Annotated in this window: 105 protein-coding genes, 1 tRNA gene and 2 pseudogenes; 49 read left to right on the top strand and 59 right to left on the bottom strand. The window is 63.2% G+C overall.

Going from position 1 to position 113224, the window contains the following annotated elements; all coding sequences use genetic code 11:
- The first annotated feature begins 230 nt into the window (after positions 1–230).
- Positions 231–1253: an aminopeptidase gene (locus tag AC1DZU_RS06135; protein WP_477283266.1), complete on the top strand. Its 1023-nt coding sequence runs from the start codon at positions 231–233 to the stop codon at positions 1251–1253.
- Positions 1254–1484: 231 nt separating this feature from the next.
- Here AC1DZU_RS06135 and AC1DZU_RS06130 read toward each other — a convergent pair whose 3' ends face one another.
- The 10 genes from AC1DZU_RS06130 to AC1DZU_RS06085 form a co-directional block, all read right to left on the bottom strand.
- A complete protein-coding gene (locus AC1DZU_RS06130) occupies positions 1485–2924 on the bottom strand; it encodes an NAD(P)-dependent oxidoreductase (protein ID WP_477282726.1) in 1440 nt (479 codons plus the stop codon).
- A gap of 58 nt (positions 2925–2982) precedes the next feature.
- Positions 2983–4248: an NAD(P)/FAD-dependent oxidoreductase gene (locus AC1DZU_RS06125; protein WP_477282724.1), complete on the bottom strand. Its 1266-nt coding sequence runs from the start codon at positions 4246–4248 to the stop codon at positions 2983–2985.
- Between the two features lie 22 nt (positions 4249–4270).
- Positions 4271–5053 carry an HpcH/HpaI aldolase family protein gene (locus AC1DZU_RS06120; RefSeq protein WP_475452239.1) on the bottom strand — a complete coding sequence of 261 codons (783 nt, stop codon included), beginning with the start codon at positions 5051–5053 and terminating at the stop codon, positions 4271–4273.
- Positions 5054–5070: 17 nt separating this feature from the next.
- Positions 5071–6765 (bottom strand): GMC family oxidoreductase, encoded by a 1695-nt coding sequence (locus tag AC1DZU_RS06115; protein ID WP_477282722.1) that lies wholly within the window; start codon positions 6763–6765, stop codon positions 5071–5073.
- A gap of 14 nt (positions 6766–6779) precedes the next feature.
- A complete protein-coding gene (locus AC1DZU_RS06110; protein ID WP_477282720.1) occupies positions 6780–8258 on the bottom strand; it encodes an aldehyde dehydrogenase family protein in 1479 nt (492 codons plus the stop codon).
- Between the two features lie 85 nt (positions 8259–8343).
- Positions 8344–9201, bottom strand: coding sequence for an amino acid ABC transporter ATP-binding protein (locus AC1DZU_RS06105; protein WP_477282717.1), 858 nt, complete (start codon positions 9199–9201; stop codon positions 8344–8346).
- Positions 9198–9851, bottom strand: a complete 654-nt coding sequence (locus tag AC1DZU_RS06100; protein WP_477282715.1) for an amino acid ABC transporter permease — start codon at positions 9849–9851, stop codon at positions 9198–9200. Before AC1DZU_RS06100 ends, AC1DZU_RS06105 begins: the two co-directional genes overlap by 4 nt.
- A 74-nt stretch (positions 9852–9925) precedes the next feature.
- The gene (locus tag AC1DZU_RS06095) at positions 9926–10768 is read right to left on the bottom strand and encodes a transporter substrate-binding domain-containing protein (protein ID WP_477282713.1); all 843 of its coding nucleotides are present in this window, start codon (positions 10766–10768) and stop codon (positions 9926–9928) included.
- Positions 10769–10796: 28 nt separating this feature from the next.
- Complete coding sequence (locus tag AC1DZU_RS06090) at positions 10797–11789, bottom strand: proline racemase family protein (RefSeq protein ID WP_477282711.1); 993 nt, start codon at positions 11787–11789, stop codon at positions 10797–10799.
- A gap of 3 nt (positions 11790–11792) precedes the next feature.
- Positions 11793–12473, bottom strand: a complete 681-nt coding sequence (locus tag AC1DZU_RS06085; RefSeq protein ID WP_477282709.1) for a GntR family transcriptional regulator — start codon at positions 12471–12473, stop codon at positions 11793–11795.
- A gap of 112 nt (positions 12474–12585) precedes the next feature.
- Here AC1DZU_RS06085 and AC1DZU_RS06080 point away from each other — a divergent pair, with 112 nt between their 5' ends.
- A complete protein-coding gene (locus tag AC1DZU_RS06080) occupies positions 12586–14016 on the top strand; it encodes an NAD-dependent succinate-semialdehyde dehydrogenase (RefSeq protein WP_477282707.1) in 1431 nt (476 codons plus the stop codon).
- Positions 14017–14462: 446 nt separating this feature from the next.
- On the opposite strand, the gene AC1DZU_RS06075 is transcribed toward AC1DZU_RS06080, so the two are convergent.
- A complete protein-coding gene (locus AC1DZU_RS06075; protein ID WP_477282705.1) occupies positions 14463–15365 on the bottom strand; it encodes a GNAT family N-acetyltransferase in 903 nt (300 codons plus the stop codon).
- 242 nt (positions 15366–15607) lie between these two features.
- On the opposite strand from AC1DZU_RS06075, the gene argE reads away from it, so the two are divergent.
- The 6 genes and pseudogenes from argE to AC1DZU_RS06045 all read left to right on the top strand — a co-directional run bounded on the left by argE (position 15608) and on the right by AC1DZU_RS06045 (position 22184).
- On the top strand, positions 15608–16732 hold the full coding sequence (argE, locus tag AC1DZU_RS06070; RefSeq protein WP_477282703.1) for an acetylornithine deacetylase: 1125 nt from the start codon (positions 15608–15610) through the stop codon (positions 16730–16732).
- Between the two features lie 11 nt (positions 16733–16743).
- Entirely contained in the window at positions 16744–17667 is a 924-nt protein-coding gene (locus AC1DZU_RS06065) for a 2-hydroxyacid dehydrogenase (protein ID WP_477282701.1), read from the top strand.
- A 23-nt stretch (positions 17668–17690) separates the two neighbouring features.
- A complete protein-coding gene (locus AC1DZU_RS06060) occupies positions 17691–18044 on the top strand; it encodes a cupin domain-containing protein (RefSeq protein WP_477282699.1) in 354 nt (117 codons plus the stop codon).
- 148 nt (positions 18045–18192) lie between these two features.
- Positions 18193–19656, top strand: coding sequence for an aldehyde dehydrogenase family protein (locus AC1DZU_RS06055; RefSeq protein WP_477282697.1), 1464 nt, complete (start codon positions 18193–18195; stop codon positions 19654–19656).
- A 10-nt stretch (positions 19657–19666) separates the two neighbouring features.
- Complete coding sequence (locus AC1DZU_RS06050; protein ID WP_477282695.1) at positions 19667–20710, top strand: tartrate dehydrogenase; 1044 nt, start codon at positions 19667–19669, stop codon at positions 20708–20710.
- A 17-nt stretch (positions 20711–20727) separates the two neighbouring features.
- Positions 20728–22184: pseudogene (locus AC1DZU_RS06045) on the top strand (NAD-dependent succinate-semialdehyde dehydrogenase).
- 38 nt (positions 22185–22222) lie between these two features.
- Here the strand turns inward: AC1DZU_RS06045 and AC1DZU_RS06040 are convergent.
- Both AC1DZU_RS06040 and AC1DZU_RS06035 read right to left on the bottom strand, forming a co-directional pair.
- Positions 22223–23497 (bottom strand): NAD(P)/FAD-dependent oxidoreductase, encoded by a 1275-nt coding sequence (locus tag AC1DZU_RS06040; RefSeq protein ID WP_477282693.1) that lies wholly within the window; start codon positions 23495–23497, stop codon positions 22223–22225.
- Between the two features lie 16 nt (positions 23498–23513).
- Positions 23514–24182 (bottom strand): haloacid dehalogenase type II, encoded by a 669-nt coding sequence (locus tag AC1DZU_RS06035; protein ID WP_477282691.1) that lies wholly within the window; start codon positions 24180–24182, stop codon positions 23514–23516.
- Between AC1DZU_RS06035 and AC1DZU_RS06030 the strand changes: the two genes are divergently transcribed.
- The 8 genes from AC1DZU_RS06030 (at position 24181) to AC1DZU_RS05995 (ending at position 32897) form a co-directional block, all read left to right on the top strand.
- Entirely contained in the window at positions 24181–24321 is a 141-nt protein-coding gene (locus AC1DZU_RS06030; RefSeq protein ID WP_477282689.1) for a hypothetical protein, read from the top strand. The two genes, AC1DZU_RS06035 and AC1DZU_RS06030, sit on opposite strands and share 2 nt — an antisense overlap.
- 180 nt (positions 24322–24501) lie before the next feature.
- Positions 24502–25341: a GNAT family N-acetyltransferase gene (locus tag AC1DZU_RS06025; protein WP_477282687.1), complete on the top strand. Its 840-nt coding sequence runs from the start codon at positions 24502–24504 to the stop codon at positions 25339–25341.
- Between the two features lie 10 nt (positions 25342–25351).
- Positions 25352–26725: an aminotransferase class III-fold pyridoxal phosphate-dependent enzyme gene (locus AC1DZU_RS06020; protein ID WP_477282685.1), complete on the top strand. Its 1374-nt coding sequence runs from the start codon at positions 25352–25354 to the stop codon at positions 26723–26725.
- Between the two features lie 267 nt (positions 26726–26992).
- Positions 26993–27685 (top strand): HAD-IA family hydrolase, encoded by a 693-nt coding sequence (locus AC1DZU_RS06015; protein WP_477283264.1) that lies wholly within the window; start codon positions 26993–26995, stop codon positions 27683–27685.
- Positions 27686–27749: 64 nt separating this feature from the next.
- Positions 27750–29360 (top strand): ABC transporter substrate-binding protein, encoded by a 1611-nt coding sequence (locus AC1DZU_RS06010; protein ID WP_477244108.1) that lies wholly within the window; start codon positions 27750–27752, stop codon positions 29358–29360.
- 86 nt (positions 29361–29446) lie between these two features.
- Positions 29447–30397, top strand: coding sequence for an ABC transporter permease (locus tag AC1DZU_RS06005; protein ID WP_477282683.1), 951 nt, complete (start codon positions 29447–29449; stop codon positions 30395–30397).
- Positions 30394–31245, top strand: coding sequence for an ABC transporter permease (locus tag AC1DZU_RS06000; RefSeq protein WP_477282681.1), 852 nt, complete (start codon positions 30394–30396; stop codon positions 31243–31245). Before AC1DZU_RS06005 ends, AC1DZU_RS06000 begins: the two co-directional genes overlap by 4 nt.
- Positions 31242–32897, top strand: coding sequence for an ABC transporter ATP-binding protein (locus AC1DZU_RS05995; RefSeq protein WP_477282679.1), 1656 nt, complete (start codon positions 31242–31244; stop codon positions 32895–32897). The genes AC1DZU_RS06000 and AC1DZU_RS05995 overlap by 4 nt, the downstream gene beginning before the upstream one ends.
- Positions 32898–32938: 41 nt before the next feature.
- Here the strand turns inward: AC1DZU_RS05995 and AC1DZU_RS05990 are convergent, their stop codons facing one another.
- Positions 32939–33415, bottom strand: coding sequence for an Lrp/AsnC family transcriptional regulator (locus AC1DZU_RS05990; RefSeq protein ID WP_095091725.1), 477 nt, complete (start codon positions 33413–33415; stop codon positions 32939–32941).
- Positions 33416–33637: 222 nt separating this feature from the next.
- Between AC1DZU_RS05990 and AC1DZU_RS05985 the strand changes: the two genes are divergently transcribed.
- Complete coding sequence (locus AC1DZU_RS05985; protein ID WP_477282677.1) at positions 33638–34963, top strand: NAD(P)/FAD-dependent oxidoreductase; 1326 nt, start codon at positions 33638–33640, stop codon at positions 34961–34963.
- A 38-nt stretch (positions 34964–35001) separates the two neighbouring features.
- On the opposite strand, the gene AC1DZU_RS05980 is transcribed toward AC1DZU_RS05985, so the two are convergent.
- The 5 genes from AC1DZU_RS05980 to AC1DZU_RS05960 all read right to left on the bottom strand — a co-directional run bounded on the left by AC1DZU_RS05980 (position 35002) and on the right by AC1DZU_RS05960 (position 41733).
- Positions 35002–36372 carry an FAD-dependent oxidoreductase gene (locus AC1DZU_RS05980; RefSeq protein WP_477282675.1) on the bottom strand — a complete coding sequence of 457 codons (1371 nt, stop codon included), beginning with the start codon at positions 36370–36372 and terminating at the stop codon, positions 35002–35004.
- The gene (locus tag AC1DZU_RS05975) at positions 36369–36671 is read right to left on the bottom strand and encodes a (2Fe-2S)-binding protein (RefSeq protein WP_477282673.1); all 303 of its coding nucleotides are present in this window, start codon (positions 36669–36671) and stop codon (positions 36369–36371) included. The genes AC1DZU_RS05980 and AC1DZU_RS05975 overlap by 4 nt, the downstream gene beginning before the upstream one ends.
- Positions 36668–38653 carry a hydantoinase B/oxoprolinase family protein gene (locus tag AC1DZU_RS05970; protein WP_477282671.1) on the bottom strand — a complete coding sequence of 662 codons (1986 nt, stop codon included), beginning with the start codon at positions 38651–38653 and terminating at the stop codon, positions 36668–36670. Before AC1DZU_RS05970 ends, AC1DZU_RS05975 begins: the two co-directional genes overlap by 4 nt.
- A gap of 4 nt (positions 38654–38657) precedes the next feature.
- Positions 38658–40736, bottom strand: coding sequence for a hydantoinase/oxoprolinase family protein (locus AC1DZU_RS05965; RefSeq protein WP_477282669.1), 2079 nt, complete (start codon positions 40734–40736; stop codon positions 38658–38660).
- Positions 40737–40827: 91 nt separating this feature from the next.
- The gene (locus AC1DZU_RS05960) at positions 40828–41733 is read right to left on the bottom strand and encodes a LysR family transcriptional regulator (protein ID WP_477282667.1); all 906 of its coding nucleotides are present in this window, start codon (positions 41731–41733) and stop codon (positions 40828–40830) included.
- Positions 41734–41836: 103 nt separating this feature from the next.
- Between AC1DZU_RS05960 and AC1DZU_RS05955 the strand changes: the two genes are divergently transcribed.
- The gene (locus AC1DZU_RS05955) at positions 41837–42955 is read left to right on the top strand and encodes an NAD(P)/FAD-dependent oxidoreductase (protein WP_477282665.1); all 1119 of its coding nucleotides are present in this window, start codon (positions 41837–41839) and stop codon (positions 42953–42955) included.
- Positions 42956–43219: 264 nt separating this feature from the next.
- Positions 43220–43879: pseudogene (lhgO, locus tag AC1DZU_RS05950) on the top strand (L-2-hydroxyglutarate oxidase); the annotation flags it as partial.
- A gap of 140 nt (positions 43880–44019) precedes the next feature.
- Here lhgO and AC1DZU_RS05945 read toward each other — a convergent pair.
- Entirely contained in the window at positions 44020–44925 is a 906-nt protein-coding gene (locus AC1DZU_RS05945) for a LysR family transcriptional regulator (protein WP_477282663.1), read from the bottom strand.
- Between the two features lie 133 nt (positions 44926–45058).
- On the opposite strand from AC1DZU_RS05945, the gene pxpA reads away from it, so the two are divergent.
- From pxpA to AC1DZU_RS05895, 10 genes are all read left to right on the top strand, one after another.
- Positions 45059–45781: a 5-oxoprolinase subunit PxpA gene (pxpA, locus tag AC1DZU_RS05940; RefSeq protein ID WP_477282661.1), complete on the top strand. Its 723-nt coding sequence runs from the start codon at positions 45059–45061 to the stop codon at positions 45779–45781.
- A 65-nt stretch (positions 45782–45846) separates the two neighbouring features.
- A complete protein-coding gene (locus tag AC1DZU_RS05935) occupies positions 45847–46080 on the top strand; it encodes an acetyl-CoA carboxylase (protein ID WP_027036285.1) in 234 nt (77 codons plus the stop codon).
- Positions 46080–47444: an acetyl-CoA carboxylase biotin carboxylase subunit gene (locus AC1DZU_RS05930; protein ID WP_477282659.1), complete on the top strand. Its 1365-nt coding sequence runs from the start codon at positions 46080–46082 to the stop codon at positions 47442–47444. Before AC1DZU_RS05935 ends, AC1DZU_RS05930 begins: the two co-directional genes overlap by 1 nt.
- Positions 47445–47455: 11 nt before the next feature.
- Complete coding sequence (locus tag AC1DZU_RS05925; RefSeq protein ID WP_477282657.1) at positions 47456–48331, top strand: 5-oxoprolinase subunit B family protein; 876 nt, start codon at positions 47456–47458, stop codon at positions 48329–48331.
- Positions 48321–49292 carry a 5-oxoprolinase subunit C family protein gene (locus AC1DZU_RS05920; protein ID WP_477282656.1) on the top strand — a complete coding sequence of 324 codons (972 nt, stop codon included), beginning with the start codon at positions 48321–48323 and terminating at the stop codon, positions 49290–49292. Before AC1DZU_RS05925 ends, AC1DZU_RS05920 begins: the two co-directional genes overlap by 11 nt.
- Before the next feature lie 250 nt (positions 49293–49542).
- Entirely contained in the window at positions 49543–50295 is a 753-nt protein-coding gene (locus tag AC1DZU_RS05915; protein ID WP_477282654.1) for an ABC transporter ATP-binding protein, read from the top strand.
- Complete coding sequence (locus AC1DZU_RS05910; protein WP_477282652.1) at positions 50292–51026, top strand: ABC transporter ATP-binding protein; 735 nt, start codon at positions 50292–50294, stop codon at positions 51024–51026. The genes AC1DZU_RS05915 and AC1DZU_RS05910 overlap by 4 nt, the downstream gene beginning before the upstream one ends.
- 1 nt (position 51027) lies before the next feature.
- Entirely contained in the window at positions 51028–51933 is a 906-nt protein-coding gene (locus AC1DZU_RS05905; protein WP_477282650.1) for a branched-chain amino acid ABC transporter permease, read from the top strand.
- Positions 51934–51936: 3 nt separating this feature from the next.
- Positions 51937–53025 carry a branched-chain amino acid ABC transporter permease gene (locus AC1DZU_RS05900; protein WP_477282648.1) on the top strand — a complete coding sequence of 363 codons (1089 nt, stop codon included), beginning with the start codon at positions 51937–51939 and terminating at the stop codon, positions 53023–53025.
- A gap of 54 nt (positions 53026–53079) precedes the next feature.
- Positions 53080–54264, top strand: a complete 1185-nt coding sequence (locus tag AC1DZU_RS05895) for an ABC transporter substrate-binding protein (RefSeq protein WP_477282646.1) — start codon at positions 53080–53082, stop codon at positions 54262–54264.
- Positions 54265–54372: 108 nt separating this feature from the next.
- Here AC1DZU_RS05895 and AC1DZU_RS05890 read toward each other — a convergent pair whose 3' ends face one another.
- From AC1DZU_RS05890 to AC1DZU_RS05805, 18 genes are all read right to left on the bottom strand, one after another.
- Positions 54373–54789, bottom strand: coding sequence for a nuclear transport factor 2 family protein (locus AC1DZU_RS05890; RefSeq protein WP_477282644.1), 417 nt, complete (start codon positions 54787–54789; stop codon positions 54373–54375).
- A complete protein-coding gene (locus AC1DZU_RS05885; protein ID WP_477282642.1) occupies positions 54786–56168 on the bottom strand; it encodes an aspartate aminotransferase family protein in 1383 nt (460 codons plus the stop codon). The genes AC1DZU_RS05890 and AC1DZU_RS05885 overlap by 4 nt, the downstream gene beginning before the upstream one ends.
- 95 nt (positions 56169–56263) lie before the next feature.
- Positions 56264–56995 (bottom strand): LamB/YcsF family protein, encoded by a 732-nt coding sequence (locus AC1DZU_RS05880; protein ID WP_477282640.1) that lies wholly within the window; start codon positions 56993–56995, stop codon positions 56264–56266.
- 12 nt (positions 56996–57007) lie between these two features.
- Positions 57008–59356, bottom strand: a complete 2349-nt coding sequence (locus AC1DZU_RS05875) for a xanthine dehydrogenase family protein molybdopterin-binding subunit (RefSeq protein ID WP_477282638.1) — start codon at positions 59354–59356, stop codon at positions 57008–57010.
- A complete protein-coding gene (locus tag AC1DZU_RS05870) occupies positions 59349–59846 on the bottom strand; it encodes a (2Fe-2S)-binding protein (RefSeq protein WP_477282636.1) in 498 nt (165 codons plus the stop codon). The genes AC1DZU_RS05875 and AC1DZU_RS05870 overlap by 8 nt, the downstream gene beginning before the upstream one ends.
- Positions 59843–60694, bottom strand: coding sequence for an FAD binding domain-containing protein (locus AC1DZU_RS05865; protein WP_477282634.1), 852 nt, complete (start codon positions 60692–60694; stop codon positions 59843–59845). Before AC1DZU_RS05865 ends, AC1DZU_RS05870 begins: the two co-directional genes overlap by 4 nt.
- Positions 60695–60831: 137 nt before the next feature.
- Positions 60832–62799, bottom strand: a complete 1968-nt coding sequence (locus AC1DZU_RS05860; protein ID WP_477282632.1) for a hydantoinase B/oxoprolinase family protein — start codon at positions 62797–62799, stop codon at positions 60832–60834.
- Between the two features lie 3 nt (positions 62800–62802).
- Positions 62803–64830: a hydantoinase/oxoprolinase family protein gene (locus tag AC1DZU_RS05855; protein WP_477282630.1), complete on the bottom strand. Its 2028-nt coding sequence runs from the start codon at positions 64828–64830 to the stop codon at positions 62803–62805.
- A gap of 103 nt (positions 64831–64933) precedes the next feature.
- A complete protein-coding gene (locus AC1DZU_RS05850; RefSeq protein ID WP_477282628.1) occupies positions 64934–65914 on the bottom strand; it encodes an AraC-like ligand-binding domain-containing protein in 981 nt (326 codons plus the stop codon).
- Positions 65915–66443: 529 nt separating this feature from the next.
- On the bottom strand, positions 66444–66863 hold the full coding sequence (locus AC1DZU_RS05845; protein WP_477282626.1) for a hypothetical protein: 420 nt from the start codon (positions 66861–66863) through the stop codon (positions 66444–66446).
- 24 nt (positions 66864–66887) lie between these two features.
- Entirely contained in the window at positions 66888–67898 is a 1011-nt protein-coding gene (locus tag AC1DZU_RS05840) for an ABC transporter substrate-binding protein (protein ID WP_477282624.1), read from the bottom strand.
- A gap of 573 nt (positions 67899–68471) precedes the next feature.
- Positions 68472–69599: an adenylate/guanylate cyclase domain-containing protein gene (locus tag AC1DZU_RS05835; RefSeq protein WP_477282622.1), complete on the bottom strand. Its 1128-nt coding sequence runs from the start codon at positions 69597–69599 to the stop codon at positions 68472–68474.
- Between the two features lie 13 nt (positions 69600–69612).
- Positions 69613–69978 (bottom strand): response regulator, encoded by a 366-nt coding sequence (locus AC1DZU_RS05830; RefSeq protein ID WP_477282620.1) that lies wholly within the window; start codon positions 69976–69978, stop codon positions 69613–69615.
- A complete protein-coding gene (locus AC1DZU_RS05825) occupies positions 69975–72629 on the bottom strand; it encodes a GAF domain-containing protein (protein WP_477282618.1) in 2655 nt (884 codons plus the stop codon). Before AC1DZU_RS05825 ends, AC1DZU_RS05830 begins: the two co-directional genes overlap by 4 nt.
- Complete coding sequence (locus tag AC1DZU_RS05820) at positions 72595–73200, bottom strand: SCO family protein (RefSeq protein ID WP_477282616.1); 606 nt, start codon at positions 73198–73200, stop codon at positions 72595–72597. Before AC1DZU_RS05820 ends, AC1DZU_RS05825 begins: the two co-directional genes overlap by 35 nt.
- A complete protein-coding gene (locus AC1DZU_RS05815; protein WP_477282613.1) occupies positions 73197–74204 on the bottom strand; it encodes an ABC transporter substrate-binding protein in 1008 nt (335 codons plus the stop codon). The genes AC1DZU_RS05820 and AC1DZU_RS05815 overlap by 4 nt, the downstream gene beginning before the upstream one ends.
- A gap of 29 nt (positions 74205–74233) precedes the next feature.
- Entirely contained in the window at positions 74234–75247 is a 1014-nt protein-coding gene (locus AC1DZU_RS05810) for an ABC transporter substrate-binding protein (protein WP_477282611.1), read from the bottom strand.
- Positions 75248–75638: 391 nt separating this feature from the next.
- Positions 75639–76043 (bottom strand): hypothetical protein, encoded by a 405-nt coding sequence (locus tag AC1DZU_RS05805; RefSeq protein WP_477282609.1) that lies wholly within the window; start codon positions 76041–76043, stop codon positions 75639–75641.
- 236 nt (positions 76044–76279) lie between these two features.
- Between AC1DZU_RS05805 and AC1DZU_RS05800 the strand changes: the two genes are divergently transcribed.
- Positions 76280–76783, top strand: coding sequence for a tyrosine-type recombinase/integrase (locus tag AC1DZU_RS05800; RefSeq protein ID WP_477282607.1), 504 nt, complete (start codon positions 76280–76282; stop codon positions 76781–76783).
- Positions 76784–76900: 117 nt separating this feature from the next.
- Here AC1DZU_RS05800 and AC1DZU_RS05795 read toward each other — a convergent pair.
- Positions 76901–76976: transfer RNA gene (locus AC1DZU_RS05795), tRNA-Ile, on the bottom strand.
- 135 nt (positions 76977–77111) lie between these two features.
- Between AC1DZU_RS05795 and AC1DZU_RS05790 the strand changes: the two genes are divergently transcribed.
- Positions 77112–77822, top strand: a complete 711-nt coding sequence (locus AC1DZU_RS05790) for an SIMPL domain-containing protein (RefSeq protein ID WP_477282605.1) — start codon at positions 77112–77114, stop codon at positions 77820–77822.
- 252 nt (positions 77823–78074) lie between these two features.
- Here the strand turns inward: AC1DZU_RS05790 and AC1DZU_RS05785 are convergent, their stop codons facing one another.
- Together AC1DZU_RS05785 and AC1DZU_RS05780 are read right to left on the bottom strand one after the other, a co-directional pair.
- Positions 78075–78473 carry a hypothetical protein gene (locus tag AC1DZU_RS05785; protein WP_477282603.1) on the bottom strand — a complete coding sequence of 133 codons (399 nt, stop codon included), beginning with the start codon at positions 78471–78473 and terminating at the stop codon, positions 78075–78077.
- 323 nt (positions 78474–78796) lie between these two features.
- Complete coding sequence (locus tag AC1DZU_RS05780; protein WP_477283262.1) at positions 78797–79243, bottom strand: YcgN family cysteine cluster protein; 447 nt, start codon at positions 79241–79243, stop codon at positions 78797–78799.
- A gap of 197 nt (positions 79244–79440) precedes the next feature.
- Between AC1DZU_RS05780 and AC1DZU_RS05775 the strand changes: the two genes are divergently transcribed.
- Positions 79441–81693, top strand: a complete 2253-nt coding sequence (locus AC1DZU_RS05775; protein ID WP_477282601.1) for an OmpA family protein — start codon at positions 79441–79443, stop codon at positions 81691–81693.
- 320 nt (positions 81694–82013) lie between these two features.
- A complete protein-coding gene (locus AC1DZU_RS05770; protein ID WP_477282599.1) occupies positions 82014–82529 on the top strand; it encodes a TIGR00645 family protein in 516 nt (171 codons plus the stop codon).
- Positions 82530–82637: 108 nt separating this feature from the next.
- Here AC1DZU_RS05770 and AC1DZU_RS05765 read toward each other — a convergent pair whose 3' ends face one another.
- The 3 genes from AC1DZU_RS05765 to AC1DZU_RS05755 all read right to left on the bottom strand — a co-directional run bounded on the left by AC1DZU_RS05765 (position 82638) and on the right by AC1DZU_RS05755 (position 85140).
- Positions 82638–83504: an SDR family oxidoreductase gene (locus AC1DZU_RS05765; protein WP_477282597.1), complete on the bottom strand. Its 867-nt coding sequence runs from the start codon at positions 83502–83504 to the stop codon at positions 82638–82640.
- 110 nt (positions 83505–83614) lie between these two features.
- Positions 83615–84259: a helix-turn-helix transcriptional regulator gene (locus tag AC1DZU_RS05760; RefSeq protein ID WP_477282595.1), complete on the bottom strand. Its 645-nt coding sequence runs from the start codon at positions 84257–84259 to the stop codon at positions 83615–83617.
- Positions 84260–84267: 8 nt separating this feature from the next.
- Positions 84268–85140: a S1C family serine protease gene (locus AC1DZU_RS05755; protein ID WP_477282593.1), complete on the bottom strand. Its 873-nt coding sequence runs from the start codon at positions 85138–85140 to the stop codon at positions 84268–84270.
- A gap of 168 nt (positions 85141–85308) precedes the next feature.
- Here AC1DZU_RS05755 and AC1DZU_RS05750 point away from each other — a divergent pair, with 168 nt between their 5' ends.
- On the top strand, positions 85309–86256 hold the full coding sequence (locus tag AC1DZU_RS05750; RefSeq protein ID WP_477282591.1) for a S1C family serine protease: 948 nt from the start codon (positions 85309–85311) through the stop codon (positions 86254–86256).
- Here the strand turns inward: AC1DZU_RS05750 and AC1DZU_RS05745 are convergent.
- A complete protein-coding gene (locus AC1DZU_RS05745) occupies positions 86219–87163 on the bottom strand; it encodes an arginase family protein (protein WP_477282589.1) in 945 nt (314 codons plus the stop codon). The two genes, AC1DZU_RS05750 and AC1DZU_RS05745, sit on opposite strands and share 38 nt — an antisense overlap.
- Positions 87164–87270: 107 nt before the next feature.
- Positions 87271–87687, bottom strand: a complete 417-nt coding sequence (locus tag AC1DZU_RS05740; protein ID WP_477282587.1) for a VOC family protein — start codon at positions 87685–87687, stop codon at positions 87271–87273.
- Between the two features lie 66 nt (positions 87688–87753).
- Between AC1DZU_RS05740 and AC1DZU_RS05735 the strand changes: the two genes are divergently transcribed.
- Positions 87754–88383: a TetR/AcrR family transcriptional regulator gene (locus AC1DZU_RS05735; protein WP_477282585.1), complete on the top strand. Its 630-nt coding sequence runs from the start codon at positions 87754–87756 to the stop codon at positions 88381–88383.
- Here the strand turns inward: AC1DZU_RS05735 and AC1DZU_RS05730 are convergent.
- Positions 88313–89272, bottom strand: coding sequence for a LysR family transcriptional regulator (locus AC1DZU_RS05730; RefSeq protein WP_477282583.1), 960 nt, complete (start codon positions 89270–89272; stop codon positions 88313–88315). The two genes, AC1DZU_RS05735 and AC1DZU_RS05730, sit on opposite strands and share 71 nt — an antisense overlap.
- Before the next feature lie 113 nt (positions 89273–89385).
- Here AC1DZU_RS05730 and AC1DZU_RS05725 point away from each other — a divergent pair, with 113 nt between their 5' ends.
- Entirely contained in the window at positions 89386–90021 is a 636-nt protein-coding gene (locus AC1DZU_RS05725) for an FMN-dependent NADH-azoreductase (RefSeq protein WP_477282581.1), read from the top strand.
- Between the two features lie 54 nt (positions 90022–90075).
- Here the strand turns inward: AC1DZU_RS05725 and AC1DZU_RS05720 are convergent, their stop codons facing one another.
- The 3 genes from AC1DZU_RS05720 to AC1DZU_RS05710 form a co-directional block, all read right to left on the bottom strand.
- Positions 90076–91302, bottom strand: a complete 1227-nt coding sequence (locus AC1DZU_RS05720) for an ROK family transcriptional regulator (RefSeq protein ID WP_477282579.1) — start codon at positions 91300–91302, stop codon at positions 90076–90078.
- A 130-nt stretch (positions 91303–91432) separates the two neighbouring features.
- Positions 91433–92455: an SIS domain-containing protein gene (locus AC1DZU_RS05715; protein WP_477282577.1), complete on the bottom strand. Its 1023-nt coding sequence runs from the start codon at positions 92453–92455 to the stop codon at positions 91433–91435.
- A complete protein-coding gene (locus AC1DZU_RS05710; protein WP_477282575.1) occupies positions 92456–93382 on the bottom strand; it encodes a BadF/BadG/BcrA/BcrD ATPase family protein in 927 nt (308 codons plus the stop codon). It abuts the gene before it with no gap.
- Positions 93383–93531: 149 nt separating this feature from the next.
- Here AC1DZU_RS05710 and AC1DZU_RS05705 point away from each other — a divergent pair, with 149 nt between their 5' ends.
- From AC1DZU_RS05705 to AC1DZU_RS05685, 5 genes are read left to right on the top strand one after another with little or no spacing between them, the layout of a single operon-like run.
- A complete protein-coding gene (locus AC1DZU_RS05705; protein WP_477282573.1) occupies positions 93532–94782 on the top strand; it encodes an extracellular solute-binding protein in 1251 nt (416 codons plus the stop codon).
- A 1-nt stretch (position 94783) separates the two neighbouring features.
- Positions 94784–95719 (top strand): carbohydrate ABC transporter permease, encoded by a 936-nt coding sequence (locus AC1DZU_RS05700; protein ID WP_477282570.1) that lies wholly within the window; start codon positions 94784–94786, stop codon positions 95717–95719.
- Positions 95716–96564 carry a carbohydrate ABC transporter permease gene (locus AC1DZU_RS05695; protein ID WP_477282568.1) on the top strand — a complete coding sequence of 283 codons (849 nt, stop codon included), beginning with the start codon at positions 95716–95718 and terminating at the stop codon, positions 96562–96564. Before AC1DZU_RS05700 ends, AC1DZU_RS05695 begins: the two co-directional genes overlap by 4 nt.
- 31 nt (positions 96565–96595) lie before the next feature.
- Positions 96596–97528: a 3,5-dioxohexanoate:acetyl-CoA acetone transferase gene (gene kce, locus AC1DZU_RS05690; RefSeq protein ID WP_477282566.1), complete on the top strand. Its 933-nt coding sequence runs from the start codon at positions 96596–96598 to the stop codon at positions 97526–97528.
- Between the two features lie 43 nt (positions 97529–97571).
- The gene (locus AC1DZU_RS05685) at positions 97572–98630 is read left to right on the top strand and encodes an ABC transporter ATP-binding protein (RefSeq protein ID WP_477282563.1); all 1059 of its coding nucleotides are present in this window, start codon (positions 97572–97574) and stop codon (positions 98628–98630) included.
- A gap of 62 nt (positions 98631–98692) precedes the next feature.
- Here the strand turns inward: AC1DZU_RS05685 and AC1DZU_RS05680 are convergent, their stop codons facing one another.
- Together AC1DZU_RS05680 and AC1DZU_RS05675 are read right to left on the bottom strand one after the other, a co-directional pair.
- Positions 98693–98992: an AzlD family protein gene (locus AC1DZU_RS05680; protein WP_477282561.1), complete on the bottom strand. Its 300-nt coding sequence runs from the start codon at positions 98990–98992 to the stop codon at positions 98693–98695.
- A complete protein-coding gene (locus AC1DZU_RS05675; protein ID WP_477282559.1) occupies positions 98989–99723 on the bottom strand; it encodes an AzlC family ABC transporter permease in 735 nt (244 codons plus the stop codon). Before AC1DZU_RS05675 ends, AC1DZU_RS05680 begins: the two co-directional genes overlap by 4 nt.
- 170 nt (positions 99724–99893) lie before the next feature.
- On the opposite strand from AC1DZU_RS05675, the gene AC1DZU_RS05670 reads away from it, so the two are divergent.
- Positions 99894–100352 carry an Lrp/AsnC family transcriptional regulator gene (locus AC1DZU_RS05670; protein ID WP_477282557.1) on the top strand — a complete coding sequence of 153 codons (459 nt, stop codon included), beginning with the start codon at positions 99894–99896 and terminating at the stop codon, positions 100350–100352.
- A gap of 99 nt (positions 100353–100451) precedes the next feature.
- Here AC1DZU_RS05670 and AC1DZU_RS05665 read toward each other — a convergent pair whose 3' ends face one another.
- On the bottom strand, positions 100452–101231 hold the full coding sequence (locus AC1DZU_RS05665; protein WP_477282555.1) for a hypothetical protein: 780 nt from the start codon (positions 101229–101231) through the stop codon (positions 100452–100454).
- 244 nt (positions 101232–101475) lie between these two features.
- Here AC1DZU_RS05665 and AC1DZU_RS05660 point away from each other — a divergent pair, with 244 nt between their 5' ends.
- Positions 101476–102678, top strand: coding sequence for an MFS transporter (locus AC1DZU_RS05660; protein ID WP_477282553.1), 1203 nt, complete (start codon positions 101476–101478; stop codon positions 102676–102678).
- A 6-nt stretch (positions 102679–102684) separates the two neighbouring features.
- Here the strand turns inward: AC1DZU_RS05660 and mocR are convergent, their stop codons facing one another.
- Positions 102685–104136 carry a rhizopine catabolism transcriptional regulator MocR gene (gene mocR, locus AC1DZU_RS05655; protein ID WP_477282551.1) on the bottom strand — a complete coding sequence of 484 codons (1452 nt, stop codon included), beginning with the start codon at positions 104134–104136 and terminating at the stop codon, positions 102685–102687.
- Positions 104137–104234: 98 nt separating this feature from the next.
- Between mocR and AC1DZU_RS05650 the strand changes: the two genes are divergently transcribed.
- From AC1DZU_RS05650 to AC1DZU_RS05630, 5 genes are all read left to right on the top strand, one after another.
- Positions 104235–105353 (top strand): Gfo/Idh/MocA family protein, encoded by a 1119-nt coding sequence (locus AC1DZU_RS05650; protein WP_477282549.1) that lies wholly within the window; start codon positions 104235–104237, stop codon positions 105351–105353.
- Complete coding sequence (gene iolE, locus AC1DZU_RS05645; RefSeq protein WP_477282547.1) at positions 105350–106249, top strand: myo-inosose-2 dehydratase; 900 nt, start codon at positions 105350–105352, stop codon at positions 106247–106249. The genes AC1DZU_RS05650 and iolE overlap by 4 nt, the downstream gene beginning before the upstream one ends.
- A 115-nt stretch (positions 106250–106364) precedes the next feature.
- Positions 106365–107321, top strand: a complete 957-nt coding sequence (locus AC1DZU_RS05640) for a rhizopine catabolism ABC transporter substrate-binding protein (protein ID WP_477282545.1) — start codon at positions 106365–106367, stop codon at positions 107319–107321.
- Between the two features lie 55 nt (positions 107322–107376).
- Positions 107377–108474: an ABC transporter permease gene (locus AC1DZU_RS05635; RefSeq protein ID WP_477282543.1), complete on the top strand. Its 1098-nt coding sequence runs from the start codon at positions 107377–107379 to the stop codon at positions 108472–108474.
- Positions 108474–109268 (top strand): ATP-binding cassette domain-containing protein, encoded by a 795-nt coding sequence (locus tag AC1DZU_RS05630; RefSeq protein ID WP_477282541.1) that lies wholly within the window; start codon positions 108474–108476, stop codon positions 109266–109268. Before AC1DZU_RS05635 ends, AC1DZU_RS05630 begins: the two co-directional genes overlap by 1 nt.
- Before the next feature lie 61 nt (positions 109269–109329).
- Here the strand turns inward: AC1DZU_RS05630 and AC1DZU_RS05625 are convergent, their stop codons facing one another.
- Both AC1DZU_RS05625 and AC1DZU_RS05620 read right to left on the bottom strand, forming a co-directional pair.
- A complete protein-coding gene (locus AC1DZU_RS05625; RefSeq protein ID WP_477282539.1) occupies positions 109330–109626 on the bottom strand; it encodes an HlyU family transcriptional regulator in 297 nt (98 codons plus the stop codon).
- Positions 109627–109854: 228 nt separating this feature from the next.
- Positions 109855–110532 (bottom strand): PadR family transcriptional regulator, encoded by a 678-nt coding sequence (locus AC1DZU_RS05620; RefSeq protein WP_477282537.1) that lies wholly within the window; start codon positions 110530–110532, stop codon positions 109855–109857.
- 271 nt (positions 110533–110803) lie between these two features.
- Between AC1DZU_RS05620 and AC1DZU_RS05615 the strand changes: the two genes are divergently transcribed.
- On the top strand, positions 110804–111061 hold the full coding sequence (locus AC1DZU_RS05615; RefSeq protein WP_477282535.1) for a DUF2798 domain-containing protein: 258 nt from the start codon (positions 110804–110806) through the stop codon (positions 111059–111061).
- A 65-nt stretch (positions 111062–111126) separates the two neighbouring features.
- Here the strand turns inward: AC1DZU_RS05615 and AC1DZU_RS05610 are convergent, their stop codons facing one another.
- The 3 genes from AC1DZU_RS05610 to AC1DZU_RS05600 form a co-directional block, all read right to left on the bottom strand.
- Positions 111127–111519 (bottom strand): thiol-disulfide oxidoreductase DCC family protein, encoded by a 393-nt coding sequence (locus AC1DZU_RS05610; protein ID WP_477282533.1) that lies wholly within the window; start codon positions 111517–111519, stop codon positions 111127–111129.
- Between the two features lie 40 nt (positions 111520–111559).
- Entirely contained in the window at positions 111560–112618 is a 1059-nt protein-coding gene (locus AC1DZU_RS05605; protein WP_477282531.1) for a DMT family transporter, read from the bottom strand.
- A 104-nt stretch (positions 112619–112722) separates the two neighbouring features.
- Positions 112723–113016, bottom strand: coding sequence for a GYD domain-containing protein (locus AC1DZU_RS05600; RefSeq protein WP_095091717.1), 294 nt, complete (start codon positions 113014–113016; stop codon positions 112723–112725).
- Positions 113017–113224 lie beyond the last annotated feature (208 nt).

Here is a 113224-nt window from a genome sequence, read left to right as displayed (position 1 = left end):
TCTTGCGGACTCCGTCCTGCGGTGGGACATTCGTCAATTCGTGGGCGAATGGCCTGCATTTGCCAAACCTGCCAAAGTCGAAATTTCGACCCGCCACCCCTTCCAGACCTTGACGAAAATTGGTGCGCCTGTTTGAGACCGGGGCAATGGGGACATTTGCTCCATGGGGAGAAGAGCAAGCGGTGGGCAAGCTGGTGAAGCGCGTTTTTCGATTGTTTGCCGCGGTGATCATGGCGTCCGGGGTGACCGGCTGCACAAGCATTTCCTACTACGCGCAGTCGTTGGAGGGTCATGTGCAGATCATGGCGGCGCGCGAAAATGTTGGAAAACTGATCCATGATCCTTCCACGCCCGAGGCATTGCGCGCCAAGCTGACGTCGGCGAGCGCCATTCGTCGGTTTGCCACAGATGAACTGGCACTGCCCGAAAACAACAGCTACCGCAGCTATGTTGACATCGGCAGGGACGCTGTAACCTGGGCCGTTTTTGCCGCGCCGCAATTCTCGCTGACGCCACGAACATGGTGCTTTCCTGTGTTCGGCTGCGTTCCGTACCGCGGTTACTTTGCTCGGAAATCCGCGACTGACAGCGCTGTCGAGCTTCATCGACAGGGGTTGGACGTCTATGTCACAGGCGTCACCGCCTATTCCACACTGGGCTGGTCCAGTGACCCGCTGCTAAGCACCATGCTTCGTCAGGACGACACGTATCTCGCAAGCCTTGTCTTTCATGAGCTGGCGCATCAGCGCATCTATGTGAATGACGACTCCGCATTCAATGAGGCTTTCGCGGTTGCCGTCGAAACCACCGGCGTTAGGAAATGGTTGCGCGCAGCTGGCGATCGCGCCGGATTGCGCCGCTACGAAGCCGATCGCAAGCGCCGTGCCGATTTTCTTGGACTGGTGTCGAAAACTCGGGACGAGTTAGGGCAGGTCTATGCAAGTCCCCGTACCCCGGAGCAGATGGCGGCTGCCAAGGCAGCGACGATCGACAAGCTGCGGACGCGCTACAGGCAAATGCGCGACAGGCGCTGGGCCGGATACCGGGGGTACGACGCGTGGTTCGATGCCCCGATCAACAACGCAAAGCTCGCCGCGACCGCTGTCTATGGCGAACAGGTTCCGACGTTTCTTCGCTTGTTCGATCTGTGTTCCGGCGACTATCCAAGGTTCTACGCTTCTGTTCGGCGGATCGCCGATTTGAACAAACCTTCCCGCGCCGAAGCGCTTAAGGCTGCGGCCACGTGTGATTGACTTGAACAAGCAGGGGCGCACGGTCTCTGGAATGTTCCGATGTCAGATTGGGGACCAAAAGGAGACGGTCCGATTTGGGAAGCTACGTCGCGAAAGTTGCCGTGTTCACGAACCTAGAAATGCTGGCATCCTTCGTATGTTCTCGTATGGTCTGGCGACCCGAAGAAGAGACCCGACTAGTGCAGACCAAAAAGCACTGCCCGCCGGCTCGCGCTCTCCGGGACCAATATTTTACTGATACGGCCCTTTGAGGTTCGATTTTTCAACTGCATGGCAAAGGCGATTTATCAGCCGAACAAGCTCTTCGCCTTGTTCAGCGACGATCTCGCCGCGCTCACTCAGACGCGCGTCTGCAAGAGCCCGCCACAATCGGGTTTGCCGCTCGCAGAGATCCGCGAGGTCGGAGCATTCCTGTCCATTCAATTGCAAAAGGTCGCGCGCTGTCACTGGTCCGATGCCCGAAGGCGTGGTTGCGCCCAGTGAAAGATACTCTGGCGGCACGGTGCCTTTGGCGTTCGTCACCGATTTTTGGCAGATGACGTCGAAGATCTGGTCGACGGCCTGCCTGGCGCCGGCGACGCGCGAAGGGTGATCCGTATCGGCCGCGGCATGCGGCAGAAGTTCAAGCTTGCCGCCATGCCTCTCGACAAGGTCGAGATAAGGTAGCATAGGCCCGGAGAGGCTGCCGGTCGACGCATCCCTGAACAGGTCGGCATCGATTGCAGCATGGCGCACAAGTCCTGATGACAGGGCGTCGTCAAGAGCCCGAACGTCGACAAGCTCACCGCGATCGTAGTTGACCAGCACCGCGCCCTTGTTCATGCGTGACAGGACATCCGCACCGATGAGCCCGGCATTGGCGTAGCGGCCGGTCTGCGCATCCTGCTTGCCCAGGCCGACATGGACGCTCAGCACATCGGCACCTTCAGCCGCGTCGGCGAGGTCCGCCGCGAAGGCAAAGCCCTCGGCTTCTACCCAGTCGCGGTGCCGTGGCCGGGCATGGATCACCACCCGCATGCCGAAGGCACGGGAGAGCTTGGCCACTTCCCTGCCGATATTGCCGTAGCCGATGATGGCGATCGTCTTGCCTTCGAGTTTTTCGGTCGAGAAATCACGCAGCTCCCTGCCGGTGTCGAAATCGCCGCGTGCCACCCGGTCGTGAAGCAAGCCGACCGGGAGATCCGGCAGCACTTTCAGGATCGCCTTCATCACCATCTGCGCCGTCGCGCGGCTGTTGATGCCGGGCGTGTTCATCAGCACCGCGCTGCCGCCTTCGCCGCTGCCGCCGCCCCAGGAGCGCGAGCCCATATTGCCGGTGCCGGCGCCGATCCGCACGCCGGCGAGCGCAAAGACGGTCTCGGCGGGAAGCAAGGTCGCAGCGGCGATGACGGCGTCATAGCGGCCGTCGCCGGCGGCTTCGATCAGCTGCTCGCGGGTGCTGAGGTCCGGCTGGTAGAAGAAATGCACCCGGCCCCGCTCGAGCCCCGTTTTGTCGCCAAGCGCGGACAGGTGGAAGCGGCCGCCTTTAGCTTCGATATGCGCACGCGCTTCGCTCGGGTCAGGCTTGCCGTCCGGTCCGAAGCGCAGGCCGACCAGATCGCAGATCAGCACGGCGTAGACGCTTTGCGGATCGATCGGCTCCACGGCCAGCGTATTGGTGTTTGCGGTCACGTCGTTTCCCCATGCAAGAACGGAAAGGCCTGCCGGTACAGCAGCGCGCTCTGAGTAATCAGAACCTATCCGCCCGGAAGGGGGTCAGATCGATCGCTGGCGGCAAACCGGCGGCAAGTTGCGACACGATCTTGCCGGTGACAGCCCCTCCGATCAGGCCCTGATGGCCGTGGCCGAAGGCGTAGATGACGTTCTTCGCCCGCGATGACCGGTCGATGACCGGAATGCTGTCGGGGGTTCCCGGCCGATGTCCCATCCAGCGCGTGACCTCGCCGACCTCCAGCTTCCTGAACATCGGCTTCGCTTGCTTCAGGAGAACATCTGCCCGGATCATGTTGGCGGGCGCCTTCAGCCCGGCGAATTCGACATTGCCGGCGATCCGCAGACCGTCCTCCATCGGCGAGGCGACGAACTTGCGGTCAGCGGAGATCGTCTGGATGCGCAGGCCGGTATCGGCACCCCTGACCATGATGTGGTAGCCACGCTCAGTTTCCAACGGAATGCGGTCGCCGAGCTTGCGGGCAAGATCGCCCGACCAGGCGCCGGCGCACAGCACCACGGTTTCGACCGGCATGCACTCGCCGCCTTCCAGCCTCAGCGCCGAGGGACCATTGGCCCCCATATCGTAGCCGAGCACTTTTGCCCTGATGAAGCGGGCGCCCTGACGTGCCGCATGTTCGGCGAGCTTGGCGACAAGACGGCCGGGGTTGGGGCACTGCCCTTGTTCGGGCAGATAGACCGCACTCTTGAAGATCGGCGCCAAGGCCGGTTCGAGCTGGCGGATTTCGTCGGCATCGAGAATGTCGACCTTGACGCCGTGCTCGCGGCGCAGCCCGAGGCCATAAGCCCCCTTCGACGGCCCGTCTGCCGTTTGATGGACGAAGAGCTGGCCGCGCTTCTGCAACAGATCCTCGCAGCCGGCGGCCTTGATCAGCGGCTCGTAGCATTCGAATGTGTAGCGGTGCAGTGAGCGCATCGCCGCCGATATTTGCTCGACACGCGGCTTGCGGCTGGCGGCTAGGAAGCGCAGCAGCCAGGGCAGTGCGTGCGGCAGATAGGCGAGCCGCACGATCAGCGGACCTTCCGGATCCATTAGCCATTTCGGCACGTTGCCAAGCACGCCGGGCATCGAGTTCGGGATGCAGGATCCCGGACAGATGCCGCCGGCATTGCCGAATGAGCATTGCTCTTCCGAACCCGGCAACGCCGGATCGACCACCTCAACGGCAAAACCCTGCTCAAGCAAATAGTTCGCGGTGCAGACGCCGATGATGCCGGCGCCGATGACCGTCACCTTGCCGCGCGGCGTGCCTGTCGATGTCATGGCGATCGATCCGTTGTGCCGATCAGGGCGCGATCGCGCTCGGCGTGCCGGCGCGGAAAGCAGGCAGCGACCGCGCCACCATCTGCTGCAGCATGCGGAAATCGGAGAGATAGGCCATGAAGCGATAGCCCATCTTGCGCATGTCGACGCCGTAGGCGACCGAACCGCAATGGATGCCCGGAATGACGCCGGCCTCCTTGCACTTCGCGGCAATGTATTCGATCGCCTCGTAGACCGCCGGATAGCGCGGATCGAAGCCAGGTGCCTCGCCCATGGTCACAGCAAGGTCCGACGGACCGACGAAAATGGCGTCGAGGTTCGGCGTCTTCAGTATGTCCTCCAGGTTCTTCACCGCCTGCTCGCTCTCGATCATCGCCATGGTGATGATGGTATCGTTGGCGTGCTGGAAATAGTCCGCGCCGGCATAGAGCGAGGCGCGCAGCGGGCCGACGCTGCGGCCGCCCTTGGGGAAATAGCGGCAGGCCTTGACGAAGGCGTCCGCTTCCTCCGCAGTGTTGACCATCGGGCAGATCACGCCATAGGCACCAGCATCGAGCACCTTGCCGATGATCGCGGGGTCGTTCCAGGGCACGCGCACCATCGGCGTCGTGTCCGTCGTCGAGATCGCCTGCAGCATCGGCACGGCGTCGACGTAGTCGGTCGCGCCATGCTGGAGGTCGACGGTCAGCGCGTCCCAGCCCTGCTGGGCCATCAACTCCGCCGAGATCGACGACGGAATGCCGAGCCAGCCCGTCACCACTTCGCCGCCGGCCGCCCAGATATCCTTCACCTTGTTCTTGCGCATAGAATTCAAATCCTTTGCTATTGTCGGGAATTCAAAATCAGGTCCGCCGCCTTTTCAGCGATGGCAATGGTGGTGATGTTGGTGTTGGCGGCGACGATCGTCGGCATGATCGAGGCATCGACGACGCGCAGGCCCTGCACGCCGCGCACCCGGCATTCGGCGTCGAGCACCGCCAGCGGATCGCTGTCGGCGCCCATCTTGCAGGTGCCGGAGACATGCCAGCCCGACCAGACGGATTGCTTGACCCAGTCGGCGATCAGCTCTTCATTGCCGAGCATCGCCTGGATGCGATCGGTGGTGCCGAACTTGCGCTTGAGCAAGGTCTCGCGGAAGAACGGCGCGTAGTCGAAGAGATAAGCCGCGGTCGCGGTCTTGATCCAGTTCGACGGCTTGCGGACGCTGAGTGCACGCGCCTCGTCGCTATAGCCGGCCAGGAACCAGGTGTTGACGTGCTGCTGGACGTCGGGCGACTGCATGATCTTGCAGATGCGCTTGAAGCCATCGACCAGGCGCATCAGGTCGCGACCGTCAGAGGCCATGTTCAGATCGACGATCGGCTCGTCGGTCTGGACTGCCGACTTCAAGGTGACGGTTCCGCGCGAATAGGATTTGTTGACGCAGACATTGAGCGCGCCCATTGCCTTGCCAAGCGGATGCCAGCCGGCGCGGTTGACCGGCATCAGCAGCATGTCGCCGGGATGGCAATCGGCGTAGTTGGAAGAATATCTGACGCCCAGAAAGATGTGACGTCGCTGACCGGGCTTCAGCCGCGCCGATTTCTTGAAATGCGCGCCGACGGCCAGATGCGGATGATCGGTCAGGTTCTCGCCGACGCCGGGACGGTCGGCGACCACTTCGATGCCCAGCCGCTTCAGTTGCGCCGCCGGCCCGATACCGGCACGCAGCAGGATGGCCGGCGAATGCAGCGCGCCGGCCGAAACGATGGTCTCGCCGGCACTGTGGACCTTTGTCAGGCCAGCGATCGTAACCTCGACACCGGTGACGCGCGTCCCCTTGGTCACCAGTCTCTCGACGAAGGCATGGGCGAAGATGTGGAGGTTCTTGCGGGCACGCACCTCGGCGTCGAGATAGCCGATCGCGGTCGAGACGCGGCGATCGTTCTCGTTCGACAGCGGCAGCGGGAACGAGCCGTCCTCGAAACTGCCATTGTAGTCCGGGCGGTAGGGGTATTCGCTTTCCGTCACCTTGAGGACGGACCTGGTGAAACCGGCCCAGTCCCGCGGAAAGATGCGGCGGATCGGAATCCTCCCGGTCTTGTTGTGAAGCTCGCCATCGAAATCGAGATCGCGCTCGAGCTTCTTGAGATAGGGCAGCATGCCGTCCCAACCCCAGCCGGGCAGACCGAGACCTTCCCATTCGTCATAGTCGTGCGGCATGCCGCGCACGGCGAACTGGCCGTTGATGCTGGAGCCGCCACCCATCACCCTGGCCTGTTCGAGCTTGGCCGTCTTGACCACCTGCGCGTTCTGCTTCGGCGAGCGGTTGAAGACGCGCAGTTCCGTCCAATGGTATTTCGGGTCGAAATAGGAAAGGCCGGGATAGCTGTCGGCGATGACCTCCGGGACGTCATCCGGCGGAGTGTCGGGTCCGGCCTCGAAAAGCGCGACTTGCATCGTGCCGTTTTCCGAGAGACGGCTGGCGAGCACGGCGCCCGCCGAGCCGCCGCCGACGATGATGTAATCGAATTGCATGTGCTTGCGCTCGCTCAAGCGTAGTTGGCCCAGATGGCCTTCTGGCGCAGGAACGCCTCGAAACCGGCACGGCCCATATCCTTGCCGAAGCCGGAGCCCTTGTAGCCGCCGGCCGGGTAGGTGAACTCCGGGCCGCGCCCGTGCTGGTTGATCCAGACCATGCCGGCCTCGATCGAATCCGCCGCCTTGAGCGCCTTCTTCAAATCCGTGGTGTGGACGCTGGCGGCAAGCCCGTAGACCGGATGCGCCGCCTGGGCGAGGCCTTCTTCCAGATCTGTGAAGCTGCGCACCGTCAGCACCGGACCAAAAAACTCGTCCCTGAAACCGATATTGTCGTCGTCGACGTTGCCCAGGATGGTCGGCGCGAAAAAACTGCCTTCGTTGCGGCCTTCCAGCACCGTGCCGCCAGTGACGACGGAGGCGCCCTGGCTCACCGTGGCGCGGACCATCGTATCGATGCGCTCGAGCTGCTTGCGGCTGATGATCGGCGCGAAGGTGGTTGTCTCGTCCCAGGTCGGTCCTGCCTTGATCGCCTTGGTCCGGGCGATGACGCGCTCGATCAGCTGGTCGGCGATCTTATCCTCGACGATCAGCCGCGAACCGGCCGTGCAGACCTGGCCGGCATTATCCATAAAGGCGGCCGCGACGCGCCCGGCCACCACGTCGATGTCACCGGCATCGGCCAGCACCAGCTGCGGGCTCTTGCCTCCGAGTTCGAGCGTGACGGGCTTGATGCCGGACTGGGCGGCCAGCGTCATGATTGCGGCACCGGTCTGCGTCGAGCCGGTGAAGGAGATTTTCAATATATCGGGATGGCGCACGATCGCCGCTCCCGTTGTGTGACCGTAACCGTTGACGACATTGAACAGGCCGGCCGGAATGCCGGCCTTGGTGGCAAGTTCCGCAAGCGCCAAGAGGCTGTGCGGGGTCAGTTCCGACGTCTTCATCACTACCGCATTGCCGGCGGCCAGCGCCGGGGCGAATTTCCAGGCCGCGGTGATCATCGGGAAGTTCCAGGGAACGATGGCGCCGACAATGCCGTAGGGTTCATGCTTGACGATGCTCAGCGCATTCGCCTCGGTCGCGGTGACCGTGCCTTCGATCTTGTCGCAGAACTCGGCGTAGTAGCGCACGACGCCGGCAGTGCGCACCGCGTCACGGACGATCGTCATCGAGATCAGCCGGCTCGACCCCATCGCCTCCAACTGTCCGAGATAGGTTGCGTTCTCCTCGATAAGCGCCGCGAACCGCATGAGGACGGCGGCGCGATCGCGCGGTGCGATCTTCGCCCAGCGGCTCTGCGCCATCGCCTTCTTCGCCGCATCGACGGCCTGTTGCACCGCCGCTTCGCCACCGTCGGTGATCAATCCCATGGGCTGGAGATCGGAGGGCCGGAGAACCTCAATTTCAGCGCCAGGCAAGTCAACATACTGCCCGCCGATATGATGGCCCCTGGGGATGGCGATTGTGGCCGGATCGAAACTCAGTGTCATTGATGTCTTCCTTTTGCGGCCATCTCGAAAGGGGGGCGCATTCGACGATGTCCACTTGACTGTTTTCGCGTGAAGCGGCGTGCCGTCAGCACGCCTCCTCGGCCTCACGCGCCTCGAGGAACGGGCGAAGCAGATCCGCCGATTCATGGAAGCGTCCGACGAATGTCTTCAGACGCGGATGTTCGGGATGCAGCAGCACCTTGGCCGGCGGCCCCTGCTCCGCCACCAGCCCCTGGTCGAGGAACACAACCCGATCGGCGACCTCGAAGGCAAAGCCCAGTTCATGGGTGACGATCACCATGGTCATGCCGCTCCTGGCCAGTTCGACCATTGCCTTCATGACTTCGCCGACCAGTTCGGGATCGAGCGCTGAGGTCGGCTCGTCGAACAGCATCACCTTCGGCTGCATGGCCATGGCTCTGGCGATCGCGACGCGCTGCTGCTGGCCGCCGGAAAGCTGGCGCGGATATTTTTCGACGTGCTGCGCCAGCCCCATGACATCGAGAAGCTTCAGTGCCGTTTGACGCGCCTGCTCCTTCGGCTCCTTCTTGACGATGACCGGACCTTCCATGACGTTTTCGAGCGCCGTCATGTGCGGAAACAGATTGAACTGCTGGAAGACCATGCCGGTCTTGGAGCGGATGCGGTTGACCTCCTGGGCCGGTATCTGGGCGCCCTTGCCGTCGGCCTGCCTATCGAACAGCGTCTCGTCATCGATGACGATGCTGCCGCTGGTCGGCACGTTGAGCAGGTTGATGCAGCGCAGCAGCGAGGTCTTGCCCGATCCGCTGGCGCCGATCAGCACGACCACCTCGCCTTCGACGACCGAGAGATCAATGCCGTTCAGCACACGCTTGTCGCCGAACTTGAGGCAGATGCCGTCCAGCCGCAGGACAGGCTTGTCATCCTTGTCCGTCACGGCGCTTGGTTCACTTAGGCTCATTTGAGGCTCCCGCTCTTTTCGAGTTTCCGGGACAGCAGCGTCAGCGGGATCAGGATGATCAGGAAGATGACGCCGACTGCGGTGTAAACTTCCATCGGCCGATAGGTGAAGCTGCTGATATAGCTGGCCTGATAGAGAAGATCCGGAACCGTTATCATCGACAGCAGCGTGGTGTTCTTCATCTGGATGATCGACTGACCGGCGAGCGGCGGGATCATCTTGCGGAAGGCCTGCGGCAGGATGATCCGGCGCATGCGCTGGCCATAGGACATTCCGATGGCGGTCGCCGCATCCGTCTGGCCAGGATCGACCGACTGGACGCCGGCGCGCAGGATTTCAGCGTAGAAAGAGCCGACATAGCAACTGAGCCCGATGAAGCCGGCCCAGAATTTCGTGACATTGATGCCGGCGAAGATCGGGAATGCGTAATAGACCCACAGAAGCGTGACGAGCAGCGGAATGTTGCGGAAGAACTCGACATAGACCTGGCCGAGAACGACCAGCGGCTTGAACGTGCTCAGCTGGATAAGCCCGATGAACAGGCCGATCAGCATGCCGGCACCAATCGTGATGACGGTGAAGTAGAGCGTCATCAGCAGGCCCTGCCAGAGCAGCCCGATATTGTTGGTTATGACTGTATAGTCGAACATGGCGTCCTCACTGGTTCGATGCACGTCCAGTGGTTGCCTGACCGCCGCACCAGGCGGCGGTCAGGCTGTTGCGATCAGAAGGAGAACCCTGCCGGAAGGATCGACAGGTCGATGCCGCGGGCTTCCCACGAGCGGGCAAGCTTGCCCTGGGCGAGGCCGAGCGAACGCTCCTGCAGGATCCAGTTGGTCAGGAAGTTGATGAAGCCGGCATTGCCGGGCTTGCGGGCGACGGCCAGCGTTGCCGGATTGCGCAGGATCGGCTCCGGCAACGAGACGTTGCCTATCTTCTGGTTGGTGATCTGCAGCGCATCGAAAATGGAAAGCACGACGCCATCGGCGCGGCCGGCCTGCAGTTCCATCAGCGCCAGACCACGATCTTCCACAGGCGTGATCTTGGCCTTCGGCAGCAGGGCTTCGGCGACGACCTGCATGGTGCTGCCCTTCTGCACGACGACGGTCTTGTCCGGCGAGTTGAGTTCGGCCCAGGTCTTGACCGGCTTGCCGGGAGGCGTCAGCACGGCCCAGGCGTCGGTGAACAGCGGCTCCCATAGATAGTCGACGACAAGGCCGCGCTTCGGGTTCGGATTGACGCCGATGGCGATGTCGATTTTGTTGGCCTGGAAGTCGGCTGCGAGATTGCCCCAGGTCGTCTCGACAGGCTCGAGCTTGACGCCGAGCTGGGTCGCGATCTCGCCCAGGAATTCGTAGTAGAATCCGCTCCACTGGCCTGTGGCCGGGTCCTTGATATAGCCGGGCTCCTCGCCGGTCATCACCGGAACCTTGAGCACGCCACTGGCGCGGATCTGGTCGATGACGGCGGACGGACTGTCGTCGGCGGAAGCGGCGATTGGCGCGGTGAGCAGGCCAAGACCAATGGTCAAAGCAGCCATGAACGTACGCATTACTGTGAATTTCATGTCATTCCCCTTTCTGAGTTATTTGTGCTTAGCGGGCTAGAAATCCCTTCGAGAGGGGGTCGCCCTTCTCGAAGTAGATGGTCTGGGTCGAGGTGATGAAGGCCGAGCCCTCGATCTCGATGATCATCGCCTCGCGGCCTTGCTCCTCGACGCGCCTTTGCAGGCGCGCCTCGAACGGAATGCCGAAGATACTCTTGGCGTGATAAGTCTGGTCGGGGCTGATCAGCCCCTTCCCGAGCAGATAGGTCAGGCGCGCCGACGTCCCGGTGCCGCAAGGCGAGCGGTCGAACTTGTTGGATTCCAGGACAAGAAAATGCGTCGCCGACGTCTCGCTGTCGGCGTCGTGAAACAGCACGCTCGGCGCGGCCGCGCCCGCCAGCATCGGCAGGTCCTTCGTCGCCGCCTTGATCGCGTCCTTGATCCTGGCGCCGGCCTGCATCAAGACCGATGCATTGTCCGGGATCAGCTTGAAGCCGAGCGGCGCGGCGTCCACCAGCGCGTACCACATGCCGGCATAGACGATCGCGGCATCGACCTTGCCGATGCCTTCGACGGCAACGCTCAAGCGCTCCAGCCCGACATAGCTCGGTACATTAGCTATCCGCACGCGGTCCAGCGAGCCGTCGTCACTCCAGATCAGATGAACGGTCACGATGCCCGCCGGCGTTTCCAGCGTGAAGCTGTCGCCCGTTTCGACAGAGATCTGGCCTGTGAAGGCCAGCGTCCTGGCAAGGCCGATCGTGCCGTGGCCGCACATATCGAGATAGACATAGGACGAGATGAAGAACGCGCCATAGTCGGCGACATCGGAGGCTACCGGCACGAGACCGACCATGGCCGCATGGCCGCGCGGTTCGTGCAGCAGCGCCGGGCGAAGATGGTCGAAGCGCTGGCGAAAATGGTCCCGCTTCTCGCGCACGCTCGAACCGGAGAGTTTCGGAACGCCGCTCAGGATGACGCGCGTCGGGTGGCCGGCGGTGTGGGAATCGATGACGCTGAACGCTGACGAGAAGCTTGACACGAGCTAGCCCTCTCCGAAGGCGTCGCGAATGCCGGCCCGCATGCTTTGCCAGATTTCCCGGATGAGGTTCTCGGTCATCGCCTTGGCGCTTTCGCCATCGCCGGCGGTGATCGCATCATAGATGCGGGCCGTGTCGTCGAGCGACAGCTGGATGATCTTCGGATCCTGCTCGTAGGCGTGATAGCGATAGCGCAACGCCTGCTTTTCCAGCCCGCCGAGCAGGCGCGTCAGCGTCTTGTTGCCGGCAAGGTCGTAGGTCAGAAATGACCCGCGCACGTCGACGATGAAGAACTGCCGGGCGTCGCTTCTGGACTGCGCCTCCTTCAGCTCGGACAGCAGGAGCTTGAACTCGGCTTTTTTCGCGATGTCGACGGATTCGGCGGCCTGCTTGGCAACCAGTCCTTCCAACTCGATGCGGCACATATAAACCTCATCGAAGTCTCGCTGCGACATCGGCGAGACCCAGATGCCGCGCCTGGCCTCGCGCGTCACCAGACCATCGCGCTCCAGCAGCCGCAACGCCTCACGCACCGGTGACCGGCTGACGCCGTACCGTTCGGCGACCGTTTCCTCGGTCAAGCGCTCCCGAGATTTGATGCGGCCGAAGATGATCTCTTCCTCGAGCATCTCGGCGAGATTCTCGGGGATGGCGACCGACAATTTTTGGATGCGCGCTAAAATCATGTCGACACCATACTGTATACAATGTACAGGTCAAGCCATCGCGGAAACTTTCTTGTTACGTGCAATCTGCCGGCGGCTTTCCGCGCGCTGCCGGGCCGGAAAGGGCCAGGACATGTATTCAGAGACGATCGAGCTGCTGATTGACGGGGTGTGGAGCCAAGGGTCGGACGGCAAGTCCGAGCCATTGATCAATCCTGCCACCGAGGAGGTGCTGGCAACGGTGCCGCATGCCACGGAGGCCGATCTCGACCGTGCTCTTGCCGCCTCGCTCAAAGGCTTCAAGCTGTGGAAGACGATGACCGCGATGCAGCGCTGGGCGATCATGGACAAGGCCGCCGACCTGATCGAGCAGCGCAAGGACACGATCGCCCGTATCCTGACGATGGAGAACGGCAAGGCGCTGGCCGAGGCCACCGGCGAGGTGCAGTTCGCCGCGGACGCGACCCGCTGGTATGCCGAGGAAGGCAAGCGTGCCTATGGCCGCATCGTCCCTGCCCGGCTGCCCGGCGTGCGGCAGATGGTGTTCAAGGAACCGGTCGGCCCGGTCGTCGCCTTCGCCGCCTGGAACTTTCCGGCCAGCAATGTCATCCGCAAGATCTCCGGCGCGCTCGGCGCTGGCTGCTCGATCATCCTGAAGCCGGCGGAGGAAACGCCGGGAACCGCGGTCGCCATCGCCCGCTGCTTCCAGGACGCCGGACTGCCGGCTGGCGTACTCAACATCGTGTTCGGCGAGCCGGCCAAGGTTTCATCCTATCTGATCGCCTCGCCGATCCCGAAGAAGGTCTCGCTAACCGGCTCGACGGCGGTCGGAAAGCTGCTCCAGAAGCAGGCGGCGGACACGCTGAAGCGCTGCACCATGGAGCTGGGCGGCCACGCCCCCGTCATCGTTTATGAGGACGCCGATCTCGACAAGACGCTCGATACGGTCGTCGCCTTCAAGTTCCGCAATGCCGGCCAGGTTTGCACCTCGCCGACCCGCTTTTACGTGCATGAGGCTGTCTATGACCGCTTCATCGACGGCTTCGCCTCACGCGCCGAAAAGCTCAAGATCGGCGACGGCCTCGACGCAAACGTGCAGATGGGCCCGATGATCGCGCCGCGACGGCTCGACGCCATGGACGGTTTCGTCAGCGATGCAACGGCGAAAGGCGCGAGCGTCGTCACCGGTGGCAAGCGGATCGGCAACAAGGGCTATTTCTACGCGCCGACATTGCTGAAGGACGTGCCGGATACGGCGCGCATCATGGCGGAGGAGCCGTTCGGGCCGATCGCGCCGACCACCACCTTCTCAACCTTCGACGACATGATCGAGCGGGCAAATTCGCTACCTTACGGCCTGGCCTCCTTCGTCTTCACACGCAATCTCAGCCTCGCGCAGAAAACCGAGGTGGCGCTGGAGGCCGGCATGGTCGGCGTCAACCACATGATGGTGTCGACGCCGGAAACACCATTCGGCGGCGTCAACGAATCCGGCTACGGCTCGGAGAGCGGCATCGAAGGCCTCGATGCCTATCTGCGGACGAAGTTCGTAACCGAGATGTAGAGCGCGGCAATCGATGGCAGCCCTCGGGAGCCCACTATAAATCAATAAAATCAATGCCACGGGCGAAGGTTCGCCAGCCATGACTTGGCCAACCCAACCAATGTATACCACTAAATCATTGATAAATAACAATAATGGTGGGCCCGGAGGACGTATCAAGAACGTTGATTTTATTTAGTTTTCGTGGGCCGAAATCAGAAATCTTTCCCGCATCGTTTCGTATGGTTCCGCGACGCTTCACCATCGAAACTCGGCTAATTCTATGACCCCTATTGATCCACGCGCCCTTAAGCAATCTGGAAGGCTGTAACACTTCCAGTTTGGTCTGCTGCGTTTGGTCCAGCATGGTTGCAAAAAAAGCCGTCTCGCCTCGATGTCGGTTCTGCCAGCTAGCGCCGCGATTGTGCCGGCGTGAACCGCAGCGCCGGCCCGCGCCCTGGACTAAACTACCCGAGAGTTTGACTGGCGAGGCCATAGGTCACCGGCGCAGATGCGCCGCCGACGGCAAAATCGGCGAGGCGTTTGCCCATCGACATGGTGAGAACCGTGTCGAAAACCGGCATTCCGCTGTGTGACAGAAAGGCGGCGAACTCGCCTTTGTCCATGTGGGTGTCGATGCGCAGGAAGGCCCCCGAATGGTCGGCCACGTGCGGCCGCACGATCGCCACGGCATCCGCGTCGCTTTCCGCCACAACCGGCCCCACGACATGGCCCCGCCCGAACGGCCGACAGAGCGCGAATGCGTTCAGCCTGCCATTCTTGAAAAGACCATAGCCGGCCGAGTGGGCGAATAGCTGTTCGACGAGCGCCGTCCGCCTCACGCCAAATCCTGCCGCGTCGAGCGCGATCGCAGCGGGAATATCCCTTGCGTCCAAAGTCCGGACATCGCCTCGAATATTTGCGGGCCTACCCGTCGTCGGCATGCGGGCGATGCCCTGGCATTGATAAACGGTCTTCTCCGGCTGGAAGTCGAGCGAGAGATAGAGCCGCCTTGCCGCGCGCGTTGCATTGAGGCGCAGATTACTGCCGACGACCTTGTCGAAGACCCGCTTCATCAGCCATTGCCCCGCCCCCAGGGTTTGGAGCCGCGGCGAGGTGATGACCATGCCCACGGTTGCGAAATCGGCACCATGCGCGAACCACATGGCCGAACCGAGAACCCGGCCGATCTCATCGAGCGCCACGAACCCCTCTCCCGACTCGCGCAGGAATTGCCAGTCCTCGGCGCGATGTGGCCATCCCACGGAGAGCGAGAGCGCGTGCAACAGGTCCAGCTCGACGCTTTCGATGTCGCCGACGCGCATCGAGAAGGTATCGATTTTCAAGCTTCCGGACGGCTTCAAGTCCATGCCCCTGTAAGATTATCGTACCAGAGGGCGACGCACCGATGGCCACCCTCTGCCCCTACCAACGCTAAACAAGCAGACCGGTACGATTTGCTCGAAAGCCGCGCACCAACGATAGATTCAACTGAAACATTTCCGCTTTCGGCACGCAATCGCGAAAGAACGCAGACATTCTCTGCGGAAATGTAGCAGCACACAATCGTCGGCATCGATCCCGGCGATCCCGATATGCTTTGAGGGCTGGAATGGACGTCTTCGACATCCTCGACCGTCTCGTCGCCTTCCCATCGGTCGCCGGCAAGCCGAACGGTGACATCGCCGACTGGATCGAGGCCTATCTCGCGGGGCACGGCGCGCAGGTCACGGTGCTGCCGGGGCCGGAAGGCGACCGTTCCAATCTTTTCGCGACGATCGGCCCTGCCGATGTCCCGGGCTACATACTGTCCGGCCACATGGACGTCGTCCCCGCCGGCGAACCGCAGTGGAGCTCGGCCCCTTTTGCGCTGCGCCGGGAGGGCGAGCGGCTCTATGGACGCGGCACCACGGACATGAAGGGGTTTCTGGCCGCGGTGCTCGCGGCCGTGCCCACGCTGGCGAAGCTGCGCCTTGCCAGGCCAATCCACTTTGCCTTCTCCTATGACGAGGAGGTGGGATGCCGCGGCGTGCCGCATTTGATCGCCCGCCTTGCCGAACTTTGCGCCAAGCCGCTCGGCGTGATCGTCGGCGAGCCAAGTGGCTTGCGCGCCGTGCGCGGCCACAAGGGCAAGGCGGCCGCCCGCGTGACGATCAACGGACGCTCAGGCCATTCCTCGCGGCCCGATCTCGGCCTCAACGCCATCCACGCCATGGCCGGTGCGCTGAGCACGGCCGTGAGCGAAGCTGAACGGCTGACGAACGGTCCGTTAGACCCTGCCTTCGAGCCGCCCTACTCCTCGCTGCAAGCGGGCGTGGTGGCGGGCGGACAGTCGGTCAACATCATTCCCGGCACCTGCGCGCTGGACCTGGAGGCGCGCGCCATTCCAGGCGTCGACCCGGCCAGCCTGCTCACACCGGTCAAGGCGCGAGCCGAGGCCCTTGCGGCCGAAGGCTTTCGGGTCGAGTGGACGCCGATGAGCGCCTATCCGGCGCTGTCGCTGCCGCAGGACGCGGCACTGGCGGCACTGTTAGCCGAGCTGACCGGCGAAGAGCCGCTTGCCGCCGTCAGCTACGGCACGGAGGCCGGACTTTACCAGGCTGCCGGGGTCGATGCGATCATCTGCGGCCCCGGCGACATCGATCGCGCCCACAAGCCGGATGAGTACATTCTCACCAGCGAACTCGCCGCCTGCCAGCGGTTGATCGAGGCGCTGGGCACCCGCTGCGCGGCTTAAGGGGAACCGGAATGGCATTCCTGTTCAATTCCGATGCGCGGCGCGGAGCGGTCTTCGCCGATGCCTTCGCCGAGGAACTGCCGGACGTCCCCTTCACGATGGATGGCGCGACGGTCGATCCTGACTCCGTACGCTATCTCATTACCTGGACCGCGCCAGAAGACCTCGCGCGCTACAGGAACCTGGAGATCCTGTTCTCCATTGGCGCCGGCGTAGACCAGTTCCGCCTCGATACCTTACCGGAACAAGTGAAGATCGTGCGCACGGTCGAGGAAGGCATCGTGCGCATGATGCAGGAGTATGTGACGCTGGCCGTGCTCGCCCTGCATCGCAACCTGCCCGCCTATCTCGCACAGCAACGCGCCGGCAAATGGCACGATATCCCGCAGCTCCAGGCCGGATCGCGCCGGCTCGGCGTGCTCGGCCTCGGGCAACTCGGCCAGGCCATCCTCGATCGCCTTAAGCCCTTCGGCTTTCCACTCGCCGGCTGGAGCCGCTCGCCGCGGCAGATCGAAGGCGTGACCTGTCATCATGGCGAACTTGGGCTGGGGGAGATGCTCGCGGCCAGCGACATACTGGTCTGCCTGCTGCCGCTGACCGAAGACACGCGCGGTTTCCTCGATGCCGACCTGTTCGCGAAACTGCCCAAGGGCGCGGCGCTCGTCCACACCGGCCGGGGGCCGCAGCTCGACCACGAAGCGCTTCTCGCCGCGCTCGACCGCGGCCACCTTTCGGCGGCGATGATCGACGTCACCGATCCCGAACCGTTACCGACGAGCCATCCGTTCTGGTCGCATCCGAAGATCATACTGACCCCGCATGTCGCCAGCGTCACCCAGCCCGCGAGCGCCGCACGCGCCGTCATCGAAAACATCCGACGCCACCGCGCCGGGCTCGACCCCATCGGGCTCGTCGACCGGTCGCGCGGCTATTGAAGTCCAACCTGAAAGGCCGTCCTTTGTCCCTGCTCAAAACCGTCGATACCAGCCCTGCCTTCCCGCCGCGCGAATCCAGGGCGCTGCCCGAGCGGCTGATAGCCGGCGACCCCGCCTTCAAGACCTGGGCGCAGGACGCCGCCAAGGACGATCTCGTCCATACCGGCGTCTGGGAAGCGACGCCGGGAGAGACGCGCTCGATCAAGGGCAAGACTTTCGAGTTCTGCCACATCCTTTCGGGCGTGATCGAGATCACGCCCGACGCCGGCGAGACGGTAACCTACCGCGCCGGCGACAGCTTCGTGATGAAGCCTGGCTTCACCGGTGTCTGGAAGACCATCGAAACGGTGCGCAAGATCTACGTCACGGTAGGGTAATGGGTCTGCGCGAGCCGCCGCCGCCGCAACAGATTTTGCCGTCCCTCATCGCCAGCACGCAACAATCATCCGCGACCGATCTTCGAACGGTGCATGCTGCGCCGTTGCTCGCGCTAGGGTCCTCCAGAGCAGCTGAAAGTGGGCGCCCATGGGCTTGAGCTTCGACCCGGATTCCGTCTCCCTTCCCGTCGGCCATTTCATTGGCGGAGAGCTGATCGCGGCCGAGAGTGCGATCGAGATGCGCCGACCCTCGGATGGCAAGGCATACGCCGCCAGCCCCGTAGCCGACGTCGATATGGTCGACCGTGCGGTGGAGAGCGCCAAGGCGGCGTTGAAGGCCAGCAACTGGGGCGGCGTCCGTCCACGCGAGCGCACCAGGGCACTCCAGGCCTGGGCCGACCTGATCGAGGCGGAAGCCGAAACGCTGGCAAAAATCGAGGCGCTGTGCTCGACGCGGCCCGTCGGCCAGCTCGTCGCTGGCGACATTGCCATAACCGCCGAGCAGATCCGCTTCTTTGCCGAATTCGCCGACAAGGAAGGCAGCGAACTGGTGCCGACCGACGACGCCAGTCTCGGCATGATCATGAGCGAGCCCTATGGCGTGGTCGGCGCGATCACGCCTTGGAATTTTCCCATCTCTATGGCCGGATGGAAGCTCGGTCCGGCGCTGGCCGCGGGCAATGCGGTGGTGCTGAAGCCGTCGGAAATGACACCCTTCTCGGCCGTCTATATGGCAGAGCTCGCCGTCAGGGCTGGCCTGCCGGCCGGGCTTATCAACGTGGTGCTCGGCGACGGTCCGACGACCGGCACGGCACTGACCGGTCATCCCGAGATCGCCAAGGTCAGCTTCACCGGCTCGACCCGCGCCGGCTCGGCCATCATGGAGAACGTCGCCCGCGCCGGCGTCAAGCCGATGACGCTGGAACTCGGCGGCAAGAGCCCGCAGATCGTCTTTGCCGATGCCGACCTGGAAAAGGCGGCGACGGCGATCACCGGGAGCGTCACCTTCAACGCCGGCCAGGCCTGCGTCGCCGGCACGCGCCTGATCGTCGAGAGGAGCGTAGCCGACAGGCTGACGGCCGCCATCCTGGAGAAGATGAAGGCGGTGCGGCCCGGCCCGACCTGGGATGAGGCAACCCACTATTCGCCGATCATCTCGGAACGGCAGCGGGCGCGTGTCGATAGCATCGTGCGGACCGCGATCCAGGCCGGCGGCGAATGCCTGACCGGCGGCGCCGCCATGGACAGCCCCGGCTATTTCTACGAGCCGACACTGATCGCCAATGTCGACCAGGCCAACCCGGCGATCGTCGAGGAAATCTTCGGCCCGGTCCTGACCATCCAGACCTTCAAGACCGAGGAAGAGGCGCTGGCGCTGTCCAGCCATCCGACCTACGGGCTGGCTTCCGGCCTGTTCACCTCCGACCTGTCCCGTACAATCCGCCTGGCACGCAGGCTCGAAGCGGGCACCGTCTGGGTCAACCGCTACAGCCGCTCGCGCGACCATATCCTGCCGACCGGTGGCTACAAGCGCTCCGGCATCGGCAAGGATCTCGGCCGCGAGGCCTATCTCGCCAACCGCAGGACCAAGAGCGTCCTGATCAGCCTCTAGAGAGATGCCGATGAAGTCCTACTCGATCGCTTTGATCCCCGGTGACGGCATCGGGCGCGATGTGACCGCCGCCGCCTGGGCGGTGCTGGAAACCACGGCCAAGAACTTCGGCTTTGCCCTGACGGGAACCGAGCTCCCCTGGTCCTGCCGCTTCTTCAAGGAGACCGGCCGCATGATGCCCGAGGACGGCATCGAGACCTTGCGCGGCTTCGACGCCATTCTTCTGGGCGCCGTCGGTTGGCCGGCGGAGGTGCCGGATTCGGTCTCGCTGCACGGCCTGCTGCTGCCGATCCGCAAGGCATTCGTGCAATACGCCAACATAAGGCCGCACCGCCTGCTGCCGGGCGTCACCGGACCGCTGCGGGCGGAAAACTTCGACATCCTCTGCATCCGCGAGAACACCGAAGGCGAATATTCGGGCGCGGGCGGACGCGTCCATCAGGGCACGCTGGACGAAGTTGCCGTGGAGACCTCTATCTTCACCCGCGCCGGCGTCGAGCGCATCCTGCGCTTCGGCTTCGAGCAGGCGCGGTCGCGCCGGCGCAAGCTGGCCTCGGTCACCAAGTCCAACGCGCAGAAATATTCGATGGTGTTCTGGGACGGCATCACGCGAAAGCTGGCCGCGGATTATCCAGACGTCGACGTCACCAGCTATCATGTCGACGCGCTCGCCGCGCGCATGATCATGGCGCCGGAGAGCCTCGACGTGGTCGTCGCCTCCAACCTGTTCGGCGACATACTGACCGACATCGGCGCGGCGATCCAGGGCGGGCTCGGCTACGCCGCCTCCGCCAACATCAACCCCGACCGCTCGGCGCCGTCCATGTTCGAGCCGGTGCACGGCTCCGCGCCCGACATCGCCCGTCTGGGCATCGCCAATCCGATCGCCACCATATGGTCCGGCGCCATGATGCTCGACCATCTCGGCGAAGCGGCCGCCGCCGGCCGGGTCATGCAAGCGGTCGAAGCGACAACGGCGCGCGGCATTGGAACCACTCCGGGCAAAGACAGAACGGAGGCCATCACCGCCGCCGTCGTCGCAGCGCTCTCCTGATTGCAAGGTCGTTTTCGATGAGAAACCTCAAAGACAAAAACCTCTTCCGCGAAGCCGGCCTGATCGGCGGTGAATGGGTCGCGGCCGCTTCCGGAAAGACGGTCGATGTCGTCGATCCGGCGACCCAGGCGGCGATCGGCACGGTGCCCGATATGGCCGGTCCGGAGACCCGGGCGGCCATCGAGGCAGCGGCGTCCGCATATGCTGGCTGGAAGAAGAAGACCAACGCCGAGCGCGCTGGCCTCCTGGAGGCCTGGCATGGCCTGATGCTCGCGCATCTGGACGATCTCGCCCTGATCCTGACGACCGAGCAGGGCAAGCCGCTGGACGAGGCCAAAGGCGAGATCCGCTACGGCGCGTCCTTCGTCAAATGGTTTGCGGAGGAGGCACGCCGCATCAATGGCCACACCATCCCCTCGCCGACGCCGGACCGGCGCATCATCGTGCTGAAGGAGCCGGTCGGGGTGTGCGGCATCATCACGCCGTGGAACTTCCCCAACGCGATGATCACCCGCAGGTCGCGCCGGCGCTGGCCGCCGGCTGCACGGTGGTGATCAAGCCATCCGAGTTCACGCCCTATTCGGCGCTGGCACTCGGCGTGCTTGCCGAACGGGCGGGCATCCCCGCCGGCGTCATCAACATCGTCACCGGCATGCCGGCCGAAATCGGCAACGAGATCATGGCGAACGAGACCGTTCGCAAGATCTCCTTCACCGGCTCGACACGGGTCGGTTCGCTGCTGATGCGCGGCGCGGCCGACAGCGTGAAGCGGCTCAGCCTCGAACTCGGCGGCAACGCGCCCCTCATCGTCTTCGACGACGCCGATCTCGATCTCGCCGTCGAGGGCGCGCTTGTCTCGAAATTCCGCAATGGCGGCCAGACCTGCGTCTGCGCCAACCGTATTCTTGTCCAGGCTGGGGTCTATGACGCGTTCGCTGCGAAGCTCACTGCTCGAGTCAACACCATGACGGTGGGGCCCGGCACGCAGCCCGGCGTCGCCATCGGGCCGATGATCAACATGGCGGCAGTCGAGAAGATCAACCGCCATGTCGAGGACGCACTCGCCAAGGGTGCTTCGATCATCACAACGAGGCCGGCATTGCCCGACGGTCCTCAGTATGTGGCGCCGCTGGTGCTGACCGGCGCCACAAAAGACATGCAGCTCGCCGCCGAGGAAACGTTCGGCCCGGTCGCGCCGCTTTTCCGGTTCGAGACGGAAGAGGAGGCGATCACACTCGCCAACGGCACGCCCTATGGGCTTGCTTCCTACTTCTACACCGAGAACCTGAAACGCGCCTGGCGCGTCGGCGAGGCGCTGGAGTTCGGCATGGTGGGGCTCAACACCGGCTCGGTCTCGATGGAAGTCGCCCCCTTCGGCGGCGTCAAGCAGTCCGGCCTCGGCCGTGAGGGGGCGCAGGTCGGCATCGAGGAATATCTCGAGATGAAGAGCTTCCACATGGGCGGGCTCAGCTGAGGCAATTTGGCTGAAGCCCTAGCGGGCTGGATCGACGATCACTGGATACGGTCGAGCGCCTTGTAATAGAGGCCGACCATCGGCAGGAACCAGGGCTTGCCGGAATAGCCGGGGATGGAGGGCCACTCGAGCCCCTTCATCGGATTGCGGTCTTCGCGGCCGAGCATGGCATCGGCCAGGATCATGCCGAGATGGGTGGAAAGCTGCGCGCCGTGGCCGGAATAGCCCATCGCGTACCAGACACCGTCATGGTAGCCGGCCCGCGGAAAACGGTCCTTGGTCATGTCGACCAACCCACCCCAGCAATAGTCGATCTCGACCTTGGCGAGCTGCGGAAAGATAGCCGCGAGGCCGGCCTGCAATATCTGTCCGCTCCTGGCATCGGAGCGCTGGTCCGATGTCGCCGAAAAGCGCGCGCGACCGCCGAAGATCAGGCGCCGGTCCGGTGAAAGCCGGAAGTAGTTGCCGATATTCATCGAGGTCACGCATGTCCGGTTACCGGGCATGGTCGCGGCGATCTCGGCGTCGCTCAATGGCCGCGTGGCGATGATGAAGCTGCCGACGGAGATGATCCTGCGGCGAAAATAGCCGAAATTCGGCGTGGTATAGGCGCCGGTCGCCACCAGCACATTGTCGGCGCTGATCCGGCCGCGGGAGGTCGTCAGCTCATGCCTGCCACCGACCTGCTTGCGGTCGGTCACCGCCGCGTTCTCGTGGATGATGGCGCCGTGGCGGGCGGCGGCCGTGGCCAGGCCTGCCACATAGCGGCCCATATGCATCATGGCGCTCTTCTTCGACAGCATCGCGCCGTGGAAGGGCGAGCCGATCTCGGATTTGAGGTCGGCCGCCGACAGCAGCGCCGTATCCGGATCCACTTCCGCATGGAGGGCTTCGAAGTTGCGGGCGATCGCTTCGAAATGCTGCGGCTTGGAGGCGAGCTTCAGCTTGCCGGCGCGGCGGAAATTGCAGTCGATGCCCTCTTCGGCAACCAGCGCCTCGATGGTGTCGACGGAGTCGTCGAGCGCGCGGTAGAGCGCGATTGCCCGTTCCTTCCCAAGCTCCGCCCTGGCCGAAAGATAGCTGTGGGCGAGGCCGTTGTTCAGGTGCCCGCCATTGCGACCGGATGCGCCCCAGCCCACCCGCTCCGCCTCCAGCACCGCCACCTTCGCGCCGGCCTTCGCCAGTTGGCGCGCCGCGGCGAGACCGGTGAAGCCGCCACCGACGATGACGGCGTCATAGTGCCCCTCGACCGGGCCTTGCGCTCCGCCGGAAAAGACAGGGGCGGTATCGTGCCAGTAGGAGATCAGTTTCATCGACGATCCGCCTGTTTTAAAGCCCGACCACTCCCGGAAGACCGGAAATGTCTGATATCTCGACATAGCCATAGTAAGGGTTTGCCGGTTCGTGGCCGCGATTGACCCAGACCTTGTTCTTGATGCCGAGATCGTGTGCCGACATCAGGTCGTAGCGGAACGAGGACGAGCAGTGAAGAATATCTTCCGGCCCGCAACCCAGCATGTCGAGCATGTACTCGAACCCCTTGAACCGGGGCTTGTAGGCCTGCGCCTGCTCGGCCGTGTAGACGGCGTGGAACGGCGCGCCGAGCTTCTCGACATTGAACATGATCTGCGCGTTCATGGCGTTAGATAGGATGACCAGCGGAATTTCCTTGGCGACCTTCGCCAGGCCGGCTGGAACATCTGCATGGGGGCCCCAGGTCGGGACACGTTCATAGACCAACCTGGCGTCGTCAGGGCTGAAGGCAACACCATTGCGCTTGCAGGCCCGCTCGAGCGCGTTGTGGACAACGTCGGCATAAGGCTTCCAGTCACCCATGATCTCGTCGAGCCGATAGGCGGCGAAGTTCTTGATGAACTCCTGCATACGCGGTTCGTCGAGCCGGCTGCCGTAAAGGTCTCGCGCCGCTTCCGCCATCTGGAAATTGGTCAACGTGCCATAGCAGTCGAAGGTGATGTATTTGGGCCTGAAAGAAGCCATGTCCGTCGATCTCCAGTGGAAGCACATTCGCGTTGGGATGTATTTCATCATAGGACGGGTGGCGGCGACCCACCTGACCGAAATCGCCCTCCCAAAAGCAGAAAGTTCCGTATCCACCATCCGGTTTGGCACGCTGTAGTATCTGGTGTGTCGAACGCGGCGCCGCGCGTGACGTGACGCGCGTCCGCCGTGGCGGGCGCCAGCACAAGATGCGGCGCACCCCTCGCGCTACGGCGAAAGATACCGCCGAAGCCGAAGCCTTCAGACGATTTGCGACGCGCCAATGGTCGAGACTTGAGGGCAGACGGAGGGATGCCTCATGCAGCAGGGCGAGATCGAGATTCAGGACTTCGGGCCGGACCATATCGAGGGAGCAGTGGCGCTTTCTCGCCAGGAGAATTGGCCGCATCGCCCGCAGGACTGGCAGATGGCGCTGCGGCTCTCCAGGGGCGTGGTCGCGCTCGACGACCAGGGCCGTGTCACCGGAACCATCCTGGTGACGCCCTACGGCACGGATTGCGCCATGATCAACATGGTGATCGTCGACAAGAACGTGCGTGGCAAGGGGCTCGGGCGCCGGCTCATGGATCAGGCCCTCGCCCTTGCCGGCGACCGTCCGCTGCGGCTCGTCGCGACGACTGACGGCATGCCTCTCTATGAGAAGCTCGGCTTTGTGTCCTCCGGCACGATCCGGCAGCATCAAGGTACGGTTGCAGCGCTCGGCGCACCCGATGGCGTGGAAGCAGCAGGCGCCGGCGATCTGCCTGACATCAAGACGCTGGACCGCGACGCCTATGGCGCCGACCGGGAAGCCCTGATCGATGCGCTGGCCGAACGCGGCCAATTCGCCGTTGTCCGCCGCAACGGCACCATCGAGGCCTATGCCGCGATCCGCCCGTTCGGACGCGGTGAGGTGATCGGACCGGTCATCGCCGAAAGCGCTGACACCGCGAAGGCCCTGATTGGCTTCTTCGCTGCGAGCCGCCCCGGCGCCTTTCTGCGCGTGGATACCGACAGCAGGACCGGCATTGCCGGTTGGCTCGAGGAAATCGGCCTCGCCCATGTCGGCGGAGGCGTGGCCATGGACCGTCCACCCAAGAACGGCGCGGAACAGGCCAGGCCAAAAGTTTACGCCCTCGCCAACCAGGCGCTCGGCTAGGAGGACAACAATGCTCGCCAATTCCCTGATCGAACTCGACCGCGCCCACCTCATCCATCCGGTCTCATCATATCGCGGCCATGAGGCGCTCGGCGTGCGCGTCTTGAAATCGGCGAAGGGCGCGACCGTGACCGATGCGTCCGGCAAGCAACTCGTTGACGGTTTTGCGGGGCTATGGTGTGTCAATGCCGGCTACGGCCACGACAGCATCGTCGAGGCTGCGGCCCGGCAGATGCGCGAGCTCCCCTACGCCACTGCCTATTTCGACCTCGGCTCGGAGCCGGCCATCCGCCTCGCCTCGGAATTGGCTGAGCGCGCGCCCGGGGATCTCAATCACGTCTATTTCACGCTCGGCGGGTCGGACGCGGTCGACAGCACCATCCGTTTCGTCCGCTACTACTGGAATGCCAGGGGCGAGCCGAAGCGAGACCAGTTCATTTCCATCGAGCTGGGTTATCACGGGTCATCGGTGGTCGGCGCTGGCCTGACCGCATTGCCCGCCTTTCACGCCGGTTTCGGCATTCCCTTCGAATGGCAGCACAAGATCCCCTCCCCCTATCCCTATCGCAACCCGGTGGGCGAGGACGCGAACGCGATCATCGCCGCATCGCTCGCCGCGCTGAAGGCCAAGATCGAGGAGATTGGACCGGAGCGGGTCGCTGCCTTCTATGCCGAGCCGATCCAGGGCTCGGGCGGCGTCATTGTCCCGCCGAAGGGCTGGATCAAGGCGATACGCGAACTCTGCCGGAAGTACGGCATCCTGTTCATCGCCGACGAGGTGATCACCGGCTTCGGCCGCACGGGACCTCTGTTCGCCTGCACGGAGGAGGACATCGTTCCCGACTTCATGACGACCGCGAAGGGGCTGACCTCGGGCTATGTTCCTATGGGCGCCGTATTCATGTCTGATCATGTCTACAACGTCATCGCCGACGGCGCGGGCGCTTCGGCGGTCGGCCACGGCTACACCTATTCCGCCCATCCCGTCAGCGCCGCCGTCGCGCTCGAGGTGTTGAAGGTCTATGAAGGCGGCCTGCTGGAGAATGGCATCAAGGCCGGCGCTCGCCTGATGGCGGGATTGGAAGGCCTGAGCGATCACCCGCTCGTCGGCGATGTTCGCGGTCGCGGGATGCTTGCCGCGATCGAACTGGTGGTCGACAAAAAGAAGAAGACACCGCTTCCCGCATCGGCCATGCCGGCGCGGCGCGTCTTCGACAGGGCGTGGGACAATGGCCTGATCATTCGTGCCTTTGCCAACGGGGTTATCGGCTACGCTCCCCCGCTCTGCTGCACCGACGACGACATCGATGCGATCATCGAGCGCACGCGCCGGACGCTAGACCAAACATTGGACGATGCTGATGTCCGCCAGGCCCTGGCATGACGGGCGACGAATACGGCGTGTTTCGAAATAGCGCCGCGGCAGACGATTTCGCAATTTTGTGCCGCCCCCTCACGCCTTTTCGGCGAATCCAGCGCGGGGGAAGTGCCAGACTGCTCATAAGACAAGGCCAGAAAGCTCGGATTTCCGGGCCTTCGAAAAGGGCCGACGCCCCGGACAGCACGGAATTTTGTTCTGTTCAACACCATGCAATTCGCCGCGCGCAGAGGAGAGCCAGTCTTGGCCAGGGGCTTTAGGGAATTCAAATACATGACCTTCGACGTCGTCGGCACGCTCATCGACTTCGAACGCGGCATTACCACCTGCCTGGCCGCGATTGCCGCCGACGCCGGTGTCTCCATCGATGGCGAAGCCGCGCTGGCCCTGTACCGGCAGGCACGCTACATGCCCGATGCGGGGCTGTTCCCTGACGATCTCGTGCGTGTCTACATGGTCATCGCGCCGCGGCTCGGCCTGCCGGCCGAGGAGAAATGCGGCGTCCGCCTGCGGGACTCCGCCAGCACCTGGCAAGGCTTTCCCGACAGCGCGGCGGCATTGGCCGAGCTTGCGAAGTCACACAAGCTGATTGCCATGACCAATGCCCGGCGCTGGGCGCTCAATCATTTCGAGAAGCAGTTGGGATCGCCCTTCTTCGCCACCTTCACCGCCGACGATACTGGAACGGAGAAACCGGATCCGGCGTTCTTCCAGAAGGTCTTCGATTTCGTCGCCTCCCGGGGTGACAGCAAGGACGACATCCTGCACGTCGCGCAAAGCCAGTATCACGACATCGGCATATCCCGGACACTTGGCCTGACCAACTGCTGGATCGAACGCCGGCACGCCCAGAAGGGCTATGGCGGCACGATCGAGCCGGAGCGCTTCACCGCGCCGGACTACCACTTCACCTCAATGGCCGCATTGGCGGCGGCCGTGCGGGAAAGCCTGAAGGAACGAATCTGAGCCCAAGCCCGGAAAGCCGCGACAAGACGAGCATCCCGACCAAACAACCAGAAAGGGGAATACCATGACCGACAAGATCACGAACTGGACCAGCGCAGACGATGCCATGGTCGAAAACGCCATCCGGCGGGGCGCGAGCCGCCGCGAACTTCTCAAGATGCTGTTGGCCGGCGGCGCCGCGGTTGCCGCGGGCAGCCTGGTGCTCGGCCGCGCCACCAATGCCGTCGCCGCCGAGCCGGTTTCCGGCGGAACTTTCAAGGCCGCCGGCTGGTCGTCATCGACCGCCGACACGCTCGATCCGGCAAAGGCTTCGCTCTCCACCGACTATGTCCGCTGCTGCTCGCTCTACAACCGCCTGACTTTTCTCGACAAGGGCGGCGTCACGCAGATGGAGCTCGCCGAGAGCTTCGACAGCAAGGACGCCAAGACCTGGACCGTGAAGCTGCGCAAGGGCGTCACCTTCCACGACGGCAAGGACCTCACGGCCGACGACGTCGTCTTCTCGCTGAAGCGTCATCTTGATCCGGCGGTCGGCTCCAAGGTCGCCAAGATCGCCGCACAGATGACCGGGTTCAAGGCGGTCGACAAGTCGACCGTCGAAATCACGCTCGCCGACCCGAATGCCGACCTGCCGACCATCCTGGCGCTGCATCACTTCATGATCGTCCAGGACGGCACCACGGACTTCTCCAAGGGCAAAGGCACCGGCGCCTTTGTGCTGCAAACCTTCGAACCGGGCGTGCGTTCGGTGGTCACCAAGAACAAGAACTACTGGAAGTCGGGCAAGCCCTATCTCGACTCCTTCGAGTTCATCGCCATCAGCGACGACAGCGCCCGCGTCAACGCCCTGCTTTCCGGCGACATCAATTTTGCGGCCTCGATCAATCCGCGTGCGATGAAGCTCATCGGCGGCCAGCAGGGCTTCGAATTGTCGAAGACGACTTCGGGCAACTACACCGACCTCAACATCCGGCTCGACATGGATCCGGGCAGCAAGGCCGACTTCGTGGCGGGCATGAAGTATCTCGTCAACCGCGAGCAGATCGTCAAATCGGCATTGCGCGGCCTCGGCGAAATCGGCAACGACCAGCCTGTCTCGCCGGCGAATATCTTCCACAATCCCGACGTCAAGCCGAAGGCTTTCGACCCGGACAAGGCGAAGTTCCACTTCCAGAAGGCCGGCCTGCTCGGCCAGTCCATCCCGGTGATCGCTTCCGACGCCGCCACCTCGTCGATCGACATGGCGGTGATCATCCAGGCCGCCGGCGCGGATATCGGCATGAAACTCGACGTCCAGCGCGTCCCGGCCGACGGCTATTGGGACAATTACTGGCTCAAGGCTCCAATCCATTTCGGCAACATCAATCCGCGCCCGACGCCGGACATCCTGTTCTCGCTCCTCTACGCTTCCAATGCGCCGTGGAACGAAAGCCAGTACAAGTCCGAGAAGTTCGACAAGATGCTCATCGAGGCGCGCGGCTCGCTCGACCAGGCCAAGCGCAAGGAGATCTACGGCCAGATGCAGGCTATGGTCTCCGAGGAGGCCGGCACCATCATCCCGGCCTACATTTCCAACGTCGACGCCCTCTCCAGCAAGGTGAAGGGTTTGGAAGCGAACCCGCTCGGTGGCATGATGGGCTATGCAATGGCGGAATATCTCTGGCTCGAAGCCTGAGAGAAGCCAGCCGGGGGCCGGTCAGCCAGCCCCCGGCAGTTCATTGCGCAAGATTGCTTGGCCGAACAACCGCAGGGAGCGCTTCCATGACGTCTGGGGTTCTCAACCTCGTGCTGAAGCGGCTGGGGATCGCGGCTGTCACGCTTTTGATCGTGCTGTTCGCTGTGTTCTTCGCCACCAGCATGCTACCTGGCGACACCGCATCGATCCTGCTTGGCCAGGCGGCGACTCCCGAGGCCGTCGCCGGCCTGCGCGAGGCCATGCATCTCAACGATCCGGCGATCCTCCGCTTCCTGCTCTGGCTTGTCGGACTGCTCCACGGCGACCTCGGCACCTCCTATGCCAACGAGATGCCGGTCGCGGCGCTGATCGGCGGGCGCCTGGTCAACACCATGAAGCTCGCCGGCATCACCACGCTGCTCTCGGTGCCGCTGGCGCTGACGCTCGGCATCACCGCAGCGATGTTGCGCGGCTCCGTCTATGACCGGACCGTCACCATCCTGTCGATCGGCATCATCTCCGTGCCGGAATTCATGGTCGCGACCCTCGCGGTCCTGCTCTTCGCAGTTTATCTCAAATGGCTGCCGGCGCTGTCCTCGGTCAACGAGGCGCATTCGCTGACCGACCTCGTGCGCATCTATGCAATGCCGGTGATCACGCTCACCTTCGTCATCTCCGCCCAGATGATCCGCATGACCCGCGCCGCGGTGATCGAAACGCTTTCCACGCCTTATGTGGAGATGGCGCTTCTGAAAGGCGCCTCGCGCGGCCGCATGGTGTTGAGGCACGCGCTTCCGAACGCTCTCGGCCCGATCGTCAACGCGGTCGCGCTCTCGCTGTCCTATCTGGTCGGCGGCGTCATCATCGTCGAGACGATCTTCAACTATCCCGGCATCGCCAAGCTGATGGTCGATGCGGTCGCCACCCGCGACCTGCCGCTGATCCAGAGCTGCGCGATGATTTTCTGCCTTGGCTATCTCTTCCTCATCACCGCCGCCGACATCGTCGCCATCATGTCCAACCCGAGGCTCAGATGACGATAGCGCGCTTGACAACCTCCCGACGGTCCTTCCTGGGTCACAGCTACAGCCTGGTCGGCGTCGTGGCCGCACTGGTCATCCTGGCCTGGACGCTCATCGCGATCCTGGCGCCCTACGTCATTCCCCATTCGATCGGCGACATTGTCGACGACGACTATTTCGGCCCGATGCGCCAGGGACTGTGGCTAGGCTCGGACTATCTTGGGCGCGATATGCTCTCGCGGGTTCTGATGGGCGCCCGCTACACTGTCGGCATATCGCTCGCCGCCGTCTCCATCGCCTGCTTCTCAGGTGTCGTGCTGGGGATGATCGCGGCCGTCACCGGTGGCTGGCTCGACACCTGCCTCAGCCGCTTCCTGGACGCCATGAACTCCATCCCCAGCAAGCTGTTCGGCCTTGTTGTCGTCGCTGCCGTCGGCTCGTCGATCCCGGTGCTGATCCTGACGCTGGCCGTCATCTATATCCCCGGCGCGTACCGCTTCGCGCGCGCGCTCGCCGTCAACATCAATACCATGGACTTCATCACTGTCGCCCGTGTCCGTGGCGAGAGCACCGCCTACCTCATCGGCTCCGAGATCCTGCCCAACATCATCCGCCCGGTGCTTGCCGACTTCGGGCTGCGCTTCGTCTTCATCGTGCTGTTGCTCTCCGGCCTGTCCTTCCTGGGGCTCGGCCTGCAGCCACCGCTCGCCGACTGGGGCGCGCTGGTGCGCGAGAACATCGGCGCCCTGCCCTTCGCGGCCCCCGCCGTCATCGTGCCGTCGCTGGCAATCGCCAGCCTCACCATCAGCGTCAACCTGCTGATCGACAACCTGCCGCAGAAGATCAGGGACCGGGACGCATGAGCAATCTCGTCGAGGTCAGAAACCTGAGGATCGAGGCGAAGACCGACTCCGGACGGCTTGTCGAAATCATCAAGGGCGTCAGCTTCGACATCGCCGACGGCGAGATCGTTGCCCTGATCGGCGAGAGCGGCTCCGGCAAGACGACGGTAGCGCTCTCGCTCATGGGCTATGCGCGGCCCGGCTGCCGGATCGTCGGCGGCGAGATCAACGTCAACGGCAAGAACATGGTTGCCCTTTCCGAAAAGGAACGCGCCAGGCTGCGCGGCACCGACATTGCCTATGTTCCGCAAAGTGCCGCCGCCTCGTTCAACCCCTCCTCCACGATCATGGAGCAGGTCATTGAGGTCACGCGCATCCACAAGCTGATGCCACCCGAGCAAGCGCGCCAGCGCGCGGTCGAGCTGTTCCGGGCCTTGTCGTTACCAGATCCGGAAGGGATCGGCGCGCGTTATCCGCATCAGGTTTCGGGCGGGCAATTGCAGCGGCTTGCCGCGGCCATGGCGCTCATCGGCGATCCCAAGCTGATGATCTTCGACGAGCCGACGACGGCACTCGACGTGACGACGCAGATCGACGTGCTGAAGGCATTCAAGTCGGTCATGCGGGCGGGCGGGATAGCGGGTGTCTATGTTTCCCATGACCTCGCGGTCGTGGCCCAGATCGCCGACCGCATCGTGGTGCTGAAGGGCGGCGAAGTGCAGGAGACCGGCACTACCGCGGCAATCCTTTCGGCTGCCCAGCATCCCTATACGCGCGAACTGCTGGCCGCCTTCGAGCCGAAGCCGCGGCAAACACATGCGGACGCAGATGCCGGGACCAAGCAGCTGCTGCGTATCGACAATGTGACGGCCGGCTACGGCCCGGTTCGGGATGACGGACTGCCGCTGATCCGCGCGGTCGATTCCGTCAGCCTCGTTGTCGAGAAGGGGCGCAATCTCGGCGTCATCGGCGAATCCGGCTGCGGAAAATCGACGCTGGCGCGCGTTATCGCAGGCATCCATCCTGCTGCGACCGGCGACATCGTCTTCGACGGCAAGGACCTGCAGCGCGCCGCCAGGAAACGCAGTCAGGACCAGCTGCGCGAGATGCAGATCGTGTTCCAGTATGCCGATACCGCGCTTAATCCGGCCAAGCCGGTGGAAGACATCATCTCTCGTCCGCTGGCCTTCTATCACCGGCTCGACAGGCAGGCGCGCGCGAAGCGCGTCGACGAGCTGCTCGACATGGTGCGCTTGCCAAGGGGCTTGCGCTACCGTCACCCATCGGAGCTCTCTGGCGGCCAGAAGCAGCGCGTGAATTTCGCACGCGCGCTGGCGGCCAACCCCAAGCTGATCATCTGCGACGAAATCACCTCGGCCCTCGACACGGTGGTGGCGTCCGCCGTGATCGAGCTGCTCAAGGAGCTGCAGCGCGAGCTGGGCCTTTCCTACATCTTCATCAGCCACGACCTCTCCGTCGTCGAGGCCATCTGCGACGAGATCATGGTCATGTACAACGGGCAGCGGGTGGAACAGATCACGCCCGACAAGGTGACAGCGCCCACCCACCCCTATTCCAAGCTTCTGTTCTCCTCGGTGCCGAAGCTTGACCCGACCTGGCTGGACGGCCTCGTCCGCGACCCCGAACTCGTCAGCCAGTACGGCCACCGCTGACTACATCGACAAACGGGCCACCGTTTCAGGAAGCAGCCGCCTCACCTGGGAAACAGGCTGGGTAGCGGCATGTGCGCCTTGACGATGGGAGACTTCAGCACCACAAAGCTGAAATACTTGTCGATGCCGATATCCATGTCGGTCAGCCGTTCCATGATCGTCTGGTACTCGCCGATACCGGCGGTCACGAATTTCATCAAATAGTCGTAGCCGCCCGACACGAGGTGGCATTCGATGACCTGGTCGATCTTCTCGACAACGGCGAGAAAGCGGGCGAAGTCCACCTGGCGATGGTTCTTCAAGGTGATTTCGGTGAACACGGTCAGCGTCTGGCCGAGCTTGCCGATATTGACCTGTGCGGAATAGCCCTCGATGTAGCCTTCCGACTGGAGTTTCTTCACCCGCATCAGGCACGGGCTTGGCGACAGATGCACCAGATCGGCCAATTCCACATTGGTGATGCGGCCGTTCTTCTGCAACTCGTAGAGGATCTTGATATCGATCCGATCCAGTTTCACGGCCGTCTCCGCAGAACGCACGCCACAGCACAAAATGCTGCCTTGTCAATAGCCATTGACACTACCACAGCCCGCTGGCCTGTCCATCCAAGCGAAACCGCTTTGAAACGCAGCGACTCCCGATTTCAGCCGGGCTGCCGGAATAAAATTCTGCTTCGGCCTCAACTGCAGCAGCGGCTGCCTGCGCAACGCGCTAAATTGGCGCTTCAAGGTAGAGAGACCATGCGCGCGCAGCTACAGCAAATCGAGACATCTGGCGAACTGCCACAGTCCGCGGACGCGGTGGTGATCGGCGGTGGCATCGTCGGCGTCTTTGCGGCCTACTATCTGGCCAGGCGCGGCATGAAGGTCGCGCTTGTCGAAAAGGGGCGCATCGGCGCCGAACAATCCTCGAGAAACTGGGGATGGTGCCGCCAACAGAACCGCGACGCCCGCGAACTGCCGATGGCGACCCGCAGCCTCGATCTGTGGGACAGCTTCGCGGCGGAAACCGGCGAGGACACCGGCTTTCGCCGTTGCGGCCTGCTCTATCTCAGCAATGACGAGGCGGAACTAGCCGGCTGGGCGCGCTGGCGTGACTTCGCCAGGGCGGCCGGCGTCACCACGCTCATACTCGACGGCGGCGAGGCCAGCGAGCGGGGCCGCGCTACGGGGCGAACATGGAAGGGCGGTGTCTTCTCGCCGACCGACGGCACAGCCGACCCGTCGCGCGCCGCGCCGTCTGTCGCCCGTGCCATCCCCAAGCTGGGCGGCACCGTGCATCAGAATTGCGCCGCGCGCGGTATCGAGACCGAGGGCGGCCGCCTGAGCGGCGTGGTCACCGAAAGCGGAACGATCCGGACGAAGCTGGCCGTCCTAGCCGGCGGTGCCTGGGCCTCCTCTTTTTGCCGGCAGTTCGGCTTCCGCTTTCCGCAGGCGTCGATCCGTTCCTCCATCCTGTCCGTCTCGCCCGGTGCTGAAGGTCTGCCGGATGCGCTGCACACGGCAAGGATCTCGGCCACACGTCGCGGCGACGGCGGCTACACGCTCGCCATAAGCGGACGCGGCCGCGTGGACGTCACGCCGCAGCAGCTGCGCTTTTCGTCGCAGTTCCTGCCCATGTTCCTGAAGCGCTGGCGAAGCCTCGCGCCCGGCGGTCTGCAGGGCATGCGCTCAGGCCACGAAACGCTGCGACACTGGCGGCTCGACCAGCCGACGCCGATGGAGCGAATGCGCATCCTTGATCCAGCCCCGGACCAGGCGACTATCCGCCTGACCCACGCCCGCGCGCTCGAGCTGCTGCCGGCACTGCGCCAGACCAGGATCAGCGCGGCCTGGGCCGGTTACATCGATAGTACGCCGGACGGCGTGCCTGCCATCGGCGAGATAAATACCATTCCTGGTTTCTTCCTGGCTGCCGGGTTTTCGGGACACGGTTTTGGCATCGGACCCGGCGCCGGGCACCTCGTCGCCGATCTGGTGACTGGCTCCAAACCGATCGTTGATCCGAAGTCCTACGACCCGCGGCGCTTCGATGCCTCAGCCTGGGGGAAGGTCGCCGATTTCTAGGATGTGATCCTGATCCATGCGCGGCCTCCGCAATTGCATCAGCCGTCCCGGAGGAAGGCACCGACAGGCGCCGGGCGGACAGGCGCCTGTCCGCGAAATCGGCCCACAGCGTCAGGCGTGCAGCCGGCCTGCGCCGCAACAACTTCAACGGCCGCCAACTGGCAGTAGCGCCCCTGACAGCGCCCCATGCCGACGCGCGATAGCGATTTCACCCTGTTGGCCTCGCCGCCGCCGAAATCCACGCTCTGGCGTACGGCTCCGGCTGTCACGTTCTCGCAGCGGCAGACGACCGCTTCATCGGGAAGTGCCCGCGCCATCGCTGCCGGCCAGGGAAAGGCGCAAGCCAGGCCGCGGGCAAAGCGCTCGAGCCGTGCCAGCTTGCGCAAATCGACGCCGGTGGCGGACGCAGGAATTCCGAGATCGGCAAGGCATGCCGCAGCCGCGAGACGCCCAGCGATCTCCGCGCCGTCCGCTCCCAGAAGACGAACCCCATCGCCCGCCAGGTAAACTCCGTTGCCGGCACGACCCATCTGGTCGGTCCTTGGCAGCCATTGCCGCCATTGCTCGTCATAGGTGAAGGTGCATCCCACAAGGTCGGCCAGATGCGTCTCTGCCCGCAAGTGCCAGCCCATGCCGATCATGTCGCAAGGGGTGCGGTGCTCCCGGCCGCCGGCGTCGCGCCAGCGCATCGCCGCGACACCTTGCTCGTCGGCCTCGATCCGTTCGAGCGTCACACCCGCATGGTAGCGGCCGCCGAGCCTTGCTCGCAGGGCCATGCCGCGCAGCGCAACCAATGGCCGGGCAGCAAGTCCCCAGACCGCCCCTCGCATCTGCTGGCGCCAGGGCGAGGTGTCCAACACCGCCGCCACATCCGCTCCGGCCTTGACAAGCTGGGCGCCGACCAGCGTCAGCAGTGGCCCTGATCCCGTCAGCACGATCCGCCGCCCAAGCGACACGCCCTGCGCCTTGAGCGCGATCTGCGCCGCGCCGAGGCTGTAGACGCCGGCGCTCTGCCAGCCCGGCACCGGAGCGACACGGTCGGATGCGCCGGTGGCAAGGATCAGGCGGTCATAGACGACCACCTGCACACCACCCTCCCCCAGCACGTGCAGCCGACCCTCATGCACTGCGATGACCGAGCTCGCCGCACAATGGGTGAGCCGCCCCTCGGCGGCCAGCCGGTCGAAGAGCGAATGCAGCGCTCGCGCCTTCGCCGCCTCCGACCCGTAGAGTTGCTCCGGTGTGCGGGTGAAGCCGGCGGACGGGCGGCGATAGATCTGTCCGCCTGCGCGCTGCCCTTCGTCGATCACCACCGGGTTGAGCCCCGCCTCCACAAGCGTCGCGGCGGCCCTTATGCCAGCCGGACCGGCGCCCACGATCACGATCCGCGGCGATGAGGTCTCGCTCACGGCCAGCTCTCCGGTGGCATCGTGCGCAACCGCATACCTTCGGTGAGAAGTGTCGAGCACGCCCGCAGGCGCGGTCCCTCGTCCTGCCATACCCAGCAATCCTGGCAGGCTCCCATCAGGCAGAAGCCGGCGCGCGGCTCGGGTCCGAACTCGGATTTTCGCAACGCGTGCCCTGACGCCAGCATGGCGGTCAGCACGGTATCGCCCGCCAGTGCACTAGACCTCTCACCGTCGAGAAAGAAATGCAGCTGCGCCCGGTCGCGCTCGGCCAGCCGGACGATGCGGCCGGCCGTGATCATTCCGCTGCCTCTCGCACGGAACGAGGACGCGGCAGTTCGGGGAACCGCTCGCAGACCGCATCGAACGCCGCCTGGACGCCTTCCGGCCCTGTCCGCCCCTTCATGCGACGGAAGATCTCCGTCTTGGCGAAGAACCGCCAATGGATCGGCAAGTCCCTCAGTATGGCGGTGAGCCGGTCATAGGCCGCTGGGGTCCACTGCGCTTCGTAGCCTTCGCGCTCCGGGCCGAAATGGAAATGGCCGACGGCCGGCCCCTGCCCCGCGCGCAGCCTTTGCGTTGCCTGATCGTCGACCACGCCGCCACGGATGACGACGCCATAGTCGCGCTCGGCAGCCGTTGGCGAGACATAGCCGCGCCGCACGTCCTGCGCGACGCGCCAGGGCTCGCGCTCATGCGGATCGCCGCGCCCGCCGCCTCCGGCGGAACGGATATCGAGCACGTCGCCGGGCTGCAGCACCGCCGTGTCGATGTTGCCCAGCCGCAGTTCGTGCTCGGTCCCCGGATTGACGAGCATGTCCGACAGGCCGGCCGCCTTGCCGCCCAGCACACCCCAGGGACGAAAGAAGCTGCGGTCCCGGTTTCGCGCCGTGATCCTGGAATCTGGGGCGAAGACACGGAAGGCCACCTCGGTCGCCAAGCCGCCGCGCCAACGGCCCGCACCGCCGCTGTCCCTGGCGAGCCCGTATTTCACGAATTCGACCGGAGTCTCGGTCTCGGTGATCTCGATCGGCGTGTTCTTGAGATAGGCCGCATCGGCGCCCGATCCGTTGGTTCCGTCGCGATGCGGCATGGCGCCGCCGCCGCCCACGACGGGATTCACCGCGGCGATGACGGACCGGCTGGTCCGCTCGTCCGTGGTCATGACATTGACGATGCAGTTGTTGCCGGCGGGTGCCGCTGGCAGGCGCTCCGGCACGGCTTGCGAGAAGGCGCCGAAGATGACCGACCGCAGCCGGGCACAGGTGAGCGAGCGCATGCCAACCGCGGCAGGGTATACCGGGTTGAGCACCGAACCTTCCGGCGTGATGCAGGTGAAGGGCCTGGTGAGGCCCGTATTGAGCAGGATCTTCTGGTTGAGCGTGTAGAGCACATAGTAGACGCCCACCAGCAGCATAGTGTGGCGCGGGTCGCCGCCTGAAGGCACGTTGAGCGAGGAGCCGAGTTGCGGATCGGAGCCGGTGAAGTCGAGGACCGCCTCGTCGCCCCTGATCGTCAGCGTCAGCTTCAGCCGGCAGGGATTGGCCTCGACCGAATCCTCGTCGGCATAGTCGGCGAATTCCCACGTCCCGTCGGGCATGGAGCGCAGCACGTCGCGCGCCTGCGCCTCGGCATGGTCGAGAAGCGCGGAAACGCCTTCGATGAAGCCGGCCTTGCCGAACTTCCTCACCATTGCCTGGATCTTTCGCTCGCCGGTGTTGAGCGCGCCGACCAGCGCCTTGATGTCGCCGATGTTGAGGTCGGGCTTGCGCACATTGGTGCTCATGATCCGCAGGATCGTCTCGTCGAAGACGCCCTCATTCACAAGCTTCATCGGGGGAAAGCGGATACCTTCCTGATGGATTTCGGTCAGCGCCCGGCTGAGCGAGGCCGGCACCGCCCCTCCCATGTCGGTGTTGTGGATATGCCCTCCGGTCCAGGCGACGATCTCGCCGTCGACGAAGACCGGCTTCCACAGATGCGTGTCGGGCGCGTGCGTGGCGACGTGGCCGGAATAGGGATCGTTGGTGAACGCAACGTCTCCCGGCCGGTAGTCGTCGACCATCGCGATAGCGCGGTGATACGAAAGCCCCGGATACCAGGTGGCGCCGAGGTCCATCGGCACGGCGAAGGTCGCCCCTGAACGGTCCATCAGCATCACCGTAAAGTCCTGCGTTTCCTTGACGAAGGCAGAGTGCGCGGTGCGGTGCAGCGTGTGGGCCATGTTCTCGGCGGCCGCGCGGGCATGGTTCGCCAGAACCTGCAGATTTGTCCGGTCAAACATGGTGTCACTCCGCGAAGGTCAGCAGAAGGTTGAGATGGCGGTCGACCCATGCCTGCGTTCCAGCGGGAATCGCGAAGGTGGTGTCTTCCTGAACGACCACGGCAGGCCCGTGGAACGTGCTGCCCGGCACGAGGGCCTGCCGGTCGTGGAGGTCGACGGTTTCGACGCTCAAGCCGGTATAGACTGGGAGCCGGCGCGCCGGAATGGCCGGGGCGTCGATCACGTCGACCGCCGGGAAGTGGAGCTTCGGCCCCGCGCCCACTGCGGACAGCCGGACATTCACAAGTTCGATCTCGCCGTCCGGGTCGTGGAAATCGTAGAGCTGCTCATGGGTGAGGTGGAAGGCTCGCGCGATGGCGGCCGCATTGCCGTCCGTCAGCCATTCCGGCTGAAGGACGACCTCGATCTCATAACTCTGCCCGATATAGCGCATGTCGCAGGTGAGGCTGAGTTCGGCCGGCCCCTCATGCCCCTGCGCCGCGAGCCAGTCGCGACCCTCTTGCGCGAGGGCCTCGAAGGCATCGCGAATTCCCGCAAGCGACATGCCCGACAGCGGGCTGAAGATGGTGCGGATGAAGTCCCCGCGCAGGTCCGCCACGAGCCCACCCAGCGCCGACACCACGCCGGGACGGCGGGGCGCCATGACACGCTTCATCCCGAGTTCGCGGGCAAGAAAGGCGCCGAGCATCGGGCCGCCGCCGCCGAAGGGCATCAGCGTGAAATCGCGCAAATCCACGCCGGCGCGCGAGGCGAGTTTCTCGACCTCGACGAACATTTCCGACACCGCGATGTCGAGGATCGCCTGCGCGGTCTGCTCGACCGGGCGGCCGAGCCGGGCGGCAAGCTCGCCGACCGCGCGATGCGCCAGCCCGGTATCGATCCTGAGCTGGCCGTAGGCCATCTCGCTGTGACCAAGCCATCCACACACCACCATGGCGTCCGTCACCGTCGCCCGCTCGCCGCCACGGCCATAGCATGCAGGTCCTGGCGTCGAACCTGCCGACTCCGGCCCGACGCGCAGCACCCCTTGCGCGTCGACACTGGCGATCGAGCCGCCGCCGACGCCGATCGAGCTCACCGACACGGAAGGGATATGCAGTGGAAATTCACCGATCAGTTCGCCGGTTCCGAATTGCGCCTCGCCGCCGATGATCAGCGCGAAGTCGGCCGAGGTCCCGCCAATGTCGAGAGTAAGAATCTTGTCTTCGCCTGCCTGGCGCGCCAGCCACGAGGCGCCGATGACGCCAGAGGCCGTTCCCGACAAGAGCATGTTCACGCAGGCACGCTTGCCTTCAGCAGCGTTCATCAGCCCACCGTTCGACTTCGTCAGCATCGGGCGGGCCGGCACGCCGCGGTCCTTCAGCCGCTCTTCCAGCGCCGTCAGATAGCCCGAGACGCGCGGATGGACATAGCCGTTGAGAATGGCGGTCGAGCTGCGCTCGTATTCGCGGATGACCGGCCACACCTCAGCCGAGGAGAAGACGAAGAGGTCTGGCGCGAGACGCGCGATCGTCGCCTTGACGGCGGCCTCCTGCGCGGCATTGCGCCATGAATGGAGGAAGGAGACGATGATCCCTAGCGCCCCATTCGCTTTCGCCGCCGCCACCGCCCTGGCGACCGCCGCCATGTCCGGTGCCTTGGATACGCTTCCATCGGCACGCATGCGAACCGGAATGCCGAACACCATGTCGCGAGAGATCAGCGGGTCCGGGCGCGAGCAGAACAGCGAATACATGTCCGGCATTCGCAGCCGTGCGAGTTCGATCACGTCCTCGAAGCCCGCATTGGTGAACAGCGCCAGCGGCGCGCCCTTGCGCTGGATGATCGTGTTGATGCCGACGGTGGTGCCGTGCACGAAGCGCGTCATGAGCGTAGGATCAAAACCTTCGCGTTCGGCCAGAAGGGTGAGGCCGGTCATCAGCTCGGTACCCGGATCTTCCGGCGTCGTCAGCACTTTCAGCGAGGCGACCCGTCCGGAACGGGCTTCAAGCGCGCAGAAATCGATGAATGTCCCGCCAATATCGACGCCGACCTTCCAGTCGGCCCCGTTTTGCGCTGCATCCGCCACGATGGCACTGTCCATGATGCGTCCCTTCCTGTCTGCCACACGCAAAACTGGCATGACCGGATGGTGCGGGTCCAAGACGTATGATGAGCAAGGATATAAGTCTTGCTTATGCTTTCGCGCGATGCTCATTCAGGACGGCGGCACAGGCTGCGCGGATCTCGTCCCGCATCATCTCATCGGCCCGCGAAAGAGCCCGTGTGCGCGAGGTCAGCAGCGCGATCGGAAATTCCGGCCCCGCGGCGAGCGGCCTGACGGCAAGCCCGGCAAACTGGTGCCACGGCAACAGCGCATCGACCAGCGCGATGCCCAAGCCAGCCTGGACGAAGCCGACGGCGGAGATGGATACGTCGATCTCGAGCGACGGCGAAAGCACCACGCCCTGTGCGCGGGCCGCATGGGCCAGTTCGTCGGCGGGACGGGTGTTGCCACGATAGGATATCAACTCCTCGCCGGCGAGATCGGCGAGCGTCAGCTCGGTTTTCCCGACCAAAGCATGCCCGGCGGGCAGCAGGCATGAGAAGCCGACGCTGCCGATCACCTCGGCCTCAATATCCGGAGGGAGCCGGTCGTCCATGGCCACGCCGAGGCTGGCATCACCGGCGCGCAGCATGTCGACGATGGCGGCGATCGGCGCGCTATGAGCACGCAACATCATGTTGGGATGCTCGGCCCGGAATTTGGTGAACGCACGCGGCAAGATAGCCATGGCCGGCGGAGGTGAGGCGGCGACCCGCACCAGCCCTGCCCGACCCAGGCGTAGATCGGTGGTCTTGCGGCGCAAGCCTTCAAGCCCCGCCGACAACCTCTCGGCATCAGGGAAGATTTCGAGCGCCTCCGGGGTCGGTCGCAACCGGCCTTTCACCCGCTCGAACAGGGTGAAGCCGAGTTCGTCCTCGGCGTGGAGCAGGATCTGGCTCAAAGCGGGCTGGGAGATGTTCAGCATCCGCGCCGCGGCGGTCACCGTGCCCGCGCGCATGACGGCGATGAATACTTCGAGCTGCCGGGCCCGCATTGCCACTCCATAGGTAAAGCTTATGGCTTCTGTCCAAACCCATCTTTGACGCAATACCGTGGTGCGGACAAGATTGGTCAAGGATTCAATGCAAGAGGGCGCCATGGATGTGATCGTGCTGGGCGGCGGGCTGATGGGAACGGCTTCGGCCTATTTCCTGGCCCGGCGCGGCGCGCGCGTGACGTTGATCGAGCGCAACCGGATCGGCACTGGAGCAACGGTTGCCTCCTTCGGCAACATCCGGCGCACGGGGCGTCATCCGTCCCAGCTTCCGCTGGCCCATCGCTCGCTCAGGCTGTGGGGCGAGGCCGAAAAAATGCTTGGCCGCGACGTGGAATTCCGCGCTACCGGCCATATCCGGCTGGTCTTCGATGAAGATAGCCTCGCCGACATGCGGGCCTATGCCGAGGCGGCGCTGCCCTGGGGACTTCAACTGGAGGAGCTCAGCCCGCGCGAGATTCGCGCCCGTTTTCCCGGTCTCGGTCCTGATGCTATTGCCGCGTCATTCTCGCCGCACGATGGCAGCGGCAATCCGCGGCTGATCGCACCGGCCTTTGCCGAGGCTGCCCGCAGGCTGGGCGCCGAAATCGTCGAGGCGACTGAGGTCGAGACGATCCGGCACACGGGCTCCAGCTTCCTTGTAGCCAGTTCAAAAGGTGCATTCGCCGCCGAGTGTCTGCACAACACCGCCGGCGCCTGGGGCGCGCGCATCGCCGCGCAGTTCGGCGAAGCGGTTCCGCTCGACGCCCGCGGCCCGCAAATGGGCGTGACCGAGCCGCTGCCGCATCGGATCTTGCCGGTGGTCGGCATCTGGACGCGCAACAAGGACCATGGCGCCTATCTGCGTCAGGTCGAGCGAGGCAACATCGTCTTCGGCGGAGCGGCCGAAAGAGTAGCGGTGAACCTCGATCCAGGCCACGCGGCCGCCGACCCCATGCGCCTGCCCACGCAGCTGCGCGCCGTCGCGCGACTGCTGCCGGCGATCGCGCAGGCTACAGTCATCCGCACTTGGTCCGGCTGCGAGGGCTATGTGCGGGACATGCTGCCGGTCATGGGACGCTCGGCGACGACGCCAGGCCTGTTCCACGCTTTCGGCTTCAGCGGACACGGCTTCCAGCTCGGTCCGGGCGTGGGCGATGCCATGGCCGAGCTCATCATGACCGACCGCTGCGAAACGCCGCTCGACGATTTCCGGGTCGATCGCTTCGCCCGCGCAGCCTGACGAAGCAACTGGTGACATCCGCGCAACGATGGCCCTTTTTGGCCGCGAATGCGGGATAGCCAGTCTCGCCGGCGCCTTCGAGTATGAGGATCTCAAGAGGTCGTTGCGCGCTAGGCACAAAGATTTCCCCGATGATTTTGGCCACCGACGGCCAGCACTGGCGGAGGACGTGCATGGCCGAGTTCAGAACCCGCCTAATTGCACGCCCTAGCCGCCGATCACCGCATGCATCGCTGGAAGGTCTTTCGAAGCCGGAGTTGTTGAGCTACGTATGACGGGCGCCGGCAGGCGAAAAAACTGGTGGTCTGCGGCGGTCTCCAATCGGACCGGCTGGCCGTGCTCGCCGGGCTTTCGATCGAGCATCGCATCGTTCCGTTTCGCGGCGAATACTATCGCCTTCCCGCATCGAAGAACACCATCGTCCGCCATCTGATCTATCCCGTGCCGGATCCCGCCCTGCCCTTCCTCGGCGTGCACCTGACGCGGATGATCGACGGCAGCGTCACGGTCGGGCCGAATGCCGTGATCGGTTTTGCTCGCGAGGGCTATCCACGGCTTTCGTTCAATGTTTCGGACATGGCCGACTACATGCTGTTTCCCGGCTTCTGGAAGACCGTGTTCGCCAACCGCGGATCTGCGGTTACGGAACTCCGCAACTCGTTCTGGAAACCCGGCTATCTGGAGGAGTGCCGGAAATACTGCCCGAGCCTCGACCTCGCCGACCTGCCCCCGCACGAAGCAGGCATCCGCGCGCAGGCAGTGCGCAAGGACGGCGCCCTCATCCACGATTTCCTGTTCGCACAAACGGACCGCATGCTGCACGTCTGCAACGCCCCCTCACCCGCCGCCACGTCGGCGATCCCGATTGCGGAGATGATCGTGGGGGGCATGGCAGATGAACGTCGACGCATGCCAGCGAACTGAAAGACGGCAGCTGGGCGCGCCTCGCGAGGTACGTCTACAATCCGGCACATCACTCGCCGAGCGGTACGCTGCGTGCTTTTAGGCTACCCGCTGCTCAACCAGCGAGCCTGAGGTGAAGCGTCTGTCCGACGGGCAGGCGGTTAGCCGCCGCCGCCCATGGTCACGGACATAAAGGCCCGGAAGGCGGCCGCCGCCGGGCCGATTGGTCTGTCACGCGACCAGGCCAGGCCGACATCCATACTGGGGATCGGCTCGACAAGCCGGCGCACTTCGATGCGCTGCCCCTCCAACGACCATGGTCGGTAGACCATGTCGGACAGAACGGTGACTCCCATGCCGGCAGCCACGAGCGAGCGCACGGCCTCGACCGAACTGGTGGTAAGGACCGGGCGGAGCGTAAGCCCCGCGGCATCCCAGTAACGGGCGGCCGTCGTGCGTGCCTCGTCCACCGTCAGCATGACATAATCTTCCGCTGCCACATCGGCGAGGCTGATTTCCTGCCGCGCGAGCAGATGATGATCCGCCGAAAGCCAGAGCCGGCGGTTCGACCGCATCAAGACCTCCTGCGCCAGTTCCTCGGTGTGCGCCAGGTTGGACACCAGCATCACAGCCATGTCGATCTCCCCGCACATCAAGCCGCTTTCGAGAGCGTCCCGAGGAAGTTCCAGCACCTCGACCTCGATCTGGGGGTAGGTCTTTCGAAACCGCGTGTAGTGGCGCGACATGTAGTAGCCGACGACCGTGTAGGTCATGCCCAGCCGCAGCTTGCCCGCCAGGCCCTTCCTGTCGCGCAACGGGCTTCGGACAGCGGCCGCGACGGCCCCGGTGATAACACGCGCATGTTCAAGAAACCGCGCGCCCTCCATCGTCAACCTTACGCCAGCGTGGTTACGCTCTAGAAGCCGTACGCCCAGATCAGCCTCCAGCGTCTTTATCGCCGCGGTGACCGCCGACTGTGAGATGTTGAGTTCCACCGCGGCATGACTGACCTGTCCGCTCTCGGCGGTCGCGATGAAATAATCAAGCTGTTTCAAGGTGATGGTCATGGTGCACTCCGGCCCAGACCATTATCTGTTTTTTTGATATCACAATCAATAAACTACTATTTCACAAATGCCCCCGCATGCGCAAAAATGCTGCAACGCCGCAAAGACGGCAGCTTCGAGGGGTAACAATGCGATGGCGGTGACGCTAAACTGCGACATGGGCGAAAGCTTTGGCCTCTACAAGGTTGGCGATGATGTGGGCATGATGCCGATCATCGACGTTGCCAATGTCGCCTGTGGTTTTCACGCTTCCGATCCCGATCACATGCACGCCGCCGTCTGCGGCGCCAAGGCGAGTGGCGTAAAGATCGGCGCCCATCCAGGCTTGCCGGATATTCAGGGTTTCGGCCGGCGCGAGATGCGGATGACCCGCGACGAAGTCAGGAACACCATCATTTACCAGGTGGGCGCGCTTGCCGGCTTCCTCAAGGCAGAGGGTGTAGAACTCCACCATATCAAGCCGCATGGCAGCCTTTACTTCATGGCCATGCAGCAGGAGGCGATCGCCCACGGCGTGTGCGATGCGGCAGAGGTTTTTGGCGTACCCCTCTTCGGCATGACGGGCACCCTGCACGAGAAGATCTATCAAGAGCGCGGTATCCCATTCGTCGCCGAGTTCTATGCCGATCTCGACTACGATGCCTCCGGCAAGCTGATCCTGACACGCGTTCATGACGCCAAGGACCCCGCGAAGATGGCCGAGCGTTGCGTACGCGCCATCAGCGAGGGCGAGGGCACGGCCGAGGATGGCAGTTCCTTCCCCGTCCGCTGCGAAACCATCTGCGTGCATTCCGATACGCCGAACGCCATCGAAATAGCCAGGGCCGTGCGCAGCGCAATCGCCCCTTGGCACTGAGTCGACCGGAACCGCCCACACAGGCGGTTCCGAATTGGTCTGTCTGCAGTTTTCCGGAGCTTTTCATGGCCCAGATTCTTTCGCCTCTGCCCGGCACTTTCTATCGGAGCGCTTCGCCAGACCAGCCGCCTTACAAGGCGGATGGCGATGCGGTCTCCGCCGGAGACGTAATCGGTCTCATCGAAGTGATGAAGTCGTTCCACGAAGTGAGGGCCGAGACGGCCGGTACGAACATCCGCTTCCTTGCAGACAATGAGGACCCCATCATGGCCGGTGCACCCATCGCGGATCTCGACTGATGCTGAAAAAGCTTCTGGTTGCCAACCGGGGCGAGATAGCGGTCAGGATCATCCGGGCCGCACAAGATCTGGGCATCGCCGCCGTGGCGGTGTACTCGGCCGCAGACGCCGGGTCGCTCCACGTCCAGCTTGCGGACGAAGCAGTCAATATCGGCCCACCGGCAGCAAAGAAGTCCTATCTCAACGTCGACGCAATTTTGAAGGCTGCCCGCGACACCGGCTGCGACAGCGTTCATCCTGGCTATGGTTTCCTTGCCGAGAATGCCGCGTTTTCCGAAGCGGTCACAGGCGCTGGATTGGTCTTCGTCGGACCGTCGGGAGCTGCGATCCGGATGATGGGAGACAAGGTCTCGGCGCGTTCGGCCGCTGCCGCCGCAGGTGTCCCTGTAGTGCCAGGCTCGGCTGGCCGGGTCGAGGGCCTCGAGGCTGGCCGCCAAGTGCTGACCGAAACCGGCTTTCCGGTGATGATCAAGGCTGCGGCAGGAGGCGGCGGGCGGGGCATCCGCATTGCGAATTCGCTCGCCGAATTCGAACAAGCCTTTCCTCAGGCCGAAGCAGAAGCCCTCGCCGCCTTTGGCGACGGTGGTCTCTATATGGAAAAGGTGATCGGCAAGGCCCGCCATATCGAGGTGCAGGTCCTGGCAGACGGAAGCGATGCCATCCACTGCTACGAGCGGGAGTGCTCGCTGCAGCGGCGACGCCAGAAGGTTTGGGAGGAGGCGCCGTCGCGCGCACTTTCCGACGGGCTGCGCGAGGAGCTCTGCGCTTCCGCGGTCGCTTTGGCCAAGGCGGTCAAATACTCTGGTGCCGGCACGGTAGAGTATCTCTATGACCATGAAGCCGACCGCTTTTACTTCATCGAAATGAATACCCGCATTCAGGTTGAGCACCCGGTCACCGAGGCGATCACCGGCATCGACCTCGTCGCGGAGATGCTTCGCATCGCCGGCGGCGAGAAGCTGCGGATTCAGCAGGGCGATGTCCGCGTCAAGGGGCATGCGATCGAAGTACGGCTCAATGCCGAGGACCCGGCGAAGGAGTTCGCTCCATTCCCCGGGCAGGTGGCCGAGCTTCGCATTCCAGGGGGTCCCGGCGTTCGCTTCGATTCCATGCTCTACCAAGGCTATCAGGTGCCGCCCTTTTATGACTCGCTGCTTGCCAAGCTGATCGTGCACGGAGAGACGCGCGAGGCGGCGATAGTGCGTCTGATCCGTGCGCTCAACGAGTTGAAGATCGGTGGGCTCAAGACCACCAAGCCGCTGTTTCTTGTGCTGGCCGCCGATCCTACGGTGCGGACAGGAGACGTGCATACACGCTGGCTGGAAGGCTGGCTCATCGAAAACGCCGCAGCATTGGCGGACTAAAAGGAGGACCGATGTCGATACGATTCAACTTCGGCGGTGACGAACATATCTTCGGCGAGGTGTCCGAGGAAATGTCGCTCACCTCCTTCTTTACCGGCCTTTCGATGACCAACGCTGTACGTACGGCACGCATTCGAGGCGTCACCGAAATCTGCCCAGCCAACGCCAGCTTCCAGATCCGCTTCAACCCCGACATCGTCAAGCCGCAGGATCTGCTCCGCGAACTGAAGTCGATGGAAGAGGCGGCCTCAAAGGAAGACCCGCTACTGAAGACCCGGATCATCGAACTGCCGGTCTACTTCCAGGATCCATGGACGCGTGAAACCTGCTTGCGCTTCCGCGAGCGCCATCAGGACCCGTCCTCCACCGATCTTGAATATTCGGCACGCATCAACGGTTACGCCACGGTAGAGGAGTTTATCGCGGCCTATTCCGGCCAGCCCTGGTTCGTATCCATGGTCGGCTTCGTCGCCGGACTGCCATTTCTCTACCAGATGGTGGAGCGCAAGAAACAGATTCAGGCGCCGAAATACTTGCGTCCACGCACCGACACTCCCAAGCTCACCATTGGCCATGGCGGCTGCTTTGCAGCGATCTATTCGGTGCGCGGCGCTGGCGGCTATCAGATGTACGGCATAACTCCGGTCCCGATCTACGATCCTGCCAGGAAGGTGCGCTACCTCTCCGATGACATGTGCCTGTTCAGGCCAGGCGACATCGTCAAGTTCAAAGCCATTGGCCGCGATGACTACGATGCCACTCTGGAGGAAATCGAAGCCAATCGGTGGCAGCCGACGGTTCGCGAATGTATCTTCAGCCTGAAGGACTTCAACGGCGATATTTACGGCACCAATGCAAAGCTGATGGAGCTTATCAATGGCCGTTAAGGTAATCTCTCCCGGCCTCTCCACTTCCGTGCAGGATCTTGGCCGGCCGGGCCACTATCATGTCGGCATTCCAGAAGGCGGCGGCATGGACCGTTTTGCCACACGCATCGCGAACCTGCTTGTCGGCAACGATCCGGGTGCCGCGGTGCTCGAAGCCACCTTCATGGGCCCCGAACTCGAATTCACCCAATCCGCGGTCATCGCCGTCACGGGAGGAGAGCTCCCACCCAAACTCAATGGCGAGGAACGGCCGACCTGGGAAAGCTTTCCGGTGAAGGCCGGTGACCGGCTTTCCTTCGGCTTCCTTAAGGGCGGCGCGCGCGCCTATCTGGCCATCTCAGGCGGCATCGACGTCCCCGTGGTTCTCGGCTCGCGCTCGACTTATATTCTGGGCGCGCTCGGCGGCCATCAGGGCCGCACGCTGAAGGCGGGCGATGAGCTTCCCCTCGGTGAAGGTTCCGGCAAAGCCGGTCTTTCGCTGCCAGCCAATTTGCGTCGCGCGTGGAACAGTCCGGCGGAACTCAGGATGCTTCCTGGCCTGTACTGGCATCGGATTACTGAAGCCGCCGGCAAACGGTTCTTTGAGGAAACCTGGAAGGTCGCGCCCGAGGCTGACCGCATCGGCTATCGCTTCCGCGGCGGGACGCCGCTGGAGTTCGTTGAGCGTGAGCAGCCGTTCGGCGCGGGCTCCGACCCCTCGAACATCGTCGACGCCTGCTATCCCTACGGATCCGTCCAGGTGCCGAGTGGCACGGAGCCGATCGTTCTTCACCGGGACGCGGTGTCGGGTGGCGGTTACATGATGCTGGGTGTGGTGATATCGGCCGACATGGACCTGATCGCCCAGCTCCAGCCGCACACCCCGGCGCGCTTCGTTTCGGTGACGCTGGAGGGCGCGCTTGCCGCGCGAGCCGAACAGCGCGCCGCGCTGGTGCGAGCTGAAGGGTACCTGGCCGGCTGACGTCGGCCGGGAAAATGCCGGCGGAGGAGCCGGAGGCGAGGAGATCGGCCGGCCAAAACCGACCGCGCGTGGCGGAAGACAAAATCCGGTGCGCGAAACGACAAGACGACGCCGGGCAACGGCGTGAATTTGGCCATCCGAGCAGTCCGCTAGAGACCGCCGGAACCGACAGGGGAAGACATTAGCAACGTGACTGGCTGCAAGGCCGGATGCTTCGCGCCTTTCCGTCGGTAAAAAGAAGGAAAGGGACATGAGTCATCTGAGCGCGGAGAACGTCTCGGTGTCGTTTGCGGGGCTAAAGGCCCTGTCATCGGTAGACCTCCAAATTACGCCTGGCCGCATCGTTGGCCTCATCGGCCCCAATGGTGCCGGCAAGACCACGCTGGTCAACGTGCTGACGGGTTTCCAGGCTCCGACGGAAGGCACCATCAAGCTCGACGGGGCGGCACTCTCGGGTCTCAAGCCGCATCAGGTCCGTCGGCGCGGCATCGCCCGCACCTTCCAGGGTGGGCGGCTCTTCCGCGACCTGCCTGTGCTCGACAATCTGGAGGTAACCGGCGTTGGTCTGGGAATGAGCCGGCGCGCCGCCGTCGCCGAAGCGGAAGCGATGCTCGACTGGATTGGCATCGGCGCGCTGGGCTCCCGCATCGCCGGAACCTTGCCTTATACGGATGAGCGCCGTGTCGCCATTGGTCGTGCCCTGATGGGACGGCCCGCATACATCCTGCTCGACGAGCCGGCGGCCGGCATGAACACGCAGGAGGCGCGGGAGCTTTCGGCCCTGATAAGACATATCGCCAGCGATCTCGGCTGCGGGGTCCTGCTCATCGAACACAATGTCGGGCTGGTGCTCGGCCTTTGCGAGCATATCGTCGTGCTCGATTCCGGAGCGATCATCGAAGAAGGCCTACCCGCCGCGATCCGCGACAGCGAGAAGGTGCGCCACGCCTATATGGGCACGGCAGCGAACACCGACCTGCCTGTGCTGGAGGTGATGGAATGAGCCTGCTTGCCCTTTCCGATATCACCATCCGCTATAGCCGTCTCACGGCGGTGCGCGACGTCTCCTTCGCCATGGACGAAGGAGAAATCCTGTTCATCACCGGCCCGAACGGAGCCGGGAAGTCTTCGCTGCTGCGCGCGATCGCCGGCGTGACACCAGTGGCGGGTGGGCGGATTGAGCTTGCGGGCCATGAGATCACCGGCCAGGCACCGGAGAACATCGCCCGGCTCGGATTCTCCATGGTGCCGGAGGGGCGCGACGTCTTCGGCTCGCTGACGACCGAAGAGAACCTTCTGGTCGGCGCTGGCATGCACGCCCGCGACCGCGACTGGCGCAGCCGAACGGCCGGCGAACTCGAAGCCGTCTACGCAACCTTCCCGATACTGAAAGAGAGGCGGCACGGGCAGGCGGGATTGCTGTCCGGCGGGCAGCAGCAAATGCTGGTCATCGGACGCGCGCTGATGACCAATCCGCGGCTTATAGCCATCGACGAGCCTTCGCTGGGCCTCGCCCCCAACATTAACGACCAGGTCTACGAGCGGCTGATCGCGCTGCGTGCGCATCGCCAGCTCACGCTCCTGATCGTGGAGCAGAGTTCGGCCCGGGCGATGATGGTGGGCGGGCGCATGATCCTGATGCGTGGCGGGCAGATCGTACTCGATGGCGACGCCCGGACGCTCGGCAACGGCGAGGCGATCCAGGCTGCCTACTTCGGCTACGAGGACCATTGAGATGCTCCAGATCCTGTTCGATGCACTCTCGCTTGGTTCGCTCTACGCGCTCGGGGCGCTTGGCATTGCCCTCATCTTCGGCGTCATGCGGCTTGTGAACTTCGCGCATGGCGACGTCATCGCCTTCTGCGTCTTCGCGCTGCTTTGGCCGTCGACGGACGCGATGGCCATCGTCTTCGCTGGCCAATTGCCGTGGTACCTGCTGGTGCCCTTCGTGCTCCTCTGCGGGGCCGGCTTGTCGGTGCTGTGCGAAATCGTCGTCTTCAGGCGGTTCCGCAAGGCAAATCCAGCAACCATGATGATTGCTTCTTTCGCGCTCGGTTTCGTCATTCGCTATTTTCTGCTGATGCTTTTCTCAAGCCGGCCGAAATCGATCAATCTCCTCCCGGAACTCTCCCAGCCGGTTGAGATTTTCGGCGCCCGGCTGCCGCTTCTCCAGCTCATCACCATCATCGCCACGATGTTGATCCTGGTGGGTCTGACCGTCTTCCTGCGCCGGACAAGGTTCGGACTGGAAATGCGGGCGGCGGCGGAGAATTTCTCCATGGCGCGCATGCTCGGCGTCCGTGCCAACCGAGTCATCATGGGAGCCTTCGCGCTGTCCGGCGCGCTGGCAGGGGCCATTGCCCTGATCTTCGTGGCCCAGACTGGCACCGCCGATATCCAGATGGGAGCGGCAATCATGCTGATGGCATTCATCGCAACGGTTATCGGCGGCCTTGGCAGTCTGGCTGGCGCCGTGCTGGCGGGATTCCTGCTCGGCGCCGCGTCGGTGATTATGCAGGTCATGCTGCCCATCGACGCCCGGCCATTCCGCGATGCCTTTGTCTATGGAGCGGTCATCCTCGTTCTCCTCTTCCGCCCGCAAGGCCTGATTTCGGCCCGTGGCACAAAGGAAAGGGTCTGATCCATGTCCGCAGCGTCCCCGGCCATCGAGCCGCAACTGACCACCGGCACCATCGTCGCCACCCCCCCCCGGCCCTTCGTGCTGGCGCGCCGTACCATCATTACGCCGATCCTGTTGTCGCTGTTGATGATCGCCATCGCACTCCTGACCATGATGACCGGATCGCGACCATTCAATCAGGTGATCATTGACGTCTTCCTCCGGGTCATCCTCGTCGTCGGCCTCTATGTATTTATCGGCAATTCCGGCGTGCTGAGCTTCGGCCATATCGGCTTCACCTGCCTCGGCGCCTATGTGGCGGCGTGGCTGACGATCAATCCCATCATGAAGAAGATGGCCTTTTCCGGTCTTCCCGGCTGGTTGATAAAAGCCCAGATGCCCTATTGGGAAGCGGCCATCATTGCCGCAATCTTTGCAGGGTTGGCGGCGCTGATCTTCGGGCGGATCCTGATGCGGCTGTCGGGCATCGCCGCCTCGATCGCGACCTTCGCCATGCTGGCGATGATCAACACGATCTATTCCAACTGGGAAACCGTCACCGGCGGGACATCGTCGGTCGTCGGGATCCCGATCATCCGCTCGATCTGGCCCTATCTGATCGCCGCCATCATCTCGATCTTCATTGCCTGGGCACATGCAATATCGCGTTCAGGCCTGGCACTGCGTGCCGCCCGCGACGAACCGACGGCAGCAGCAGCCTCCGGCGTCGATATTCCCAGGGAGCGGCTTGTCGCCTTCGTGATCTCCGGTGCCATAATGGGTCTCGGCGGCGCCTTGATGGCTCACTCCATCGGGGTTGTAACGCCGGACACCTTCTATCTCGGTCTCACCTTCATCACCATCGCCATGCTTGTCGTTGGCGGCATGGGCAGCCTTTCGGGCGGCGTGATCGGTGTCGTGTTCCTCTCCGCCCTCATTCAGACCCTGCGCTGGCTGGAAGCCGGCGTTTCCATTGGCGACGTCGCCTTCGCCATACCGAAAGGCCTTCAGGAGATCGCCCTGGGTATCATCATGATCATCATTCTGGCGCTTCGTCCGGCAGGCGTTTTCGGCAATCGCGAGATCTCTTTTACCCGCAACCGCAAAGATTGACCGGCGGATTGTAAACCGCCGTAACCTTGAAAGGAGAAGTCTATGATAAACAAAATGAAAATAGCGACAATGACGATGCTCTTCGCCGCAACGGCTACGTTTCCAGCCTTGGCTGACGACAGCAAGATCGTGGTCGGTTTCGCCACGGCGGAATCGGGTTTCATGGAGGCTTACGACAAGCCCGCCACCGATGCCGCGTTGATCCGCATCGACGAAATCAACGCCGCTGGCGGTCTTCTTGGGAAGAAGATCGAAGTCGTGAAAGCCGACACCAAGTCCGATCGTGCCGAAGGCGCAAAGGCCGGTCTTTCCGTTCTCGACCAGGGCGCTGACCTCGTCGTCGTCTCCTGCGACTACGACTTCGGCTCGCCGGCGGCACTCGCCGCCGAGGCGGCTGGCAAGGTTTCCTTCTTCCTCTGCGCTGAATCGGTAAAGGCGGGCATCCAGGGCGTAGGCCCGCACAGCTTCTCCGCGTCGGTGCTAGCAGCCGTGCAGGGAGCGACCATGGCCGAGTGGGCATACAACAAGAAAGAGGCCAAAACCTTCTACCGCCTGCTCGACACCTGGACCGAATACAACAAGGGCATCTGCGATGGCTTCGACTGGATGATGCCGACGCTGGAGACCAAGGGCGCCAAACTTGTGGGTCAAGATACCTTCAAGAACGACGACCCCTCAATCGCTGCCCAGATCAGCCGCATCAAGGCCCTCCCAAAGGAACCCGATGCGATCATGCTTTGCACCATGATGCCGGGCGCTGTTTCGGCGGTAAAACAGATCCGCGCCGCAGGCATCAATTCGATGATTCTCAACGGCTCTGGCATGGACGGCAGCTACTGGCTTTCGGCTGTACCTGACCTTTCCAATTTCTACGTTCCGGTTCAGGGTTCCATTTATGGCGACGACCCGAACCCGGAAGTCAACAAGTTCAACGCAGCCTATAAGGCCAAGACCGGCGCCGACCCGTCTTCCATGTATGTCTATCCAGGCTATGTCATGATCGACGTCTGGGCAAAGGCTGTTGAACGCGCCAAGAGCATCGATGCCGATGCCGTTGTCGCGGAACTCGAAAAGATGAAGAACGAACCGACCCTCTTCGGTCTGCGCACTTTCACCTCCGAACTGCACCACCAGAACCAGACCAAATACCTGATCGCCGACACCGAGAAAGGCAAACCATCGATCATAGACAGCTGGACGATCTCCGAACCGGTCCCGCTTGACGCGCTCTTGAAGTAGTCGGGGCGGCCGGCTCGGTCTGGCCGCTCTTCCCATCCGGCAACGCAAAAAAACCGGCCCGCATGATGCGGGCCGGGTTCGATTTATCAGTCTATGACATAAGAACTCTTACGCCCGGGCCTTGCGATAGGAATCCTTGAGCGCAATCCGCGCGCCTGAAAAAACGAAGATGTCGCAGCCATCGACCTCTATCTTGTCTCCCGCTGCCGTTGTTCCCGTGAAACGCCAGGAAGACAGTCCGGTATCTCCGCTGACCACATGGTTGTCATTTGACCAGGCAGCATCCGAAAAGGTTGAGAAGATGGCCGCATAGGCAGCCCGCACGGCTTCCCGCCCAGTGTGACGGCGACCGTAGGGTTCGGGCCCAGCCGAGGCATGGAAGGCGCAATCCTCCGCCATGCAGGCCATCAAGCCGTCGAGGTCATGGGCGTTCCACGCCGCCATGAACCGGCCAAGAAGTGCAGACCGCTGTAACCCGAGATCGCCTCCGGTCATGCCGGTCCGCTCCGCATGCTCGCCGATCATTCCAGCCCCTCCTTCGCAACGGCGCCGGTTAGCCGGTCGAGCGATCTCGACATGCGGGTCATGATTTCCGCGATGTCCTCTCCCGTCACGATCATCGGCGGGCAAAGCGCAAGCTGGTCGCCGATGTTGCGGAAGATGAGACCTTCTTCGTGACCGATGACCGACGCTATCGCGCCCGCGCGTCCTACCTTTGCAAAAAGCCGCTTGGTCGCCTTGTCAGCAACCAGCTCGACCGCCCCAATCAGGCCGGTGCCGCGGGCCTCCCCGACAAGGGGATGATCGGCAAACGAGCGAATGCCCGCCTGGAAGACTGCTTCCATCCGGGCCGCATTGCCCATCAAATCGCGCTCCTCGATGATGGCGAGATTTTCCAGCGCAACGGCTGTCGCGACCGGATGACCCGACGCGGTGAAGCCGTGGCCGAAATTGCCGATCGTCGCGGTGTTGTCGGCGATCGCCTGATAGATCGCCTCCGAGAACACCACCGCGGCCAGCGGCATATAGGAGGAGGTGATCTGTTTGGAAACCGTCATCATATCAGGCGTGAAGCTGAACTTCTGGCAGCCAAAGGGCGTGCCGAGCCGCCCGAAACCACAGATCACTTCATCTGCTATCAGAATGATATCATTTGCCCGGCAGATTTTCTCCACGCCTTCCCAATACCCGACCGGCGGTGGCAGAACGCCGCCAGCTGCCATAACCGGCTCTCCTATGAAGGCCGCGATCGTATCGGCCCCTTCTTCCGCGATCACCGCCTCCAGTTCGGCAAGCAGGCGCGCCGTGAAGGCGGCTTCGTCTTCGCCCTCCATGCCGAAACGATAGAAGTGCGGGCAGGTCAGGTGACGAACGGGAATCGCCGGCAGGTCGAAGTCGCGATGGTTGATCGGCAAGCCCGTCAGGCTGCCGGAGGCGACTGTGATGCCGTGATAGCCCTTGGTCCGCGCCAGGAATTTCTTCTTCTTGGGTCGGCCCAGCGCGTTGTTCATGAACCACACCATCTTGACGATGGTGTCATTGGCTTCCGAGCCCGACGACGTGAAGAAGACACGCGTCAGGTTTTGTGGCGTCATCTCCACGAGTTTCTCCGCGAGCCGGATGGACGGCTCATGCGCCTTGGAGGAGAAGGTGTGATAGTAGGGCAGTTTCAGCATCTGCTGATAGGCAGCGTCGGCCAAGCGCTTTTCCGAAAAGCCGACGGCCACCGACCAGAGCCCGGCGAGCCCTTCGATATATTCCTTGCCGCGCTCATCATACACACGGATGCCGTCGCCGCGGCTGATGATCAGCGGCCCGGTTTTTTCGTGCTGACGCAGGTTGGTGTAGGGATGCATGGTGGTGGCGATGTCGGCGGCGGCGAGAGAATTGGAAAGCGCGTCCATGGAAGTCCTCAGGGGCTTGGGGGAATGGTCCGGGGTGTGAGTTCGAGATAGTTTTCGATCCCATGCGCGGAGCCTTCACGACACGGAAAAATGAATCATGGGAGGCTTTTGGAATGGGTGTCGATGATCCGCCGCATCAGCGCGGCGACATCGCGCGCATTCGGCGGATCGGAGTGGATGCAGACGGTGTCGAAGTCGACCGGGCGGACCGTGCCGTCTGTCGTGACGAGTTCGCGTCGGGTAAGCGCCCCCACCATTCGGTGCTCGGCAAGCGTCAGGTCGATGGCCGACTGCACGCGCGGGATGATCAGGCTACCGCCGGGAGCGTAGGCAAGATCGGGAAAGAACTCGCCCACGAAGGCAACGCCGAGTTCATCAGCCGCCGTCTCGTGACAGGTTCCCGCCATGCCGAAGAGCGGAACGCCGAACGGCTTGACCGCCGCGGCAATTGCCCGGGCAGTGTCCATGTCGTGCGCGGCCATGCCGTAAATGATGCCGTGCGGCTTGACATGGCCGAGTTGCCCGCCCTCGGCAGCCAGCATCCCTGTCAGTGCCCCGATTTGATAAAGGAAGGCGGCTGTCAGTTCCTCTGGCTGAAGTTTCATTTCGCGCCGGCCGAACCCCTCGCGATCGGGAAGGGAAGGATGCGCGCCGACCTGTTTGCCATGCGAAAGCGCGAGCCGCACGGTCTTCAGCATGGTCCATGGATCGGAGGCGTGGAAGCCGCAGGCGATGTTGGCGCAATCGATATGGGGCATGATGCCGGCATCGTCGCCGAAGCGCCAGTTGCCGTAACTTTCCCCCATGTCGCAGTTCAGGGTGACCATGGTTTGCTTGCCTCAGCCCAGAGTGTTTGCTGCCCAGCCGGGGGCGATGTGCGGGAATTCCGGCGGTGGTTCGCGCTCGTGCAGCAGTCGAAGCACGCGCGGCGGCGTCAGTGGCAGTTGCTGCACCGGCTTGCCGATGGCGCGCGCCACCGCACAGCCGATCGCCGCGCCCACGGCCAGGATTGGCACCTCGCCCGCACCCTTGGTGCCTAGAGGCCCCATCGACGGTGCACCCTCGTAGAGGTCGGCGGCGACCGGAACCACGTCCTGCGCCAACGGCAGGCGATAGGTCTCGAAATCGTCCTGCGCGATGCGTCCGTCGGCGGTGATCGTCACCTCCTCATGCAACGCATAGCCCAGCCCCTGCACCACGCCGCCCTGTATCTGGCCCAGGATGGCGCGCGGGTTGAGCGCGCGGCCGACATCTTGAACCACGCGATAGGCCAGCACCTCGACATGACCGGTGTCCGCATCAACCGCCACCTCGGCCTCGTGGACAACGAAGACGGGGATGTCGAGAGCATCGATGAAATGCCCCATCGCGCAGCCGGACATTGCCGGATTGTTCTTGGCGGTAAAGGCTCCGCTTCCTGTGATCGGGCCGGTGGTGGCCTGCGCATGGGCGACGACGGCGGGGATCGACATGCCGGAACCGGGACGTCCCGTGATCTCGACACAACCGTCCCGCAGCACCAGGTCTTCCGGTCGGGTCTGGAGCATCTCGCCGGCGGTCCGCAGCAGCTTCTCCCGCACCTCTGCACAGGCGGCGATGCTCGCGGCACCAATGGACACGGTGGTGCGCCCACCGCCAACGCCGACATCGAGACCGGCGGCATCGGTATCGGCTTCGCGCACGATCACCTGGTCGGGAGCGAGGCCGAGCTGCCCAGCCACGATCTGCGGCAGGGATTGTACCATCGTGCCCGATCCGATCTCCACACCCGACGTGACCAGCGTTGCGCTGCCGTCGGCGTTCAAATTCACCGTCGCCGCCGAGGGCCCGACGAAAACGAACCATGTGCCGACCGTGGTCGCAATTCCATAGAGCCTGCCGTCGGCCTTCGCTTCTGATGTGCCGGTACTGGCACGCAACGCCTCCATACGATCGAGCATCGGACCCAGCACGTCGGCCTCGAAAATCTGGCCCGTGGCACCGAGATCGCCATCTCCCAGGACACTTTTCTTCCGGAACTCCATTGGGTCGAAGCCTAGCGCATCGCAGATTTCGTCGGTGTGTCGCTCCAACGCGAATGTGTTGTAGACGCCGTTGCAAGCTCGAAAAGCCCCGTTGGGTGGTGTGTTGGTGTATACGGCGCGGCTGACGAGCCGCGTTGCCCCAACCCTGTAATTGCCGCCCAGCGTGTGCGCCGTCATCGTCGTCAGGAAGACCTGCTCACCGCCATACGCGCCGCAGTCCATCAGCACGACCGCCTCGCGTCCGGCGATGTCTCCTTCGGCGGTGACAGCGGACCGAATGCGGATTTCCGCATTCTCGCGGCAGAGGCAGGTTGCCATCTCTTCCTGCCGGGTGTTTTCCAGGACCACCGTGCGCCCGGTCATCCGCGCCAGAAGTGCCGTGATCGGCTCGATGGACGCATCGAATTTCAGGCCAAACCCGCCGCCGACAGGGGGAACAGTGACCCGCACACGCCCGGGCGGAAGCTGCATGACCCTTCCGGTGACGTTGCGCACGGTCCAAGGCACCTGCGTCGAGGTCTGGATGTGAGCACGGCCGTCCTCCCAGGAGCCGATGGCAACGCGCGGTTCGAAGGGCACATGGCTCTGCCGGCTAACGGTGAAGCTGCTCTCGATAATGCGTATGTCGGGACGGGCGAAGGCAGCATCAACGTTGCCGCGACTGGATTTTGCCTCCCATGCGATATTGCCGGCACGTGCACCGCCCTCCGTGATCACCTCATAGCCGCGCCAGCCCTCGTGGACGAGACGGGCGGCGGGCTGGAGCGCTTCGGCCATGGTGAACACCGGTGCCAGCGGCTCGACCTCGAGCACGATGGCGGCAAGTGCCGCCCGCGCCTGCTTCTCCGTCTCGGCGGCGATGACGGCGATTGGCTCGCCGTGATAGCGGATCGTGTCGATGGCCAAGAGCGGATGGTCGGCAATGCCGATGCCGTAGAGTCCTGGCGCATCGGCGCCGGTCGCCACCGCCCGCACGCCAGGACAGCGAAGTGCCGCCGAAACGTCGAGCTTGCGGATACGCCCCGCGGGAACGGTCGACCGCAGCAGCACGGCATGCAACATGTCGGGGCGAACCCGGTCGTTGGTGTATTTCGTCCGCCCGCGCAGCTTGTCCTGCGCATCGCGACGGGGAAGATTCATCACCGTGGCGGACAGCTCAGACATGGATGCCTCCCACCAACTGGCCAGCCTTGCGCGCTTGGTCGAGGCAGTCGGCCACGGCGTCGACGATCCGCTCATATCCCGTGCAGCGGCAGATGTTGCCGACCATCGCGGCCTTGATTTCGGGACGGCTCGCATGCGGATTGTCACGCACAAACGCCGAAAGGCTCATGACCATTCCCGGAAAACACATGCCGCATTGGACGGCATCGGCCGCCTCGAAATTGGCCTGGAGCGGGTGCGGCGCCTGGTTTCCGGAACTCAATCCCTCGATGGTCGTCACCGCGCATCCCTGGACGAGTCCAATCGGCTTCAGGCAGGACGGCACCGCTTCGTCGTCGACATGCACCGTGCACGCGCCGCAAAAGCCTTCGCGGCACACGGCTTTGGTCCCCGTCAGGAATCGTTCCTGCCGCAAGACGTCGACGAGCGGCGTCATCGGATCGCCATCAAAGCGGCAGTCCTCGCCATTCAGCTGGAATGTCACGGTCATGCCAGGCCCCCGGTCTCGAGAAGTGCGGCGACACCGCGCTTGACCAGCGGCGGAAGAACCTGGCGCCGGTACCAACCCTCAGCTTCCTTGCCGTCGCGGCCCAGAAAATCATTGTGCTCCAGTGCAAGCTCGGCGGCGCGTTCCGGATCGAGCGCTGAGGCCGGGCCTGACCTCATGGCCTGTTCGAGCGCCGTCCAGCGCCGTGCTACCGGCTCCACCGAGCCGACGGCAATGCGACATCGTTTGTCTTTGTCCATCGCGAGGGAGACGATGGCGACCGGATAGTCGCCGGCTTTCCGAAGCGGCAGGCGGATATGAGCACTTGCGACAAGGTCGCGGCGCAAGTGAATCCTCGACACAATCGCTTCGGTCAGCAGCGCGTGCCTGTCTTTGAGGAAATCCGAAATACCGAGGAGTTTTGGGCCTTCGAACGTCTCCAGCTCCACCGTTGCCTCACAGACGAGAAGCGCAGGGGCGAGATCGGCGGCGGCAAAGTCGAGGGCACAGAGGTTGCCGCCTACGGTGGCGACCCTTCGGATGCCGGGATTGGCCGCACCCTCCGCCGCGGCAACCAAACCTTCGAAACCCACTGTCGCCCGCAACGCGCGGCCAAGTACTGCATGGGTAACGGCTGCGCCGATCACGACATGGTCCGGTTCGATTTCGACCTTGGACAAGGCCCGTATTCGGTGGAGTGCGACCACCGCCCCTGGAAGGTCGACCCCGCGCCGTGGATCACGCATCATCCAGGTGCCGCCGGCAAGCACCGCCGCACCTTGTCGGCGTGCGGCCATTGCCTCTTCAAGTGTGCTGACTGCGGTGAACGACCGTTCCACGCTTGGTGCCATCTGTCATACCCCTCGGAAGCAGCCAACTTTCGCGGCGCCGCAGCATTGTTGCTCCAGCTTTAGGCTCCTGTGAAATAGTAATTCTTTGAATATGGTATCGGAAAAACAGATAACTCTGGCGGCGCGCTCCTTGGCGCTCAGGCCCAGTGGGCGACCGTCCTTTTCTCAAAGCTCTCACGGAACTGGGCGGTGGTTTTGGGAAGAAGTTCGCCCTTCTCCCAGTCGAGGATCACGGCATAGTGCCGAACCGCATCGAGCGTATCGATCTCGCCGGAGCGGTATTTGCGCGCGACCTCCTCAGGATCCATGCGCGCCCGGCCCTTCCGTTTCGCCCGGATGTCGGCACGGCAGGCCTCGGTTGCCGTCTCGTCAACTTCGTACTGGCACAGGTCGCGGTCGATTTCACGGATCACCACGCCGTAGTCACTCTTGGCGCGCCCCAGAGAAACGTAGTCGTCGATCACGTCCTCCATCACCTTGCGGGGCTCGCGCTCCAGTGGATCGCCGAAACCGCCGCCGCCGGCCGTCGGACGAGCGAACTGGTCGCCTGTGTGGACGGAGTAATCGGAGAGCACGGAGCCGAGCCAGATCTCGGTCTCTTCTCCCGCGCGCTTCATGGTCAAGCCGTGGGGCATCGACGGCAGGCCTCCTTCGACACCCCAGACGACGGCGCGTTCGCGATCGCAAATATAGGACATGACGGCATTTTCAGCCTCAAGCAACAACGAGGTTTTCTGCACGCCGACGCCGCCCCGCCATTTGCCGGGCCCGGCTGAATCCTGCTTGATCTGGAACTCGATCGTCCGAGTCGGGTTCACCCGCTCGTTGCCTTCGTTCGGTTGCGACATCAGCCCGGTTCCGAAGCAGGCGGTGGTGACATCGGCACCATCCTTGCCGTTGCGCCCGCCCCAGCCGCCGGGCAGCCATTCGTAGAACATGAAGATCGGCTTGTCGGGTTTGCGCGCGTCCCGTCCCCCGGCCAGCAGATATTCGAGGTTGAAGGCGCAGGCGATAGCGCGTTCGGGCATGATCTTCGACCACATCTCGAAGATCGCGTTCATGATCTTTTCGAACGGCATCAGGAACCCGGTCACCGCCACCGGCCATTCCGCGCTGACGATGCTGTTCTTCGGCGCGGTCACCTCGATCATCCGGTAAAACCCGCTGTTGAGCGGGAGGTCCGGGAAGAAGGTCTTCATGCCGGCGACCACGGCCGAGAAGGTCGCGCCCGGGGCGGAATTGTACATTGAGGCAATGGTCGAATGGCTTCCCGTAAAATCGTAGTGGATCGTGTCGCCCTTGATCGTCATCTTGATGCGGATCGGGATCATGCCTTCGCCGGCACCAAGATCCCGGTCGATGTAGTCGACCGTCTCCCAGGTGCCGTCGGGCAGCTCCGCGAGACGCTTTCGCACGGCACGTTCGACGTAGTCCTGAACCTCCTCCATACCGCGCATGACCTGGTCGCGGCCGTACTTCTTGACCAGACGCAACAGTTCGCGCTCGGCAGCCTGCGTCGCCTGCGCCTGGGAATGGATGTCGCCAATGATCGATGCCGGATCGCGCGTGTTGGCCGCGATCATGTTGGCGACGTCGGAGCAGAAGCGGCCACGCTGGAAAAGCCGCAACGGCGTGATCCGCAGGCCTTCGCGGAACATGTCGCGGGCGGTGACGTCGAAGGAGCCCGGCACCGAGCCGCCGAGATCCGACCAGTGGCCGTTCGACTGGGAGAAGCCGATCAGCTTGTCTTCGTCGAAGATCGGCCGGACGAGCCGAACATCGCTGAAATGCGTACCGCCGGCATAAGGATCATTGATTGCGTAGACGTCGCCGGGTGCCATGTCGCCTTCGAAGACCCGGATCACCTCCTTGCACGTGTTGTGCAGTGTGCCGACATGGACCGCGATGTCGTAGTTGCCCTGGGCGACGGAGTTGCCATCGGCGTCGTGCAGGGCATTTGAAAAGTCTCGGTTGTAGATGACGAAGGAATAGCAGGTGCGAAGCATCTGTTCGGCCATCTGGTCGACGGTGGTGATGAAGGAGTTCTTCAGCACCTCGAACGTTACCGGATCGAGGCCAGGGCTCGTTTCAATCAGCTTTGTCATGTCTCAGCCTTTCGTCACGATGAGAATGTTCAGGAAGCCATCGACGGTCGCGCTCATTCCCGGCGGAACCACGGTGGTGGAATCGAACTGTTCGACAATGGCAGGGCCTGTGAATGCAGCGCCGGCGCTGAGCTGGCCGCGTTCATACACGGCTGCATCGTGAGATACGCCGTCGAACCAGACGCCGCGGCGTCCGAGGGGCTCGGGCACATGAGGCAAGACTTCGTGCCGCGGTATCTCGGCTTTCGGAACGATGCCGATCGCCTTGACCGCGATGCGGAAGATCGACACCGGCGCCTCTTCGCGGCGATAGTTGAACTCGCGTTCGTGCTCGTTGTGGAAGGCCTCGATCAACGAGCAGATGCTCTCGATCCGCGCCGGCGCCGACACGGCAAGCGAGCGCCACTGGCCCTGGTACATCATCTCGACCGTGCGCTGCAGCGCCATGTCTTCCTGCGCCACGCCCTCATGGGCCAGACGCTCAACGGCCTGTTTCTCCATGAGAACAAACGCCGTCTGCATCTCGGCGGGCGAGACAGTGGAAGCATCGGCCATGAAGCTTTCGGAGAAATCGTGCTGCACGTCGACGAGAAGGCAACCGAGCGCGGAGGTGACGCCGGGATTGGGCGGCACGATCACGGTTGGAATCGAAAGCTCCTTGGCCACGGCGGCTCCGTGCAAAGCGCCGGCACCGCCGAATGCGACGAGTGCAAAGTCGCGCGGGTCATAGCCTCGGCTGATGGAGAGAAGCCGGACGGCGTTGCCCATGTTCGCGTTGGCGACGGCGATGATCGCCTCGGCCGCTTGATGGAGTTCCATGCCGAAGGGTGCCGCCACCGTCTCCTGCACCGCCTGCGCGGCCAAGGCTGGGTCGAGCATGATCTTGCCGCCTGCAAGGCTGGTGCCGAGGCGACCGAGCACGACATTGGCATCGGTGTTGGTGGCGGTGCGGTTGCCATTCTTGTAGCAGGCCGGACCTGGAAAGGCGCCGGCGGACTGCGGTCCGTTGCGCAGGCTGCCGCCTTCGTCCTGCCATGCCAGCGACCCGCCGCCCGCACCGATGGTCAGCACTTCGATGGAGGGGAAGCGGATCGGATATCCGAATTCGATGTACCAGTCTTTTGTGATGCGCGATTCCCCGTTCCATGCGAGCGAGACATCGGTGCTGGTGCCGCCCATGTCGAAGCCGATCGAGTTGGGGAAACCACAGATATTTCCGATGAAACGGCTCGCGATCGCGCCGGCGGCGATGCCCGATCCTGCGAGCCGGGCTGAAAAATCCTTGACGCTCGCGGGTGTCATGACCCCGCCACCGCTGTGCAGCAACAGCAGATCTCGCATGTATCCGGCCGCCGCAAGCTTTTCTCCAAGACGGGACACATAGTCGACGACGACCGGGGCACAGACGGCGTTCGCCATGGTGGTGGAAAAACGTTCGTGCTCGAAGATTTCCGGCATGACCTCGGAAGAGATCGAGACCGGCACATCCGGCATCGTCTCCTTCAGGATCTCACGCATGCTGCGCTCGTTGGCGCCGTTGACATAGGAGTTCATGAAGCAGACGGCGATGGACTTGACCTGCCGCTTCTTGAGAATGTCGGCGACACCGCGCGCAGCCTCTTCGTCCAGCGCCTCCAGGATCGTGCCCTCGGCACTGACCCGTTCCCGGACAGTCAGCCGGTCGCGGCGCGGGATATAGGGCTTGGCGACATCCTTGTAGGTGTCCCAGAGATCTTCCTTGTTGGCGCGACGGATCTCGACAACGTCACGGAAACCCTCGGTGCAGACCATTGCGGTGCGTGGCAGGCGGCGGGTGATCAACGCATTGGTGGCGACCGTCGTGCCATGAGAGAACATCGTCACCTGCGAAAGATCGATGCGGCCCTGCTCCACGCCATTCATGATGGCCTGCATGGGATCGTCAGGCGTGGAGGCGGTCTTTTCGATGCGGATCGCGCCGCTGTTTTCGTCCATGATACAGATGTCGGTGAAGGTCCCTCCGACATCGACGGCAACTCTAATTCGGCTCATGACAGTTCCTTCGCAGGGTCTTTGCGGGCAAAGCCCCGCCTTCGCCGCCCCTCGCCGGGGTGACGTTGCAATAAATGGTGGAATGGCCCGGATTTCGTCGGGTCTAGTGGCGCTCTCTCGATGTCGAAGCGCGGCCCGCCCGGCTCGCTGCTTCGCGACGGGTATCGGTCGGTGCGCAGCCGAACCGAGTCCGGTAGTGCTTGCAGAACTGAGACTGGTCAGCAAAGCCCCAGCGGTAAGCGATCTCGGCAACGCTGCTGATGTTGGTCACCGACATCAGCTCCTCGGCGCAAAGTTCAAGCCGGGCGTCGCGGATGAAGCCGTTGATCGACTGGTTGCTGTCCTGAAAAAGAACCTGCAGGTAACGTAGGGAGATGCCACAGGCGTCGGCCACCGTCTGCGGGCCGAGGCCGGAATTCTTCAGGTTGTCGCGAATATACTGCTCGGCGCGATGCAAATGGCCGGCCCGGATCGACGAGATGTTGCTGTCCAGCACGCGATCGTCGCTCACGATCGACAGGCATAGCATTTCCAGGATGTGCCTGCCCATCATCTCACGAGCGACTTCCGTGATCTCATCGAGATGGCCGATCGTGGTTCGCACCGTGTCGAGGAAGAGCGCGGCGATGCCTTGGGTCGCGTCGAAACTGAGCGCACTGAGCCGTTCGGCGGATCCGATACGTGCCCGAACGCTCGATGACGGCACCTTCAGAACCCACAGCGCGTTTGGCTTGCCGTGCCAGAATTCGTAAGGCGCATCCCCCCTCTCGACGAGGAAGCCCCCCGGACTGCAATTGACGGTTCTCGACCCTTGCGAGAAATTCACCTCCGACATCTCCGGGATGGTGATGAGCAGGCTGGCGTCACGCTCGTTGAGGAAGTGGCGGCGATGGCGGCGATAGCTTACGGCATCGCAGCGCATTTTAGACACGCTGACGAGCCCGAGAGAGAAGGTTTCCAGCGTGCCTGAAAATTCGCGACGGTTCCGATACTCGGTGTCGAGTGGAAAATAGGCTTCGGTAACAGCGGCTTGCCAGGCATCACCGCCTGCGGGACCGCCGATCGTATCGACGACGTATTTCATTCCCCGACCTTTCTGGTTGGCCCGGTTATCCCGGTGTTTTTCCGAAGATTACAGGAATCCACTCGCGCGTATTGGTCAAAAACGAATAAACTTATGTGGTCGTTTGGCTGCTGGCTCGCGTCCCATGCCGTCGCGATTGTCTAAAACGTCCCGGCGATGGCTCTTAGGTGGCCGTGCGGCGGCCAGTACCACCGGCCCTGCGCCCGCATCTTACTTGGCCGCTTTTAGTGCAAAATCAAAGCTTATGATGGGGCCCGGATGGTCACCATTTTCTACAGGAAATCAACACGTTAGCGGATGGTTCGCCAAGCCGTTCCCTTCGTATTCTCTCGTATGGTGTGGCGAACCAAACGACCAAGAAGACGACTAGTTTCCATGCGAGCGGTGCCTGTGTTCTATCCACAAAGAGGGTCTATCAATGCATTTTGACCATAGCGCTATGAGCGCGGCCGCATTTGGGCCGAAACCGTAACGGCGGCTTTCGAAAGGCGAAGCTAGTAGGCAGCCTAAGGGCCAGCGGCTCCGGCGATTAGCACGGCGGAGGCGCCGACCAGCCGAACGCACCTTCTGACCCGAAGCAAAATACGTCTGCCACGACGTGATTGGCAGCTTTGCGCAGCATGTCGGCCGTTGAGCAGCCCAAAGCCGTAACCCAAAAGCGGACATTCGAGCGAACAGACAACATAACACGTTTGCGACATTTGTTGCCGTGGGGTTGCTGTTGATGGAAACGGCTGCTCCCGCGAAACAGCAGTCCTCCAGAGACAACTAATATCTGGAGGCTGGTTGCTGCCACCATCCGGCCGCGTTGGTCGCCGCGAAAATCGTGCAGCGACACGCGCGTCCCGTCCTGCGATGTCAACGTGATGTCCTGAGCCAGTCCGATTGTCGGCAGGCGCTCGTCCTTCGGCGCGTCGTGCTCACTCGCCCGAGCTATGACCAGCGCCAAGGCGTGACTGCGTCTGCTAGGGTCTCAGGCCTTCAACTCGCGTTTGAGCTCGTTGAGGAAACGCCAGTCCGTTCCGTTGGCCAGGATTTGTTGCGGGCTCGACTTGACCATGCCAGTCTCCTGCATGCGCAGTGCATAGAACCGCACGCTGTCCTCCGCGTCGAACACGCGCCACTTGTCGTGCTGAGCACCGTTCAGCGTCCCAAGCGCTTCGTCATAGTTGGGCAGAAAGCCTCGATCGACGAGCTGCTGTGCCGCCAACGACGGATCAGAAGCGCACAGGTCGGCGGATTTGAGAATGGCGCGCAACACCCGCTTCGTCGCGACCGGGTATCTGCTCACATAGTCCGCATTGCCAGCCACCATGCAGCAAAAATATTGCGACCACGGGCGGTCGGTCCCGTTGTTGACGATCGTATGGCCGATCTTCCGGGCGTGCAGGATCTGCGGTTCGGGCGGACCAGCCATGTAGGCATCGACCTTGCCGTCGATGAACATTTGCATCGGGGCCTGTTCTCCCTCCACCCACTCAATATCGTGCACGGGATCAAGCCCGACATAGTTGGCCATGAGGGCCGTCAGGATGTGAGGATGCGACTCCACCGACCCTCCCCCGACGCGCTTGCCACGCAGATCCCTGATGCTGCGGACGCTGTCGTTGCCGATCAACTCGAAGCAGCCGGAATGCACGCCGATCAGCACTTTGACCGGCACGCCGGCGTCGATGGACCTAATGTGCATCGACGGCATGTTCATGTCGAAATCGATCAGGCCGGCGGAGAGCCACTTGGAATTGTCGATGTGGGTGTCGCCTTCGACATATTGGATATCGGTGAAACCGTCGGCGCGCAGAAGTTCTCCGGCAAGGTAGATGGACGCCCAACAGTAAGCGCCTCCGACCCACTGCCCCAAGCGGACGGTTGTCGTTTCCAGAGCAGGCTCCCCGGCCGCACTGGATGTGCGAACATTGAGGAGCCCGGCACCGATCGCCGACAGGCCGGCCAGGAATGTGCGACGATCCTGCATTAGCTTCATCGGGACGCTCCTTTGGCAAATTGATCGTCCCTAGGAATCAACCAATGACGCCAGTAGAGGACGGACAATGCGTGAGCGCGCCGAGTAATCGCGAGTTGGAGCACGCCCTGTATAAAGGCGGGAGTTCTGTCGTTCTTCAGTCGCTGGCCAAGAACGCTTTCAGCCAACGATTAACGACCATACGCCTTCTCAACGTTCGTGGCGAGGGCAATGCTCTCATCCAAGGCCAAGCCCTTTACGGAACCCTCGTACCTTCCAGGGCGCTGACAAACGGATCCATCGGGTAATTGCCAAAAGGCGCCTTCTCGAACCAATTCGAGACGTTCGAGTTCATCCCAGGTGACGACTGGATCGGTCCAAAGTTCGCGTTCGCAGAGGGCTGGCTTGCGCCACGGACGCTGCACTCATCCGCTACGGCCATCTACTGACGTTGGGAAGTTTCCCCGAGCGAGGAGCAACGGCCATGGAACTCAAAGGCCATCCGATCCTGATCGGTCTAGCTGCCCGCATCCTTGTATGGCCCATTCAGTCGATTGCGCAGGAGGCGATCTATCTCATTAGGCACAGTGATCCCTAGCTTGGCCGACCGATCCACCGCACAATTTCATAGGCAGGCATCGGTCGGCGAAAACCCTTCAGCGTCAGTTCGCCAACGGCGACGGACTCAACTAGTGATTCGACGGCACCAACGACCCGCTGGCTGACGAGAATCTGGCGTGGCCTGGCTTCCTCGCATAATCGGGCGGCGTGGTTCGACACTGTGCCTATCACTGCATAATCGGCGCGCTGATCGAAACCGATCCGCCCGATGGTTGCATGGCCTCGGGCGATGCCGATTCCGAAGCCGAGCAAGTGATCGCGCTTGCGCCATTGCTCTGAATGCTCGTCAATCGCATCACGCATCGCCGTCGCCATGCGGACGGCTCTCTCCGTATGGTCGGCGCAGGGCAGTGGATCGTTGAAAACCACGACGATACCGTCGCCCACGAATCGCTCAAGAGTTCCCTCGTGGCGGACGATTTGTTCACCAAGACAGGCGTGGTATTCGCCAAGAACCGCCATCACCTCCTCAGGTTCGGCAGTCTCGGCGAAGGCTGTAAAGCCGCGTAGATCGCAGAAAACGACGGTCACCTCGCGACGGTGACTTTGCAGAAGCGTGTCGCCATTTCCCGCCGCAAGGATGAGGTCGGCGACCTGCTCGGGCAGGAAACGCCGGAGCCGGCCCATTCGCTCGATCTCGATCACCTGCTCCGCCAGGGTCTGCTCGAGCGAGCGGTTCCAATCGGAAAGCTGCACGGCTTGGCTTGCGACGGTATCGTGAAGCGCCTTCTGACGAAGCATAGACCGCACGCGCGCCAGCAGCGCCTGGTGCTCGAATGGCTTCGTCAGATAATCGTCGCCGCCGGCATCGAGCCCCTCGACCACGTCGCGCGCGTCGGCTTTGGCGGTGACGAGGATGACCGGAATCGCCTGCAGCGAGACATCCTGCTTGAGCATACGTACCACACTGATACCGTCGAGCTTCGGCATCATGATGTCGAGGAGGATCAGATCCGGCGTCAGTTCGCGGGCTTTCGCAAGCCCCTCTTCACCATCGGCGGCGGTTGCAACTTCGTAGCCGTTCGCCTCGAGGCGCATGCGCAGGATCTCGAGGTTTTCCGGAGTATCGTCGACCGCGAGAATGCGAGGTGGATCGTGCAAGGCACTGCCTCCTTCAAGAAAGGAACCCGCGAATCTCGGAAAGCAGCTGGCGCGGACTGAATGGCTTGGCAATGTAACCATCGCACCCAGCAGCAAGGGCTTTCGCCTCGTCGCCCGACAACGCGTAGGAGGTGACGGCGATAATCGGAATGTGCCGGAGCGCCGGGTCGGCCTTGATGCGGCGTGTCGCTTCATACCCGTCGATCACCGGGAGCTGAATATCCATAAGGATCAGGTCTGGCCTGTGCGCTCCGGCTGCAGCGATTCCGGCGGCGCCGTCCGCCGCCTCGATCAGTTCGTATTCGGTGGTGGCAAGGAGATCGCGAATGATCTGGCGGTTGTCCTCGGTGTCTTCCACCATCAGGATTCGTTTGCTCATGCCGCCCTCGCGTCCTCATTCACCCGGATTGGTATCTTCAGCCGGAATGTCGATCCTGACCCGAGCATGGACTCGACGTCTATGGTCCCACCATGCATCTCGACGATGCGCTTTGTGATCGCCAGGCCAAGACCTGTGCCACCCTTCTGCCTGGTGCTGCTGTTGTCGACCTGCTGGAATTCTTCGAAGATGAGAGCCTGGTCCTTGGACGCGATGCCGGGACCGGTGTCTCGGACGGTGATCTCGAAGTGCCCGTCGACCGCATCGGCAAGAATGTCGACCGCACCCGTTTCGGTGAACTTGACGGCATTGCCTGCAAGATTGAGCAGGACCTGCGTCAAACGGCGTTCGTCCCCGCGGCCGATTGGAAGGTTCTTGGCAACAGTCGTTGAAAGCTCAAGACCCTTCGCTCGTGCCAGCGGCTCGACTGCCGTAACGGTCGATCGAACAATCTGCGCGACGGAGTAGTCCTCGACCGCCAGCGTGAGCTGGCCGGCTTCGATCTTGGAAAGGTCGAGTACGTCATTGATGAGCCCGAGGAGGTGACGGCCGTTTGCCTGCACGCGCGCGACGGTCGTCTTTGCCTTGTCCGGGAGTTCGCCGTAGATGCCGTCGACCAGCAGTTCTGTGAAGCCCAAGACCGAATTGAGCGGTGTCCTGAGCTCGTGGCTCATATTCGCGAGGAACTGGGACTTGTGGCGGCTGGCTGCCTCCAGCTCCCGGCCTTTCTCCTCGATCTCGCGGAACAGCTTGGCATTCTGGATCGCGAGCACCGATTGGGCTGCGAAGGTCTCCAGCAGGTGGACAACCTGCTCATGGAAGACACCTGGCTTGTGGCGCCGGACGACCAGTGCACCGACGATCTTGTTGGGCCTCAGCAGCGGAACGATCAGGATACCGCGATATCCGGCTTCGACGATCGTCTTTCTTACAAGGAAGGATGAGGTCTCCTCGCTGAGGTCGGGAAACTGCACCGGCATGCAGCGCTCGGGTGCGTCGCCGATCCCCATGTCGGCCAGCCCGATCGTCTGGTGTGAGACTGCAGCGATAAGCTCATCGCTCATACCGAAGTTTGCGCGCGGACGGAATTGCTGCCGCGTGCTGCTGAACACGTAGATGGTGCCAGCATCCGTCTCCGACAACTGGACCGCTTTGGCGACGATCGTTTTCAGCACGGTGTCGAGATCCAGCGTCGAATTGACCGCCTTGCTCACCTCACCAAGCGCCTCGAGCTCACCAACAGACGCGGCAAGCTCGCGCGTCCGTGACTGCACCGCCTCGAAGAGCCGCGCATTCTCGATGGCGATCACCGCCTGGTCGGCGAATGTCTCGACGAGCGCGATCTCCTTGGGATTGAAAGGTTGCGGCTCAACCCTCGTCATGACGAATACGCCAACGAGATCACCTTCCCGCAACAGCGGGGCAGCGAGGACGGTGCGGAATCCGCCTGCCTCAGCGATCAAGGCAACGCGGTAGTCCGGATCAGCGGTCACGTCTTCGATTTGCACGATCCGCCGTTCTTCGATTACGCGCCCTACGGCGGAGCCTCGGCCTGCGGCAAGCGCTGGAAGTGGATTGGCGTCGACATAAGCACGGAAACTGGGCGGGTAGCCATGCGTCGACACATAGCGGAATACGCCATCCAGCAACTGCACGATACCACCCTTGTCGGCACGGCAGAGTCTGACAGCCGATTCCACCAACGTATCAAGCACGACCTGCAGATCGAAAGTAGAGCGGCTGATGACCTTCAGAACGTCTGCAGTGGCTGTCTGCTGCTGAAGGGCTTCATCGAGCTGCTGGGTGCGCGTCTCAATCTCCTGATACAGGCGCCCCAGCTGGTCGGAGGTCCGGTTGACGTTAGCGGCGAGCACTCCAAGTTCGTCGCGATTGGCGACGGCAACCTGTTGGGCGAAGTCGCCGGCCGCTATCTGGCTGAGACGCGCTTCGATCTTCTTGACCGGTTCGATCAACGACCAGGAGATGATGTAGCCGAGCCCCAACGCCAGCAGGATACTGCCGACCGCAAACGAGACCACGATCAGTCTGGACGTGCCGTACGCACCCTCGGTCGTTTCGATGGCCGCCACCATGTCGGCTTCGGCGATGTTGACCAGCTGGTTTGTCAGCCGCTCGAGGCGATCAGCCGACGGTACGATTTCATCAAGCTGAACCTTCCGCGCCTCCTCCGTGCGGCCGGCGCGGACGAGGTCTGCCACGTGCGTCCCGCCAGCCGTCAGCCGTTCGTACTCTTGCCTGACCTGGCCAAGCACTTCCACCTCGGCTTTGGCGACGAACTCCATGCGGTCGAGGTCGTAGCCGAACTGATTGAGCTGGCGCAGCGCCGCATCCAGCATCCGGTCGTCCTGAAGCAACAGGGCGGTGGAGATGCCGTAGAGCTGGGTGGTCGTATCGTGCTGTACCTGGCGGTAGGCAGCGATCCTGCGCTGCAGCTTGATCAACTCGTTGGTCTGATCGTTGACCCCACTCAGCACCTGCAACCCGACGGCCCCGAGCACGATCAGCAGGCCGACGATCGACAGGAACGCGATCAAGAGCTTGGTCTGGACGCGGGCCGGCAGCCGGGCAACCCAGCCAACGAGCCGGTTCGCTATGCTATTTGGATTCGTCCAAGAGGCTGACAAGGTCACCCCGGAACTCCTCCACGTCGAACCGGACACCAAGATACTGTACTCGCAAGATGCCATTGGGGTCTACGAGCGACGTCAACAAGGTATGGTCGACATCTCCGTTCGCCGCCTTCTTCGCGATGACCCCGTATTTCCGTCCCACCTCATGGACGACCGCCGGATCACCGGTAAGAAACGACCAGCCCTTCAGATCGGCGCCAAAATTCTGCGCATATTCCTTCAAGACATCGGGCGTATCGCGCTCCGGGTCGACAGTGATCGAAACGAAGTCGATCTTCGATCCGAACGCAGAGCCCAGCTTCTCCTGCACGCTGGCCATATGGGCGGTCAGCATCGGGCAGACGTCGGTACAGGACGTGTAGATGAAGGCGATGGCGACCACCTTGCCGCGGAAGTCGCGCAGCGACACCGGCTTGTGGTCCTGCGATGTCAGCGTGAAATCCGGTGCAGCGCCCATCATCGGCAGGCGCTCGCTGTCCCCGGCGTGCGCCGACGCTTCGTGCGCCGAGGTGTGCGCAGGCTCAGCGACGAGGGCGAGGAGCAGCAACGCACGCGTCGACCAGCGGCTCACGTCTTCATCTCGCGCTTGAGCTCCTTAAGGAAACGCCAGTCCGTACCTTCCGCGATAATCCTGTCGGGTGTGGAGCCGATCAAACCGATTTCCTTCAGCCGCAGCGCATAGAAGCGGACGGTGTCAGGTGAATCGTAGTCCCGCCATTTCCGGTAGGGCAGCTCGCTGATCGCTGCGAACGCATCATCGTAGCGGCTGGCGAATCCGCCCGCGACCAAGCGCTCGGCAACCAGGGCCGGCGCGGCGGTGCATAGATCCGCGGCCTTGAGGATGGCGCGCAGCACCCGCTTGGTAGCAACCGGATGCGCGGCCACAAAATCGCTGTTGCCGGACAGCATGCAGCAAAAATATTGCGACCAAGGTCGGTCCACTGTGCTGTTGACGATCACGTGCCCGACCTTGCTGCGCCGCAATTCCTGCGGGTCCGGTGGAAAGCCCAGGAACGCATCGATGTCGCCCCGCGCGAACAGCTCCTTGGGCTTGACCGCCGGGTCCACCACCCAGTTGATGTCGCGCGCCGGATCGAGGCCGACATAGGCCGCGATGCTGGCGAGGAACAGATGCGGCCCCGAACCGAGCCCTTGGACGCCGACGTTCCGGCCTTTCAGATCGACGACGCTGTCGATCCCGCGCTTGGCAAACAGCTCGAAGCAACCGGGATGGACGCCGCCGAGCAGAGTGAGCCGCGCACCGGAGTCCAAAGCGACGATCGAATTTGTCACGAAGTTGAGGCTAAAGTCGATCTCGCCATTCGCCACCGCCGAGGCCGTGGCCGCACCGGGGCCTGTGGCGACATAGGCAACCTCGGTAAAGCCCTCAGCGCGCAGCAGGTCCTCTGCAACATACTGTGGCGCCACGCAGATGCTAGGGATCTTGGCCAAGCGAATGCGTGTGGTCTCCGGTCCTGGCTCGGCAAGAACTCGAGTTGGAGCGCCGACGAGGCTTGCGGTGCCGGCAGCCGTCAGGCCGGCCAGGAAGCGCCTGCGGCTCTGGATGATTTGCATGTCTACGTCTCCCCTCGAGACAGATGGGATCAGGTTTTCAGCTCACGCTTCAACTCGTCGAGGAAGCGCCAGTCCGTTCCGTTGGCGATAATTTGTTGCGGGCTCGACTTGATCATGCCCGTCTCCTGCATGCGCAGTGCGTAGAACCGCAAGGAGTCTTCGGGATCGAATTCCCGCCAGCGGTCGTACCGAATGTCCTTCAGAGTTTGGAGCGCGTAGTCATAGCTGGTCTCGAAATCGCGATCGACCATCTGCTGCGCCACCCCTTCCGGATCCGACACGCAGAGGTCGGCGGCCTTGAGGATGGATCGCAAGACCCGCTTGGTCGCCACCGGGTATCTTGTCACGTAGTCCGTCGTGGCCGAGATCATGCAGCAGAAATACTGTGACCACGGGCGGTCGACGGCATTGTTGAGGATCGTGTGGCCGATCTTCTTGGCGCGCAGCTCCTGCGGCTGGGGCGGCGTCCCGAGGAATGCGTCGATCTTCCCTTCGACGAAGAGTTCCGTCGGCTTGACATCGTTAGTCAAGACCCATTGGATATCGTTCACTGGATCGAGTCCGACATAGGCGGACATGAGGGACAGCCACACGTGCCGCGAGTTGTTGAAACCGTTCACGCCCACTCTCTTGCCCCGCAGATCCGTGACGCTGCGAATGCTCTCCTTGGCGATCAGTTCGAGGCATCCGGAGTGCAACCCGGTCAGCACTTTGATCGGAACGCCGGCGGCGATCGACGCGACCTGGTTCGGCGCAAAGTTCACGGAGAAATCGGTCTCACCGCGTGCGATCCACACCGATTGGTTGACGCTTCTGTCGCCTTCTACGTAGCGGACATCGGTAAGACCCTCGGCGCGCATCAGTTCTCCGGCGATGTACGCACCTGCCCAACAGTAGGAACTACCGACCCACAGCGGCAGACGAACCGTGGTCGTTTCCAACGGGGGTTCCGCGTGGAGTGACCCTGGAAGACCGACGATACCGGCAGCGCCTGCCATTGCAGCGCCGGCCAGGAATCGGCGGCGGGTTTGGATGATCTGCATCAGAACGCTCCTCTTCCGATTGGCAAAAGCAATACTGGCCGGAACCGAGCAAAAGAGGTTTCAGCAGAGGCAGATGGTCTGGTGAGCGCGACGAGTAGTTGTGGAACCTAGCGCGCCTAGTCTAATGCGAGAGTCTTGCGCTCTCAGTCGCCGGCTCATTTATTAGCAACAGACGATATGCCACGATACGCCCAATTTGCGTAGGTAGCGAGCGCAAAACTTACTACGCCAAACGTCCAGCGGCTCGCTGTCTTTACGGGGTTGCGAATGGCCATTGCTGCGGCCGGACCCACCCGCTGAACGTCCGCTATCGTTCTTCGGACGCCAAAAGCCGCCATTCCGCTGTCGGCCCCATATCGCATCGGACAGGACCGGTGCCATCTTTCGAGTGTTAGGATCGTTGGCCAATATCAAGATAGCCGTAAGCTCGCAAATCGCTTGCTTTTGGCTGTACGTCAGAAAGATCTCGCAACTGCTTCAGCATTTTTTCCGCTCTGCGCTGGATGCCTGGACGTTCACGTGTGACCGCAGCCTGGACTGCGAGGTAGTCGGCGGAATTCGAGTCGATTGGTTTCATTGACGGCGGGCTCCGGTGCCCATTGGCGGTCGCGAACAAAATAAGAACGAAGCGACGCAGCGGAAGAATGCTCGGCTTATTGAACGCTTCCGTCGGATGCAGGTCGATCCTGCCTATCCGCTGACTTGGCGCGATATGCCAATAGAACATCTCGACGCCGACCATCTGCGTGCGACTATCGAAAGCGTCTTTGCCGCCAACCGGACGGTTGTCAAGCACCTGCTGGTCGCAATCAAGAAGCTCCTGCGGGTGGCGATCGAGGTTGAGAAATGGATCAAACCGCAGGACGATCCCTCACTGTCGATCCGCGTCCGCATTCCTAGATCGACCGTCAATCCCGCATGGCCGGTCCCCATTCGTGAAAGTTCGAGGCGCGCCATCCGATCGGCTCCCCGCCGCGCACCTGTTACGCGCTCGCTTTCTGGCTCGGCAACCGACGCCGCGATATCGCCGCGTTGGAATGGGACGATTTGGTCTTCGAGGAGATCGAACTGTTCGACGGCTCTCTGGAGGTGATCGAGGCCTTCGATTTCCGGCAGAAGAAGAACCGAAACCGTCACGGCGGGCGCGAGATGTTTATCCCCATCGTTGACAAGCTGGCGCAAGCGTTGGCGCCGCTCGATCGTTCGAAAGGCGGGACGGTACTGAAGAATGGGCGTCCATTCGCGGAAAAGAGGCTCACCGGTATGATGGCACATTGGAACAAGCAGGCCGGCATTCCGGAGGGCTACACTCTGCACGGGCTCCGCCGCACCTTCGGTACGTATCTCGCCGAATGCAACATCCAAGCGCGCGCCATCATGGAGGCGATGGGGCATTCTTCCATGACGGTGACGGACGAATATGTCCGGGAGGCTAACGAGAAGCGAATGGCTGTCGACATCGCCCGCGCCATCAACGAGCGTGAGGCCAAACGCGATGCGATGAAGCAGCGAGCGGCCCTGCGCGTCGTCAAGTAAGTGAAATCAACCGACCGGTGCGCAGGATGGCATATCGGCCGCCCTTTCCTTTGGGCCCATTATGGGCCCAAAACGTTTTGGGCCGAGGCATATTTTTATCAATAAAATCAACAATAATGGTGGGCCCGGAGGGACTCGAACCCCCAACCAAGCGGTTATGAGCCGCCGGCTCTAACCATTGAGCTACAGGCCCCACGCGGGCTGGATTAATGTTTTTCGCATCGCCGCACAAGGCTTTCCCGTCGGGCTTCCACGGATCGCCCAAATCAACCCATAATCGCGCTCTACGCGACCTCTGCGACTTTGATCGCGGACCAAGGAGATTTTCATGACCAGACGCCTTTTGCCTCTCGCGCTCGCCGCTGCAATCGCTTTTCCGGCGATGGCTGGAGCAACCGATTTGCCGACGCCGCCCCGCATCATTGTGTCGGGCGAAGGCGAAGCAACCGTAGCCCCCGATCTGGCGATCCTGACGCTCAGCGTCATGCGCGAAGCCAAGACCGCACGCGCGGCACTCGACGCCAACAACGACGCCATGGCCGCCGTGATCGCCGCCATGAAGTCGGCTGGCATCAAGGACCGCGACCTGCAGACCGCCGGCATCCAGATCAACCCGCGCTACAACTACACCAACAAGCCGGATGGCAGCCAGGAAGCCGAACTCGTCGCCTATCAGGTGACCAACACGCTGTCGGTGCGGGTGCGCGATGTCGACAAGACGGGCGAGATTCTGGACAAGGCAGTGTCGCTCGGCGTCAACCAGGGCGGCGGCATTGCCTTCACCAACGACAACCCGGCAGCGACCGTCACCGAGGCCCGCAAGAAGGCGGTGGCCAACGCAGTGGCCAAGGCCAAGACGCTTGCCGAGGCCGCCGGCGTCAGCCTCGGCCGGGTGCTCGAGATCACCGACCAGAACATCGCCCCGACGCCAATGCCGATCAACGCCAAGGCCTTCGATGCCGCGGCGGGCGCGGCTCCGGTGCAGGCCGGCGAGAATTCCTACAACGTCCAGGTCACCGTCACCTTCGAACTGAAGTAGGCGCCTGACGATCCATGGCTGGGCTTGCTCGGCCATGGATCCAGCCATGGCCAACACGTTGCATGAAAAACCCCGCGGGATTGCTCCCGCGGGGTTTTTTCGAGCCACGCCCTTCCAGCAGGAAAGGGGCTCGGCTACTCCCAGCTGATCTTCGCAGAAGATCGTGCTGCCCGGCTAACCCTCGATGAGGGTCATGCCGCCAGGCTGATCTTTGAAGGAGATCATGCCCTTGTATTCAAGCCGGACCCGGCCTCAGCGATAGATAACCGGGCAGCCGCGATCGTTGGCGAACACGACGACGACGCGGTCGCCGTACTGTCGGCCCATCACCTTCACAGTACGACGGTTGACGTCGAGGATGCGGACGCGGTGGAGACCCATGCGTTCGGCCTTGTCGAGCGCGCGGTCCGGCGAACAGCCACGGCGCCATTCGCCGCGGCGTTCATCACCCCAGCCGCGGCGTTCATCACCCCAGCCGCGACGTTCATCACGGCGATGGCGATAGCCGTCGTCGCCGGCATACACGCCGAAGCGCGTGTCGTTGTTGTTGCCGAAGCCGAGATAGAGGCTGTCGGCATGGGCCGGGATGGCGGCCAGCGTGCCGAGACCGACCAGAGCCGAAAGGGCTGCCGTCTTGATCGTGTTGAACATTGACTTCTCTCCTTGTTGCGGGCTTTCGCCCGTCCTCGTGAACCGATGAGGGGAGAATGCACTTGGCTGTCTGAACTCATTGCGAACCGGCCGTTCATCTCCGGTTCATGTGGCGGAAAGGATTTCGCTGGCCATCTACCATCGTCCACTGCAGGGGTGAATGCCCCAAAACGCCTCACTCAGTGCCCGGGTCCCAATCCAGCTGATTGGCTGAAGACCAGCTTGTTCGTTCCAAAGCGGAGCCCTATGGCTCTCGTCTCCAATGCGAGCCGTACGGCTCGCCGTTCTACGCGAGCGCTACGGCCATCGTCTCTACGCGAGCTTTAGGGCTCGTCGTCCAGCAGGTAATCAAAATAGTCTTCCGGCTCGGCAAGATCGGTCTCGCTCGCCTTGACCCGCCCGCGCATCGACATGCCGGCTTCATGCACGGTCTCGGCGCTCCCCGACACCAGCCGGTGCCACCAGTAGAGGTCATGGCCCTCGGCCACCAGCCGGTAGGCGCAGGTGCTGGGCAGCCAGCTGAGGGTGCGAACGTTCTGCGGCGTCAGCCCGACGCAGTCGGGAACGCGCGCCAGCCGGTTGGCGTAGTCCGAACAGCGGCAGCTCTGCGCGTCGAACAGCCGGCAGCCGACACTGGTCCAGTAGATCTCGCCGGTGTCCTCGTCCTCGAGTTTTGACAGGCAGCATTTGCCGCAGCCGTCGCACAGCGACTCCCACTCGGCCGGGCTCATCGCCTCCAGCGCCTTGGTTTTCCAGAATGGCGTTTCCATTCCCGGCATGTGGCCCCAGCCGCCGACAAGGTCAAGCGCGGTAGCGGCCGGAATGCGGCGGTCGCCAGGTGAATGACACGAAGTTGCCTTCAAAAGGCCGGCCAATCGCCCCGTACGGCGTCTATCGCAACCAAACTGGAACCAATCGGCGCAAGATCGGTTTCGGCAAGGATGGGACCCCACAAGGAGAGTTTTCGATGAAACGCCAACCACGGATTCTGGCAGGCACCGCACTTGGCCTGCTGATGGCATCCGCGCCGTTGGGCGCGTTCCCGCTTCAGGGAAGTGCCACCTTCGGCCCCGCCCAGCACACGTCAGCCGCGTTCATTTTGGCGCAGGCAGAGTGCGCCGAGGGCGAATCGGCCGAAGCCTGTGCGCAGAAGCAGCCAAAACAAAAGGAGCGGAAGAAGGCCGAGCCTGAGCAGCAGGCGGCGCCCGCCGCCCAGGGCGAGCAACCCGCCGAGCAGGAGCAGCCGCGCAAGAAGCGTGAGAAGCAACAGCAGACGGAGTCCGCCCCTGCCGAGCAGGCCGCTCCGGCTGTCGAAGAGCAGCAACCTCGGAGGAAGAAGCGCGATCAGCAGCAGCAGACTGAGCAGGCACCAGCCGAGCAAGCCGCTCCGGCCGCCGAAGCGCAGCAGCCGCGCAAGAAGAAGCGCGAACAGCAGCAGCAGACCGAGCAGGCGCCAGCCGAAGCGGCACCCGCCGAACAGGCCGCTCCAGCCGCCGAGGCGCAGCAGCCGCGCAAGAAAAAGCGCGAACAGCAGCAGCAGACCGAGCAGGCGCCAGCCGAAGCGGCTCCTGCCGGCCAGGCCGAACCGGCCAACGACAACCAGCAGGGCGAGCAAGTCAAGCCGCGCAAGAAGCACAAGCAGGATCAGCAGGCCGAGCCAACCACGGTAGCGCCGGCCGTCGAGCCCGCGCAGAAGCCTGAGAAGCAGAAGAAGCCTGTCGAAACGGCCAAACCGGCCGTCGTGCCGGAAGCTGCCCCGGCACCGACCGAGAAGCAAGCTCCGGCCGAAGTGGCGAAGCCCAAGGTCGAACCGGCTCCTGCCGGCGAACAGCCTGCTGCCCAGGGCGAGCAGCCTCAGGACAAGACCAAGAAGCACGGCAAGAAACTAGTTGGCGAGCAGCCTGCCACCGGCGAGCAGCCTGTCACGGGCGAGCAGCCTGCCACGGGCCAACAACCGGCAAATGGCGAAAAGCCTGCCCTAGCCGAGCAGCCGGCCAATGGCGGCAAGACGGCGCCTGTCCAGGGCGAAGCGCCTGCCGATCCGAACGCCGCTCCCATACTGGACAGCCAGAAGGATGCCGAGCGCAAGGGCGGCAAGGACCAGGGCCGCAGGAAGCCCGCCAACCAGAACGGCCAGCAGAATAGCGAGCAGCAGAATGGTGGGCAGAACGCCCAGCAAGGTGGCGATCAGGGCGGAAAGCCCGTGGTCGCGCCTGTCGATCAGGGCCCACCGCCCACCGACGACAAGGCCGCCCAGCAGGAGATCAAGCCCGAAAAAATCGTCCCGGTGACGGAGGAAAAAGGCACGCGCGTCGATCGTGCGCCCGACGAGAACATCCGCGACCGCCGCCGCCCCAAGGGCGTCGACGTGCTCAAGGAAATCGGCGACCGCGTCATCATCCAGCTCAACAACCAGACGATTGTCCAGAGCAATGACGGTCCGCGCATGAACCGCGGCGCCAAGGACGTCTATTACGAGGATCTGCCGCAAGGCCGCATACGCGAGACGGTCCAGCGCAGCAATGGCGTCCAGATCGTCACCATCCGCAACCGCTACGGCGATGTCATCCAGCGTTCGCGCATCACCCCCGACGGGCGCGAATATGTGCTGAGCTATGTCGACGAGCAGGACTATCAGGATGAGGGCGACTGGCGCGATCCCGGCGACGACCTGCCGCCGATGCGACTGACCATCCCGCGGCGGGAGTACATTCTCGATTCCGAGGACGTCGAAAGCCCGGACGACTACTACACTTTCCTCGAGCAGCCGCCTGTCGAGAAGGTCCAGCGCCTCTATTCGATCGACGAGGTCAAGCGTTCGGCCCGGGTGCGCGACATTGCACGCCGCGTCGACCTCGACACGCTGAACTTCGAATTCGGCTCGGCCTCGATCTCCGACACCGAGGTGCAGAAGCTCGAGGGTGTCGCCAGCGCCATGGAAAAGCTGCTGAAGAAGAACCCGGCCGAGACCTTCCTGATCGAAGGCCATACGGATGCCGTCGGCACGCCGGAGGCCAACCTCGCTTTGTCGGACCGCCGTGCCGAAGCGGTGGCGGAGGCCCTCACCAATGCCTTCGGCATTCCGCCGGAGAACCTGACGACGCAGGGCTATGGCGAGGAGTATCTGAAGGTCAACACGGCCGCGCCCAACCGCGAGAACCGGCGCGTCGCCATTCGCCGCATCACCTCGCTGGTGGCGCCGGTGGCCAGCAACAATTAGGTCATGATTCAAAACCATGACCTGGTTTGCGGACTCTGCACGAGAAGCAGCCATCCCCGGTCCTGCCGGGGATGGTTCGACATGTCAGGTTCAACAAGAATTGTACCGGCATTAGCGCCGGCTCATTGAATCGTGGGTTCACCCACCCCAGATTCTTGACAGGGCGTTCCCTGCCCCGTCCCGACTCCAGCGGGACGCATTGAGCCCCGCCGGTCCCTCGCCGGCGGGGTTTTTTGTCTTGCAAACAGGGACGACCTGACCGAAATACGAACCACCACCTCGCGGCCCACTATCCCAAGAGAACCAACCGGAACCACTCTATGAAGCGTCTCGAACTGGCCATCGAATCGATCATCCTTGCCTCACGCTGGCTGCTGGTCGTTTTCTATCTCGGTCTGGGCGTGGCGCTGGCAATCTATGCGCTGTCCTTCGGCAAGAAGCTCTACGAGTTCGTCGCCGTGGCGTTCAGCCTTGGCGACACCGACACGATCCTGAAGATGCTGGGGCTGATCGATGCCGCACTGGTCGCCTCGCTGGTGGTGATGGTCATCATCTCGGGCTACGAGAACTTCGTCAGCCGCTTCGACGATGAAGACGGCGGCGTGCATTGGCTGGGCACGATCGATGTCGGTTCGCTGAAGGTCAAGGTCGCCTCGACCATCGTTGCCATCTCCTCCATCCACCTCCTGCAGGTGTTCCTCAACTCGTCTTCGTATTCGACCGACCAGTTGATGTGGCTGACCATCATCCACCTCGCCTTCATCGCCTCGGCCTTCATGCTCGCCTATATCGATCGGCTGATGGGCCTGAGCAAAGGCAAGAAGGACGAGGCATGAGGTGACGCCTGCCGGCGTTGAATCAATCCGGCAGGATAGGCACCCTATCGCCTTGCATGAGCAGGATTTTCCGCGGCTCGAGGATTGGCGGCTGGCTGCCTCAAGCCTCTAATAGATCCGCTTGATCTTCGTGTCCGTGCGAGCAAACACCTCGTCCGGCACGAAGAAGTCGCCGGCCAGCGGTCCGGTCGCGCCTGGCGCATAGATGGAAAAGTCGCTGACGCCCTCGGCGCGCAACACCTCCTCGTCTATGTAGAAATTGCCGGTCGCCTCGCGTGACGGCCGCATGAAGATCGCATGCGCGGCATCGGCCATGATGTCGGGCGAACGGCTCATCGCCGCCACCGTCGCGCCGCCGAGCAGATTGCGCACCGCCGCCGTGTCGATGGTCGAGATCGGCCACAGCGAATTGACCGCGATGCCGTCCCTGGCGAACTCGGCGCTCATGCCCAGCGTGCACATCGACATGCCGAACTTGGCCATGGTGTAGGCGACATGGTTCTTGAACCATTTGGCCTTCATGTCGAGCGGCGGCGCCAGATTCAGGATGTGAGGATTGTTAGCCAACCTAAGGTGCGGAATGCACATTTTGGAGACGAGGAAGGTACCGCGTATGTTGATCTGGTGCATCAGATCGTAGCGCTTCATGTCGGTTTCCAGCGTGCCGGTGAGTTGGATGGCGCTGGCATTGTTGACGCAGATGTCGATGCCGCCGAACTTTTCGACGGTCTTTGAAACCGCCTCGGCAACCTGTGCTTCCTCGCGGATATCGCACAGCACAGGCAGCGCCTTGCCGCCGGCCTGCTCGATCTCTTCAGCCGCGGTGTAGATCGTGCCCGGCAGCTTCGGATGCGGCTCGGCGGTCTTGGCGGCGATCGTCACATTGGCGCCGTCACGCGCGGCGCGCAGCGCGATCGCCAGCCCGATGCCGCGCGACCCGCCGGAGATGAACAGCGTCTTTCCCTTGAGCGACATTTCCTTGCGCCTCCCTTGCAACACAGCAGGCGCGAACCTTTGCGCGGCAGGCGACCGCAGTGCAAGGTCCGACGCGCTGGACGCCGAGTTACGCTGCGTAGGGTTTGTGACTAAACCAGCACCAGCCCCTGGCGCATCGCGATGGCGATCGCGTCTGTGCGGTTGGCGGCACCCAGCTTGATCAGGATCGCGGCAACATGGAACTTCGCCGTGTGCACGGAAATGTTCAGCCGCCGCGCGATCACCTTGTTGGGTGCGCCCTCGGCCAGCAGCGCCAGCACTTCCGCCTCGCGCGGCGACAGCGAAGGCCGGGCGGCGTGCTCGTCGGAGGCTTCGTCGTCAAACGGCTCGCCATCGCCGGCCTCGCGATCGCCGGCATGGAAATCCTCATGGCGCCCGCGTTCGTCATCGCTCGTTACGCGATAGCCGGCCGCCGCCAGCCGCGCTGCCGCTGCAATCAACAAATCGTCCGCGCCCGCAGGCATCACGGCCAACACCTCGCCAGCAGGCCGCTCGGCGCGGCCCGACAGCAGCACCCGTGGCGTGGAGGCCGGCACGGCATCACCGCTGCTGTCATCGACGATAGCGACATCGGCGGTACCGCCGCCGGCCGCGACCGGCAGCAGGTCGTCGCTCGCGGCAAACGACGCAGCCAAGCGCTCGGCGCGAGCCGCGTCGCCAAGCGCAATCAGCACCACCAGCCGCCGCGAGGCGGCACCGTCATGCATGATCCGGTCGCTGGTGAGCGTGTCCATCACTCCTCTCAGGAAAGCGGCTTTTCGCCGATCGTCAGCGCGACATCGCGCTGTTCGCCGCCGCGCACGACACCGAGTGTCACCGAAACGCCGGCGCTGTCAGGGCCGAGCCTGCGGATCAGATCGCGCGGGCCATGCACGGCCTCGCCATTCCATGCCACGATGATGTCTCCGAGCGAAAGACCGGCGGCCTTGGCCGGGCCCTCGTCGTCGAGGCTCATCACCATCGCGCCATGCGCGTCGCGGTCGCGCACCGGGTGCAGCCCGGCGCCGAGATAGCCGCGCGCGACATGGCCCTTTTCACGCAAGGTCGCCACCGCCCGCTCGATCGTCTCGAAAGGCATCACCAGTGCCCGGTGGCGCGGCCCGAACAACAGCATGCCGATCAGCGCGCCCTTGGCGTCGAGCACCGGGCCGCCCTCGAAACGGCCGCCGGCACCGACGGCCAGATTGATGCGCCGGTCGATGGTGCCGCCGCGCATCGAGCGCCATGCCGGGCCGACCTCGCCGACCGAGCCCGACACGGCCAGCGCCGAACCCTGGCTGTTGCCGATGGCGATGGCGATGTTGCCGGGCCGTACCGCATCCGCCTCGGTAAGTGCAGGCGCTGTGCCCGCATCGGCCGGCTTCAGCAGGGCGACGCCGGTCGATGGATCGCGGCCTACCAGTTCGGCCTTCACCGTCTCGCCAGAGGCCAGCGTCAGCTCGATCTCCTCGCCGGCCTCGACGGCTTCCTCGGCGGTGACGAAGTAACCGTCGCGCCAATGGAAGGCGCTTGCCGTGCGATGATGATGCGTGGCGAAACTCGCCGTTGCCGGAGCCGCCTTGGCGGCGAGATCCGCGATGGCCTGGGAAAACGCGCTCAGATTGAAATCGCTCATATTGGTCTCCTGGGTTTCTTCATGCCCCAGATATCGCTCGGCAGCGCGCTTGAAGGTACTCGCCTGACGGCTAGTTGCTGGTTTGACTGGCCATCTGGTCAGGTCGCGGCGGTTCCAGCCGCTCCGCACATATAGTCACGATAAAGCCTGAAAACACGGAGCCCACCCATGGCCCTCGCCGCCGCCAAATTCCAAACCGATGACACGCTGCTCGACGCCTATTCGACGACGGTCGCCGACGCCGTCGACCGCATCGGCCCCGCCGTCTGTCGCATCGAGCGCATTGGCGGTCAGGGCGGCCATGGTTCCGGGTTCGTCATCGCGCCGGACGGACTGGTCGTCACCAATTTCCATGTCGTCGGCGACGCCAAGACGGTGCGCGTCTCGATGCCGGACGGCGCCTCCCGCGAGGGCCGCGTGCTTGGCCGCGACCCCGACACCGACATTGCGCTTGTACGCGCCGACGGCAGCTTTGCCGATGTCGCCCCCCTTGGCGATTCCAAGCGGCTGCGGCGCGGCCAGATCGCCATTGCCATCGGCAATCCGCTCGGCTTCGAATGGACCGTCACCTCAGGCGTCGTCTCGGCGCTCGGCCGTTCGATGCGCGCCTCCACCGGGCGGCTGATCGACGACGTCATCCAGACCGACGCAGCGCTCAACCCCGGCAATTCCGGCGGGCCGCTGGTGTCGTCGGCCGGCGAGGTCATCGGCGTCAACACCGCCATGATCCATGGCGCGCAAGGCATTGCTTTCGCCGTCGCCTCCAACACCGCCAATTTCGTCATCTCGGAGATCATCCGCTTCGGCCGCGTGCGCCGCGCCTTCATCGGCGTCTCCGCCGACACGACGAACCTGCCGCGCCGCGCAGCCCTCTTGTCGCAAGTCTCGACCAGCACGGCTGTGCGGCTGCGCAGCGTCGAGAAGAATGGCCCGGCGGCGAAGGCCGGCCTGAAGGAAGGCGATATCATCGCCGCCATCGACGGCCGCCCGGTCACCGGCGTCGACGATTTGGTGCGCCTGCTCGACGCTGAGCGCATCGGCCGCGAGACACTGTGCACCGTCGTGCGCCGTACCGGCGTCAGCCAGGTAAGTGTGACGCCGGTGGCGCGTAGCTGAGGTCTCGCTGCTCGAGCACCCGCCCAAGCAGCGACACCAGTAACGCCGCCAGTTCGCCGGTCGGGTCGAGGTCAGGATCGAAGATCGTCATGTCCATGCCGATGCAGGCAGGACCGGCAACCAGTGCGGACAGGATAGCGACGAGATCGTCGGGATCGATGCCGGGACTGCCGGGCGAATCCACCGCCGGCATCACCGTCTGGTCGAGCACGTCAATGTCGAGATGCAGCCAGTAGGGAGACCGCGCCAGCGTTGCCCGGGTCTTTTCCAGCACCCTCGCCACGCCAAGCTCGCGCGCGGCAAAGACGTCGATCAGCGTCATGGCGGTGGAGTTGATGTCCGGCCAGGCGAAGTCGGCATCACGGCTCTCCCGTTCGCCGATCTGGATCACCCGTTCTTCGGCCACCAAGGGCCCGGCAATGCCTGGCCACTCGGTCAGGAGCGGTTCGCCGCGCCCGGTGGCGAGCGCGAGATCCATGCCGGCGGCCGAGCCGAGCGCGGCATCGGCATCGTGGTTGCCGGGATGACGGAAATCGCTGTGACCGTCGACATGCACCAGGGCCAGTGGACCGGACCGCCGTGCGGCCGCCAGCGCGCCAAGCAGGATCGAACAATCGCCGCCGACGATCAGTGGAAATTCGCCCTGCCCGATCGCGCCGGCGACAAACTCGGCAAGCTCCAGATTAAACCGGCGGATCGCAGGGCCATTGCGCAGTCGGGTGCCAGGCTGCGGTTCGGTGCCGTAGGCGGGCCGTTCGAGATCGACCACCTTGGCGGGAGCAACCACCTTGACCAGGCCGGCCTCGCTCAGCGCCTGCGGCGCCCGCCATGTCCCCGGCAGATGGCCGGGCCGCAGCGGGCGAAGACCAAGGTTGGACGGGGCGCGGATAAGGCAGATTTCACGCATGGAAGAGCCTGGGTTTGCCAAGCCCACCATAGACCGCGAATGCCCGCCAGGTCACGCCGCCGGAGCCGCCGCCCATCTCTGCCGACAGTTCCTGCCAGCGACCCCATTCAGGCACCCTCGGTAAATTGCGCCTGAAACTCCGGGCTCGGCGGGATCGGCTTGATCACGTCGATCAACACGCCATTGGGGTCCTTGGTAATGAAATGGCGCTGGCCAAAGGGTTCGTCGCGCAGGCTGCACAAGATCGGCAGGCCGGCGGCGGTGATGCGTTCGTAGACAGCATCTGGATTCCTGACCTCGAAATTGATCAGCAGGCCGGACGTGCGACCCCGCCCCTCTTCCGGAATCGTTTCATGATCGCCATGGACGATGCCGAGATTGACGCGGCGATCCTCGGCAGACTGCAAATGCACGTACCAGTCGCTCTCGAACAGCGGCTTGAAGCCGAAATGCTTGATATAGAAAGCCTTTGTGGCGGCAACATCGCCTGTCATCAGCACCGGGTAATAGCTCGTGGTCTTCATCTTTCCTTCTGCCGTCGAACAACATACACTCTGCATGTAAATTGTATTAACATACAGGCTGCATGTATGCAACGTGAGACCGCGCGCCGTTCCAACCGCGACCGCACCGAGGCGACACGCGCCGACCTGATCGCCGCGGCGCGCAAATTCTTCACCGAAAAATCCTATGCCGAGACCGGCACGCCCGAGATCGTCGCCGCCGCAGGCGTCACGCGCGGCGCGCTCTATCACCATTTTGCCGACAAGCAGGCGCTGTTCGCCGCCGTGGTTGAGCAGGAAGCGGCAGTTGTGGCTGACGAAATCGAGCGCGCCTCGCCGCCGTCGTTGTTTGCCCGCGACGCCCTGATCGCCGGTTCGGACGCCTATCTCGTCGCCATGCGCGCGCCCGGCCGCACGCGGCTGTTGCTGCTTGACGGGCCGGCCGTGCTTGGCCGCGCCGCCATGGACGCGATCGACAACCGGCATGGCAACCGCTCGCTGCGCGAGGGGCTTGTCGCGGCGATGCGGGCGCAGACGATGACGAGATTGCCGGTCGAGGCGCTGACCGCGCTGCTGGCTTCCGCCTTCGACCGTGCGGCCCTGGCCATCCAGGCCGGTGAGTCAGCCGAAGACTACCGCACCGTGCTCATGGCGCTGATTGATGGGCTCTCTCCAGGTCCTCCTCGTCAGGTACCTGGCCCGGCTCGAACTCGTTGAAGCAGCCGAGCTGACGCTTGAACTGCTCGATCAGCCAGGCCGCCGCTGGCTTCGGGCTGCTGTCGTTGCGATGCATGGCAAACAGTGGCGAGTTCGCCTCCCTGAAAGCCTCGAGGTCGAGTTCCACCAGCCGGCCGCTGGCCAGGTCGTCGGCGATCAGCCAGCGCGGCAGTCCGCCCCAGCCCAGCCCCTCGCGCATCAGCGTATGCTTCGTGCGCATGTCCGTCAGCCGCCAGGTTCGGTAGGCGAAGACACCGAAGTCGCGCCCCTTGGTGCGTTCGGACTGGTCGGTAACGACAAGCTGGATGTGTTCGCGCGCATCCTCGATCGCCACCGGCTTCGGCAGCAGCGCCAGCGGGTGGCTGGGCGCAGCAGCCAGCACCATCGACATGAAGCCGATGCGCACAAGATGCACATCGACCTCGCCCAGCAGGCCGCCAATGCCGAGATCGGCCTGTCCATTGACGACGTGATCGGGGATCAGCCCTAGCGAGCCTATATGCAGGCGCAGCATCACGGTCGGAAACTGCGCCTCGAATGCCTTGAGCACCCGAACCAGTACTGGCGATGGCAGCGTCGCATCGACCGACAGCGCGACTTCCGCCTCCAGTCCCTGATGGTAACCGTCGGCTCGCGAGCGGATCCGCTGCAGCACGCCGGCCATGCGGCGCGCATCCTCCAGCATCGCCCGGCCGATCTCGGTCAGTTGCGGCTCGCGCGTGCCCTCGCGCTCGAACAGCTTCAATCCGAGCTGCGCCTCGAGATTGGCGATGCCATAGCTGATCACGGATTGCGCGCGGTTGAGCTTGCGGCCGGCGGCCGAGAAACTGCCTGTCTCGGCGACTGTCAGAAAGACCTGAAGTTGATCGAGCGTCGGGTTGGGTTGCATGATCATATCCACTTCATGGATGGATAGTATAGAAAATATACCAGTTTTTCAAATGGGTCGATGGCCCCATATCCAGCGGGACAAATTAATCCAACCCCCTGGAGAGCCCCAAAATGTCTATCCTTCTCGTTACATCGAGCCCCCGCGGCACTGCCTCGCACTCGACCCGCATTGCTACTGAATTCGCTGAAAAGCTCCTCGCTGCCGATCCGTCGAACACGCTTGTCGTGCGCGACCTCGTCGCCAACCCGTTGCCGCATATCGACGCCGACTATTCGACCGGCATCTACACCCCGGCTGAAGCCCGCACCCCGCGCCAGGCTGAAGTCGTCGGCGTCTCCGACGTCGTGCTCGACGAACTGTTCGCCGCCGACACGGTGATCCTCGCCACCGGCTTCATCAACTTCAACATCTCCTCGACGCTGAAGTCCTGGGTGGATCACATCGCCCGCTCCGGCAAGAGCTTTGCCTATGGCGAGAACGGCCCCAAGGGCCTCGTCACCGGCAAGAAGGTCTATATCGTGCTGGCTTCGGGAGGCATCTATTCCGAAGGCGCGGCCGTGCAGCTCGATCACGCCATTCCCTATCTGCGCGGCGTGCTCGGCTTCCTCGGCATGACCGATGTCGACGTCATCCGCATCGAAGGCGTCGGCATGGGCCCTGACGCGGTCACCGCCGCGCTCGCCAAGGCGACCGCCAAGGTCGATGCCGTGGTGGCGGCCAGCGAGCAGGTCTCCGCGGCCGCTTAAGCCATCAATCGTCGAATTTGAAAGGCAGGCGCCTAGCGCCTGCCTTTTTGTTGGTCAAGCGTCCTTTGCCTCAGCGACAATATCCGTCGTGTCTTGCGCGATCTCGGGCAAAGGCGGCAACACCACAGCCGGATGCCGGCCTTCGCGCAGCATGAGCCCGAGACTGTAGTCGACTGCCAGCTTCATCGCACCGAGCGCGGTGCCGCCGTCTCCCAGCGAACTGACGGCGATGCGTGTCGGCCACGCAAGTTCTGCCGCGACGCGCTCGACGTTTTCCGTCATCAGCGGGTTTCTGCCAACGCCGCCGCCAAGCACGATCAGGCCGGGGTCGAGCATGCCGATGCAGCCGGCCGCCAGTCTGCCGACATCGGCGGCATGACGCTCGACAGCCGCCAGCGCAGACGCCGAACCCTCCCGGGCGCGCGCGAACAGATCCTTGGCCGAGTCCGGCGGCGCGCCTTCCTGCAAGGGCCAGTCGACACGGCATCGCTCGATCAGCGCCCGCGAGCCGAGATAGTGTTCGAGCCCTTCACGATTGGGCGTCTCGGTGACGGACCATGGAAATGGCATGCGGCCGATTTCGCCGGCGGCGCCGCCGGCGCCGCGAAACAGCCGACCCTCGGTGATGAAGCCAAGGCCAACCCGCACGCCAACTTGCAGGAAGGCGAAGGTCTGGTGGCCCTGCGCGGCGCCGTAATGCATTTCGCCAATCGCGGCACAGTTGACGTTGTTTTCCAGGATGATCGGCACTTCGACATGACGCCGCAGCAGGCCAAGCACGGCCGACGGTCCGCCCGGCCGGTCGAAGCGGTCGTTGGAAACGATACGCGGCACCGCCACGGCAACGGCGCGCAGCGCACGAAAACTCTTGCCCACCTTGCCCATGGTGGCATGCGTCACCGACAGCACGATGGCGCCGAGCTCGTCGGGATGGCTGGATTTGGCCTCCGGTATCGGCTCTTCCGCCGCCGACAACGGCTGCCCGTCCATCGAATAAGCGACAGCGCGCACCTGGGCTGCGCCGACATCGACGCCGATCGCGTAACCCGCGCCCGGACCGATGCCATAGATGGTTGCCGTGCGGCCAATGGCGCCGCGCTCCAGCCCTCGCGAAGCGACGAGCCCCAGTTCGCTCAATTCCGAAACCGCGGCCGACATGGTCGGCTTCGACAGGTCGAGCATCGCTCCGAGCTTCGGCCGCGTCACAGGCCCATGCGCGGCGAGCACACGCAGCACTGCGCGGGCGCTGTCGGTCAGATTGGGGATTTCCGCAGCCGCCATCTCTGCCTTTCGAGCTTTGCCCTGCAAATCCTGTTGCCGGTCCGCGAGAGCGAACACCGCCGCGACTCACACCTCTTCAATGCCTCATTGCCGGGCGGTTTGGCAATTTTCTCGACAACTGGCGGATACGTCAGACTTCGGTCGGCGACCAAGGCTTCAGCTTGATATCGGTCTGGCGGTAACGGAAAACGATATCTGTGAGGCCAGCGGCATCCTGCATGTCGCCGACGATAAGCTGGATGGCGATGATCTCCAGGATGGCGTCGGCGACGGCGTTGCCGAGGGCGGGAATGGAGATCACCACCAGCCTATCGGCAGAAGCGACATCCGTGCGCCGCGTCACCAGCACCGAAGGGCAGCCGAACCCGGCGACATCGATGGCGATCTTGACCTCGCGGCCGTCGCCGATGGCGATCAGTCCGGTCGCCGCATCCTGCGATTCCATCGGCCCATGCAGGTAGTTCAGCGTGTCCCATCCGGATGCGGGTACCCGAACCGCCTCACGGATCAGCATCGCCGCCTCGCCAGCATTGGCGAAGCTGACACCTGCGCCGACGATATCGATGGATGCCCTGCCCTGCAGCAGCCGTGCCGCCTGTCCGGCCACCTGCTCGGCGCCGGAAAGAACCGTGGCGACCGCGCTTGGCAAAAGCGCCCAGTCGAAGCTGTTGCCGGCAAGCCTGTCGATCAGCATGCCAAGCGCCAGCAAGGTGCCGGTGTAGCCGGTCGAACTCGCGCCATTGTCGGCTCCCGAATCCGTGGCAAGCACGGCGCCGGTCAGATCGGCCAGCGGATTGGCGCTGCCTCGGCACACGGCCAGCCGCGGTGCCTCCGACGCCTCGTGCATGACGTCGGAGATTTCCCGGCTCTGCCCCGAGGCCGAAAGTGCGATGAAGGCATCCGCGGCGGCATCCGTCCGGCCATAGAGATCGGTCGGCGTGTAAGCGAAGGCCCGCAAGCCGCACGCGCGCAGGTAATGCGCCCCGGCAAGGGCGGCCTGATAGCTGGCGCCGATGCCGGCAAGCCCGATCGCCTTGCCGGCAAGGACGTCGACATCGAGACCATCGAGCGACCTGGCCACCGAACGCCTGCCGATCTCGAGACTTTCCGTCTGGCGCGCCACCGCCTGGCGGTAGCCGATACGCTTCATCATTCAAACGGCTCCGATCTGTGAGGACACACCTTGGCCGGCAAGTAGCCGCCTGGCCAGCGCGACCCCGCCGAGCACCGGCGGTTCGCGTAGTAACAGCACCTGGCTCGGCGGCGAGACTTTCGCCATGGCGTCGACAAATGCCGTCATCAACATCGGCTGCTCCGATATGACGCCACCGCCGGCCACGACAAGGGCCGGATTGGCGCCACGCTCGATCAGCAGTTCGACCAACGCGGCAAGCCCTACCCCGCCTTCCCTGATCACACGGACAGCCAGCGCCGAGCCGGCGATCGCCGCGTCGAACACGGCATTGGCATGGCGGCCCCAGACCGCCGCACCGCGCGTTTCGTTGAGCAGGATGCCCAGCTTGGTCTGGTCGTCAGTACCAAGTTCGCGCATCAGCGCTCCAATCAGCGGGTCGCCGCCATCCTCGCCACGGTCGAGCGCGCGGCGGATTGCCTTGGCCGCCTCACGCACAAGGGCAGGCGCGCTGCCTTCGTCACCGAGGATCCAGCCCCATCCGCCGGCAGCCAGCATCTTGCCTTCAGCCGTGCGTGCGACCGCAATCGAGCCGGTGCCCGAGACGACGCCGATGCCGTCGACATGGCCAGCGGCCGGCACCATCAGTTCGGCATCGTTGACGACCTGCACCGCGCCGCCGGTCCTGGCCGCCAGCAGCGCCTGGAAGCGAAGGCACTGTTCACCCGTGTCGCAGCCATGTGCGCCGACCGCCAGGGCAGCGGGCGCCATGCCGCCACACAGATTGACGACGATGCCGGCCAGCTTCGTGGCATCGGCCTCCATCTCCCGGATGCGCCAGTTCTCGGTCACCAGCACCTCGTCGGCGATCGTACGTTCGCCCAGGCACACCATGATGCGCGTCTTGGTGCCGCCGATATCCACGCCTGCAATCATTTTCTGGGTCAACGACATCCACCGCACAAGCCGGACGAAGCGGGTTGCCGCGTCCATTCCATATTAGTTAGGAAACTTTACAAACTATCTTTCCAGACGGCAAGAACTATGATTTGATAATCGTCGTAAAAAGCGCATCAAGCGCATTGGGAGATTGCAACATGAGCAGGAGAAGGATTGGCCTGGCCCTCGCGGCCGCGTCTTTCGCATGGGGACTCGCAGCAAGCGTGGCGCATGCTACCGACATCTCGTTCTGGACCTGGCGCCAGGAAGACAAGGCCGCCTACAACGAACTTTTCGCCGATTTCACCAAGGCCAACCCGGACATCCATGTGAAGTTCGAGTCCTTCCCGGACGAGAACTATCCGACGATCGTCTCGACGGCGCTGGCCGCCGGCAAGGGCGGTGACGTCATCCACACCCACGCTTATGGCTGGCTGGAGCAGTTCGTGAAGGCCGGCTATTTCGAGCCGCAGGACATGACCACCGTGCCCTCGCTCGCCAACCAGCCCGCCGATGCGCTGGTGGCCGGCACCTACCGCGCCGACAAGAAGGTCTATTCCCTGCCCTTCGCCTCGCAGACGCTCGGTCTGTTCATCAACAAGGATGTCTTCGCCAAGGCCGGGCTGACCCCGCCGACCACATGGGACGAGTTCATCACCGTCAGCAAGGCGCTCAAGGAAAAGGGCATTTATCCCCTGGCCAACGGCATGGGCACAAGCTGGTTCAATGAGATGTTCGTGGCCATCTTCACCAACCCGTTCCTCGGCCAGGACTTTGTCAGCGACCTGACGTCGGGCAAGACCACCTTCAAGGACCCGCGCTATGTCGCTGCACTCGGCAAGCTGCTCGAACTGCGCGACTGCATGCCTCCCGGTTTCGAAGGCATAGACTATGAGACCGCCGGCCAGCTGTTCATCAGCGGCAAGGGGGCAATGCTGGCCGGCGGCAGCTTCGACATCGCCACCTACCGGACCCAGAACCCGGCGATAAACATGGACTTCGTTGCGCCGCCAATGGCCAAGGCCGGCGACACGCCGCAAGTGACCAAATTCTTCGACGGCGGTTATGCCGTCAACGCCAAGTCGGCCAACAAGGAGGCCGCGCTCAAGCTGGTCAACTGGATGGGCACCAAGGAGTTCGGCGACAAGTTCTCGGCCTTGCTCGGCAACATCTCGCCCATCAAAGGCGTCGTCATCAAGGACGAACTGCTCGCCCACGTCGCCAAGTTGAACGAAACGGCCATGCCGCATATCAATGTCGTCTACTTCCGTTTCGAGAAGCCGACGGGATCAGAGCTGCTGCAGGGCGACATCACCAAGATGATGTCGGGTTCGATCACCCCTGACCAGTTGGCCGCCGACCTGACCAACGGGCTCGCCAAGTGGTACAAGCCTTTCCAGGGCAAGTGAAATGAACAACGGCCGGCGCCACACTGCAAAAGCCTTCCCGTGGCGCCGGTCACTCTGGATTGCATCCCTGCTGACACCGGCCCTGGTGGTCATGGTGCTGTTCGTGCTCTGGCCACTGCTCTCGGCCTTCGGCCTTGCCTTCTATGAGTTCAACGGCTTGCAGCCCACCGGCTTCGTCGGCTTCGAGAACTTCCGCAAGGTGTTGTTCGAGACGCCGTACAGCGACTGGACCTACAATGCCCTGAAGCACAACATTATCGCCTTCGTGGCGCTGATGGTGTTCGAGAATGGCACCGCCTTCCTGCTCGCCTACGCATTGCTGAAGGCGCTGCCCGGCCATCGCATCCACCAGGTTATCGTCTTTCTTCCAGTCGTGCTGTCGGCGGTGATCGTCGGCTTCCTCTGGAAACTGTTCCTGCATCCGCTGTTCGGGCTGGTGAACCAGACGCTAGCGCTTGTCGGCATCGGCGCCATCCCGTGGCTTGGCAATGAATCGACCGCGCTGGGCAGCATCCTGTTCGCCAACATCTGGCACTGGCTCGGCTTCCCGACATTGGTGCTGCTGGCCGGCATGCAGCGCGTTAGCAAGGAAGTGATCGAGGCCGCCCGTCTCGATGGCGCCGGCGACTATGTGCTGATGACCCGGATCATCTGGCCGCTGATTGCGCCGAGCGTCACCATTGTTACCATCCTGACCTTCATCGGCAGCTTCAACTGGTTCGAAATCCCCTATGTCATGGCTGGCCTTACCGGCTCACCCGGCGGCGCCACCGACGTGCTCGGCCTCTATTTCTACCGCACCGCCTTCGGCAGTACGACGACTGGCATCCAGGATTTCGGCCAGGGCAGCGCACTGGCCGTGATGATGTTCATCATCGTTGCCAGCGTGACCGCAATCGCGCTTCGCTACCTGCGCCGTCGTGAGATCGAACTGTGAGCGCAACAGCCGGCAGCCGGGACCGTGGCGAGTTGTTGAAGAACGGCGCCATCCAGCTGATGCTGGCGCTCAATGCCGTCATCATGATCTATCCGCTGTTCGTCATGGTGATCTCGTCCTTTAAGACCAATGCGGAGATATTCAGTTCGCCCTTCGCCATGCCGTCGAGCTTTTCGCTGACCAATGCCGAACGTGTGTGGACCGAGACCAACTTCGTGCGCTACCTCGCCAATTCGGTCGGCATCACCACGGCAGCGGTGGCGCTGATCCTCTTGTTCAGCACCATGGCCGCCTACGCGATCGCCCGCTATCAGTTCAGGCTGAGCGCGCTGGTGCTGATGTTTTTCCTGAGCGGCATGACCGTGCCGTTGAAACTGGCGATCATTCCGCTCTTCATCCAGCTGGACACGCTGGGGCTGGTCGACAGCTATGCCGGCCTGGTGCTGGTCTATGTCGCCATGGGCATTCCTTCCGCGGTGTTCATCATGACCGGCTTCCTCAGGACCTTGCCGCGCGAACTGGAAGAATCGGCGCGCATGGACGGCGCCAGTGAATTTCGCATCATGCGCTCGATCATGCTGCCGCTGGCGCGCCCGGCCCTGGTCATCGTCGCAATCCAGAACGCAGTTCCGATCTGGAACGATTTCTTCTTCCCGCTGGTGCTGATCACTTCCGATAATCTCAAGACGCTGCCGCAGGGCCTCACCGTCTTCGTCGGCGAGTTCACCACCGACTGGGGCGTGCTGTTCACCGGACTGACGCTGGCGGCACTGCCCATCACCTTGGTCTACATCGTGCTGTCGAAGCAGTTCATCTCGGGCATCACCCAAGGCGCGGTCAAATAGGGCGCGGTCAAAAAACTAGGAATCCTTTCAAGTGGCCAACCAGAACAAGATCATCATCACCTGCGCCGTCACCGGCTCGATCCATACGCCGTCGATGTCGCCGCATCTGCCGGTAAGCGCCGGACAGATCGCCCAGGCCGCGATCGAAGCCGCCGAGGCAGGTGCCGCCATCGTCCATCTGCATGCGCGCAATCCCGCCGATGGCCGTCCCGACCAGTCAACCGAGGCCTTTGCGCCCTTTTTGCAGGTGATCAAGCAGCGCTCGGACTGCGTGATCAACATCACCACCGGCGGTGCCGCGACGATGAGCGTCGAGGAACGGGTCAAGCCGGCGGCGACCTTTGCGCCGGAAGTCGCCTCGCTCAACATGGGCTCGATGAATTTCGGCCTCTATCCCATGCTCGAGCGTTTCAAGACCTTCGAGCACGACTGGGAGCGGCCATATCTCGAAGGGTCGCGCGACCGTATCTTCCGCAACACCTTTGGCGACATCGAGTACATCCTGCGCACCTGCGCGGAAAACGGCACGCGTTTTGAAATCGAGTGTTACGACATCGGCCATCTCTACACGCTCGCCCATTTCGTCGAGCGCGGCCTGGTCAAGGCACCGTTCTTCGTCCAGAGCGTGTTCGGCATCCTCGGCGGCATCGGCACCCATCCGGAGGATGTCGCACATATGAAACGCACCGCCGACCGCCTGTTCGGCAACGACTACCACTGGTCGGTCCTGGGCGCCGGGCGCAGCCAGTTGCCCATCGCCACCCACGCGATTGCGCTGGGCGGCAATGTGCGGGTCGGGTTGGAGGATTCATTGTGGATCGGCAAGGGCCAGCTGGCGAAATCCAGCGCCGAGCAAGTACGCAAGGTGCGCCAGATCATCGAGGGGCTCGGCGCCTCGGTGGCCACCCCTGACGAGGCGCGGCGGATCCTGCAACTCAAGGGCGGCGACAAGGTCTCTTTCTGAGGCGATTTCTTTCCCGAGGCCAGTCTTTTCCAAGGATGACATGATGAGCGCGCTTTCCATCACCGATGTCGAGAAGGCCTATGGCAAGGCGAAGGTCATCCACGGCGTGTCGGTGGACATCGCTTCGGGCGAATTCGTCACCCTCGTCGGTCCGTCCGGTTGCGGCAAGTCGACCTTGTTGAGGATGATCGCCGGGCTGGAGGACATCAGCACCGGCGAGATCGCGCTCGAAGGCAAGGTCATCAATGACATCGCGCCGAAATCGCGCGACATCGCCATGGTGTTCCAGAACTATGCGCTCTACCCGCATATGACCGTGCGCGAGAACATGGCTTTCGCGTTGACGCTGAAGAAGGAAGACAAGCGCGAGATCGACGACAAGATTGCGCGCGCCGCGACAATCCTGGGACTGCAGGATCTGCTTGAGCGTTATCCGCGCCAGCTTTCCGGTGGCCAGCGCCAGCGTGTCGCCATGGGCCGCGCCATCGTGCGCGAGCCGAAGGTCTTCCTGTTCGACGAGCCGCTCTCCAACCTCGACGCCAAGCTGCGCGTGCAGATGCGCACTGAAATCAAGGCGCTGCACCAGCGTCTGGGAACCACCATCGTCTATGTCACTCACGACCAGGTCGAAGCCATGACCATGGCCGACAAGATCGTCGTCATGAATGGTGGCATCGTCGAACAGGTCGGCGCCCCGCTCGATCTCTACGACCGGCCGGCCAATCTGTTCGTAGCCCAGTTCATCGGCTCGCCGGCGATGAACATCCTGCAAGGGCGCAGCACCGCCGACGGCTTCACCACCAGCGACGGCAACGTGTTCCCGCTGCCTGTGCTGGAACAGACCGAAAGCGCCGTCGCCTGGGGCATCCGGCCCGAACATCTCAGGCTTTCCGACAGCGGCGTGCCGGCAGTGGTCGAAGTGGTCGAGCCGACCGGCTCGGAAACCCTTGTCATTGCCAAAGCCGGCAACAACACGCTGAGCTCGCTGCTGCGCGAGCGGATCCGCGTGATGCCGGGTCAGCAGATCTTCCTGGCGCCGGACCTGACACAGCTCCATCTGTTCAACGCCGAGGGTCGGCGCATCACGTCCGCGATCCAATAGATCGCGGCGGCTAGATAGCCACCGATGAGAAAAAGCAGGCGCCGGCGCCTGCTCTTTTTGTCCTAGCCGATCAGATGCCTCAGAATGCCCGCAGAGGCGACCCCGATCAGCACGGTCGGCAGCATGGAGAACCGTGTTGCCGCGACAAAAGTGATTGCCAACGCCAGAAGGTCAGCCGGGTTCCTCGACACGAAGGCCGGTGCGATCACCGAGATCAGCACGCAGCCGGGCGCCGCCTCCATCACGGCCGTGGCACGGGCGCTGAGCGTGCGGTTGCGCAGCACGAGATAGCCGCCTATCCGGGTCAGATAGGTGATACCCGCCATCAGCACGATGGTGAAGAGGGTCGTCGCGTCGATCATGCTTCTCTCCAGAAGAACCAGGCTGAGACCAGCCCCGACACGGCGCCCGCCGCGACATACCAGCCACCAGGAACCATGTGATAGGTCAGCGCCGCGACGACCAGGCTGACCAGCCAGGGCCGTGCGGCGGCCACGCCCTTCCACATGCCGCGCATCAACACCAGGAAGACGGCCGGGAACGCCATGTCGAAACCATAGGTCTCGACATGGCCCAACATCGGGCCGAGCAAGGCACCTAGCGTGGTGAAGGCCACCCAGGTGAGATACATCGCCAGTGCCGCACCCATATAGTAGCGAGGGCTGAAGGCTGGCGTGATACCAGTCGCGGCACGCTGCCTGGCGTCGGCAAGCCCGAGCGCCCAGCTTTCGTCGCATAGGAAGAACAGCGCCGGAAACATCTTGCGCCGCGGCAGGTGACGCAGGAACGGCGCCAATGCCGCCCCCATCAGCAGGTGCCGGCTGTTGACCAGGAAGGTGATGGCGACGATGAGCACGATGTGCGGCGGTGACGTCCACAGTTGGATCGCCGCGAATTCCGAGCCGCCGGCGAAATTCAGCCCTGTCATTGCCGAGAGCTCGACGACACTCAAGCCTTTCTGGGTGGCCTGGGCGCCGAGTACCAGCGCATAGGGGATGGTGCCGAACAGCACCGGCGCGCATGACGCCACGCCACGGCGGAATTCGGACGTCGAACCGTCGCCTGCCGCCTCGACTGCCTGTGAAATGCTCATGCTTTGCCATCGGTCGGCCTCGCGGCCGCCGCTTCCGTTGCATTTGAAATCAGTGATGTCGGCGGCAAATATACCGATACCGTCCAGCAATTTGGTTGCGAAGATTGTTGTATTTCGTCCAATTTTGGCATTGAGTGTCACAAACCGCCAAGAAAATGGAATCCGTAGCCATGAAGCTTGATGAGATCGACAAGCGCATCCTGCGGGCACTGCAACGCGATGGCCGTATGGCCAACAATGATCTGGCCAACGAGGTTGGCCTGTCGCCATCGCCTTGCCTGCGGCGCGTGAAGCTGCTGGAGGAGGCCGGCGTCATCGACCGCTATGTCGCCGTGCTCAACCCGGCCAGCATCGGCAAGGGCCTGACCTTCTTCACCCGCATCTGGCTGAAGCAGCAGGACGAGGACGCGATCGAGCATTTCGCCACCGAAGTGGCCAAGCTGCCACAGGTGATGGAATGCTATCTGATGCTCGGCGATTGCGATGCCCTGGTGCGCGTGGTGGCGGCCGGCATCGACGACTACCGCCGCTTCCAGTCGGAGCATCTGAGCCGCATCAAGGGTGTGCAAAACGTCAAGACCGACGTCCCCAGCCAGACGATCAAATACACGTCCGAACTGCCGCTCTGACGCATGGCACATGCGCTTCGGCGCCTGCCTTTCTGCTTTAACGGCGAACTATCCTCGTGCGGGATGATCAGGTTGAGCGGGCGACGGCAGCCGGACCAATCAAGGAGTGGTCCCGACAAATGGCGTGGCCCTTGTGCAGAAATAGATCGCACTGGTGGTTGCCATGCTCGATAGCGTAGCGAAGACGTATGCAAAAGGCAGCCAGTGGTCGGACAGCGCCAAAGCCACGACCGTGAAGAAGGCCGCAAAAGAGAACGACCCGACGATAACGCCACGCAACAGATTAGCCGCTGCGGGCGCTCCCCGCTGATGATGAGTGAACATCGCCAGGACAAGAACGAATACGGGAAACGGCGCGACAAGCCCGCTGAGTTGCGGCCCGAGGTATCTGGTCGACAGGGTGATCAGAAAGACGAAGCCTGTCGAAACGACCATCCTGGCGGGAAGGTCCCATCTCGGCGCTATCCTGGCAATCGCTTCCATATTCACCGGCTTGGTGAGGAAGGACAGGAAGAACAACGTCACCAGAAGCAGCCCAATGGCCTGCGCGAATGTCCAGGTGGACAGGTTCCAGATAAAGGTGGCGAGAAAGAAGGCGGCGACCCCGGCGATCATGCTGACCCAGCAGTTGAAGTGCCTGGCAGCGCGGGCGTAGACGAAGCAGAAGATGCACGTCGAGACCTGGCCCACCAGATTGCCCACCGCCGCGTGTTGGGCGAACGCCGCGCTATTTTCCAATGCGGTGAAGACCGATACGGGGCCAGTCACCAATGGAATCCCCATCAGCAGCCCGCCCACCGCCGGCCCGAAACGCCGGCTTAGCAATGTGAGACAGAGAATCAGGAGTGGCGTGCTGAGAAGCTTGAAGACCAGTATCATGAAATGGATGTAATGGCCTCGTCCGGCCGCCTTGAAGAAAGATCACATCGAATACCGCGGCAAGGCCGCCGATGCCACACGATCATGACAAACGCCCGCGGGAAGCCGCGTGTTGTGGCCGGGAAAACGGCGTTATTTCAGACTGGATAAAAAACGCAACCGGAATTGTAGGATCGGCCTCAGAGCCAGCGTCCTTCGGCTGCAGGCAGCGCGTAGCGCTGCCCTCTGGCATGGGAGAAAGAATATGAACCATTCCTATCGTTGGGTCATCGTCGCGGCTGGCGCGCTGATGTCCTGTGTCGCCATCGGCACGATGTTTTCGCTGGCGATCTTCCTCGAACCGATGGCGATCGACACCAATTGGTCGCGCGCCGGCATTTCGAGCGCCATGACCCTCAACTTCCTGGTGATGGGCCTTGGCGGCTTCGCCTGGGGCGCCCTGTCCGACCGTTTTGGCGCTCGCATCGTCGTGACGATCGGCGCGGTGCTGCTTGGGCTGGCACTGGTGCTGGCCAGCCGCGCCGGCTCGCTGCTGAGCTTCCAGATCACCTATGGTGTGCTGGTCGGCCTCGCGGCCAGCGCCTTCTTCGCACCGATGATCGCGCTGACATCAGGCTGGTTCGAGACCAACCGCAGCCTTGCGGTGTCGCTGGTCTCGGCCGGCATGGGCGTGGCACCGATGACGATCTCGCCCTTCGCTCGCTGGCTGATCTCGGCCTATGAATGGCGCGCCGCCATGTTCGACATCGGCATTACCGCATGGGTGCTGCTGCTGCCTGCCGTGCTGCTGGTCCGCCAGCCGCCGAAGCCAGCCGTGGCCGACATCGGTTCCGCACCGGTTGCCGAGGGCGCCGGCCTGACGGCCGGCCAGGCGCTGCGCTCACCGCAATTCATCGTGCTCGGGCTGACCTTCTTTGCCTGCTGTGCTGCCCATTCCGGACCGATCTTCCATATGGTCAGCTATGCCATGCTGTGCGGTGTCGCACCAATGGCGGCGGTCTCGATCTACAGCGTCGAGGGCCTGGCTGGGCTTGGCGGGCGGCTTCTCTATGGCGTGCTTGCCGATCGGCTTGGCGTCAAGCCGGTGCTGATCGCGGGCCTGGCGATCCAGGCGATCGTCATTGCCGCCTATCTCAGCATCAGCCAGCTCGAGCAGTTCTACATGCTGGCCGTCATCTTCGGCGCCACCTATGGCGGCGTGATGCCGCTCTATGCGGTGCTGGCGCGCGAGTATTTTGGCCAGCGCATCCTAGGCACCGTGTTCGGGGCCGCAACCATGCTGTCCAGCCTCGGCATGGCGCTCGGTCCGCTGGCCGGCGGCATAGTGTTCGATGCCTACGCCAACTATTCCTGGCTGTTCATCGGCTCGGCCATCATCGGCCTTGGCGCGGTCGGCATCGCGATCGCCTTCCCGCCGCTGCCGCGCCGGGAGTTGCAGACGGCGTGATCTGGTCTAGCCGAAATGGGCTTTCAACACGGCTCGAAATTTTTGCATCGTCTTTTCGGTTGTCTGCGCATCGGCAGCCGCAAAGCCCATGACAAGCCCGTTTTGTTCCGAGCCGTGACGGTACTGAATCGATAGAGCCGAGACGTTGATCCCCTGTTGGAGCAACGCCTCGGCAATCGCCGCGTCGTTACATCTCTGGCGGAAAATGCCAACAACCTGGATGCCGGATTCGGTGGAATGGAAATCCAGCCATTCTCCAAGATGCCTTTGAGCCCTGTCCAGGAAGAACTGCCGCCTTTCCGCGTAGAGGCGTCGCATGCGCCGGAGATGACGAGTAAAGTGCCCCTCGTTCATGAAGTCCGCCAGCGCTGCCTGGGCAAGCAATGGAGCGAACTGGCCGGTCACGCTCAGCGCCGAGACGATCGTGTGGTCTATCGCCTTAGGCGCCACCAGAAAGCCGAGGCGCATGGCCGGAAACAGGATCTTCGCGAAGGTACCGACATAGACCACGCGGTTTGACGCGCCGATGCCCTGCAGCGCCGGTATAGGCTGCCCTTGAAAACGGTATTCGCCATCGTAGTCGTCCTCGATGATCCATGACCGCCAGGTCTCAGCCATGTGCAGGAGATTGAGCCGCTGTTCCATGGGCATGGTTATGCCGAGCGGATGATGGCAGGAGGGCGTCACGAAAATCATGCGCGGAATGACAGGCGGTGGATCGAGGTTCCAGCCTGCATTGCCCACGCGCAGCGGCGCCAGTTTCGCCCCAGCCGAGACGAAAGCCGAACCCGCCCCGTAGTATCCCGGCTCCTCCATCCACACCGTGTCGCCTTCATCGATCAGCAGCCGGGCCAGGAGATCGAACGCCGACTGCGCGCCATTGGTCACGACGATCTGCTCGGCGGCGCACTGAACGCCCCGTGATGCGGTGAGATAGCGAGCGATAGCCTCGCAAAGAGGTGGATAGCCTTTGACGTGATAGGTCCCGAAAAGGTCGATATGCGCAAATTTTGCGCGGCGGCTGAGGAGTTTCGACCAAGTGTTGAACGGAAAATTATCCGGGTCCGGCATGCCGGGATGAAATGCGAGCATGCCGGGTCGGCCGTGATGATAGGGTTGGGCGAGCATGGCCTGCCCGCGCAATGATATGGGATTCTCGTCATCTGCCGACACATGTTCCGCCGTGGTCGATCGGGTCGGCAGATCCATGACCACCGAAGGCCGGCGGGGCCGTATGGCCAGATAGCCCTCCAGCGCGAGCTGGTCGCAAGCGGCAATCACCGTGTTGCGACCCACCTGCAGATCCCGCGCCATGACCCGTGTCGAGGGCAGCGCGTGGCCGCTCGGCAGCACGCGCCGCTCGATCAGACCGCGCAACTGGACATAGAGCTGCCGGTGCAGGTTGGCGGAACTGCCGCGATCCAGTGCGACGCCGTCGATTGGAAAACTCGTCTTCATCGTGGTTCCGAAAAATCAATGCAAACTGGCTCTAACAATGGAACCAAAGCAGTCCTACGCTCAAGAAAAATGCGTTCAGGTTCAGGTGGGACTGGCCGATGCAGTGCATAAGGGTGGGAGTGATCGGTGCGGGTGGCGTCGCCCAGGTCGAGCACATCCCGAATCTGCTCAAATTGCACCGGCAGTTCAGGATCCTCGGCGTCTATGATCCTTCGCGCAAAACCCGCGCCTTTGTCGGCGAGGAATTCGGCCTCGCTACATTCGCCGATCTCGACGGACTTCTTGCGATGCCGCTTGACGCCGTGGTCATAGCCTCCCCCGATGCCTTGCACTGGGAACAGGCTCTCGCCGCCTTCGCCAGGGGGCTGCACGTCTTCTGCGAAAAGCCACTTTGCTACAGCGCCGGGGACATCGACGACCTGATCGCCGCCAGGGATCGCGCCGGCAAGGTGCTTCAGGTCGGCTACATGAAGCGTTTCGATCCGAGCTACGAGGCGGCGCTGAAGATGCTGCCGGGCACGGCGCGGACGCTTCGCTACATTTCGGTCGAGGTCAACGATCCCGACGCGTGGCCGTTCGTGCGGCACCATTCCACGTGCCGGGGTGACGACGTCGCGGTGGATTTGGTTGCCTCGACCGAAGCCAGGCAGCGCGAGCAGGTGGATCGAGCGGTGCCTGGACTGGATGATCCCGACGCCTTTCGTGGTTTTGTCGGGGCCTATTGTTCAGCGATCGTGCACGACGTGAACGCCGTGCACGGGCTGCTCGATGCGCTCGGCGTCACAGATGGCGACATTGTCGGCGCCTCGCTTTTTGCCAGGGGTGAAGGCGGCCAGGGCGCCGTGCGGCTGCTCGGTGGCCAGGCGCTGTGGAACATGGTGCATCTGGCCGTACCTGGGCTCGCCGACTACCGCGAGCGCATAACGCTCTACTTCGACCAAGCCTCGCTCGAACTGGAATTCCCATCGCCCTATCTCAACCACCAACCGACACGGCTGATCCTGCGCACCAGCGACGGCCACACGCTATCCAGCCGCGATATCCGCAGCGGATACGAAGAGGCGTTTGTCGAGGAGTTGAAGGGTTTCTGGTCGGCGATCGTCGAAGGCACGCCGGTGCGCAACACCGCCGAGCAGGCGCGTCGCGACATGACGCTGCTGGCCGGCCTCACCCGGCGCCACCTTGCCCAGCTCAAGCAATCAGGAGCTCGCCCGTGACGGTTCGCATCGGCATAAACCCGATCACCTGGAGCAATGATGACGTGCCGGAACTCGGCGGCGATACGCCACTTGAGGTCTGTCTCAGCGAGACCAAACAGGCCGGCTATTCCGGCACTGAACTTGGCGGCAAGTTCCCGCGCCGGTCGGCCGAGCTGAAGCCGATCATGGAGCGATATGGCCTTGCCGTGATTTCCGGCTGGTATGATGGCCGCTGCGACGAGAAGGAAGTCAGCGCGGAAATGGATGCGATCATGCCGCATCTCCAGCTGTTGAAGGATATGGGCGCGGCGCATGTCGTCTATGCCGACACCTCGCGCGGACGCCATGACGCCATCTGGGGGCCGATCTCGCAACGCCCGGCACTGAACCCGCAGGAATGGCCGACCTACGGCCGCAAACTGACCACGCTGGCCGAACGGATGGCGGATTTCGGCGTGCGCATGGCCTTTCACCATCACATGGGGACCATCGTCGAGACCGATGCCGAGGTGGCCCTGCTGATGCGGCATACCGGCGAGGCGGTCGGCCTGCTCTACGACACCGGCCATTCGACATTTTCGGGCGGCGACCCGCTGGCTTTGATCAGGGCGCACGTCAAGCGCGTCGTGCACGTGCATTGCAAGGACGCGCGCAAGGCCGTGCTTGATCGGGCCCGCGCGCAAGACATGAGTTTCATGGGGGCGGTGATGGACGGGATATTCACCGTTCCCGGCGATGGGTTCATCGATTATTCCTCGATTTTGCGCGTGCTTGCCGACAACGGCTACAGCGGCTGGCTGGTCGTCGAGGCCGAGCAGGATCCCAGCAAGGCCAACCCGCTGACCTATGCGACAATGGGATTCCAGAATTTGTCGCGCATGGCCGGGGAAGCCGGATTTACCGTCACGGAATAATCGCGGCCGCCATGCGGCCTCCATGGGACCAGTGCTGATGAATGAAACTGGAATAAAGGGGCAACTGGACTGCCGACCGTAACTGCGGCGGCGGAAAACAAAACAGGAGGTTGTTATGTTTTCGCTTGCGAAATTGATAAAGCCTGCGCTCGGCCTGCTGGCCGGCGCTACAATGATGGCGGCGGCCACCAACCTTGCGGCCGCCGATGATACGCACGTGGTGTTTGTAACCCATGGCCAGAGCGGCGACCCCTATTGGTCGGTCGTGAAGAACGGCATGGACGATGCGGCCAAGACCCTTGGCGTCAAGGCCGAATATCTTGCGCCCGAAACATTCGACATGGCCAAGATGGCGCAGATGATCGACGCCATTACAGCGTCGAAGCCCGATGGGATGGTTGTTTCGATCCCTGACGCCGCGGCCCTTTCAGGTCCGGTCAAGAATGCCGTTGCCGCCGGCATCCCGGTCATCGTCATCGATTCCGGCGGCTCGAAGCTGACCCATGATCTTGGCGGCCTGCTGTTCATGGGACAGGACGAATTTCAGGCGGGCGTCATGGCCGGCGAGCGCATCAAGGCGCTCGGCCTCACCAAGGCGGTCTGCGCCAATCACGAGGTGGGCAATTCCAGCCTTGACGATCGCTGCGCGGGCTTTGCCAAGGGGCTGGGCGTCGATGTTCCGGTGATGAACGGCGTCATCGACCCGACTGAAATGAAGAACCGCATGATCGCCTATATGACCGCCCATGCCGATACGCAGTTCATTCTCGCTGTCGGCGCCAGCGGTGCCGAACCAACGCTGGCCGCGCTTGATGAAATGGGCCTCGCGGGCAAGGTGAAAACCGGCACGTTCGATCTGTCTCCCACGATCCTGCAGGCCGTTGTTGCCGGCAAGATGGAGTGGGGCATCGACGCCCAGCAATATGCCATGGGCTATATCCCGGTCGCGATGTTCGACCTTTGGAAGAAATACAAGATCATGCCGATCGCCGACTATCCGACGGGCCCTGGTTTCGTCACCAAGGATACTGCCGCCTCGGTCATCGATCTGGCAAAACAGGGCAAGCGTTAACCGCTGGCGGCCGGGCCTCGGCCCGGCCGCTCTCACTGATGAAGGCAACGCACCCATGGCTGCAGAGGTTCGCGACGAGCGGATCCGGTCCGTCTCCCGCCTGAGCCGCCTGTTGAGCAGGCCGGAACTTGGCGCGGCGGCCGGGACCGTTCTGGTCTTTGTGTTCTTCGCCATCACGGCGGGAAATACAGGACTTTTCAGTGCCAAGGGGATCATCAATTTCCTCGAGGTCTCGGCCCAGCTTGGCATTCTCGCCGCACCCGTGGCGCTGTTGATGATCGCAGGCGAGTTCGACCTGTCGGTTGGGTCTATGATTGGGTTTGCCGGGATCCTGATCGCGATCCCCTCCGTGTTCTGGGGCTGGCCCATCTGGCTTTCGCTGCTGTTTTCCTTCGCTGTTTGCGGCGGTATCGGCGCGCTCAACGGGCTTGCCGTCGTCAGGACCGGACTGCCCTCCTTCATCGTGACGCTCGGAAGCCTGTTCATGCTGCGCGGCCTGACGCTCGGTCTCACGCGCGGCATATCCGGGCGGACCCAGGTATCCGGCGTTCATGAACTGGCGTTGAACGATCCTCTCAACAGCCTGTTTTCAGGTCAGGTGTTTTCCGGCCTGATCGCGTGGCTTTCGGACATCGGCCTGGTCGGCAAGCGGGCGGACGGCCTGCCGTCGATCTCCGGCATCCCGGTGTCGATCGTCTGGTGGATCGTATTGACCTTGATCTGCACCTGGTTGCTCACGCGCAGCCGCTTCGGCAACTGGGTCTTCGCCGCGGGCGGTGAAGCCAACGCCGCGCGCAATCTCGGTGTGCCGGTGGCGCGCACCAAGATCACGCTGTTCGTCATGACGGCCATGGCGGCCGCGCTCTTTGCTGCGATCCAGGTCCTGGTTACCGGCTCGGCCGACACGCTGCGCGGCACCCAGAAGGAATTCGAGGCCATTATTGCCGTCGTCATCGGCGGCACGCTGCTCACCGGCGGCTACGGATCGGCCGTCGGCGCCATGTTCGGCGCATTGATCTTCGGCGTGGTGCAGATGGGCATCTTCTACACCGGCATAGACACGGACTGGTTCAAGCTGTTCATGGGCGCCATGATGGTCATCGCCGTGCTGTTCAACAGCTATGTGCGCAACCGCGCCATGAGGAGCCGGTGATGGCCGAGCCCTATGTCGAACTGAAGTCGGTCAGCAAGTATTTCGGATCGGTCGTTGCGCTGAAGGATGTGTCGTTCGACGTATGTCCGGGCGAAGTCCATTGCCTGCTCGGCGACAACGGCGCGGGCAAGTCGACGCTGATCAAGACACTGTCCGGCGTCTACGCACCCGACGAGGGTGAAATCCGCGTCCAGGGCAAGCCGACAAGGTTTGCGTCGCCGGCCGATACCCGCAACAGCGGCATCGCGACGGTCTATCAGGACCTGGCTTTGGTGCCGCTCATGAGCGTGGCGCGAAACTTTTTTCTCGGGCGCGAGCCGATGCGCAAGTTCGGCCCGATCAGCCAGTTTGACGCCGAGTTCGCCAACCGAACCGCGTATGACGAATTGTCGGCGATGGGCATCCAGCTGCGCGATCCGGAACAGCCCGTTGGCACGCTTTCGGGCGGGGAACGGCAGTGCCTGGCCATCGCGCGCGCCGTTTATTTCGGCGCCAAGGTGCTGATCCTGGATGAGCCGACTTCAGCGCTGGGGGTCCATCAGGCATCCGTGGTCCTGAAGCTCATCGTCCAGTCCAAGGCGCGCGGCATCGGCGTCATCTTCATTTCCCACAACGTTCATCACGCTTATGTGGTCGGCGACCGCTTTACCTTGTTGAAGCGCGGCAGATGCACCGGCACCTACCTGAAAAGCGAAATCGATCGCGATCAGTTGCTCAATCTGATGGCCGGCGGCAAGGAACTGGTGGACCTGGAACAAGAACTGAATAGAGCGGTCAAAGGCAGCCACGCGTAAGGGGAGCAAAGGTCAAACAGGTGGCGCAAAGCCGACGATCGTCGCCTCGACCAGCCCATCCCTACCCGAAGATCCGCTCGCCCTGCTCGTCGACCAGCTGGATGCCCTTCTTGATCGAGATGTCGACGGCGTCGTCGAGCCCGGCGAAGCGGTCGGCGCGGATGAATTTGTGCTCCTTGACGACACCATCGATCTCCTTGGAGACGACGCCGCAGGTCTGGTACTGGCCTTCGGCCTTGTAAGGCGTGGCGCTGATCAGGAACCCCTTGTGTTCGACCTGCTTGGCCGGCGCTGCACTCTTCGGCTCGCCCGCCTCGGCACCGCCACCGCCGCCGAAAAGACGCTTTAGAAAAGACATCGCTCAAATCTCCCTGTTCGCCCTGCAATCGCGGCCTGCCCTGCTCGCGATTCACGACGCTGTCGTTCCAGCATGCGCGAATGTGCCGCCGCATTCCAGCCCCCTGATGAAGACGTCGGCTAGCAGCTCGTCGGCCTGCCGCCGGCCCGTCGATCGAAATGACAAAAAGCCCGGGGTCTCCCGGGCTTTTGTCTGTTCTGGCTTTTGGCTGTACTGGACCGGGCGGCCTCAGCCGCGCGACAGCGCTTCCAGCGCCTCGGCGGCACCTTCGAGAATGGCGATCGCCTCGGCCTGCTTGTCAGCCGGGGCATCGACGAAATCGCCGAGAGCAGCACGCAGCCGGTGACGCACGGCGCGGAATTCGTCGCGCGCTTCCGAGCGGCCACCACGACCGCCGCGACGCCCGCCCTCTTCGCGCTCGTCGTTCCAGCCGAACCAGTCGCGCGCCTTGGCCATCTTGCGGCCGAAGCGCTCGAGGTGGTCGAGCACGCCGTCGATCATCTCGCGGTTGTCGTTGAGATGCGCCTGCCCGGCCTCGGTGATCGAAAACACCTTCTTGTTGCCGTCTGCGGCGGAGGCGGCATAGCCGGCCTCTTCCAGGAAAGTCAGCGTCGGGTAGACCACGCCCGGGCTCGGGCTGTAGATGCCGCTGGTGCGCTCTTCCAGTGCCTTGATGATGTCGTAGCCGTGGCGCGGTGCCTCGGCCAGCAGCGACAGCGTGATCAGCTTGAGATCGCCGTCGGCCAGCATGCGCCCGGCGCGGAACATGTCGCCCGGCCCGCCGCGTCCGCCGCCACGACCGCCATGGCCGAACGGGCCAAAGCCGCCGCCACGGCCGCCGAACTTGCCGCCCATATGCATGAATATGCGCTCGCCGAAATAATTGTGCCCGAATTGCTTGTGCATTGATTGCTCCTTGAGTTCTATCTTACGATATATCTTAGTTAGGCACACCAATCGCTGAAGTCAAGATATATCTTACGATGTATCTGAATGCGGCTCCAGAGGCTTGCTTTTGCCGGAGCGTGCCGCTAGAAGACCCGCGAGCGCCTTGGCTGCTCCGTAAGCGTCTGACGTCAAGCAACGCATCCAACCCCGGTCTTTCCGGGCAATTGCGCCGATAACCGGCGAATGGATGCCAAATGCGACGGACCGGACACTTCAGGGAACCTCCAAAATGACTGCAAGACATCGGCGCAGGAAGCTGCCTGCCCGCTATGCTGCCATCGTCAGCCCGCTGGTGCTGTCGCTGTTGATGACCTTCATCGTCTCGTTCATCTCGACGCTGAAAAGCCTTGGTTTCCATCCCAGCCTGCCGTCCATCTGGATGACCGCCTGGGGTCTGTCCTGGCTGGTGGCGTTTCCAACGCTGCTGCTGGTACTGCCTGTGGTGCGCCGCATCGTCGGAGCGCTCTGCGAGCCGGCCGGCCGATAAGGCCCGGCAGAGGAGGTCCGAAAATGGTTCCGGACCTCTTTCGCCCGGTCACCGACGAGGAACCGCTACCAGCGGCCCTTGCGCAGGTTCCAGGCGTAGAGCAGGTCGGCGAACCGATCATAGGCAAGCCGCGTCAGCGGCAAAGCGACCGGATTGCCGAAAACCGTCGCCAGCCAGCCCTCGCCCGGCGTTATCAGCCACACGGCAATCGCGACATCGGCGCCAACAAGCAGTCGGCCGTCGGCGTCGGTGGCGTGCAGCCGGCGGCGGATATGCTCCAGGGACGCGCCAAATCCGGCAAGTGCCGACGGTTCAAGGTTGATGTCGCGAAACGCGATCCGTCCGGCCTTGACCGCTTCGATCAGCCGCCGTTTTTGGCGGCTGATGCCGGCATCGCAAACCGGGCAGCGTGTGTTGTACCAGACGGTCAGCAAGGGCTTGGTCCGTTGCTCGGGCATGAATCTTCCAAAAACCGGCACCTGCATCGTGGGATCATGCTCAGCCGTGGCCATGCCTGTGGTGCAGATCGGGATAATGCGGATGCCTGTGGCGCATGGGCGCATGCCGGTGCCAGTGCGAATGCGGCTCGCTCACCGGTCCGTCATGATGGTGCTGGTGGTGCTCGTCATGCACATGGCTGTGCTGGTGTTCCAGTTCCTCGTGGTCGTGCTCGTGTTCATGGCGTTCCGACAGATGCAGCCAGAGGCCGAAGCCCATCAGAAGCCCGGCGACCGCCAGCTTGAGCGTGACGGCGTCACCCAGGATGGCGATTGCCAGCAGTGCGCCGATAAAGGGGGCGAGCGAGTAGTACGCCCCTGTCCGTGCCGTGCCGAGATGACGCAGCGCTACGATGAACATCACCAGGCTGACCCCGATGACAAAGAAGCCGACCGCCGCGGTGACTGCGACGATCGACGTTGGCGGAAACGAAGCTCCGCCGGCGAGCGCCAGCCCGACATTGACGACACCCGCCACCAGCCCTTTCAGCATGGCGATCACTACAGGGTCGGTGGCCGAGATCTTGCGTGTAAAATTGTTGTCCAGCCCCCACGCCAGGCACGCCGCGGCGACGAGCACGGCACCAAGGTTGAAGGCAACGCCCTCACCTTGCCACGACAGCAGAACGGCGCCTGCAAGGATGGCGAAGGCGCCCAGGAGCAGGTGCCGGTCGACATTCTCGCGGTAGACGAGCCAGCCGATCGCCATCGTCGCCAACCCTTCGAGATTGAGCAGCAGCGCGGAACTGGATGCGGTGTTGAGGCTGAGGCCGAACATCAGCAACACCGGCGCGAAGACGCCACCGGCGCCAATCGCCAGCGCCAACCATGGCAGATCCCCAGCGGTCAGCTGCGCCTCGCCATCGCCGGTGTGGCGCAGCAGACGATAGAGGGCCAGCCCGGCGCCGGCGCCAAGATAGAGCAGACCGGCCAGCATGAAGGGATTGACGCTGTCGAGCAGCAGCTTGCACAGCGGCGGCGCAGCGCCGAACAGGATGGCGGAGCCAAGAGCTAGCAGCACGCCGGGCCACAGATGCGCATGTGAATTCGGTTCGGACATGGCCGCATCCTAATGCATGTCGCCCAAAACTGCGCACCGGATTTGGGCGACATGCATTAAACAAGGACCTGAAGCGCTTCAGCCTCCGCGCTGTTCTCAGGGCTCTACCCGAGCGAGGTGATGATCTCGCGGTAGGCAAATTCGGGGAAGGCTTTCAGCGTCCGCGTCCTGATGTTGCCGGCCGCCGCCAGCATCAGCGAGAAGCGAGCCAGGACCGCGTCGTCGGGCGCTTCAACCACGGCCACCATGTCGTATTCACCCATGGTCAGGTAGAACGCCTTGAACGATCCGCCCATGTCTCCCAACTGCTTCCTAGCGGCGTCGAGTCGCTTCGGTGAATCGCGCACATTTCTGGCGCCCTGTTCCGTCCAGTTCATCAACACGATGTAGCTTGTCATGCACACCTCCCTCCGGGCCACGGAGCACGGCGGCTTCGCCGGGGCGGGCATCCGGGTTTGTCGCCCAGAAAATGCATCCGACGCGAAATTATCCTCCCGCAGCGAACATCCTGCAAGGACTACCGCGCCGACGCGCTGTTGCTGGGTGAAGGCGGGCCTCCCAAGACGGCGGCAAAGCGACGGCCGTAAGACGGTCGGCGCACCGGCC

Source organism: Mesorhizobium sp. P2_A12 (genome assembly GCF_056405075.1).
This window is presented reverse-complemented; position numbering and strand designations above follow the sequence as displayed.

Excerpts from the sequence above, each read along its gene's own strand:
- AC1DZU_RS06135 (WP_477283266.1), top strand. The coding sequence starts at position 231 with ATGGCGTCCGGGGTGACCGGCTGCACAAGCATTTCCTACTACGCGCAG.
- AC1DZU_RS06125 (WP_477282724.1), bottom strand. The coding sequence starts at position 4,248 with ATGACATCGACAGGCACGCCGCGCGGCAAGGTGACGGTCATCGGCGCC.
- AC1DZU_RS06120 (WP_475452239.1), bottom strand. The coding sequence starts at position 5,053 with ATGCGCAAGAACAAGGTGAAGGATATCTGGGCGGCCGGCGGCGAAGTG.
- AC1DZU_RS06115 (WP_477282722.1), bottom strand. The coding sequence starts at position 6,765 with ATGCAATTCGATTACATCATCGTCGGCGGCGGCTCGGCGGGCGCCGTG.
- AC1DZU_RS06110 (WP_477282720.1), bottom strand. The coding sequence starts at position 8,258 with ATGACACTGAGTTTCGATCCGGCCACAATCGCCATCCCCAGGGGCCAT.
- AC1DZU_RS06105 (WP_477282717.1), bottom strand. The coding sequence starts at position 9,201 with ATGAGCCTAAGTGAACCAAGCGCCGTGACGGACAAGGATGACAAGCCT.
- AC1DZU_RS06100 (WP_477282715.1), bottom strand. The coding sequence starts at position 9,851 with ATGTTCGACTATACAGTCATAACCAACAATATCGGGCTGCTCTGGCAG.
- AC1DZU_RS06095 (WP_477282713.1), bottom strand. The coding sequence starts at position 10,768 with ATGAAATTCACAGTAATGCGTACGTTCATGGCTGCTTTGACCATTGGT.
- AC1DZU_RS06085 (WP_477282709.1), bottom strand. The coding sequence starts at position 12,473 with ATGATTTTAGCGCGCATCCAAAAATTGTCGGTCGCCATCCCCGAGAAT.
- AC1DZU_RS06080 (WP_477282707.1), top strand. The coding sequence starts at position 12,586 with ATGTATTCAGAGACGATCGAGCTGCTGATTGACGGGGTGTGGAGCCAA.
- AC1DZU_RS06075 (WP_477282705.1), bottom strand. The coding sequence starts at position 15,365 with ATGGACTTGAAGCCGTCCGGAAGCTTGAAAATCGATACCTTCTCGATG.
- argE (WP_477282703.1), top strand. The coding sequence starts at position 15,608 with ATGGACGTCTTCGACATCCTCGACCGTCTCGTCGCCTTCCCATCGGTC.
- AC1DZU_RS06065 (WP_477282701.1), top strand. The coding sequence starts at position 16,744 with ATGGCATTCCTGTTCAATTCCGATGCGCGGCGCGGAGCGGTCTTCGCC.
- AC1DZU_RS06055 (WP_477282697.1), top strand. The coding sequence starts at position 18,193 with ATGGGCTTGAGCTTCGACCCGGATTCCGTCTCCCTTCCCGTCGGCCAT.
- AC1DZU_RS06050 (WP_477282695.1), top strand. The coding sequence starts at position 19,667 with ATGAAGTCCTACTCGATCGCTTTGATCCCCGGTGACGGCATCGGGCGC.
- AC1DZU_RS06040 (WP_477282693.1), bottom strand. The coding sequence starts at position 23,497 with ATGAAACTGATCTCCTACTGGCACGATACCGCCCCTGTCTTTTCCGGC.
- AC1DZU_RS06030 (WP_477282689.1), top strand. The coding sequence starts at position 24,181 with ATGTCCGTCGATCTCCAGTGGAAGCACATTCGCGTTGGGATGTATTTC.
- AC1DZU_RS06035 (WP_477282691.1), bottom strand. The coding sequence starts at position 24,182 with ATGGCTTCTTTCAGGCCCAAATACATCACCTTCGACTGCTATGGCACG.
- AC1DZU_RS06025 (WP_477282687.1), top strand. The coding sequence starts at position 24,502 with ATGCAGCAGGGCGAGATCGAGATTCAGGACTTCGGGCCGGACCATATC.
- AC1DZU_RS06020 (WP_477282685.1), top strand. The coding sequence starts at position 25,352 with ATGCTCGCCAATTCCCTGATCGAACTCGACCGCGCCCACCTCATCCAT.
- AC1DZU_RS06015 (WP_477283264.1), top strand. The coding sequence starts at position 26,993 with ATGACCTTCGACGTCGTCGGCACGCTCATCGACTTCGAACGCGGCATT.
- AC1DZU_RS06010 (WP_477244108.1), top strand. The coding sequence starts at position 27,750 with ATGACCGACAAGATCACGAACTGGACCAGCGCAGACGATGCCATGGTC.
- AC1DZU_RS06005 (WP_477282683.1), top strand. The coding sequence starts at position 29,447 with ATGACGTCTGGGGTTCTCAACCTCGTGCTGAAGCGGCTGGGGATCGCG.
- AC1DZU_RS06000 (WP_477282681.1), top strand. The coding sequence starts at position 30,394 with ATGACGATAGCGCGCTTGACAACCTCCCGACGGTCCTTCCTGGGTCAC.
- AC1DZU_RS05995 (WP_477282679.1), top strand. The coding sequence starts at position 31,242 with ATGAGCAATCTCGTCGAGGTCAGAAACCTGAGGATCGAGGCGAAGACC.
- AC1DZU_RS05985 (WP_477282677.1), top strand. The coding sequence starts at position 33,638 with ATGCGCGCGCAGCTACAGCAAATCGAGACATCTGGCGAACTGCCACAG.
- AC1DZU_RS05975 (WP_477282673.1), bottom strand. The coding sequence starts at position 36,671 with ATGATCACGGCCGGCCGCATCGTCCGGCTGGCCGAGCGCGACCGGGCG.
- AC1DZU_RS05970 (WP_477282671.1), bottom strand. The coding sequence starts at position 38,653 with ATGTTTGACCGGACAAATCTGCAGGTTCTGGCGAACCATGCCCGCGCG.
- AC1DZU_RS05965 (WP_477282669.1), bottom strand. The coding sequence starts at position 40,736 with ATGGACAGTGCCATCGTGGCGGATGCAGCGCAAAACGGGGCCGACTGG.
- AC1DZU_RS05960 (WP_477282667.1), bottom strand. The coding sequence starts at position 41,733 with ATGCGGGCCCGGCAGCTCGAAGTATTCATCGCCGTCATGCGCGCGGGC.
- AC1DZU_RS05955 (WP_477282665.1), top strand. The coding sequence starts at position 41,837 with ATGGATGTGATCGTGCTGGGCGGCGGGCTGATGGGAACGGCTTCGGCC.
- AC1DZU_RS05945 (WP_477282663.1), bottom strand. The coding sequence starts at position 44,925 with ATGACCATCACCTTGAAACAGCTTGATTATTTCATCGCGACCGCCGAG.
- pxpA (WP_477282661.1), top strand. The coding sequence starts at position 45,059 with ATGGCGGTGACGCTAAACTGCGACATGGGCGAAAGCTTTGGCCTCTAC.
- AC1DZU_RS05935 (WP_027036285.1), top strand. The coding sequence starts at position 45,847 with ATGGCCCAGATTCTTTCGCCTCTGCCCGGCACTTTCTATCGGAGCGCT.
- AC1DZU_RS05930 (WP_477282659.1), top strand. The coding sequence starts at position 46,080 with ATGCTGAAAAAGCTTCTGGTTGCCAACCGGGGCGAGATAGCGGTCAGG.
- AC1DZU_RS05925 (WP_477282657.1), top strand. The coding sequence starts at position 47,456 with ATGTCGATACGATTCAACTTCGGCGGTGACGAACATATCTTCGGCGAG.
- AC1DZU_RS05920 (WP_477282656.1), top strand. The coding sequence starts at position 48,321 with ATGGCCGTTAAGGTAATCTCTCCCGGCCTCTCCACTTCCGTGCAGGAT.
- AC1DZU_RS05915 (WP_477282654.1), top strand. The coding sequence starts at position 49,543 with ATGAGTCATCTGAGCGCGGAGAACGTCTCGGTGTCGTTTGCGGGGCTA.
- AC1DZU_RS05910 (WP_477282652.1), top strand. The coding sequence starts at position 50,292 with ATGAGCCTGCTTGCCCTTTCCGATATCACCATCCGCTATAGCCGTCTC.
- AC1DZU_RS05905 (WP_477282650.1), top strand. The coding sequence starts at position 51,028 with ATGCTCCAGATCCTGTTCGATGCACTCTCGCTTGGTTCGCTCTACGCG.
- AC1DZU_RS05900 (WP_477282648.1), top strand. The coding sequence starts at position 51,937 with ATGTCCGCAGCGTCCCCGGCCATCGAGCCGCAACTGACCACCGGCACC.
- AC1DZU_RS05895 (WP_477282646.1), top strand. The coding sequence starts at position 53,080 with ATGAAAATAGCGACAATGACGATGCTCTTCGCCGCAACGGCTACGTTT.
- AC1DZU_RS05890 (WP_477282644.1), bottom strand. The coding sequence starts at position 54,789 with ATGATCGGCGAGCATGCGGAGCGGACCGGCATGACCGGAGGCGATCTC.
- AC1DZU_RS05885 (WP_477282642.1), bottom strand. The coding sequence starts at position 56,168 with ATGGACGCGCTTTCCAATTCTCTCGCCGCCGCCGACATCGCCACCACC.
- AC1DZU_RS05880 (WP_477282640.1), bottom strand. The coding sequence starts at position 56,995 with ATGGTCACCCTGAACTGCGACATGGGGGAAAGTTACGGCAACTGGCGC.
- AC1DZU_RS05875 (WP_477282638.1), bottom strand. The coding sequence starts at position 59,356 with ATGTCTGAGCTGTCCGCCACGGTGATGAATCTTCCCCGTCGCGATGCG.
- AC1DZU_RS05870 (WP_477282636.1), bottom strand. The coding sequence starts at position 59,846 with ATGACCGTGACATTCCAGCTGAATGGCGAGGACTGCCGCTTTGATGGC.
- AC1DZU_RS05865 (WP_477282634.1), bottom strand. The coding sequence starts at position 60,694 with ATGGCACCAAGCGTGGAACGGTCGTTCACCGCAGTCAGCACACTTGAA.
- AC1DZU_RS05860 (WP_477282632.1), bottom strand. The coding sequence starts at position 62,799 with ATGACAAAGCTGATTGAAACGAGCCCTGGCCTCGATCCGGTAACGTTC.
- AC1DZU_RS05855 (WP_477282630.1), bottom strand. The coding sequence starts at position 64,830 with ATGAGCCGAATTAGAGTTGCCGTCGATGTCGGAGGGACCTTCACCGAC.
- AC1DZU_RS05850 (WP_477282628.1), bottom strand. The coding sequence starts at position 65,914 with ATGAAATACGTCGTCGATACGATCGGCGGTCCCGCAGGCGGTGATGCC.
- AC1DZU_RS05840 (WP_477282624.1), bottom strand. The coding sequence starts at position 67,898 with ATGAAGCTAATGCAGGATCGTCGCACATTCCTGGCCGGCCTGTCGGCG.
- AC1DZU_RS05830 (WP_477282620.1), bottom strand. The coding sequence starts at position 69,978 with ATGAGCAAACGAATCCTGATGGTGGAAGACACCGAGGACAACCGCCAG.
- AC1DZU_RS05815 (WP_477282613.1), bottom strand. The coding sequence starts at position 74,204 with ATGCAAATCATCCAGAGCCGCAGGCGCTTCCTGGCCGGCCTGACGGCT.
- AC1DZU_RS05810 (WP_477282611.1), bottom strand. The coding sequence starts at position 75,247 with ATGCAGATCATCCAAACCCGCCGCCGATTCCTGGCCGGCGCTGCAATG.
- AC1DZU_RS05790 (WP_477282605.1), top strand. The coding sequence starts at position 77,112 with ATGACCAGACGCCTTTTGCCTCTCGCGCTCGCCGCTGCAATCGCTTTT.
- AC1DZU_RS05785 (WP_477282603.1), bottom strand. The coding sequence starts at position 78,473 with ATGTTCAACACGATCAAGACGGCAGCCCTTTCGGCTCTGGTCGGTCTC.
- AC1DZU_RS05780 (WP_477283262.1), bottom strand. The coding sequence starts at position 79,243 with ATGGAAACGCCATTCTGGAAAACCAAGGCGCTGGAGGCGATGAGCCCG.
- AC1DZU_RS05775 (WP_477282601.1), top strand. The coding sequence starts at position 79,441 with ATGAAACGCCAACCACGGATTCTGGCAGGCACCGCACTTGGCCTGCTG.
- AC1DZU_RS05770 (WP_477282599.1), top strand. The coding sequence starts at position 82,014 with ATGAAGCGTCTCGAACTGGCCATCGAATCGATCATCCTTGCCTCACGC.
- AC1DZU_RS05765 (WP_477282597.1), bottom strand. The coding sequence starts at position 83,504 with ATGTCGCTCAAGGGAAAGACGCTGTTCATCTCCGGCGGGTCGCGCGGC.
- AC1DZU_RS05760 (WP_477282595.1), bottom strand. The coding sequence starts at position 84,259 with ATGGACACGCTCACCAGCGACCGGATCATGCATGACGGTGCCGCCTCG.
- AC1DZU_RS05755 (WP_477282593.1), bottom strand. The coding sequence starts at position 85,140 with ATGAGCGATTTCAATCTGAGCGCGTTTTCCCAGGCCATCGCGGATCTC.
- AC1DZU_RS05750 (WP_477282591.1), top strand. The coding sequence starts at position 85,309 with ATGGCCCTCGCCGCCGCCAAATTCCAAACCGATGACACGCTGCTCGAC.
- AC1DZU_RS05745 (WP_477282589.1), bottom strand. The coding sequence starts at position 87,163 with ATGCGTGAAATCTGCCTTATCCGCGCCCCGTCCAACCTTGGTCTTCGC.
- AC1DZU_RS05740 (WP_477282587.1), bottom strand. The coding sequence starts at position 87,687 with ATGAAGACCACGAGCTATTACCCGGTGCTGATGACAGGCGATGTTGCC.
- AC1DZU_RS05735 (WP_477282585.1), top strand. The coding sequence starts at position 87,754 with ATGCAACGTGAGACCGCGCGCCGTTCCAACCGCGACCGCACCGAGGCG.
- AC1DZU_RS05730 (WP_477282583.1), bottom strand. The coding sequence starts at position 89,272 with ATGCAACCCAACCCGACGCTCGATCAACTTCAGGTCTTTCTGACAGTC.
- AC1DZU_RS05725 (WP_477282581.1), top strand. The coding sequence starts at position 89,386 with ATGTCTATCCTTCTCGTTACATCGAGCCCCCGCGGCACTGCCTCGCAC.
- AC1DZU_RS05720 (WP_477282579.1), bottom strand. The coding sequence starts at position 91,302 with ATGGCGGCTGCGGAAATCCCCAATCTGACCGACAGCGCCCGCGCAGTG.
- AC1DZU_RS05715 (WP_477282577.1), bottom strand. The coding sequence starts at position 92,455 with ATGATGAAGCGTATCGGCTACCGCCAGGCGGTGGCGCGCCAGACGGAA.
- AC1DZU_RS05705 (WP_477282573.1), top strand. The coding sequence starts at position 93,532 with ATGAGCAGGAGAAGGATTGGCCTGGCCCTCGCGGCCGCGTCTTTCGCA.
- AC1DZU_RS05700 (WP_477282570.1), top strand. The coding sequence starts at position 94,784 with ATGAACAACGGCCGGCGCCACACTGCAAAAGCCTTCCCGTGGCGCCGG.
- AC1DZU_RS05685 (WP_477282563.1), top strand. The coding sequence starts at position 97,572 with ATGAGCGCGCTTTCCATCACCGATGTCGAGAAGGCCTATGGCAAGGCG.
- AC1DZU_RS05680 (WP_477282561.1), bottom strand. The coding sequence starts at position 98,992 with ATGATCGACGCGACGACCCTCTTCACCATCGTGCTGATGGCGGGTATC.
- AC1DZU_RS05675 (WP_477282559.1), bottom strand. The coding sequence starts at position 99,723 with ATGAGCATTTCACAGGCAGTCGAGGCGGCAGGCGACGGTTCGACGTCC.
- AC1DZU_RS05670 (WP_477282557.1), top strand. The coding sequence starts at position 99,894 with ATGAAGCTTGATGAGATCGACAAGCGCATCCTGCGGGCACTGCAACGC.
- AC1DZU_RS05665 (WP_477282555.1), bottom strand. The coding sequence starts at position 101,231 with ATGATACTGGTCTTCAAGCTTCTCAGCACGCCACTCCTGATTCTCTGT.
- AC1DZU_RS05660 (WP_477282553.1), top strand. The coding sequence starts at position 101,476 with ATGAACCATTCCTATCGTTGGGTCATCGTCGCGGCTGGCGCGCTGATG.
- mocR (WP_477282551.1), bottom strand. The coding sequence starts at position 104,136 with ATGAAGACGAGTTTTCCAATCGACGGCGTCGCACTGGATCGCGGCAGT.
- AC1DZU_RS05650 (WP_477282549.1), top strand. The coding sequence starts at position 104,235 with ATGCAGTGCATAAGGGTGGGAGTGATCGGTGCGGGTGGCGTCGCCCAG.
- AC1DZU_RS05640 (WP_477282545.1), top strand. The coding sequence starts at position 106,365 with ATGTTTTCGCTTGCGAAATTGATAAAGCCTGCGCTCGGCCTGCTGGCC.
- AC1DZU_RS05635 (WP_477282543.1), top strand. The coding sequence starts at position 107,377 with ATGGCTGCAGAGGTTCGCGACGAGCGGATCCGGTCCGTCTCCCGCCTG.
- AC1DZU_RS05630 (WP_477282541.1), top strand. The coding sequence starts at position 108,474 with ATGGCCGAGCCCTATGTCGAACTGAAGTCGGTCAGCAAGTATTTCGGA.
- AC1DZU_RS05625 (WP_477282539.1), bottom strand. The coding sequence starts at position 109,626 with ATGTCTTTTCTAAAGCGTCTTTTCGGCGGCGGTGGCGGTGCCGAGGCG.
- AC1DZU_RS05620 (WP_477282537.1), bottom strand. The coding sequence starts at position 110,532 with ATGCACAAGCAATTCGGGCACAATTATTTCGGCGAGCGCATATTCATG.
- AC1DZU_RS05615 (WP_477282535.1), top strand. The coding sequence starts at position 110,804 with ATGACTGCAAGACATCGGCGCAGGAAGCTGCCTGCCCGCTATGCTGCC.
- AC1DZU_RS05610 (WP_477282533.1), bottom strand. The coding sequence starts at position 111,519 with ATGCCCGAGCAACGGACCAAGCCCTTGCTGACCGTCTGGTACAACACA.
- AC1DZU_RS05605 (WP_477282531.1), bottom strand. The coding sequence starts at position 112,618 with ATGTCCGAACCGAATTCACATGCGCATCTGTGGCCCGGCGTGCTGCTA.
- AC1DZU_RS05600 (WP_095091717.1), bottom strand. The coding sequence starts at position 113,016 with ATGACAAGCTACATCGTGTTGATGAACTGGACGGAACAGGGCGCCAGA.